The organism is Wandonia haliotis, assembly GCF_039523435.1.
Lineage (GTDB): Bacteria > Bacteroidota > Bacteroidia > Flavobacteriales_D > Crocinitomicaceae > Wandonia > Wandonia haliotis.
The window spans coordinates 280,102-395,444 of record NZ_BAAAFH010000007.1 but is presented as its reverse complement, the minus strand read 5'-3'; the positions used below and the strand labels follow the sequence as shown (position 1 = coordinate 395,444).

The window sequence follows — 115,343 nt, the reverse complement described above, 5'->3', positions numbered from 1 at the left end:
AAAGACAGGAAGGTTGAGTTTCTGGGAAATATTTTGGGGCAGGAGGTATTTGGTGCAATTGCTGGGTGGAATTACCTAAACGAAAAAGACCGTTGTTCCATTTTGGATGAACAGGAAAAAGAACAGCGACGAGCCAACTTTTCGGATAAACGTCAGTTTGAAAAACTGGGATTATTTATGTTAGTTTTCTTTTTATCAGCATTGTTGGCAAACTATTTCTACCAGGGAAATCTATTGAAGAAGAATGCGGCAATAGAAGACGAAATAATGATCTATTCGGATAATCTCAATAAAATAGACCTGCTGGATCAGGAAATAAAGAGGAAGTACCAGTTAATTTCAACAAGTGGAATTTTGAAGCATAATTACTTATCCTTTTATCTGGACAGAATAGGTAAGTCACTTCCAACTACAATAAATCTGGTGGAGATCAGAACCTTTCCACTCGACAAGAAACTGAAACAAAAAGTAAAGACAGAGTTTGAGCAGTCTTCGGTATATGTGAGTGGAACTACTAATAATACCGCTTCTATTGATGAATGGATAGCCAGGCTCAACGAACAAAACTGGGTAGCTAAAACCGAGATTTTGAACTTTGAGCGGAATCCGGAAAAACAGAATGCTTCATTTACGTTAAGAATACGAATCCGATGAATTTGTTTGCGAAATACTCCTTTAAACAAAAGAAATTTGCATTGGCGGTTGTGTTTGTGCTTCTTGCAGCGGCAGCCTATAAACGTTCGTTTAGCGTAACCCTGGATTTGATCGGTTTAAATAACGAGTTGGAGGAAAAGAAAATTGAGGCCTCAACATCTGTAGAACGTTTAAAAACGAAACAGAACGAACTGAACCTGATCAACCGAATGGTGGGAAAAGAAAACGTTCCCAATGAGCAGGTACAACAAAGGTTTCTTTCCTTTTTTGAGCAGGAGAGTGCCGGTCTTTCGATTGAAAAGATAGAAGAGGTCTATACGTACGATCATCCGGACTTTACCATAAACACCAATGCGATTACACTGAAAGGAGGGTTTGTTCAAACAACACGGTTTCTATATAAACTGGAAAAAAGTTTTCCATACGCCCGCCTTGTATCATCTACTCTGCGGCTAACAACCAACCGGATACTTCAAAAGAACGAATTACATACAACCATACTTCTTCAGAACTTTTGGCGTCCTGTAAAGTAATAGTTGACGTATATCAGGAAATTAAATGCAAAAAAATGATAAATGATTGCATGGAACTTCCAATTTGTAATACCTTTGCTTTAGAAATAGACAAGTGATAGGAAAAGGTATGCGAAAATTGTCTGAGTATAAGGTGAATACAATGGTTCTTGTTTCCCTGTACTTTATTTTTTCTTTTTTTTCAGCAGGGTACTCTTCAGGTACCGTTGTTTCTACTGAGTTTTCTGATATTTTACTTTCTGCATCTGTAAATGGTACGGAAGGTGATCGTTATTCTGAAAATCCGTACCAGGATCAATATGCCTCTTATCCTTTAGGTTCCCCCTGGGATTCTTCTTCTGATTCCGGTGAGTCGGAAGAGAAAAATGAGAATGAAGGTTTTGACAAAAAACTGGATCGTCATCCGGGGCTTGATTTATTTCGTTTAGAACCAGTTGTTATCTTATCGGAATATACAGCAGTACATTTTGAGCAAACCTTGCTTAACCGATCAAAAGTATCCCGAATTATTCTTTTCCACTGCTGGCGTAGCTTTCTTGTTTAATTGATTTAAGACTTGTTATTACAGGTCCTTATCGGGAAGTAATTTATTTCCCTGTATTTCGGTTTCATGTATTCAAAAACCAAAAATGAAATCGAATTGCATCAGATGGGAGAGTGGAGACTCTCTACTGAATAAAATGATTCTCAATCAATACATGTGTTGTGTGATAATTTGCAAACACAAGAGAACAAAAAATAATCAATTTAAACAAAGAAATTTATGAAGAGGATTTCAATTCTCATGTATCTGACCACCGCATTACTTTATACAAGCTGTAAACACGAAGAGCACGAAAAACACGAAGAGGCAAAATTTGTAGTTACCAGCCCGGTTAAAAGTGATACACTAATTTACCACGAATATGTTTGTCAGATTCACTCCATTCAGCACATTGATATACGTGCGTTGGAGAAAGGATACCTGCAAACTATTTATGTCGACGAAGGTCAATTTGTAAAAAAAGGTCAGCTGATGTTTCAGATCATGCCTTTGATCTATCAGGCAGAAATGCAAAAGGCACAGGCTGAAGCAAGTTTTGCGGAAATAGAGTTCGGAAATACTAAAAGTCTGGCAGATAGTAATATCGTTTCGAAGAATGAGCTGGCGCTGTCGAAAGCAAATCTGGATAAAGCAAAAGCTGAGTTAGCATTAGCGAAAGCGCATCTTGGATTTACCGAAATCAGAGCTCCTTTTGACGGAATAATGAACCGGTTTCATGTACGTTTAGGAAGTTTGGTGGACGAAGGAGAGTTACTGACAGAGCTCTCTGATAATAGCAAGATGTGGGTGTATTTTAATGTGCCTGAAGCTGAATACCTCGACTATATAACCCGGGTAAAATCAGATAGTCTTTTGAAAGTAAAACTTCAGATGGCAAACAATCAGCTTTTTAAACAGGATGGTGTTGTAGAGACGATCGAAGCCGATTTTAATAATGAAACGGGAAATATCGCTTTCCGTGCAACATTCCCTAATCCGGATAAAATCCTCCGACATGGTGAAACAGGTAATATACTAATGCCTGTTTTTCTGAAAGATGTTCTTTTGATTCCTCAGAAGGCGACATTCGAAATTCTGGATAAAAAATACGTTTACGTGGTAGATGCGAATAACGTAGTGAAATCACGCCACATTACGGTTGGGACAGAAATGCCGCATTTGTATGTAGTTACAGAAGGCTTGAAGGAAGGAGATAAAATACTGGTTGAGGGGCTTCGTAAAGTGAAGAACAATCAGAAGATTCATTTCGAGTTCGAAGATCAGCAGAAAGTATTATCTGATCTGAATGATCTACACGCCGAGTAAGTAGAGTAAGAACCTAAAAAATCAGTAAGATGTTTAGTAAATTCATTCAACGTCCGGTTCTTGCAATAGCCATTTCATTAGCCATTATTTTTCTTGGTATCCTGGCTATTAATACAAGACCGGTCTCACAATTCCCGGAGATTGCACCTCCCCGGGTAAATATTTTCATTGCGTTTCCGGGGTCAAGTGCGGAAGTACTTGTTAACTCAACCTTAATTCCTCTGGAGAGAGCGATTAACGGAGTCCAGGGAATGCAGTATATTATATCAGATGCAACCAGTGCGGGAGAAGCTACGATTCAGATCGTATTTGAACCGGGGACAGATCCCAATGCTGCGGTTGTTAACGTAAAAACAAGGGTTGACCAGGTGATGAATAACCTGCCTCCTTTGGTACAACGTGAAGGGGTGATCATTACACCTATTCAGCCGAGTATGTTGATGTATGTTAACCTGTATAGTAAAGATAAAAATGCAGATGAAAAATTCCTGTATAACTATGCCAACGTACACATACTTCCTGAACTTCAACGTATAAGTGGTATGGGGCGTGCTCAGATTCTGGGGAGTCGTCAGTACGCTATGCGTATCTGGTTGAAACCTGACCGGATGCGGGCTTATAATATCTCGACAGAAGAGGTTATGGATGCTATCGATGAACAAAGTGTTATCGGTAGACCCGGACGCCTGGGGCAAAGTTCCGGTAAGACAGCACAATCGCTTGAATATGTCTTGACTTATAAAGGAAGATACAATAAGCCGGAGGAGTACGGAGACATTATTATTCGTGCTAATGCAGAAGGGGAAATCCTGAAGCTGAAAGATGTTGCCGAAGTTGAATTGGGTAGTGAGTTCTTTGATATTTATTCCAATAAAGACGGATACCCGGCGGCTTCTATTGTCTTGAAACAAAACTTCGGAAGTAATGCCAGTAAAGTAATTGACGGAGTAAAAGAAAAACTCAAAGAACTAGAAGACGATTTTCCTCCCGGAATGGATTATGAGATCAACTATGACGTTTCTAAATTTGTTGGAGCTTCCATTGATAAAGTGCTACACACGCTGGTAGAGGCCTTTATTCTGGTTGCATTAGTTGTCTTTTTATTCCTGGGTGATTTACGGTCGACTCTGATCCCGACAATTGCGGTTCCCGTGTCACTGATCGGAGCTTTTGTATTCATGCAATTATTCGGTTTAACGATAAATCTGATTACACTTTTTGCTCTTGTACTGGCTATTGGTATTGTTGTGGATGATGCCATTGTAGTAGTAGAGGCGGTACACGCCAAAATGGAAGAAGAACATCTTTCCCCTTATAAAGCAGTAAAGAAAGTGTTGGGAGAAATCAGTGGGGCGATTATCGCCATTACTTTGATTATGACCGCGGTGTTCGTTCCGGTAGCTTTCATGACGGGACCGGTAGGAATTTTCTACAGACAGTTTTCCATCACGATGGCAAGTGCGATTGTACTCTCCGGAGTTGTTGCGCTTACGTTAACGCCTGTACTTTGTGCGATGATTCTTAAAAATAATCATGGTAAACCAAAGAGACGAACACCTGTTACGATGTTTATCGACTGGTTCAACCGAAAATTTGATAAAGTAACAGGTCGATATACCAGTTTACTGAGAGTGATTGTAAACCGGAGAGTGATTACTTACGGAATGTTGATCGCCTTTGCCTTTGGGATTTTTGCGGTGAATGAAAACCTTCCGGCAGGATTTATTCCTAATGAGGATCAGGGGATGATCTATGCTATTATTCAGACACCTCCCGGAAGTACACTGGAAAGAACCAACGATATTTCAAGAAAATTACAGAACATTGCGGAAGAGGTGGAGGGAATTCAATCTGTTTCCTCACTTGCCGGATATGAAATTCTAACCGAAGGTCGGGGATCGAATGCCGGAACCTGTATCATTAACCTGAAAGACTGGTCGGAACGAGAGCACTCTGTTACCGAAATCATTGAGGAATTGGAAGCCAAAACCAAGGATCTTGGAGCAGTAATTGAATATTTCGAACCTCCGGCAGTACCGGGATACGGATCTTCAGATGGATTCTCATTACGATTGCTGGACAAGAGTAGCACAATTGATTACCAGGATTTTGATAAAGTAAACGCGGAGTTTATGGAAGCGCTAGGTAAAAGAAAAGAGCTGGCCGGCTTATTTACCTTTTTCGCTGCAAATTATCCTCAGTATGAATTGATCATAGATAATGAGTTGGCGATGCAAAAGGGGGTGTCGATTGGAAAAGCAATGGACAATCTCGATATTTTGATAGGAAGTACATACGAGCAGGGATTTATTCGATTTAATACCTTCTTTAAAGTGTATACTCAGTCTTCGCCTGAATACAGAAAATTGCCTTCGGATATCCTTAATTTGTTTATTAAGAACGATCATGGAGAAATGGTTCCGTATTCTGCTTTTATGAGGATGAAAAAAACACAGGGTCCAAATGAAATTACGCGGTTCAACCTGTACACATCATCATCGATCAGAGGTGTTCCTGCTCCTGGTTATACCAGTGGCGATGCGATCAATGCAGTGCGTGAAGTAGCCGATGAAGTATTACCGAAAGGATATGATATTGCCTGGGAAGGATTGTCGTATGACGAAGCGAGAAGAGGGAATGAAGCATTATACATTTTTATTGTTGTATTGATTTTCGTTTACCTTGTTCTTGCCGCACAGTACGAGAGTTTCATTATACCACTGGCTGTTGTATTTTCTTTACCGGCTGGTGTGTTCGGATCCTTCTTGCTCCTGGAACTTATGGGGCTGGCAAACGACATTTATGCGCAGATCGGTCTGATCATGTTGGTTGGACTTCTTGGGAAAAATGCCGTATTGATTGTAGAGTTTGCTGTTCAAAAGCACCAACAGGGTTCTACGGTATTGGAAGCGGCTATTGAAGGGGCTAAGGTTCGTTTTCGTCCTATCCTGATGACTTCCTTTGCATTTATTGCGGGATTGATTCCTCTTGTTGTTGCAACAGGCCCGGGAGCTATCGGTAACCGTACGATTGGATCTTCAGCTCTGGGAGGTATGTTATTCGGAACAATTTTCGGTGTGATTATCGTTCCTGGATTGTATTATATATTCGGAAAACTGGCTGAAGGGAAAAAACTCATAAAGGATGAAGATATAACACCTTTGAGCGAAGATTTTGCAGAAAGTATGTCTGAGAGATCTTTTGTGAATAAGGTAAATAGAATTATTAAGAAAATACGTAAAAAAGATGTTGATAAGAATAATTCATAAGTCAGGAATCATTGCTCTTCTGCTGATTTCACTTTGGAGTTGTAAAACGATGAAAGTGGATTTTCGCGATGAGAATAAATATGTTCCTGAAAGTTACGCAGAGTCAGGAGATACTACGAATATCGTTGATCTCAGTTGGAGGGATTATTTTTCCGATGCTAACCTGATTGCGCTGATAGATACGGCTCTGGTAAATAACCAGGAGTTGAATATCACAATGCAGGAGATTGCTATCAGTCAGAGTGAAATAAAAGCCCGTAAGGGAGAATATCTTCCTTTTGTCGGCTTGAAGGCAGGTGCAGGACTGGAAAAAGAAGGGGAATATACCCGGCATGGAGCAGTGGATGAGCAACTGGAAATTGAACCCGGAAAATCATTCCCGAATCCTTTTTCTGATTTTGGAATCGGTGTGTATGCTTCCTGGGAAATAGATGTTTGGAAGAAACTTCGAAATGCTAAAAAGGCAGCTGTATCCCGTTACCTTTCAAGTGTAGAAGGAAGGAATTTTATGGTGACCAATCTGATTTCAGAGATCGCAGAGTCCTACTACGAGTTAATGGCACTGGATAACTTGTTAGATATTGTAGAGCGCAACATTGAAATTCAGGGAAGTGCACTGCAAACTGTAAAGCAACAAAAAGAGGCGGCAAAAGTAACACAGTTAGCAGTGAACCGGTTTGAGGCACAGTTGTTGAATACAAAAAATCTTCAATACGAAATTCGTCAGAGAATTGTAGAAACAGAAAACAAGATAAACTTCCTTGTTGGTAGATTTCCTCAACCGATAGTGAGAGACTCTGAGTCCTTTGATAATTTACCAATCGGACCTGTTCAGGAAGGTATTCCCTCACAATTACTGGAGAATCGCCCTGATATTCGGCAGGCAGAGTTGGAATTGATGGCTGCGAAACTGGATGTAAAAGTAGCGCGTGCTAACTTTTATCCTTCTTTCAAAATTTCCGGAGGAGTAGGGTTGCAGGCGTTCAATCCTGCACATCTTATAAAGCCGGAGTCTATATTCTATAACCTGTTAGGTGATTTGATTGCTCCTTTAATCAATAGAAATGCACTTAAAGCGCAATATGCAAGTGCAAGTGCCAAACAGATTCAGGCAATTTATGAATACGAACAGACCATTTTAAGCGGATACATTGATGTGTTGAACCAATTGGCCAAGATTGATAACTTTTCAAAAAGTTACGAGACAAAAGCAAAAGAGGTTGAGCTGTTGAACCAATCGGTTACCATTGCTAATAACCTGTTTACATCAGCACGTGCAGACTATGCGGAAGTGTTATTGACGCAACGTGAGGCTGTAGAATCCCGAATCGAGTTAATTGAGATTAAGTTGCAACAAATGAATGCAAAAATCAATATCTACCGTGCTCTTGGTGGAGGTTGGGAATAAGAATTTACAAGAGCGTTTTTGATGAGTCCGCAGGATATTGTACGTAATGTCATATCCTGCGGATCTTTTTTAGGGAAGTTTTTATGTCAATTCACTACCTAATGCACTGAAGTCTATTCCGTCAAAGTTTCCTGAACTCATCATCAAGAGACAGGTGTTTTCCCAGCTTTGCGATCGAATATGTGATAAAACGTCTTCGGTTTTATTCATAACGATTACATTACCTCCAAAAGCCTTTTGTACTTCTTCAATCGATAATTCGGGTAATTTTTTATGAGCAACTACATCCGGATTAAAGTAAACAATAGCGGAATCAGCTTTTTCCATCGCATTTTTATACAATGGAAGGAAAGCTTTGTTCAGACTGCTAAAGGTGTGCAATTCCATATAGGCGTATAACTTTCTTTCCGGATATTGCTCTTTTACTGCAGAAGTTGTTGCTTTTAGTTTGGATGGAGAATGAGCAAAATCTTTGAAGAAAATAAAATGATCTGTTTCCGTAACTTTTTCCAGACGTTTTCCGGCGCCGGAAAAACTTTGCATGGCAATCAGAAAATCTTCCGGTTGAATTTCCATACACTGACAGACATGTAATGCGCCCATCATGTTCTGAAGGTTATGTTTTCCGAATACTTCCAATTGGTATTCTTTTCCTTCATAAGTCATAGTACAAGTTTCATCCTGGATTATATAATCCGGTGTAGAGTAAGGGAGCGTCCGGATGTGTGAAGACCACTTTTCTCCCAGTTTTCGGACTTCTTCGTCTTCCGAATTGTAAATGAGGGTTCCACCGGACTCTATTTTTCCACAAAAGAGATCGAACTGTTCAACATAGTTGTCAAATGTCGGAAATACGTTAATGTGATCCCAGGCAATTCCTGACAACAAAGCTACATCCGGATGATACAGATGAAATTTTGGTCTTTTGTCAATGGGTGAGGAGAGGTATTCATCCCCTTCAAGAATAGCGAATTTAGGTCCGTTTTCCAGTTTAACCATACAATCGTACCCCTCTAGTTGGGCACCGACCATATAATTAATAGGTACGTTATTTTCTTTACAAACATGAAGAATCATACTGGTTATGGTTGTCTTACCATGACTTCCTCCAATGACAATCCGTGTTTGGTTTTTCGTCTGCTCATAAATATATTCCGGGTACGAAAAAACTGGAATTCCTAACTCTAAGGCGCGTTTTAGTTCGGGATTATCTTCCCGGGCGTGCATACCCAGAATAACAGCACCTGTCTGTTGGGTTATGCGATCAGGAAACCAACCGTCTGCCGGAGGGAGAATACCTTCTTTTTCAAGACGCGACCGGGAAGGTTCAAAAATCTGATCGTCCGATCCCGTAACCTGCTCTCCTTTACGTTTTAGTGCAATGGCAAGATTGTGCATGGCACTGCCCCCTATGGCTATGAAGTGAATATGCATAAATTCCGTGTTTTTACGAAAATCGCAATTCTATTTCGACTTTAGGAAAGTCGTTAAGAGTAGTTTTTCACATCAGTTGTTGAATAACAAATCGCTTTTATTTGCTGTTTGTTTCAGATTTCAGCCGATTTTTCACGTTGGGATTATTCATTAGTTTCTTTTTGAATTCCTCAATATTTCCTCCGTAATTGTTGGGTGAATCTTTAACTTGTTCATAGAAAAATGACTGATCCGCCTGGGGGAAGATGAGGATTGTTTCTCCAAATCTTAAATCAAAAAGTTTCATATTCACTAATAAAGTTGAAAAACCATCCGGACTAGCCGTAAACACCCAGTCATATTCGTGGTCTTTACCATTAAATGTTCCCTGGGCCGTTAAGTAGGGATAATTTCGGGATTCTACTAATGAGTTTTCTTCTGAATTTTCGTCATTTGTCAGAATCAATAAAGTCAATTTGTCGATTATTTTTTCGCTTTCTGGGCTTTCATATTCGCCGATTCGAATACCTTTAAATAGTGCGGTTTCTGTCTCTATTACGAAAGGTCTGCTGGATACAGCATAGTCATATCCGGCTACCGGAAAAGGTGATTTGTTTAATGGGTAGCTCTGAAAAATGTCAGCATATTTGGTATACGTTTCAATGTCTTGTCTGAATAGCTCTGAATCCCATTGGCTACTATCCAGGTGTTGAGTTGCTTTATCACGTAATTTCTCGATAGACCATTTATTGGAGTCTGTTTTACTTGCTGAACGTATATCCGTATGTGTTTTCTCCCGGCAAGAAGAAAAAAGAAATCCAATCGCGCATGATATGAGAATGGCCTGGGTTGTTTTCATAGTATATAACTTCCTGTTCACCAAATATATTTAAAAAACATGGATTAAGTTTAGGCGTATAATTACTACAACAGAGTTGGGGTATTCCGACTCTGATCTGGTTCTGGAGAGAATCAGGTATTCTTAGTAACAGGGACTAATTTTTATTCGTGATCAATTGGATGACAAACTCTTTTTTTGAGTTCTGTCCGGTCATATAATCTTTCCAGGATTGAGGGACGTTATAATCAGGAATAATTCCCCTCCCTTTTATTTCGGGAGAAACATTCATTTGAAAATGTACAGTCGGAATTTTTACCTCAATTTTTGAATGGGGTAATTGTATGTATTCCGAATATCCGCTTACATTGCCTTCATAGGTTCCCCCGGTTTCTTCTCCGATAAATAATCCTCTGTCAGTCATTTTTATCAGACTGGCAAATTCTGCTCCTCCGGAAAACGTTTTTCCACTTGTCAATACATATAATTTGCCTTTGTAAACAAGTTCTTGTTGTGGGGTTTTATATCCCAGATCCGAATAGTAATCGCTATACAAAGTATAATCTCCTCTTTTGGCAATGGTGTCTTCAAATATCCATTTATCCTCAATATATCCTTCTTTGTTTTTGTTTTTTTGATAGGGCTGGGGGAGCATAGTTACTTGCTTGTATTTCTGCACGACTTTGTCAGATAAATATCCGAAGAGTAGGTTTTCGTTTCCTTCGGTTCCACCACCATTTGCCTGAAGGTCTATAAGCAGGTGTTTTATCTGTAGAGAATCTATTTTTTTGAAGTTGGATTGATAAAATTCTTCGTAATCAAGATCGTCATAACCAAAGCTGGGGATACATAAATAGGCAACCGAGTCATTGATTTGTTCAAATTTGAACTTGTTATAGTCAAAGGAATTTGCTGTAAATCGGGCATTTTTTGTTTTAAATCTGGTAAGTCGAATAGCAGGAAGGAATATCGTTTGGATTGTATCACTTCCGAACTCCTGAATCTGCAGTTCAAATTCATCTTCCTTACCATAAATCAGACGGTATAACAAAGAGAAATTTAAACCGCCAACCCACTCCTGCCTTGAGGATTCATTAAATCCATCTGTTGTGATTAGAGGATATATTTTATCCAGTATTTCATTTACCTTTTTAGTACTGACAGAAATGATTTTTGCTCCTTGTTTAAGTTCGGCACTATTCTCACCGTAATTTTGAGTAATAATCAGATTTCCCTCGTGGAATCGCACGGTCAATGGTAGAAATGACTTGGAAAGCCCTACCTTACGCAAGGTTCGTTTAGGGAGATGTACAGAGGTATGCCCCTCATTGGTTAATCCGATTACAAGACTTACTTTTTCATAAAATTCCAATTGGGTTTGGGGTGCTCGTAGGGTATTCCGAATACTATCAATTAAGAGACCCGTTTGTTTCGGATCTATATATTCATAGAGACCTTGATGTTGTACCTTTAATTCAGCGATTAAGTAATCAAAGTCCTCATGTAATTTTTCTGGAGGTAATAGGTTTTGAGTATTCCCATAAGAAAGAAACAGGATTGAAGTTACGAGTAAAAATAATCTCATTTGTCGTGTGATGTTTTCCGTTCTGTTGAAATCCTGTTTGCAGTCTGCGTTATATATTGAAAACACTTCTCTATCAGTTAACACTTTTATCTATTTGTATAGATGGTTGATATGTTTATCGAATCTGCTTGTTGTTGTATGTTTCTCCAAATATCTTTTCGAAGTTGTCATTCGGATTATTCACAATAATCAATTTTGTTTTGTCCGTTAAAGTACTTGTGTAAATAAATTCATCTTCAGCGTTGTAAGACCATTCTCTTAATTCAGGAAATGTGTTTTTAACGAGCTCTAGTTTCTCACCAGAGTTCTCTGACAGTATTACTACTTTCGTAATAGGAGACTGTTTTAAACTCTCTAAGTTGGTTTTATTAATTTCTGTGTGATATACACTTTTACTTGCATATCGATACTTTTGCCTAAAGTATTTGAAATCATTTCGATTTTCAGAAAGTATATATCGGTAGGTCAGAATATGGTCTAATTCATTTGTCCAATCCGAGAAGTGGTTGTCATAGGCTGCAATGTACTTATCAATAAAGTACTGGTCAATAGTTTTTTTGTTATTGATATAATCCTTAACTAAAGGATAGATTTTTTGAGCCATAAGATTGATGTATTTTACATTATACCAATCCTCTTTATCCGTTTCATTAGTAAACCCCTCAAAAACAAAACCATTTCCCAAAGCTGTTGCTAAGGCTTCGTCTAACAATAAATAGGCATATTGACTGTTGACAGATGGATTCTGAGTAAACCACCTTTCGATCTCCTGTTTTAGTTTGAGTGATTGACCATCATAAAGCAAGTGAAAAATTTCATGCATCAAAACACAAAATAGTATGTCATTATGCTTAAAATTTAATGGTACTTCGCTAATTGCATTGTTTAAAAATGCAGTGGCTGTAAATCCTCCTTCTCCAAGTGTTGGAATAATAGCTATATCAATAGGGACTAAACTATCCCATTCTGTTCCGTAAAAACGAAGACCTGTTTCAAAATATTGGTGTAAGTCTACTGTTTCTACAAATAAGGCCAGTTCTTTAACTTTATTGTCAAAATCTGTTTTGTTCGGGAGATAAATTAGTTCTTGATAGACAGGGACAAAATTTGAAAGGATATTTGTAAATGCAAAGAATTGATCATTAGGGATGATACCAAAGGTTTGACTGATAAAATGGTCTATTGTATTCGAGTTAATTAAGTTTTTTTCAATGAGAGATATTGTTTGAAAAGGTTGTTTTTGCCCATAGGGGTAACCTTGAAAAGGTAATGATTCTTGCAGACTTAATGTATCCAGTTGTGCGATTAGACGTAAATAATGAGGAGTATTATAAGATGAGTTTTTGAATATTTGTTTGTATTCGTTATCCGGATAATAATCTGATAATTTTTGAATAAAGTTATAAGTGGCGGTTAGTTTTGAGTATTTTATATTTGCCTTAAACGTTTGTCCATTCACGGAGCTAAATACACTGAATAGTGAGATAAAGAGAATTACAGCTTTACTTTTCATTTGAAAAAGATTTACTAAAATGAATGACCTATTTTTATTGAAGCATAAACCAGTTAAGGGTTTTTTCGATGACCATTTTCCAACCATCTATTTCCGGTTTACCAGAAATAGCAAAAGAATGATCAGCATTTTCAATCATCTTGAGACTGATATTTCGCCCTTTTGATAACAAAGATGTATATGAAACAATAGCAGATTCAGGATGTACTGCCTTATCATCTGTTCCCTGAAGAATTAAAATATTTCCATTAAAGTCAGCTAATTCATCAATTACGGATGTTTTTAAAAGACTAGACCAGCGTAGGTAAGTAAATCCCCAAAATTTCTTGTCAGTACTAGTTGGGTTGGCTAAAATATCTTCCCATTTATCAGTTAAATACGTTAAACGCTGTTCAGGGGTAGGCATATTGTGTTCAGCTGTATTGAAAAATGTTCCGTCATCAGCAAATTTATATAGACTATAAAGTTGAGACGGTCCTTCTCCTGCCAGTATTGCAATATGCGATATTTTGTCTTTCATTATGTTAGCTACACTTGACGCGACTACACCACCTTCTGAATGTCCGGCTAGTAAAACTTTGGTTGTATCTATTTTTTCATTTAGAAGTACATAATTGATAGCATGTATAATCGTAGTACTCCAACTAGAAAGTGAAAACTTTTTGTCAAAAGCTATTGATGGTCCTTTTTGTAAGTAGTTAACTCCTGGTTTTTCAATAATTAGGATTCTGCATTTTTCTTGTCCAACATTAAACCATGTCATATGTCCGAAAGCTGAAACGATTTGTTCGTTTCTTTTTTCAAATAGAGAATTCATCCCGGAGCCCTGAACATAAACAACTAAGGGCAAGTTTCCTTTATGAGAAGTTACAGAAAGATAAAAGGTTATTGTATCCTCTTCTGTTTTAAGTTCATATTTATCATAGGGTTGATTGGGCAAAAAGTCAATTTTTGCTTCTTGTGCAAATAATATATTCGCAACAAGAATAAAGAAAATAACGGTCCTGATTTTCATCTGTATGTATTGATTTTATGACACTATTACTGATATTCATATACTCTGAGTTTTATACACCCTCTAAAATTATAAGAAATAAGCAGAACCAGTTAGTCATTTCAAATGTAACGAAAAAACGAAAAGAAAAGTATGACAATGAATAATGTCCGACCTTTTTTATTCGATTCGTTTCCTGAACCGGTCAATTCGCCTTTTGTTTTCCTGTTGTAACAAAGCGGGGTATAAATTCATTGGAATGTTCACCAGGCTAATAAGTATAGCGAATAGATAATTATCCGAAAACCCTTTATATAGAGCAATACTTGTTACGAATATAAATCCGATCAGATGGCTTACTTCAGCAATTGTCATTTCTTTTCGGATCTCAGTTAATTCTGCTTTTTTGTTTTGGAGCCGAATTTTTTGATTGAAGAACCTGAATGGAGTGTTTTTCACAATCCATTTAAAGTAATTCAGTCCAATATAGGTATTCAGTGATTTGCTTGTAATGAAGTTCAGATTGGACAATTTTTCGTAGTATTTCGTTTGTATGAGCATGCTATTACAAATCATTCCGACGATCCAGGAAATAAAGGAGATTGCTATTCCAAAAGTTACGTATTTAATCATAGGATGTTCTCAATAGTAATGATTGATAATGGTCATGTAAATTGGGAAATTAATTGCCTGCCAGCGACGATCATATTCTGTTCGTTGGTTTTATGCTCAACTATAATTTTACACATGTTTTATATAATATAATTTCCAGCTTAATCAAACATAGCTAAAAAACCTGTTTATCTATTCCTTTTAGAGGTTACTTATTACTTGGTGGCTTCTATTGGGGATGTACTAATAGATTGATAAGTACTCCTATTGGAAGTTTGTAGATATTCAGTTACCTTTATTGAAAATCTTTTGTTAAGTGACAAACGTCCGGATAATGAAAAAATACCTGTTTGTTTTTTGTTTGTTTATAGTTGCCAATGAGGTAAAAGCTCAGTTTAGTTTTGAAAGAAACCGATACCTGGAGGTTCGAATGGGAGGTCAGCCAATGCGAATGCCCTGGGCCGGGGGAATTAATTACGGACAATTCTCGGAGATAGATATGGATTTTGACGGACGAACAGATTTGTTTGTCTTTGACAGAAGTGATAATCAAATCCGAATTTTTCTATCAAAAAGTGACGGAACAGGGGAGTATTATGTGGAAGCTCCTGAATATCGTTTTTCCTTTCCGGAGGATGTCCGTTATCGGGCAGCGCTGGTTGATTATAATCAGGACGGTCTCCCGGATATTTTTACGTATGGAATCGGGGGAATAAAAGTCTATAAAAATACGGGAGATGCAATGGGAGGACATCAGTGGGAGCTGTTCAAATCCTTGTTGTATTCGGAATACCCGGGAGCGAATGGCGGAACGGGAAATCTTTATGTCAGTTCAAGTGATATTCCGGCGATTGTTGATGTGGACGGAGATGGAGATACAGACATCTTGACCTTTCACATCGGTGGTGAACGCATGGAGTACCATAAGAACATGAGTATGGAAAACTATGGAATACCGGACTCCCTGGAATTTGTAGTAATGAATGAATGTTGGGGAAATTTTAGAGAAGATGAAAATACGAACTCCATTATCCTAAATAGCAATCTTTTTCCATGTGGTTCGGGAGGAAGTAATGTCGATAACCCTGAACTATCGGAAGGAGGATCTACTACCTTACTGATTGAGGAAAAAAACAGTCGGCACGCAGGATCTACTATTCTCGCTTTGGATATGAATAATTCTGGAGTGATGGATCTGATCATCGGAGATATTTCATTCCCTAATCTGGTCATGTTGGCTAATGGAGGGACAAGTGTCAATACAAATTCACCGATCGTTTCGGTTGACTATAATTTTCCATCTAATTCAACACCTTCAAGTCTGAGTTTGTTTCCTGCAGGTTTTTTTGTTGATGGTGATCATGACGGTGTTAAAGATCTGATTGTAGCACCTAATGCCAAAATAGTTTCTGAAAATCAGAAAAGTGTTTGGCGATATCGAAATATAGGAACGAATAACAATCCTACGTTTGTATTTCAGGAACGTGATTTTCTACAAAAAGAAATGATCGAAGCAGGGTCGGGAAGTATTCCTGTCGTTCTGGATGTGAACGGTGATGGACTGAAAGATCTTATTGTTGCTAACTTTTTTAATTACAAACCAACGATTGATAAAGAGTCGGGATTTATGTACTTCCAGAATACAGGGAGCATGGCAGCGCCTGTTCTCACGTATGTAGACTCGGACAAGTTCGGAATCAAATCTCTGGGGATTGGATTGCGCGCTATTCCAACATTTGGAGATCTGGACGGAGACGGAGATCTGGATATGTTGGTAGGAGAAGAAAGTGGTAAAGTTCACCTGTTTATAAATGAAGCGGGAGCGGGTAATCCGATCAGTTTTAGTACTCCTGTTTATAATATTCAGGACAATACGGGAACTGTTATTTCTGCGGGATCTTACAGTGCACCCACCTTGGTGGATCTGGATAGAGACGGTCTGTTGGATTTGGTAATCGGGACGAAAAACGGAACCTTACTGTATTATAAAAACACGGGATCTTCCGCGGCTTTTCAATTTACACTGAAAAACGATATGCTGGGGAATATAGATGTAGCTCCATCATCACCTGATGGGTATGCAGTTCCTCATTTTCTGGATCATGAAGGAGAATGGCATTTATTTTTAGGAGGTAGAAGCGGAAGACTGGACTACTATACCGGTATTGAAGGAAACTTAACCCCCGGGTTTGATTTTGGTTTTTCCAGTATCGGCTATGCAAGTATCGATATGGAAGGATATAGTGCTTTTGCCATCAGTGATATGGACAATGACGGAAATTATGATTTATTTGCGGGGGGAGATCTGGGAGGTGTAGATCTTTTTGAGTCCGATCCGAATTCTTCCGTTGGATTTGAACCCGTTGAAATCCCGCAGGATAAGATAGCTGTTTATCCGAATCCTTTCACAGAGGAATTTATTGTGGAAGGAGCGTCGAAAGGAAGTTTACTTCGCATATATAATACGCAGGGAGTAATTGTTTACGAACAAAAAGTCACCACAGAAAAAGAGGTGGTAGGACTTCAGTTGGTTTCGAAAGGAATGTATTTTATTGAAGTAGAGGAAGGGGGGCAAACCTATCATACAAGAGTATTGAAAAGGTAAGTTTTTGTCAAAGGATAATGCATGCTTGAGAAGTAAAAATGATATCCGTAACAAAGACCTTTGGATTTAATAAAATTTAAGAAAAAGGAACCTGTTTTCACTTGCTTTTATTCACTGAATTTAGTAGCTTTCAAAAAACATTAAAAGCTACAGATATGCAAGTATTATTTAACACCAATAACACCGTTAATGGCCACCAGCGAATGGAGGCGTATGTGTCTTCTCGTGTAAACGAGGTTTTCAAGCGTTTTGATGAAATGATTACACGGGTAGAGGTGCATCTTTCGGATCAGAATGGGGATAAACCCGGAAAAGGAGATCAGCAGTGCCGTATTGAAGTTCGGTTGAGAGGGATGAATCCGATTACCGTTACTTCAAGGGAAGATGAAATGGAACAGGCAATTAACAACGGGTTGAAAAAGGCACTGGGTACCATTGATAAAGCTGTGGATAAAGCCAGAGCGCATTAATTAGAATTTCTGATTAGCAAACAATAATGGAATTTTTTCATGCGCTACTAACCTTGGATGGTTGGATTGCTCTTCTGACACTGACTTTGCTGGAAATTGTTCTGGGAGTAGATAATATTATTTTTATCAGTATTCTGGCGGCAAAGGTCAGAAAAGAAGAACAGCGTAAAACAAGAAATACGGGGTTGCTACTTACGTTAGTGACCCGTATTTTATTGTTGTTGGGAATCGGGTGGATTGTCTCGTTGAAAAGTGATGTATTTGTTCTTTTTGGAAATGGATACAGCTGGAGAGATATTATTCTTATTCTCGGTGGTCTGTTCCTGATGTATAAAAGTGTAACGGAAATTCATTCTAAAGTATCAGGCGTTGATGAAGAGGTTGAACAAACGACCAAAGCATCTGTTCGGGGTGTTATTTTACAAATTATCCTGATTGATGTCGTGTTCTCTTTTGACTCGATACTTACCGCAGTAGGAATTGTCGATGAATTGGTTATTATGATTCTGGCAGTTATTATAGCTATGATTGTGATGATTTTATTTGCCAAAGCAATTTCCGACTTTATCAACGAGCGACCGACAATAAAAATGATTGCACTGGCTTTTCTTTTAACCATTGGTCTCATGTTGGTTTTGGAAGGATATGGAGAAGAAGTTCCAAAAGGATATATCTATTTCGCCATGGTTTATGCATTGCTGGTTGAGTTCCTTAATATCCGGATGCGAAAAAACCAGGAGAAAAAGAAAAAAGGAACAGCAGCATGAGTTCATCTGTTTAAAAATATTTAGCAGTCAGGATTTCTCAGAGGCATTCACTTTGTCTATATTTGCGTTATGGATAATCCGCAGGAAAGAACAACCAATGACAGATTACGGGCTAAAGCTCCGGTTAATAACCTGCTTACCGAAATAGGGAAAATGCCTCCTCAGGCTTTGGACCTTGAGGAAGCGGTGTTAGGAGCAATGATGCTGGAGAATGATGCTGTCAATGATGTAATTGATATTCTTGGTCCGGATAGTTTCTATAAAGAGGCGCATAAAAAAATCTATCGTGCTATTCAGGACTTGTTCGGAGCATCCGAACCCATCGATATTCTGACGGTAACTAATAATCTCAGAAAAAAAGGAGAGTTGGAAATGGTTGGCGGAGCATTCTATGTGTCTAATCTAACCAATCGTGTCGTATCCTCAGCACACGTTGAATACCATGCACGGATTATTGCACAGAAATATATTCAACGTGAGGTCATTCGTCTGTGTTCCGAATCCTTGAAAATGGCATACGATGATACAACAGATGTTTTTGAACTGTTGAATAAAGTCGAAGGAGACCTTTTCCAGATTGCGGAAGGAAATATAAAGAAAAACTATGATCGTCTGGATGATGTTTTGAAACAGGCGATTCTTCAGATAGAAGAGGCAGCTAAAAATAATGATGGTGTCAGCGGGGTTCCGACCGGATTCAAAGATCTGGATCGTATCACCTCCGGTTGGCAAAAATCAGATATGATTGTTTTGGCTGCCCGTCCCGGTATGGGTAAAACGGCATTCGTCCTATCGATGGCGCGAAACACTTCTGTAGATTATAATATGGGAGTAGCCGTGTTTTCGCTGGAGATGGCATCTGTACAGTTGGTAAACCGTCTTATTTCTTCCGAAACCGGTATCTCCTCAGAGAAGCTCAGAAAAGGGAATCTGGCGGATCATGAGTTTAAACAACTGCACGAACGAATTGGTAAATTATCCAAAGCACCCCTGTTTATAGATGACACGCCTGCACTTTCTATTTTTGATTTACGAGCAAAATGTCGTCGTCTGAAACGCCAGCATGATATTCAACTGGTCATCATTGACTACCTCCAGTTGATGACGGCAGGAGGTTCCGGTAAAGGAAACCGGGAACAGGAAATTTCGACGATTTCACGATCGATTAAAGAGATTGCAAAAGAAATTAATGTGCCAATCATAGCTCTGTCCCAGTTGAGCCGTTCGGTAGAAACCAGAGGGGGAGATAAGAAGCCTATGCTTTCTGACCTTCGTGAATCCGGAGCGATTGAGCAGGATGCGGATATCGTTACATTTATCTATCGTCCGGAGTATTATGGATTGATGGAAGACGAAAATGGTATGCCGACACAGGACAGGGGAGATATTATTATCGCTAAAAACCGTCACGGATCTTTGGATACGGTAAACCTGAAGTTTGTGAAGCATCTCGTTAAGTTCGCGAACCTGGATGATTTTACAGATGATCCGATGGCGCAATACAATCCTACTTTGTCGCCAAACAGAGGGTTTGAAGAAGACAATACCCCTCCGGTAAATACCTACACAGTAAAAAGTAGGATGGACTCACTGGACGATGATGATGACTTCAATCTGAATACAAACGATCTGGAAGATACCCCATTTTAAGTAGGGAGAGAATTTTTTAATCTTACTTTTATCTGAGGGATTTATTTATTCCCAATCCAGTAATTTTTCTTCGGTTGTGATCAAAGGAACCATTTTGAGTTCTTTTTTCAACTCTTCTTTGGTGCTAAAGTCCATGGGACCGAAAACAATTGTCTTCTCATCCGGATCCCATTCCAGTATCGTATACGTATTTTTAGTAAGGAAAGTCCCCAGTAACTGTGTAGCTTCACCTTCCCAGGTTATTCTGAGGGAGTGATAACTCTTTTCCGGATTTACATCATTCAAGGATTCATAGAAGAGTCCGTTTTCCTCGTCAACAATAAATCCTTTATAAGTCGTTTTTTCTTCCAGATTAATGGATTGAGATGTGAAGCTTTTTAATGATGCATCTGAACCGGAAGAAGGAATCGTTTTAATTCGCTGAGACTGTTGGTCGTAATACGCCCAGATTCCGGATTTTCGAAGTACATCCAATTCTCTGGATGGATAGTATGTATAGGTTTCTTTAGAAATACCTGTTTTTCGGATGAATGAAGGATTAAGTTTTTTACGATTGTCTTCTTGTGGCTTCCGTACTATAGTTGTTTCTCCTTCTTCCGTATCCACTTCCTGTTGTACCGTATTACTGTACAAAATTGACTCTCCGCTTTCATCGATCAACTTTTTCGCTTCTGAAATTGTAATTCGCGCCCCATTATAATAAGCAGTAACGAATGCATCCGAGATTCCAATTTTTCGAATTTCATTACGTCGGTTGACGGCAGAGGGGATGTCATCAAATTTTCCGGTTGAATAGCGGATTTGCCCCTTATCGGATAAATTTGTGTTGAGAGGCGTGATATTGTACAATTTTGATGAGGGGATCGGATAATTGTATACGCCTACCTGTACAGTGAAGAACAGTCCTTTTACGTCCTCTACTGCATCTGCTACAGCAGCGTCAGGAGCCAGGTGATAGGTGCTCTTTATGCGGGGAGAAGCAGAAGTTGATGAACTTTCAGTTACATGGATTGCCAGCAATTCTTCTCCTTCGGTGTTGTCCGTATTTACAGAAGGGGTGCACTTTCCTTCTTTAATCAGAAGATCTGCCTGAGCTACAGTCATACGTTCACCGTTACAATAGGCTACGACAAAAGCGTCTGAGTATCCCAGACTTCTGACACGGTTTTGAGCGAGATAAGCTTCTCCTTTGGAAGGGAAAATACCTACTGTATAACGAATTAGTCCTTTATTGATTTGTTCTCCGGTAACCGGATTAAATTCTTTGAAAGTATCTTCCGGAACCGGTTTGGAAAAGGCACCCACCTGTACTTTGTATACGAGTCCGCCCGGCATTTCAGGATTTATCGGAATGGGGTTGGAAGGACTGTAGACGCTGTTACCTGAATTATAATTTAACCCGACATAGACTTTTTCGACCGGTCGTAAACGAATGGGCTGAATACCTTCTAATGCCATCGAAATAAGTACGTCCTTTTCTTCGTTGATCAGAAGGGGATTTTCTTCTATTCTCCGGTTAAGTTCTTCAATTTCCTGAATGGTCGTTATCAATTGATCATTGGCGTCATTTGCTTTTTTGGAAAGGAGCTTACCTTTTGCCAACAGTTGTTCTTTCTCTGAATCGTCAACTGATTGAGCGGCTTGCTGAATGACTTCGGAGAGTTGGCTTTTTAGTCCTGCTAATTCGAGAATCAGATTTTCCCGTCGACGCTCGAGTAATTGAAGTGTATTGATATCATTGCTTAATTCTCTGAATCCTTTTTTCTGAGCAATACGTATTATTTCTTTGTCTTCTTGTTGAGCAGTTGTTTCAGCAGAAGAAACGGTCAAATTGTCGAGAAGCGTTGGTGGTTTTGAGTGAACGGATTGGTTTTTACCGATCGTTTCTTCCAGTTTTGTAATTTCCTCTGTTAGACGATCGTATTCGGCAGTCATATTACCGATTTCAACTTCAATACTTGGTCTTCGTTTTTTAGAAGCCGTATCGAATTCTTTTTTCAGGTGAAATAACTCCAGTTGAATTCGTTTTTGTTCTTCTTTCAATTGAAGAAGGAGGTATTCTTCCTCTTCCGTACCATATAGGTTCTGACGTTCTTCGTTTGTAAACAATGTTTGTTCTATCTCGGTTTCGTTTATGCGTGTTTGTTGCTGTTGTTGAAGTTCTTCTAACTGATCACGTTGCTCAATAGTGTGTTTAACCAGCGATGTTTTTTCTTTTTTAGAAGAAGAATTTTTCACTTGTTCAATATCCTGTAGCGTTTCTCTTGTTTTTATATCCAATAAAACAGACGAGGCATTTACCACTGCGTCGGATGACTCGTTTTCTGATAATTCCCGGGAGGTTGAAGCCAATTCCTCTTTCTGGCTGAAAAGTAGTTCCTGCTCCAGTTCAAGGTTCTTCTTTTCTGCTTTTTCAAGTTGTTTAACCAGTTGCTTTCTTTCTTTGTTTGTAGCAGACTGTTCAAGTTGTGTAGTAAGTGAGGTTATTTCTGCACGGGAAGTTGCCACTTTTTCCTGATTGTTTCGAATTTCAGGATTTACTGATACGTTTGTTGTGTTGGGCTGATAAGTAACCTGCATTTCAGAAAGCAATCGGTCAATCGTTTTTAATTGCGTTTCAGTAGTTGTAATTTCTTTTTGGATATTGTCTTGCTGAACGGGATCATTGATCTTTTGTTTTTTCTCTTGTAGAGTTTCAAGGTAGTCTTCCAGACGACTCTTTCTGTTTATTAATTGATTTTCAGAAGGATCTGAATCGGAAGTTTCAAATAAATCGGCTACACCAGCCTGATTTCTTGACAGATCCGCACTAAAGTTTTCTGGCGTACCGGCAGTTAGATTTTCAGACTGGCGTATCTGTTCCAGCTCATTGACTTCATTCTCCGTTTTGTTTTTCAGTGTTGTTAACCTGCTGATTTCTTCCTGAAGGGAGCTGTTTTCAACTTCATTACTGCGTTTTTTTTCTGCTCTTTCAATGGCTTCATCAATAGCAGCCAGCAGTTCTTTTTTTGTACTGAGCAAAAGATTTGTATCCTCAGGGTTTTGCGTACTTTCAATTTGCTGTATTCTCTGCTGAAGTTCAACTACTCTTTTGTCTGTAGTTCCTTCCTGATTATTGGACGGAGTACTTGTGTCGGTTGATATAGCAAGTTGATTTTCATGTTCACGAATGCGTGCCTCAATTTGAGCGTGTAAGTCTGAAAGAGTTGATTTTTGTTGCAGAAGCTGTTCGTTATCCGGGTGTTTGGTAATGTTTGACGTATTTTCGTCAAGTGCTTTTTCCAGAAGAGAAACCAGTTCTTTTTCTTTTTGAAGACGTTGTTCAATCGTCGCTGAATTACTCATGCGCTCTAACTCCTCTCTGGTACTGGCAATTTCAGTGCTGTAGGCATCCGAAACTGGAACAGTAGTTTGTTGCGATACCTGAGTTTCCGTTTGATAAGCCGCTACTTTTGCTTTGTTGAGCGTTTTAATCTCTTCTTCCAGGTCAGCTTGTAAAGCGGTTACTTCATTTCGCTTTGCAAGGATGCGGCTGTTTTCCGGTTCATCACGCAATTCGTTGTCAATTACTGTGAGTAGTTTCCGAACTTTGTTTAAAAGAATAGTTCGCTCTTCAATTTGTTGGTCCAGTTCCTTTTCTGTAGTACTACTTTCTGACAGTCGGCTGAAGTTATCAGAAAGTGTTTGGATCTCGGTGCTGAGTTGACTGATTTTTTTCTCGCGGGCAGCAAAAGATTCTTGTTGTTCCGTTTCGTGGAGTTTCTTGATTTCAGTTTCTACATTCGCAATCGTTTGTTGAAGCCCTTGCAGCTCATTTTGTAACTGTTGGTTAGCGGGATCGTTTTGAATTTCTGATGCAAGATTCTGAGCTAATTCTTCTGCTTCCTGAATAAAATGTTCTCGCTGGACAATCGACTCACGCATAGAAGCATCTGATCGAGAAGAAATATTTGTGTAGCGTTCTTTCAGGGTTTCCGAACCACCGAAAGGGATTAATTCGCTGGAGTTATTTTCCGGTTCATTAGCAGATACTTCGGGCTCTGCTTCACCAAGTAGTACGAGCATATTTTCCCGATCTTTAATGGATTGCTCTAACTCACTTATTTTTTCTTCCAGTACTTTTTTCTGTGTAACAACCTCTTCTGAGGATGTATTATCAAGTGATTGCAAATGCTCTTCCAGTTTTTTCACTAAGTCCCTATCATTTTCATTCAGGGATTTAAGTTTTCTGGGGACATTATTGATTTTTTCGGAAGTTGAATTTTTACTCGTATAATCAGGAGCAATAGTTGCAATAACAGCCTCAGCAATAACTTCTTCTTCACCCGGAGGATCGCCAATAGGTTTCAGTTCTTCTATATACTGTTTTTTAGCTGCTAATTCTTCTTTAAGTTGCGTTATTTCTGCCGTTATAGCTTTTTGTTGTTCAGCGGAAGAGCTATTTTGACGTTCTGTCTCTTTACGATTGATCTCTTTTGAAAGTTCAAAAACCCATTGCTTTTCAATAGCAAGACGTTCTTTGGCTTTTTCTTCTGGTGTTTTGTCAGAAGAAATAAGATTATTCTCTTGTTCCATTAAGCGTGGGTTGATAGCAGCAACCTGCTTACTGGTAGGGGATTGAGAAGAAAGATCAGAGTTATTTTCCTGTGTGGTTGAATTAGTCGTTGTCGAGTTATTGGTTGTAGGAGTCGTTTTTGTTTCGGTGTTGGTTGTTATATTTTCTGAGCTATTAGCAGATTGCTCAATACGCTGTTTGAGTTCCGATTGAACGGTTGTCGTGGTTTCTACAAAAGAATCTATTCTTTCCTGGTCAGCGAGGTGTGAAGATGCAACGATACGATTACTGATCTGATCGTGAGAGATTGTATTGGAAATTTCACTATCAGTAATATCCCGGGTTTTATCAATAGCCGATTTTTTTGCAATCAGTTCATTTTCTTTTGTGCTTTCTTTTGCTATCTCCCGCTGTTTGGAAGAAATAAGTTCTTCATCCGCACGATTATCTGTTTGGAGACGATCAATTTCGCGGTCAATAATTTCGATATCCTTTTTCTTCGAAAATTCTTTTGTTTTTTCAAGGGTTTGGATTTCTTCGTTTCTTTTTCGAATGGTCTCTTCTAACTTTTGTACTTCGTTGCGGAGTTGATTTGCTTCTGAAATTCCGCTTTTCTCTTCCGTTTTACTGTAAAGTAGTTGTGCAGCAGACTGTTTATTGGATGTGTTGAAGTGCTTTTTAATGTATTCTCCGTTATTGCGGGCAAGCTGATTAACTTTATCTTTCAGATTGTCAGAGCTTACATCAGAAAGTACGTCTGCGACTTCTTTTGATTGATTGAGGTACTGCTCATTGAATTTTTGCTCTTTGCGCATTTCCTCATAAACAATCATGGCTTGTTCCGCTTTCCTGATTTCCCGCTGAACTGTATTTTTCTCGGCAATTGCCTGTTCGATAAGCGTTTCACCTTTGGTCAGGTTTTCAGAGGTTGCAGCTTGTTGTAGCAACAGGTCTGCCAGTGAATCAGAAGTTGCAGCTTGTTGTAACGCCTGTTCCGCAACCATAAGTAGTTTATTTAACTCCTGATCAATCTCTTTGGCCTCCAATTCGAGACGTTCGACATCTTCCTGAGCAATATCTTTCAGTTCTGTTGAATTATACCGATCCAGGTTTAGCTGGGATAATAGTTTCTTCTCGTCTTCCAGTTTATCTAAGGCATCCAGATCGAAAGCATCGCTGTTGGGCTTCAGTTGGGCTTTATTTTTAAGAATCTCAGCAACGATAGAAGCCGCATCTTCAATCTCTTCATCAAAAAGATTATCTACACGAACCAGAGCGTCTCCATTTTCTTCGTATTCGACAATACTCTGTTTTAAAGGCTTTAGTTCGGTCATAAAAGGAGCCTGAAATTCAGCTGTATGCTGATCGGGTTCGCCTTCCACTTGTATGATGTATTCGTAACGACCTCCTTTGGGAAGTGTTACTATATATCCACCATCCGTTTTATTAGATGTGTACGAACCAATTTTTCTTCCGCTGGCGACATCTCTGACCTGAATCGAAGCGGATTTATTCTCCGGATTGATCGCTGATGCAAATTGTCCTTTGAGAATAACCATCTGGTCAGGGGAGCGCTGTACCCGCATTTTGTAGACGTGAATTTTACCATCCTGACTTTGGCGTGCCGAGGCAAAAAAAGCATTTTTATCCAGAGAGTCAATAACGTAAAAAAGATCATCGTCTGGAGAAGATATGGCAAAATCCATATTTTCTGCATCACCAAAACTATCATCATCAGGAAAATAGGGAGCACGAAAAACATCATATCCCCCCATACTATTATGTCCTTTTGATGAGAAGTATAGAAAGCGACCGTTCGGGTGCATGTATGGAAAATCTTCATCATAATTGGTATTGACGCCTCCCCGTACTTTTTGTGGAAGACCCCAGGAACCGTCCGGAAGTTTTCGGCGGACATAAATATCCTTTCCGTGTTTTCCATCCTCCCCATAGCTGGAATAGTAAATTTGTGTTGGGTTGGCCGGAAAATGGATTAAAGGTGTATGATTGTTCTTTTTATCCTGTTTGGTTTGAAATTCTTCCGTAACCAACAGGGTTCCCCCGATGTTGGATAAGTCATAAAGCCGGAAAAAATCCTGAAATGCAGTTAATCTCCGACTTTCAATAATCAGCTCGCTGAGCCTGCTTAACAATTTTTTCCCGTTCTGAGCCATCTCGATCTGCCTGTCGACATCCAGATGCATAGCAGCTCTGCTTCCTGCTACTTCTTTATATCTTTTATAAAATTCGATGGCTTTATTAAATTCGAAGGTCAGATGGAAAGCCTTTCCGAGGTAATAAAAAGCTTCTTGTTCAACAGCTTCACCTTTTACGGCGTAATTGAGGTATTTGAAGGCGTCCTGTTTTCTGTCCGAGTTAAAAAGAAGACAGGTTCCGTATCTGTAATTGTAATTATGATCCCTGGGTTTTAAGGAGAGTAATCTTAGGTATAGGGGAGTAGCCTCAACAAATTCCTCTTTTGCAAAGAACGCATCAGCCTTCTCTTTTAGTTCATCTTCTGTCTGGGAAAATGCGAATTGAGATAACAGCAGAACTATTACCCATAAGGTGAATTTTTTATATGGTTGACATCGTTTTAGCACATTAATTGCGTCCGTTTTTACTTTAAGTAAGACGGATAAAATACTTAATTTGCACTAAGTTACTTCAAAAATTGAGCCTAAGAATCAATTTCTATTGAAATGGTACGATTATTTTCGGAAAAGGTTCATTTTATTTTCATTGCCTTTGAGCAGTCTTCCGATGTTTTTGTGATGCGTAATAATAACCGCTAACGCCAGTAAAACGGAAAAGGCACGTAACCAGATAAAATTGTTTTTGAAAATAAATTCCAGTGCCAGTGGAAAACAGAGGGCAGCCAGAATAGCTCCGAGAGATACGTATTTCGAAAGGATAAAAGTAATCAGAAATACTCCCAGGCATATTGCTGCGGCAGGGGGGTGTATACCAATAATTACTCCCAGTGAGGTAGCAACACCTTTCCCTCCTTTAAATCCGGCAAATAAGGGGAATACATGTCCCAGAACGGCAGAAAGTGCAGCGACCAGTTGATAGTTTGTAGTTTGTTCTACACCATCGGAAGAAAAAAAGACGGGGACACTTACAGCGAGAACTCCTTTTAGAATATCAACTGCCAAAACAATGCTACCCGGTTTTTTTCCCAGTACACGGAATGTATTGGTTGCCCCGGCATTTTTACTGCCATGTTCTCTGACATCCGTCCCGTAAAAAACTTTGCCTACCCACACGGCAGTTGGAACTGAACCGAGTAGGTAAGCAATTATTCCGAAGATGATAAACTCCATAGTTATTACTCCATTAATCGTTTAAATGAACTTTGGTACGTTGGATTTCCGGTAACATCGTATTCAAAGTTCTTTGACTTACGTTTTTCCGGTTTAATCGTTGTAATTTGTTCTTCAAACTCTTTGTCAGAAGAGTAAATCAATAGTTTACCTTCTTTCTTGCGTACTTCGTAATTGTAATAATATAGTTTTCCTCCGGGAACTTCAATATTTAAACCAAAGCGATCTCCGGTAGGAGTCTTGTAGAAAGCTGCCTGAACCGGCATTGCTTTCATAACAGGTTCTCCGTAAATACTAACTAAAGCCGCTTCATTTTGAGAAGAAACAAGCCCCCTGAATTCCTGATCTCTTGAGATGGATCTAAGTTTAACTCCTGAGATAATGAATGTAGATTCAAGTTCGGAAGGCATCTTTTTAACTTCTCCCTTTAATGTATAATCGGATTTTAATTTATCAGCTGTTTTGACGTCTGCCCAGTTTGCTGTTGCTGATTCAAGAGTAGACAAATCAAAATTCATTGGTTTGAGTTCCGGCATAGCAAGAATGGATTCTGCGGTCTTCTCAAAAATACTCTTATCTACTTCCATACGGATACGGATTGTAAGATTGGCTGTCGTTTCTCCCTTTTGTTGATTATAGTTCATCGTTCCTACAGCATCAACTTTTACTTCGGAAAAGTCCAGTCCCAGGTCTACATTTCCATCTCCGTTCATCGAGCAGGTTCCCGTATGGAGAGAGACATAGTTTCCGATTTCACCGATATTCAATAATTTTTCAGGTGATGCAATCTGGAATTCTTTACTGTCTCTGTTATACTGCAATAAACCTGTTGCTGTCAAGACTTTCTTATCCTCTTTGTTTCTAAGGGAAGAGAGGAAAGTAGGGTAGAGTTCTGTGCTGTCAATATCCTGAGAGAAATGCCAGACAATTCCGGCTGAGAGTGATTCGCCTTCGAGAGACTTCATATCTTCGGTAACCGGGATTTGAATATTCTTCGGATTCAGACGTGCTTTGAAACTCATCCAGTTTTTCGCAAAAGCATCGCAGTTGTGCTCAATTTTTGTAGCTCCTTCAAAAAGCATTTCAGGATCAGCAGCATTCATGCGTACATTTCCATAGAAATAGAATTCAGGACTTAGCTTGAATTCTGCTGTCTCAGCTATTTTTCCTTCTGCAATGGTTTGATAAGAAGTGTCCAAATATACTTTACTGATCGGAATCAGGAAGAGGTTACTATCAATATCATAGTAAGGATAATCTCCTTTCGCTGTATAGGCACGACGAGCTGTGATAGAAGTCGTGGCATTTACAATCTGATGGTATTTTGTGATGTAGTTTGCTACAATGCGCGAGTTCTCAAAATCATCCAGTTTTGCCTTTTTCCGGATAACGACCTTCATACTATCCGGGAAAATACGTGCATCGGCGATATCAATATGATCTACTTTTTCACAGAAAATGGTTTTTGACTTCATCTCAAAACGGGCTTTGGGAGCAAGGAAGTTGAGTGAATCCTGGTCTTTGTGAGTAGAGAAGAAGTTCGATCCGGCTAAATCCAGGTCGGTATTAATATCGATTCGTGAATCTTTCTCTTTGTACAATTCCATTTCATCACTATCCATAAACCAGTTGAACATGTCCATGTGACAGACATACTGGTTGATAGGGAACTCTACTTTCGATTCACCGGCATTGGACTTGAATTCTCCTTTTCTGTCTTTAAAACTAACGTGACATTGCACGTTATCCGTTTTAAACGCAAGCGCATCATCCGGGTGAAGTCCTTCTTCCTGATCTGAAAGTTTGAAAGCGGATGTATCAGCATCAATATCCCAACGTTTGAATGAGAAGTTGGTTGAATTGAGATTTGCGGATTTAAAGTCAAATGCTCCCCGACCTTTTACACCGGAAGGGCGAACATAAGCGATCCCGTTGAAGTTTGCTTCTTTTTCGAAGAAAAGCATAGGTTTTTGGGTCGTTCGCGCCTTTAATACGTTTCCTTTTGGAACATAGGTTATCAGGACATCTTCTCCTGAAATGTCAGGAGTTTGTACACCCGTTTCCTGTCCTTTATTGGTGAAAAGGGCATACCCGATGGTGGAGTCGGGCATGAATGTAAATGCTTTGGAAACAGATAAAGAGGTAACATATTCAATTTCCCCACTTCCCTGTAATCCATTATTACTAAGTACAATTTTGTTTTTATAACGGGATCCCGTACCATAAAAATCATATCCTTTTTCCGGCACCTGCTGAACAAACCCTAAAGAGTAGTCGGGCATTATTTTTAGATCTTCGCGGAACTTGGGGAAAATACCCCCGGATGTCATTTCTCCTTTAAATCGTGCTGCTTTTTCGACAAAATTGTCTAATGAATCGAATTCAAAAGGGTCTAGCGTGAAGTAAAAACGTAAGCTGTCATAAGCGCCCCGGTGGATTTTTCGATCATTGTAGAATACTTTAGAGGGCGCTTTGGAAATCAACTTCGGATAGTCGGTAAATTCTTCGGTTTTCATTCCGGAGCGGTTTTCCGGATTGTCAACTAGAATTTCTCCTTTTATTCCCGTTATACTGGAAAAAGTACGGATAGGTCTGTTTCCATCCGATTCCTGAAGGGGACGTACACGCATATACGCCATGTCCGATTCAAAAATATTGATTTTGTTATTCGTATAGTCAAATGCACCGTCGTTAAGATGTACTTCCCATCTTCCTGCATTTACCCAACCTTTAAACAGGAAATTACGGTTCTCTTTGATGGTCACTTTATCATCTTCCGGGAATACCTGCGTGTTTTGAAGGTCAGATATATTGACCCTGTTTATTGCTTGTAAATTCAAATCCAGAGTTCCCAAATTTAAACGACCGAATTCCTGCATCAGTTTACGGGCATAATTTTCTTTTTCATACTTTTCTTTCATTTGTTTCAGGAACGGATCACGTTCGATCTCTTCGCTGCTGTATCCGTCCAGACTTTTAGGACGCATATCTGAAACAAAAATAATGTTGTCATAGTCGATTTTCGAAGCTTTAGCTTTTACAAATTGTTCCGTTTTGGGCAGTACAGTAACAATTCCTCCATCAATGTCATACGAAAGGAAGCCGTAATTGGCAAGCTCAAGCAAAAGTGGTTTTACTTGTTCAATTGTTTTACCAAGTGCAGAGGCTGCTTTTCCTTCCGGCAAAATATACTCATCGTACTTGTACGTGTAACGATTTAAAGCGACTAGTGGATGTGCAGACACATTTCCCTGAAGTTTGTCATAGAGTTCTCCATTGTAATAAGCGAGTGATTCGTAACGAGAAATACGTTGTTCCTGAGATATTCCTTCACTCCATTTAAAGATAAGGTCAGTTCCTTTTCTCTCCCAGATAATCCGGTCGACGTATGCTTCCAGTTTATGATAACTCATTATGAATGGAGCCATTGAAATCCCCGTTTTTCCCCGGTTCATTTCCACTGCATCACGATCTCTGAAAAAAGTAACATTTACTCCCGGATGAAAAACACTGTCCTTAAGACCTGTCTGAATTTTGATAGACGCATTGTTGGCGATCATTGATTTATCATCAATATAGACTTCCTGACTACTGGTTTTCAGAAATGGAGAACCATTCCGATAGAAAATCATGGATGCTTTTTCGGATTGTGTACCGACACCAACAAACGAAGATCCTTTGAGAGAGAAACCGCCTTCGTAGTCTACTTCAGGCATAATGTTTTTTATTTTCAATCTTTTCTCAAACGAGTTAAATTGTGGATAAACTTTGTCTATTTCCCGAGCAAAATTCATGGTTCGTTCCGATAGTGTTCCCTGGATCGGTTGAGAAAAATAGGGCGTTTTTAAGGTTACTGTATCACAGTTGTAATTGGTAGTTTTCAAAGAGATTCGATACCCGTTAAGGGTTGCGTAGGTTTCCTCAGGTGACAACCCTACTTTTTCCCAGGTAACTTTCCCCCCGGTACCGTTCCATCTTTCTTTCAATACTTCATAAGCACCAGTTGTCTGATAGATAACAGCACTGTCCTTAAAAGGAACTTTGTCGTTAGTTCTGTTGTCATTATTGATAATATAACAAGCAAGAGTAGCGTCTGTAAAGTGGATTTCAGGTCCGTCTTTTTCGTAGACGAAAGTATAATTACCACCTCTGATTTTCCATTGATAATTTCGGGTTTCGTTCAGGACTCCATTGGAAAAGAAATTGGCCGATGCTCCGATAAAATCTTTAAAACGGGAGACATTTCGACTATCGAGCATTTTATCAACGGATTCGTGCCAGGCTTTGTAACTGGCAGCAGGCTGTTCGGTCTTTACAAAGGAATAAATGGAAAATGTATAATTATAAAATTCCGGGTACGCTTTGAATCGTTTTGTTTCCATTGTGTTACAAGTAGTAACCATCTGGCTGAAGTAATTATCGGACAATTCCCCGCCAAGAATCATCGGTTCAAAGTCCTTCATGAAATCACGGGAAAGTTGCGGGTCATGCGTAGCTAAAAATTTAGCGAGTTCCTTGACAAACTTTTCACGATTGTTCGAAAAAGACTGACCGAATAACTGTGAGGTGGTTAAAGAAAGGAGTAAGAATAAAATGCTAATTTTTTTCATAACCTGCAATTTTTTACATAATTCAAGTGTCCGTCAGAAATAGATATCTGACCAACTTATTTTATAAACTCAAGACATGCCCAATTATCTCTGGAGAGCATCCCTTTATACGTAAGCCCGTTTTCTGTAGCACACTGTTTTAAATCTTCAGCGTCTGAAACAAAAAATCCGCTGAGAAAAAGTTTGCCGCCCTCGTTCAGGCTCTCGGCATAATGCTGCATATGAGCAGTTAGTACATTTTTATTGATGTTGGCAAGAATCAGGTTAAAATATTTCCCGTTAATCAGATCAACATTTCCTTTCAGAGGTGTTATCTCATGACAGTTATTTCGTGAGCTATTGTCAATCGCATTTTCGTATGCCCAGTCTTCAATGTCAATAGCCAGAATTTTTTTTCCTCCCAGTTTTTCGGCTACTATAGCTAAAACGCCGGTTCCTGAACCCATATCGAGTATTTCTGAAGGAACTGATTTCATGTCCATCAAAGCTTTACACATCATCCAGGTGGTTTGATGATGACCGGTACCGAATGACATTTTAGGTTCGATATATACCGTAAGTTCTTTTTCCAGTGATGCATCATGAAAAGGAGCGAGGATTGCCAGCTGTTCTTCTACAAAAACCGGTTCAAAATCCGATTCCCAGGCTGCGTTCCAGTTTTGTTCTTCAATTGTGTTGATCAGGAGCTCTGCTTTGACTTCTTCAACTTCATTTTGAAAAACAGCTAATTGCCGGACCTCTTCTACATGAATTTGATCTTCCGGAGCATATGCTTTAACGCCATATTCGGTATCCACAAAACTGTCACATCCCAGTTCTGCTAACTCGGCTACAATAATTTCTGACCAGGGAGTTTTTGGGGTCAACCGGATGTCGAATTCAATATAATTCATCTGTCTGTTTATCGTTTTCGGGCAATTTGAAGAAAGTCTTCTGCTTTAAGAGAAGCCCCACCAATTAATCCACCATCAACATTTGGCATCGAAAATAACTCTTCGGCATTTGAAGGATTACAACTTCCGCCATAAAGAATAGTCGTTCTATCGGAAGTATCCTGACGATACTTCAGCTGAACTAGTGAGCGAATAAAACTGTGCATATCTTCCGCCTGTTCTTTTGTTGCTGTTTTTCCTGTTCCAATAGCCCATATTGGCTCATAAGCTATAACGACTTTTGCAAAATCCGTTACAGGTAAATGAAACAAACTTTCTTCCAGTTGTCGCTGTACATATTCTTCCTGTTCTCCTTTTTCTCTGATCTCCAAAGGTTCTCCGCAGCAGAATACTGGAATAAGATCATGAGAAATAGCTGCATTTACTTTCTCTTTCAGAAAAGCGTGGGACTCACCAAAATATTCTCTTCTTTCAGAGTGTCCTATCAAAACAGCATCGACGCCAAGTTGTTTTAACTGCGCTACAGAACTTTCGCCTGTATAAGCACCTTTCTCTGCCGGATGGAAGTTTTGAGCCCCAATAAGAATGCGGGAACTGTAACTGCGGGCTGTCAAAAGTGCATCTAAATAAATGTGTCCGGGAAAGACCATCAGGTTTACTTCATCCTGAACATCTTCACTGCGCAATTCAATTTCTCCGAACAGACGAACCGCTTCGTCTTTGTTCAGATTCATTTTCCAGTTTCCGGCTACTGTTTTTTTTCTCATAATTACTTCAAGTAGTTTTTCTTAATGGTTTCAAATGACGGAAGTCCTCTGTGTGGATATTTAGCTTTGACAACAGCGTTTTGGATCAGTAATAATCCCGGGTTCGAACGGCAAACCGCTTTTAATTCGATACGGTCGTTTGTAAATGCTGCCACATCAAATGCATTTGTTTTTCGGAATTCATCAATCTCTGATTTTACCGAACCGCAGATCATAATGAAAGGAATGTTATTTTCTTTTGCTTTTTCAGCAATTTTCTTGATCTCGTCCAAAGAACTCCAATCGGCATTCTTAATATCTTCAACAGATAAAATGAAAATTGAAGGGGCGTTGAGAATCAAATCAATCACTTTTACTTCACCAAGTTCCGGGTCAATTACAACCGCTGAGGATTGAACAAATGTAGAGTCATATTCCTCGGCAAAGAATTCTGTTTCCGGTATTGTATCCGAAATTCCATAAACATCGCTTGTCATGACAACTGCCTTTATGTAGCTGTCTTTAAGTAGTTCCGCAATAACAGGTAATTGTTTGTCGTATTCGGAAAGCTGGGAAACATCAAGAGTAGGACCAAACTGTTCCGTAATAGAAGGCAGTAATGGCTCTACAATTACATTAGCGGTCATCGTATCAAATGCCCAATTCTGGTCTTCCCATATTTTAGAAGTCATATACTCCTCATTGGTCATTTTTTTGATTTCTCCTGTTGTTACATTTTTATAATCAAAAGTGTTTTCTACAACCCCATCAATACCATCATTCATTTTTTCTATAAGATTACTACCGACAGCATAAGGTCTGTAATCCTTTAAAGGAAGATATAGTAGGACGTAAATGACAAGGATCACCGTAATAACAGTAGAGAAGAGAATTGCTCCCCAATCATTCCCAAGGTATTTGCCACCACTTCTTCTGATCCACATCGAACCTAGTAGTGTGATGAATGCAAATAGAATTGGGAAATACCAACCGAATACCCAGGAGAAAAATACGACAACTGCCATTGCAGTAACACTGAGTACAATGCTATCTCTTTTTGTGTTTTTAAGTAGAGAGAATTGCATGATAAAAATGATAAGGACAAAATAGCCAACCACGATGTCTTTCCAGAAAGATTCCTGTGGTGTCAATGACCTGCCAACAGAACCTTTTAGTGCATCACCAAAACATCCGCAATCGGTTACACATTGAACCGTTCTTGTTTCGGCAACTACAACTTTTCCGTTTTTATTAGAGAGGATGGTAAGGTCTTCACGTGTTTCCGTCTTAGCTATGTAATCTATTGCCTGAGGGGAGTCGGTTGCAAACTCCATTTTTTTCGTAAATGTATCTGCCGGGTTACATTCTTTGGTGTGCCAGGTTAGTGCTGTGAAAAACAACATCATTCCCAAAAGTAACCAGGCCGCGAGCTTAATGCGGGCTCCCAGAATAACCATAATTCCCAGAACAATCTCGACTACACAGATAATCACAGAAAGAATAAGTGCGTATTCGATGAACCCTTCAAGGGTAAAGCTATCCCATCCCAATAAATCTCTAACACGATATGCTAATGCACCATCTTCAAAATATTCCTCCAGCTTATAGGCAAACCCTTTCGGGTCATTGGCTTTTACAAGACCTGAAACAATAAATAAACCTCCTACAAAAGCCCGGGCAACATACGACATCAGGTACAGACCTTTCAACGCAAAAAGCCCGGCAAATGAACCGATGAATACAATGTATCCTGTGGGGATTAACCATTGGGTACTTTCATGAGCAGGGTGATAGCCCATGGCGAGAAATACCAGTCCAAGGATATTGAGTAAAATTAGGCCAATGTTAACAGGAAGGGAACGCCCTTCAATAAGCAATTTTGCAGATTTATTGGGTCGTAGTCTCATACGTATCGTTTTTTAGTCATTCTTTTGTTCTCCGATGTGAATTAATGCAAAAACGGCATAATTCAACATGTCATAGTAATTTGCGTCGATTCCTTCGGAAATTATGGTTTTACCACTATTGTCCTCAATTTGCTTTACACGAAGGATTTTCATTAAAATCATGTCTGTTAGAGAGGAAATACGCATATCCCGCCATGCTTCACCGTAATCATGATTTTTCTTTTCCATCAACTGCATAGCAGCATCTATGTAATGATCATAGAGTTCAAGAGCTTCCATTGCAGTAAGGTCAATCGACAATTCATTGCCTTTATCGACCTGAATTAATGCCATTACACAATAATTGACAATTGCGATGAATTCATCTTCAATAGATTCGCCTACTTTATTAGTACCTGTTTCCTGAATCGTACGAATCCGTTGTGCTTTAATGAAAATCTGATCTGTGAGAGAACTGGTTCTGAGAATTCGCCATGCTGTACCGTAGTCCTTTGTCTTTTTGGCAAAAATTTCCCTGGATTTCTCAATCACGCGGGTATATTGCTCAGTAGTATTGTGCATTTTTGTAATTTCCGTTTTTCAAAGGTGAAGATAAACATTTTCAGATAATGAGGAGTATTAATTGCAGAGGTAATATTATAACATTCGACAAACCTAAAATTATGGGGGTTGTAAACCTGACCCCGGATTCTTTTTTTGAGGGAAGTAGGAAGCAGACTATTGATGCTGTTGTTCAGTCGGTTGAAAAGATGTTGCAAGAAGGTGCAGATATAATTGATCTGGGAGGATTTTCGACGCGTCCCGGAGCCGGGGAAGTGGATGAAAAGACTGAAATCGACAGGCTGGTTCCGGTTGTCAGAGAATTGAACAAACGATTTTCTAAAATTGTGATGAGTGCGGACACCTTCCGGTATACAGTCGGGAGGGCTGTTTTGGATGAGGGAGTTTCTATTATCAATGATATCTCCTTTGGAGCAGAAGGAAGGTTGATCGGGTTGTGTGCCGACGAGAAAGTGCCTTATGTTTTGATGCACATGCGTGGTACTCCGACAGATATTATGAAAAACGCTGAGTATGGCAGTGTGACTGCGGAGGTGTTTTGTGAATTGCAAATGAAAACGGAGCAATTGCGACGAGAAGGACTTGTTGATGTTATCATAGATCCGGGGTTTGGGTTTAGTAAGACTTTGGAGCAGAATTATGAGTTGCTGAACGGATTGGAGTTACTCAAAAAACTGAATAGACCCTTATTTGTAGGGGTGAGTAGGAAAACTATGATTCATAAACTACTCCAGATGAATGCAGATCAAGCCCTAAATGGAACAACTGTGGTGAATACAATAGCCTTGTTAAAAGGAGCTGATATTCTTCGCGTACACGACGTAAAAGAAGCTGTCGAGGCGAGAGAGATTGTTTTGAAGCTACAGTCGTTTAATCAAACCGATAAACGGATGTCCCTTTGATAAATACTTCTTTGGCGTAGTTGTTGCCAAAAGAAACCGCTTCACTAATCGGGTTGTGCAGTATCGTGAAAGTAGCGTCCTTGTAAGGTTCTAGAGAACCTTGTTCGTTGTCTTCAAAAGCTGCCATTGCTGCCCAGATAGTCATTCCTCTCAGGGTTTGCTCCAGTGTAAGGCTTTCGTCTTTCAGGTAGCCGTCCAGTGGTTCTCCTGCCAGATTTTTTCGGTTTACAGAAGCTTCAATTGTAGCAAAGGGATTAACGTCTTCAACGGGGAAATCGGTTCCTAATGCCAGTATCCCATTTACAGAAAGCAAAGACCGGTAAGCATACGACCATTTTTCTCTTTTTTCTCCAATTCGATCTCTTACAAAGCGCATGTCTGATACGGCATGAGTAGGTTGTACAGAGGGAATGATACCGCCTTTTTTGAATAAGGGAATGTCTTCCGGTTGAACAATTTGTGCGTGTTCTATTCTCCATCTCAGGTCTTTGCTGTCGCCAATCACTTCGTTCATTGTATTCAAAACACTTCTGTTGGTGGAATCCCCGATGCAATGAACGTTCAGTTGGTAACCCATCTCTTTCGCCTGTTCGGCAATGGCTTTTATTTCCCGGATTGATTGCACGAGGAACCCATGTGTATGTGGTGCGTCCGAGTAGGGGTGGGTGAGACAGGCCCCCCGTGACCCAAGTGCTCCGTCGCCAATGATTTTAAAAGACCGTACATGCAGGTGATCTGTTTTCAATACACCTGTTGTTTTCGCAAACTCCATTTCTCTTTCATTTGGAAATAACATGGCGTAGATGGAAATTTTTAATTTCCCTTCTTCTTCCAATTCCTGAAGAAGTTCAAGATCGTTTAGACTGATCCCGGCTTCGTGGATGTTGGTGATTCCGTATTGAAGTAATTCTTCCTGCGATTCCAGTAAGGCTTCTTTTAGTTTTTCTGTTGATAATCCGGGTAAAATCGGGCGAATTAGATCAATGGCATTGTCAAGGAGTATACCGGTTAACAAGCCTTCTTCATTGATAATTATTTCTCCGCCCTCTACCGGTTGAGCAGTAATTATTCCTGCTTTCTGAAGAGCTGCGTTGTTTGCCAGTACAGCATGCCCGTCTATGCGAAAAAGAACAACAGGTTTGTCAGGAAAAATTTCATTGAGTTCACTATTGTCCGGTAATTCGTTATTGCTCCACAAGGATTGATCCCATCCTTTTCCGATGATGAAATCAGAACCGTTCTGTGCTTCAAAACGTTCCAGTCGACTGATAATTTCTGAAAGTGAACGGCTTCCGGTCAAGTCACAGTTTAATTTTTTCTGAGCGAGTCCAAAAATATGTGCGTGGGCATCATAAAAACCGGGATAGATTTCCCTTTTTTCTGCATTTAAAGTGGTGCCTCTGTACTTATTCAGTATCTCACGTTCCGGTCCCAATTCGATGATTTTCCCATTTTTGATAGCCATTGCTTCAAAAACGTCTCCGTGCAGATTGAGGCTGTAAATCTGGGCATTGTGAATAATAAGGTCAGCTTTTTCTCCTTTAAAGCAAGAAGAAACAAGGAAAAGAATACTAAAAAGAAAAGGGAACAGTAATTTCATGATACTTAGATTTCTTTGTGAAATTGTGTTGCATTGGCTTGTGCCGTTGGCATAATCAGCAGGTCATTGATCGTAACATGAGCGGGGCGGCTTACGACAAAATCCACGGTGTCAGCAATGTCCTGGGCGAAAAGAGGTGTAAAACCATTGTACACTTCTTTAGCCTGTTTTTCATCTCCCTTAAAGCGCACAAGAGAAAATTCTGTTTCTGCTGCTCCGGGAGCTATGTTGGTTACTTTTATGTTGAATGGAAGTAAGTCTATTCGCATAGATCTTGAAAGAGCGTCCACGGCGTGTTTGGTAGCACAATAGACATTCCCTGATGGATAAACTTCTTTACCGGCAATTGACCCGAGGTTGATGATATGACCACTTTCTTTTTTCTTCAGGAACGGAATGATTAATTTGGATACGTAGAGTACGCCTTTAATGTTCGTGTCAATCATTGTATCCCAGTCATTCAAATCTCCCTGATCGATAGAAGATCTTCCTGCGGCAAGTCCGGCATTATTCACCAATACATCAATAGATTCGAGTACTTTTTCGGGTAAAGTATAAATAGCATTTTGGCAGGAAATGTAATCCTGAACATCAAAAGTCAGACAATAAATTTCACCGGCTTGTCCGGAGAGTTCTTCTTTCAGTTTGTCCAGGCGTTCTTTTCGTCTTCCAGTAAGGATGAGGTTCCATCCTTTGGCTGCAAAAGTACGAGCAATTGCTTCTCCAAACCCTGCTGTTGCACCTGTAATAAAGATTGTCTTTTTCATCGTTCAGTGACTTGATTTTTATACAAAAGTAACCAGCCTGTTCCAATCAGCGCAATGACAACCGGTAATTTATATCGGATGATAGCCCCTATGACGGGAGTGATCCAGCCAATCAGAAGGCTTATCGAGAGTATGAAAATGGTGAAGCCCAGAATTGAACTTTTATGTTCTTCCTGTATTTTTCCTGTATTTTTGAATAGAGCAAACGCAATAAGAGCGTAGAGGAAAATGTTCTCGAAAATAAAATACCATTTCTCCTTTTTATCAGGAGGGTCTTTCGGAAGTGGGCGTAAAAGTGCGTTAAACAAGGCTTGTGGAATGTTTTGTATAAGTTGGAGGTGGGATTGATTGATAGGAGTGATATTTATTCGGCTACCACTGGGTTCTAAGAGGTGAAAAATGTACAATTTTGTCGAGTCTGGAACCAATTGTACTTCACGGGGGATCTCTCCGTCCCGCCTTGTTTCTCCAACCGTAGGTTCGTTCAGGTAACCATAGCGATTACTATGTTCGATAAAAAAAGTGAATTTGTGTTCTTCGGTTTTGGGAACTCTGACCATTCCACTGTCTGTAAGAATCCATATTCCTCCCTCTGTCAGATTTAGAAAATTATGTTGTTTTTTCGAAATCATAAAGGTTAAATTACGAGGAAGTAAAAGTGTAGCAGCCCATCCGAGGATAGCAATGAGTAGAACGGTTCCTAAGGCATAAAAAAGTTTTCGCTTAGTACTGATCTCATATATGAATTTTGCAATTACAGCAGGAATCAAACAAAGTAATACATATGGCTTAATTGCAAGCAGGAAGAGTACACCGGTTAATAGTGTTCCCCATCTTTGTTTTGTGTTTTCTCCTTTCTCCAGCCACCCGTAAAGAAACAATCCGAACCCTAAAATCATGTAGGGCTCTTTTAGTATAGCTGACGTCCAGAGTATAAAAGAAGGAAGGAGAAAAAATAGTCCCTCGAAGAATAGCGAATGCTGCCGGATGATTGCTCGGAATGCCTGATAGGCTCCGTTCAGTCCGATGATGGAAATAAAGTTGACCAGAATCAGATTCGCATAGTCATTGCCGAAAGAGAATAACTGCAAAACACTGTTGAAGCGCATCAGATTTTTTGAATCATTGAATACATTATCCGGTTGTTGTGTCCAGTGAATCGTTTCACGTAGATAACTATAGATAATTTCCTGATTTTCCCCTATTCCTGTCAATAGTCTGAAATAATCTCCGGGATGCGTGTAAAATACACTCGCAAGAATTTTTGATTCTCTCAGAAAAACCGGTGAGTCACCAAGGTACGCAATGTCGGAGTGGAACAGAAATAGTGAAGCAATTGTATGAAGTGTAAAAAAAAGAGGGATAGACCATCCGTTCAGAAACGGAGATTTCATCCATTTCCAGTTTTTCAGTAGAAGAATCAGAACCGAGAAATATGCGAAAGGTATCAGATATTCCATAGGTAGTTAATTACCTGTTTACTAAGTTTGATGCGAATATACGTAATAACCTTGAAACGGACTTCCGTTAGCGTTTATCAGGAAGTTATAAGATCATCGTTGAATTCTTGTTAAAAACCTGTCGGGGTAGGGGTGTTTTATGCGAAGGGTTTAAAGAATTATTACTATTTTTGTCACGCATTTAAAAGAATTATGGAAAGCACAACAAATCAAGCATTAGCGACTGTTGAACAAGCAGTAGAACTGGGGTTGCGACCTGAAGAGTTTGAAATGATAAAGGAAATTCTGGGGAGAACACCGAATTTTACTGAAACAAGTGTTTACTCTGTGATGTGGTCAGAGCACTGTTCGTACAAGAATTCAATCTACTGGTTGAAGCAGCTGCCTAAAGACGGCCCCCACCTTTTGGTGAAAGCAGGTGAGGAGAATGCCGGACTTGTAGATATCGGGGATGGTCTTGGTTGTGCTTTTAAGATAGAGTCTCATAATCACCCTTCAGCGATTGAACCCTACCAGGGAGCAGCAACAGGTGTCGGAGGAATTAACCGTGATATTTTCACCATGGGAGCACGCCCGATCGCACAGTTGAACTCACTTCGTTTTGGTGATATTCATGAAGACCGTACAAAATGGTTGGTGAAAGGTGTTGTAAAAGGAATTGGTGATTACGGAAATGCTTTTGGTATTCCGATTGTAGGCGGAGAGGTATTCTTCGATAAATCATACAATCAGAATCCATTGGTAAATGCTTTCTCTGCTGGTATTGTAGAAGCAGGAAAAATGATTTCAGCGAAAGCAAAAGGACCAGGTAATCCGGTTTATATTGTTGGTTCGGCAACCGGAAAAGACGGAATTGCAGGAGCGGCATTTGCATCGAAAGATATTACAGAAGAGTCAGCAGAAGATTTACCATCAGTACAGGTGGGAGATCCCTTCCAGGAGAAACTATTGTTGGAAGCTACAATGGAGTTAGCTAAAACGGACGCCGTTGTTGGTATGCAGGATATGGGAGCTGCCGGAATAACCTGCTCTACTTGTGAGATGAGTGCCGGAGGTGGTGTGGGAATGGATATTCACCTGGATCGCGTTCCGACACGTCAGGAAAATATGCTTCCTTTTGAGATTCTGTTGTCTGAGTCGCAAGAGCGTATGCTTGTTGTGGTTCAAAAAGGAAAAGAACAAATCGTTAAAGATATATTTGATAAGTGGGATTTGCATGCTGAGGAGATTGGTGTGGTTACTGAATCCGGTCGTGTACGCTATTTCATGAACGATGAGCTTGTAGGAGATGTTCCTGCGGAATCATTAGTTCTTGGTGGAGGTGCACCTGTATACCAGAGAGAGTATAAGGAACCTGCTTATTTCGAAGAGTACAAGAAGTTTTCTATCGATGATGTACCGGAGCCGGAAGATTTGAAGCAGGTTGCGATGCATTTGTTGGGCAATCCGAATATTGCTTCTAAGCGTTGGGTTTACGAACAGTATGATTCAATGGTTGGAACACGTACAATGACAACCAATCGTCCTTCGGATGCCGGAATTGTTAACGTGAAAGGTACGGATAAAGCTTTGGCGATGACAGTTGACTGTAATTCCCGATATGTACATGCAGATCCGGAAACAGGAACAGCTATTGCAGTATCAGAGGCTGCACGTAATATTGTTTGTTCTGGAGGTATTCCAAGTGCAATAACGAATTGTCTGAACTTTGGAAATCCGTACAATCCCGAGTCCTACTGGCAGTTTGTTGGTGCGATTAAAGGTATGTCGAAGGCTTGTTTGAAGTTTGAGACACCGGTTACAGGAGGAAACGTTTCTTTCTATAATCAGTCAGTTATTGGAGGTAAAGAAGTTCCGGTGTTCCCTACACCGACTATCGGAATGTTGGGAATTGTTCCTGATAAGACGAAAGTTATGACACTTGACTTTAAGTCAAAAGGAGATTTGGTCTTTATTCTTGGAGAAACAGTAAATGATATTGCTTCTTCTGAATACCTTGCTTCTTTCCATAAAATTGAAGCTTCTCCGGCTCCTCATTTTGACCTGGAAAAAGAATTCGAACTTCAGGAGGCTGTAAAAGGATTGATTCAGGGAGAATTAGTAAACGCAGTACATGATTGTGCAGACGGAGGTTTGTTTGTAACACTTGTGGAAATGTCAATGCCAAGAGGTCTAGGGTTTGATATTGTAACGGATTCTGAAATACGTGAAGATGCCTTCCTTTTCGGGGAAGCTCAGTCGAGAGTTGTCGTTTCTGTTTCGGAAGATCAGGAAAGTGAATTTATTGAATTCATGATTCAGAGTAAAGTACCTTATTTATTATTAGGACACGTTACAAAAGGTAAGATGGTCGTGGATGATGAGCATTACGGATTTATTCACGAAGTAAAAGATATTTATGATAACGCCTTAGGATTACAGCTTGAGTCCTGATGAATCGTATAACATTTGAAAAGCCACCGAAAGAGGTGGCTTTTCTGTTTCTAAAGAAAAGATGGAAAATAAGAAGATTGCAATTATAGGAACAGGAAATCTGGGAAGAGCACTGGTAAATGGATTACTGGATAATCAGACAGTAGCCCCGGGAGATTTGTTTGTAACGCGAAGAAATAGTGCTTCATTGCAGGATCTTGCGGATAAAGGACTTACTGTTTCTTCGGATAATAAAGCGGTGGCGAAACAGTCTGATGTACTGATCCTTGCCGTCAAGCCCTACAATATACAACAGGTACTGGAAGATTTACAGGACGTACTTACCGAAAATCATATTATCATATCTGTGGCTACCGGTGTGACCTTAGCTGAATTAAAAGATTTTTCAGGGGGAAAACCCAGGGTGGCTCGTGCTATGCCGAATATTGGGGCAGAGGTACAGGCTTCTCTTACTTGTTTGACATTAGATGAGTTGAATGAGGATCAAAAGATTTTTGTCGATAAAATATTCCACGTATTAGGAGAAAATGTACACATTCCAGAAAACCTTATGGAAGCGGCGACTATCCTGGGAGCTTGTGGTATTGCCTTTGTCTTGCGATTTATGCGTGCCATGGTGCAGGGGGGAGTACAGATTGGGTTTGATTCCAAAACAGCGAATCAGATCGTTAATCATACCGTTTATGGAGCGGCAAGGTTAATTATGGAAAATAATTATCATCCTGAGGCGGCGATTGATTTGGTAACTACACCAAAAGGTTGTACTATTGAGGGGCTGAATGAAATGGAACACTCCGGATTTAGTAGCAGTCTCATAAAAGGTATTGTAGCTTCCTACAAAAATATTGAACGAAATTAATACAGCGTGAAACACTGGCTAAAGAAACATTTTTCTATCCTGAAGGTGAGAAACCGGTTTAATGCAGCGACACAGGTTGCACAACGAACCCTGTATCTGAATCACAGATCAGCGATAGCCAAAGGCGAGTATGTAGCCTTAAAAGATACCGGATTCAGAGCTTTTTCCCAGTTCGAGGAAGATGGACTTCTACTGTATATCTTTGCTGCTATAGGGATGACAAACAAAACATTCATTGAAATCGGGTCAGATGATGGAATCAATAGTAATTGTGCAAATCTGGCTTTGAATTTCGGTTGGCATGGCGTTTTTATAGACGGGAATTCCAAAGCAATAGAAAGAGGGAATCACTTTTACGGTAAATATCCGCACCCATGGGGCTCCAAACCGGTATTCGTTTGTGCAAAAGTGCAACGTGAAAATATTAATCAACTGGTTGAAAAAGCAGGACTTGAAGGTGAGATCGGATTATTGTCTGTTGATATTGACGGGAATGATTATTGGGTCTGGGATGCATTGGAAGTCGTACAACCTCAGGTTGTTGTGATTGAAACTCATGTTGAGTTTGGGATGAGAAATATTGTTGTTCCCTACGATAAAGAATATGTGTATCCGGGAAAACATCCTGTCTATCATGGCGCTTCTCCGGTTGCAATGGTGAGTCTGGCACGTAAGAAGGGGTATCGGCTTGTAGGAGCCAATGAATTAGGCTTCAATTTTATTTTTGTAAAAAACGGTTTAGCAGAGGAAGCACTTCCTGAAGTTTCTGTAGAATCGGTGTTGACGCACTTCTCATTGGAGGAGTGTTATAAACGTTTTGATGAGGTGAAAGATTATGAGTTTATTGAGGGGTAACTACACCTTGGGGTCAGAATCATATTGGTATTCCTGTTGAAGGGATTCCGGTGTTATTCTTGCTCGTATTCTACTGAGAGAAATCGGAGAGATGCCTATGAAACCTGCAATATCTTTTAACGGGACGCGCTGCAGAAGTTCTTTATCGTGTACTAATAAATCTGTATAACGTTCTTCCGGAGTCATAAACAACAAATCCGTAAGTCTTTTTTGTGTGCGAATAGCATTGTATTCAGTAATAGAGCGAGCCCAGTTACAGATAGAAATATGGTCTGCGTATAATTTTTTCATCTTATCCAGATCAATTTCATAAAGTATGCAATCTTCCAGTAACTGATACTTTTCATATCCTTTTTGTGCGAAGTAATACCCATATCCTGAGCTGACAATATCTTTTTCTCTTGCAAATTCAAATGTGATTTCTTTCTCTCCTTTGTGCACAAAAGAGCGGATTATCCCCTTTTTGATCAGATATGCTTTTGTAATGCCTTCTTTCTGATTCATGAGCGTATCACCCTTGGGTAATTGTATTTCTTTTAACGTAGTTTTTATACGTTTGTAATCATCGTCAACCAGTAAGTGGGAGAGAGGGAGATCAGTTGAGTGAAAGTTTTTCATAAGACTGTATATCGCATTACCAATTCTCGGTGACCTGTAGGTTCATCTACTTTTTCATTGATTACCTGAAAATCTTGTTTTTTATAAAAAGCAACGGAATTTTCATTTTTTGAGTAAACACCCAATTCTAACACTGGAAATAAGTTTTTTGCGAATTTCATTAACTCTTTCCCAATTCCTTTTCCCTGTTCTTTAGGAGAAACAAACAGTGCTGCTATGTAATTATCTACTAACGAAAGAAATCCTTTAACTTCTTCCGCCTGGCTGTAAACATAAGTCTTACTGGAAGGGAGATAAATATCCCGCATATCATTTACTTTTTCCTTCCAGTATTCTGCGGGGATAAAGTCGTGTGCAATGATGGATGCTTCCAGCCAGATGGTTAGTACTTGCTTTTCATCTCCTTTTTCAAATGGTCTGATAATCATGATGCTGTTTTTTTACAAAACTAGGTGGAGATTATCAAATTCTGCTTTACAAATGTTAAGATCGGCAGGAGTGCCCTAAAAGTTATTCCAAATGCCTTTTTCCTAAGAAGTGAATAATGGCATACAGAATAAGTATGGCTACCGGAAATGTAATATAGAAAGGGACTCCTAATGCGCCGGGAATAATTCCGACAAATAAAGCAACGGCTCCTACTGTAAGTGCATAAGGCATTTGGGTTCGTACATGGCTGATATGATTACAGGAAGAAGCGAGGCTGGATAGAATGGTGGTGTCGGAAATTGGTGAACAGTGATCACCTAAGACTGACCCGGCTAACACCGAAGCTACAGTATTGTAAAGAAGTGCCATGCCGTCGAATCCGACAGCTTCCTGTCCCATAGCAAAAGCAGTAGGAATCATAATCGGGTAAACGAGTGCCATGGTTGACCAGGAAGACCCTGTAGAGAATGCAATAACCGCTGACAGAACAAAGGTAATTCCAGGGACCAGCCAGGGAGCAAAAGTGCTTCCAAATGCATCTTTTATAACATCAGCAGTGCGTAAGTCTGCGGTTACGTGTGCAAGTGACCAGGCAAGAACCAGTATAGCAATGGCCGGGATCATGGTTTTTATTCCGGAAATAACTACGTCCATAGTATCCCGGAGGTTCATTATTTTTTGCGCTGTGGTCAAAAGAATAGCCAGGGAAAGTCCTACCAGCGATGACCAAAGTAATGCCTCATACGAATTTGCTTCTCCGATTATTAATCCGGTTCGTTGAACAAATGAAAGTGATGTTTCCTGATGCGTTTCCAGTGCGTGAAAAAATCCGTTCCCCAGGCTTATTCCTGATTCGATAAATGTTGTTTTCCAGGATAGCATTCCTGTGTATATAAGTCCGCCAATCGTTCCAAGAACAACAACCATAATAGGAATGACAGCATTAAACGAACGTATTTTATTTTCGTCAGCAGGTTCAAACTCTTCCGTATCTAACGCATCCGGGTTCGCTTCATTGGTTGGTGATTGTACTCCGTTTTCGATAGCTTCCCTTTCTGCATGATACATCGGACCGAAGTCTTTTCGTTTCCATATTAACATAAACATGAAAATGAGTGTTAGTATCGGATAGAAAGAGTAGGTGAGTGAGTTCATGAATATGGAGTAGGCTCCTTCAGTTATTAGTACTTCATTCTCATTGATTTTATCAATTCCTGACGTAATATAACCTAATTCGGCACCAATCCATGTCGTTACAAAAGCTACCGCAGCTATTGGTGCTGCTGTTGAGTCTACGATGTAAGCCAGTTTTTCACGCGAAATTCTTAATTTGTCTGTTACAGAGCGCATCGTGTTACCGACAACAAGGGTATTAGCGTAATCATCAAAGAAAATTGCAATTCCAAGAAAGTAAGTGGATAGCATTCCCGATCTTCGGGTTCGAGCGTATTTTACAATTCTGTTGACAACGCCTTTCATTCCTCCGTTTTTCGAAATGACGGCTACTAAAGCACCGATAAGTAAAGAAAAGAGGATCACAGAAAGGTGATCGCTGTCAGCCAGGGCAGTTAAAATATAGTGATCAAGCACTTTAAGAAATGCGCTGAATATGCCGGATAGCCCATCCGTGTAAAACCCCAATGTTGCTGCTCCAATAAAAATTCCGGCAAACAGCGAAATGATTACTTCCTTAATCAGTAAAGCCAAAGCAATTGCAATCAGGGGAGGAATAACAGCCCACCAACCGGGGATGACAGAGGGTTCAGAGTTATGTTGAAACTTCGAAAAGTCCTCTTTTTTTCCGGGATGAAACGTATATGTAATAAATGAACTTCCATCTACCGTCGTTTCCACCGCATAGGTTTGATCTCCAATGACAAGCAAACTATCGGAAGTTGTTACCGGAAGACGAGTTTCTACTCCTCCAATAACGGTTTGGGGAAATTCAATTGTATTCTGACCAAAGGTCGTACCTACTACCAATACAAAAAGAAGGGTAAAAAATCCTCTCAAAGCAGTTCTTTTTTGATTCCGGTGCAAGATAAAAAGAATGCTATAAACTCCTGTTTGCCTGCAGCTCTTTTTTTACTGTGCTGTTAATCCTGAGTAAGAACGATCGTAGAACGCATTCCCTTTCTTCTTTTCAGAGTGTTGATATAATCGTATGCCAGTTTCGTTCCATGTTCCAGGGCAGCGCGTTCAGCCATTGCTATAGCTTCATCCAGTTTTCCCTGACCTTCATACACAAGTGCCATATTGTATTTGGAACGTCCTGCAACTTTGTTTTTAGGACTGTTAATACTAATTTCCAATTGTCTTTCCGCTAAACTCCAGTTTCCACTTCGGATTAGAGGTTTTGCATGACGAAGTGTACGACTTCCTTTGTTGTAGAATCTGCGGCTCACCCAAATCCAGTTTGAATAAAAGAGGCTTCCCATTCTATAACCGATACTATATCCGAGGTGTCCGTACAATTCTCTTTTGCGTACCACGTCATTCAGCATTCCGATCGGATTTAAACCACCCGTTATGGGCATATTGTACACTTCGTATACATCCAGTCGATCGACATGTTCGTGTGTCCCGGCGATATATAGATTGATATAAGCCCATCCTTTCAGGGGGTGATTGGTCTGACCTGTGGCATTGGCAAGAACAGTACCTCCTATCGGAGCCTGAGAGTCAAAATGTTCAATTTCAACGATGGCATGCGTTCCTTTTACAGCACATAAAGAATCAACCCTTTGCCAGTTAATTGTCTCGTTGTTGCGCAAGGAAATTGGTTCGCCGGCAATTGCTTTCAGGTAGCGTGAATCATCAAGTGAACGAATGAATCCGGTTACACTTTGTTCTGATGCCATGACATTTCCATTGTATTGTTGACCCTGCAGCACTTGTGCCAAAAGTTTGTCCGGGCTGTTGTCGTCTGTAACGTTGTTAACAACGAGAATTTTTCGGGTACTATCGTTCAGTAAAATCGGAGGAGGTGTCAAAACTGATATTCTGAATGATGTTTTACAGGCTGTAGTTACAAGGATTAATGTGATAATGACAGATACGTGTAGAAATCTTTTCATAGTTCTTGTTTTGGGTATATCAGTTGCATAACAAATACTGAGCCAAAAAAAATCCCGGTCGAAACCGGGACTGATTTTTTAGTTGACAATCTCGTCGTATCGGGCTTTGAATTCTTCGTTGTCTTCCAGCCACTTGTATCCTTTATTCATTAATTCTTTAGCAATTTCCGGTCTTCTGGAGTCCACATAACATTCTGCTGTTTCCGAAAGAGCCAGTGCCAACATTTTATAATCAGCTTCTACCCAATCTTCAACAGAAGTAATTCCATCTAGTAATTTGTCGGCCTCTTTCCATTCTGTTGTTGCTCCTGACTTGTCTCCTTTTCTGTATTTACAAGCGCCAAGAAGGTATTTAGATCCTACGTCATTGGCATCTACTTTCGGAACTTTAATAACCCAGCTATATGCTTTACTATAGTTGTCTGTTGAGATTTCATTCTCAATTACTTCATATAAACTAAGTTTGAACTCTGAAAAGAAGTCTCTGTACTGACTGTAAATAGAACCGTCTTTATCTTTACGCTGTAATTTACCGATCGCTGTAATAGCATCTTTATAAGCATTTTTGTACTTATCCTGAGATGTATACTCCGCATCCTTAGACATGGCGTAAAGACCTTTAGCCAACCAGTAGTAAGGAACAGGGTCATTTTTCGTTTTGTCCTTTATAGTATAACTCTCAGCTGTTTTGACAAGTTTGTCATAGTCTCCGTCAGCATACATAACTAACAGTTCCTCGTACTCTTGTGCAAATGAGGAAGCCCCCATTAATAACATTGTAGTAAAAAGCAATAATTTTCTCATAGCTATACGTTTTTCTTAGTTTTTGTCCAACAACTATGCCGAAAGTAATGAGAATTTGACGATTAACAAATTTTTAACGGTCAATTTTAATCCCCCAACACAACTATTTAGCACTTTCAATTAACAAGTCCAGAATTTCCTGAGCTGCCTTTGAAATTTTTGTTCCCGGCCCATAAACTCCGAATACTCCTGCCTTGAAAAGAAAGTCATAGTCCTGTTGGGGAATTACTCCTCCTGCTATCACCATAATGTCCTCTCTTCCCAGTTTTTTTAGTTCTGCAATGACTTCAGGAACAAGTGTTTTATGTCCGGCAGCTAACGAAGAAACTCCCAAAACGTGTACGTCGTTTTCAACGGCTTGTTTCGCTGCTTCTGCCGGGGTCTGGAATAAGGGGCCGATATCTACGTCAAAACCAATGTCCGCAAATGAGGTAGCAATAATTTTTGCTCCTCTGTCATGACCGTCCTGCCCCATTTTAGCGATCATGATCCGTGGTCTTCTACCTTCCAGATTAGCGAATTCGTTAGACATAGACCGGGCTTTTTCAAAGTCTGCATCGTTCATAGATTCTGCTGAATAAACGCCGCTAATGGAACGTATTTTAGCTTCGTAGCGTCCAAATACATTTTCCATGGCTAGTGAGATCTCTCCTAAAGAAGCACGTTTACGGGCACATTCAATTGCCAGTTCAAGTAAATTTCCGTTCCCGTTTCTGGCTGCATCCTCCAGTTTAGTAAGAGTTGCCTGAACTTCCTCTTCATTACGGTTTTCCCGTAACTCACGGAGACGGGCAAGCTGCGCTTCGCGTACTTTTGTGTTGTCTACTTCAAGTATATCAATAGGGTCTTCTTTTTCCAACTGGAAACGATTCACACCCACGATAATATCTTTTCCACTGTCGATACGGGCTTGTTTTCTGGCAGCTGCTTCCTCGATCCGCATTTTAGGGATTCCGGTTTCAATTGCTTTCGCCATACCACCTAACTCCTCTACCTCCTGAATGAGTGACCAGGCTCTTTCGGCAAGATCATTCGTTAATTTCTCAACGTAATAACTTCCTGCCCACGGGTCAATAATTTTGGTAATACCTGTTTCTTCCTGAATATAAAGTTGAGTATTACGGGCTATTCGGGCGCTGAAATCTGTTGGTAATGCAATCGCTTCATCAAGAGCATTCGTGTGGAGGGATTGTGTTCCTCCGAAAGCTGCTCCTAATGCTTCGATACAGGTTCTTGCAACATTGTTAAATGGATCTTGTTCCGTTAGACTCCAACCTGAAGTCTGACAGTGTGTTCTAAGCGCCATTGATTTAGGATTCTCCGGTTTAAACTGAGAAACCAGTTTAGCCCACAATAAACGCCCAGCTCTCATTTTGGCAATCTCCATAAAATGGTTCATTCCGATTGCCCAGAAAAAAGAAAGGCGGGGAGCAAATTTATCGACATCCATTCCTGCTGAAATACCCGTTCGAAGATATTCCAAACCATCAGCAAGTGTGTAAGCTAATTCAATATCGTTCGTTGCTCCGGCTTCCTGCATGTGATATCCTGAGATCGAAATCGAATTGAATTTTGGCATGTTTTTCGATGTATATTCGAAAATATCCGCAATAATCTTCATCGAAGGTGCAGGAGGATAAATATACGTATTACGAACCATGAATTCTTTCAGAATATCATTCTGAATAGTACCGGAAAGTTTATCCTGAGAAATTCCTTGTTCTTCGGCTGCGACAATGTAAAAAGCAAGAATCGGAATTACTGCTCCGTTCATTGTCATGGAAACGGACATTTGATCCAGAGGAATCTGATCAAAGAGAACTTTCATGTCCAGAATCGAGTCGATAGCTACACCGGCTTTTCCTACATCCCCTATTACCCGGGGGTGATCAGAGTCGTATCCTCTATGCGTAGCAAGGTCAAAAGCAACAGAAAGTCCTTTTTGCCCTGCTGCCAGATTTCTTCGGTAAAAGGCATTGGATTCTTCTGCTGTCGAAAACCCTGCATACTGACGTACGGTCCAGGGACGTATTGTGTACATGGTAGAATAGGGGCCTCCAAGGTAGGGAGCTATTCCGCTTACATACCCCTGTTGACAATTTTCGGTATTATCTGATGAATCGTATCTGTTCTTTAAAGGGATTTTCTCCGCAGTTTGAAATACTTCTTTCCGTTCGTTTTCCGACGAACGTGCTGTTTTATTTAGTTTCCGCTGTGTAAAATCTATCTTCATGCGTCCCCTCCTTCCTTGTGTAATTCGAGAATCAATGGTTCAGGAGAATTAGCAGGAACTTTCCATATCAATGAAGTCGCATCAGGATTTGGGAATATATTAATTCCGATCAATTTGTTTGTTTTATTTTTCAGAAGCTCAATTCGCGTTTTAGCGACTCTTTCTATCTCCGAATGAATGAAGTCTGTCGCTTTGAGAAAACCTCCTTCGGATTCAATCTTCCGGAAAAGCTCCCAGGCTGCATCTGATAGTATATCTGTTGCTGCTTCGATAGCAAATGTGCCTCCGGCTGCATCTGAAACTTTATCAAAGAATGATTCTTCTTTTAGAATATTGGAGATGTTATTTGCCATTCGGTAGGAAAAGAATCCCGGACCTGTTTCTGACCATGTGTCATACGGTTGCAAATGAAGAATATCAACTCCACCTATAGCTGCTGACATTCCTTCGGTTGTCATGCGGAGTAAATTCGTATAAGGATCTTCCAGCGATTTATTTAAAAACAGGGACTGGGCTTTTAAACGGATTTGTTTTCCTGCGGTTACACCGTATGCTTCAAGGATATTATCCAGTAAAAGCCGGAGAGCACGGAATTTAGCAATTTCGAATACATAGTTCGAACCAATTCCTGTTTTGATCTGTAATTTATCTGCAATCTGATCGGGATTTTCTCCTGCTTCAGTCAATAGTTCAAAATACGTCTTTACCTGACTACAGACGATTGCAAGTTGTTGGGTGATATTTGCCCCCGCTGAAGCAAATACTGTATTATCAATTTCAAATGCTCGAACATTTTGCATATCTGCACATTGCCTGAATGAGGGAACGATTTTTTCGGGTTCTCCTGCTGTCAGCGGGTCAAATGAAAACGTGACATCTCGTTGTTCCGGAAGAAGAGCCAGTATAGCGTTCATCTCTTCCGGGGAAGCAATGTTAAAGTCCGAATAGATATATTCCAATTGAACTTCGTTGAGAATAGAGCTATAATCATTAGATGAGGGAAATCCGATTCCGTTACATCCCATCATCAGATTGTCTAAAATTGCTTTATTCGCTTTTTTCGTATCTTGGATAGCAGTTTCCTGATAAATAATCCAGTCATTATTGGTTTTAAACGATCGGGTTGAGTTAAAAGCTGTTTGTTTTGTATCAGCTAATTTTTCAGACCAGTGAAAGTAGGACTTGAATCCGATTTCTTCTATCGGATCTTCAAATTCCAAAGCATCCTGAACCGCAATTCCTTTCAGGTCTTTTTCCAACTGTTTCAACCATCTCTCCCTGTCCGTATCAGGAAAAGTAGCGTGTAGTAATTCCTTCATATCAACCATGGGGTAAAAATAGTGAAAAGTGATCGGAATACGACAAAATAGTTACTTCTAAACAGAGAAGTAATTGAAAAAAGGAAAAGTGCCGGATTATTTTTTCAGGAATCGTTGTGTAGCGTATCCTCCGGAAGCTGTTTTTATGCGGATAAAATACATACCATTCGAGAGGTTTTGCACATTGATCTGATTGTTTTCAGGAAGTTCGTTCTGGATAACCTGCCCTGAAGGGGATAGTATCTGGTAACTGTCAATACTTTCTGAAGTCTGAATGTAAATAAAATCTGTTGCCGGATTTGGAAATACCGACAGGTGAATTTGTTCATTCTCTTTAACACTTACCGGGTCATTCACATCAATTCTGACATCGTCTAAATATAGCTTAAACCCTCTATTGGTATTGTTCACAAAAGCAAGATGAACAGGGATAGAGTTATAGCCGGAATCACTAATATTTACGGAACGATCCGTCCAGTAAGGAAATTCATTTTGCAAGCGAAATAATGTATCCGTAAAATCTTCGACAGCAGTTCCCGTTGTCGAGATCAATACCATGTACCAGTCCGGAAACGAGGGGTCATGAGAAGCAGCTCTCCAGTATAAGAAATTTCCGTAATCACCTAATGTAATGGAAGGTGTTATCAGCCATCTTGATGCTCGACCTTCCGGAGAGAAATAAGATGTAGAGCCGGCAACTGTATTATTCTCATCATCAGGATCTGTTAAAGTGATCCAGGCAGACTGGAATTCGGAAACAGAAGGGTGAACCGTGTTTTGATCGTTGTCAAGTATTGTCCATGTCGCGGGAATTCCACTTTCAAAATCCTCTGAAAAAATCTCTGTTTGTCCTATGGTACAAATCGGTAAAATCAGACTCAAAAAGATAATAAGTTGTCTCATGTTTGCAAAAATACGCTAATCACCCTATAATAACTAATTTACTTACTTTTTCTTGTCCTTCGGGGAAAAATAATGTAATAATACCGGAAGTAAGGTCATATCTGTGAGGATTGCAAAAACAAGTGTTAACCCTGTCAGTAATCCGATATAAAATGTTCCCATAAAGCTGCTGAAACAAAGTGTCAGGAATCCTCCGGACAACACAATAGACGTAATAATAATAGCTTTTCCTGTTGAGATATACGTTTCTCTAATAGCTTCATGAGGACTATATCCTTTCCCCAGAAGTAGTTTGTATTTACTCAGGAAGTGAATGGTGTCGTCAACGGCTATCCCGAAAGCAATTGTAAATACAAGGGAGGTGGATACTTTCATATCAATGCCGCCGAACCCCATAATTGCACCAATCATTAGAAGAGGTAGAACGTTGGGAGCAAGGCTGATGAGTACTATCTTTACAGATCTGAACAGGGCACCGATTATAAAAGCGATAATAACAATGGCAATTAATAGTCCCTGGGCAATATTTCCAACCAGGAGTTTATTATTAATTTCCATCAGATAAGGGCCTCCGGTTTGGTGAAAACGAATGGTTTTCAATTGCTTTTTTTCAAGCCAATTATCCCAATCTTCATTCATTTGTCCTGAGATGTGAGAGCCTACATCCCCCATCGTTCCTGTAATCCTGGCAGCTTTCATGTCTTTGTCAAACATAGCGTACTTAAGAGAGTCTGCTACGAATCGGTCAAATTCTCTTTCTATCCTTGATAGATCTTTTTTAGATTCAGGAATTTTGAAATAATAAGGATTTCCGGCCTTTAACGTCATGTGGGCATTCTGGACGACAAACACAGGAGAAACTAATTGTGATGTTTTAAATGTGGACTGCATAACCTGGAGAGCAGTGTCCAGTTCTGCTAAAACCTCCTGATCAAAGAAAGTACGGGATGTATCTGTTAATTGAACCTCGAAATTAATAGGACGGGCACCTCCGAAATTCTCTTCAATAAAGGCATAATCCACCTTCATCGGATGGTCACTTTTCAGGTCTTCAAGAATATAGTTGTTGTCTTTGATTTGGAGAACGCCAACAACAGATCCGATAGCAATCAGGGAGAAGAGAATGACAGTTCTTCCACGACGGGTAACAAGCCCGTCGTAGAAACGGGCGAGAGGTTTTTCCCAGTTTTCCTTTCTTTCTGATTTTTTAGCAATTTTTGGAGGATTAAACAAGACAAGTAATGCGGGCATTACCGTCATTGCAAGTATAAATGAAAATAGTACTCCCAGTGCGGCAAAGGCACCGAATTGAATGATGGGGGATATACTGGATGTTGTTAGCGTAAGAAAACCAATCATCGTTGTGAGATTGGTGAAAATAAGAGCTCTACGAACGTCTTTAAATGCTTTCTTCAGCGCTTCTGTTTTGTTGAGTCCGCCGCGGAGTTCATCAAAATAGTGAGCAAAAAGGTGAACAACACTACTGATTCCAACTACCATCATAATTGTTGGCAGGACATTCAGAACGATGTTTAAATCATTTCCCAGTTGTCCCATTAATCCAATAACCCATAGAACTGCACCGGCAACAATAAGGGCAGGTATTAATACACCAATTAGAGAACGGAATGAGAGTACAAGAAACAGTACAATTAACCCAACACTTGAGCCGATGAAAAGTATCAGTTCATTTTGACTCATTGCAATGTAATAGTCGTGAGCAACAATTCTCCCTCCGAGGTGCATGTCAAGTTTTTCTTTCTCTGCCTTTTCCCGGATATCCTGTAGGAGGACTTTCGCTTTTTCTTCGTTTAGTTTTTCTTCGTGTTGTGCAATAATCCGTACTGATTTCCGGTCTTCCCCGAATAAGGTCCCGTAGATCTCATAATTCTTGAAAATAAAAGTAGAATCGAAATTGTAATCAGTTGAATCACTGATGGTAATTAGATTTTTTTTAAATAGAGCTCCGGAGAGAGGGTCCCGTATAGTACGAATTGTATTGGTCGGACTTGAGACATAAATTACAGACGAGTGACTTTCCAGAAACTCAGTCATAGATTTTACCCTGGATAGATAATCGGAGTTGAAGACTCCTCCGGGTGTTTCAAAAGCAAGAATAAGAAAGTCATTATCCGAACCGTATTTTTGCTTAAACTCTTCAAAGAATTGTGTCTCTTTGTGGTGGGCTGGGAAAAATTGATCGAAATCATAATTGAACTTCACTCCGGGCACAAACGCAACCTGAATTCCTGTTATACTAACAAACAGAACAAGGATAAGGATGCTTATTTTCTTTGAAAATACCATTACTCTCTGTCAATTTTGAAAGTGTAAAAATAAAAGTATTTCTTTGCAGTGTGGATAAAATGACTAATTATAATGCTTTTGTAAGGCAAGCTACGGGTAGCGATATGCTTCCGTTTCAGGAAGAAGTACTGATAGCTACTTCTATGTATCCGAAAACAATAGTGAAAGCTCCTACGGGATCGGGTAAGAGTCTTGCGTTCTTAGTGGCTCTTTTGAAAGCAAAAGATGATAAGAAATGGAACCGTGCTTTGGTTTTGTCTCCCTCTCGTGAGCTAACTCTTCAGTTGGCAGAAGTGTTCCGGTCCATGAAGTCCGGTGTGACCAATACAGTTTGCTACGGAGGGCATGACTTTAAGACAGAGGTGAATGAGTTGCGCGAAAAACCGGACGTCGTTTTTGCAACTCCCGGAAGATTTGCGGACCACCTTCGGAGAGAGTCTGTCGAAGGGAAGGAATTTGATGCATTTATTCTGGACGAAGAGGATAAGATTGCAGAGCTTGGTTTTCAGAAAGAGATTGATTTCATTACAGAGCATCTGGGACGTCTTACCTTTGTCATAAGGGTTTCAGCAACAGCCGGTGACATGCTCTCCGGTTATCATACTGTTGAATGCAAGACTACATTACCAGAGGATCGAATGTCTTTTTACAGAATCTCGGTAGAGGATCATGACCATAAAGCACTAGCTTTATTATCACTTCTTGTAGAGTTAGTGAAATCAGGAAAAAATGCGGTCGTTTTTTTCAATCACAGGGAGGCGGTTGACCGCTTAGCGGATTATATTGAACACAAAGGACTTCCGGTGGCGGTTTATCATGGCGGTTTGGAGCAAACAGAAAGAGAACGAAATAGTATTCGATTCAGAAACGGAACGTCAAATGTGTTTTTTGTGACCGATTTGGCTGCGAGAGGGATTGATGTCCCCGGAATCAGTGCTGTGATTCATTACCAGTTTCCTGTAAAAGAAGAGGATTTTATTCACCGCAACGGACGAACAGCGAGAATGCTTGAGTCAGGGGAAGTATATGTGTTGGAAACAGAAGAAGAGCTACAGGGCAAAGAGTACTTACGTACAATAGATTTTGTTGAGAAACAGGCACGCTTTGAAGTTCCGGCTGTTCCCGAACAATTATGGGAAACCTTGTATTTCTCCTTAGGTAAAAAAGATAAGGTGAATAAAGTGGATATTTTAGGGTTTCTGACGAAACAGGTAGGTGTTGACGGTAAAGCCATCGGTCGGATAGATACGCTAGATCAGATGACGTTTGTAGCAGTGCGTACAAGTGTTGTTAATAAAATTCTTAAACTGGGCAGAGGACAGAAATTGAAGAAGAAAAGCGTTAAGGTGTCCGTTTGCAAATAGTATCTCGCAGCTATTATTCGAGTCGCTTTTGAACATAATCCTCTATCTTTTTGCAAAAGACCATAGGGCTCATGCTTCTCCAGTCTACTTCTTCCAACTCTCCGCCCATGACAAGGTAGTGGTCAATATGAGCGTATTCAAATTCTTTTCGGACGTGATCACGGAAATTGACAAATGCAATCCATCCGTCTTCAATTTCGTCAAACCACTCTTCATAATAGCAATCGTCAGAGGAATGAAAATTGAAAACATTTTCTCCGATAACGATGAATTTATTGATTCCGGCTTCCATTAATTGCTCAATTACATCTCGCTTCAGAAACATAATGTCGTTGTTAATCGCGTCATTCCACTCGCCGATCATCTCAAAAATACAGATGCTTTCCTCGTAATCAACATAAAGAATCTTCATGAAAAGAGTGGGAGAGCCGAAATGATCCCACTGCGGGTGAATGAAATAATTATAGACGGCCTGGGAAAATTCAAATTCACTGTATTCCCGACCAAAAAAAGGAGAGGAAGCATCGGTTTCAGCCGTGTAGTATCCTCTCCAGTTATAATATGGTTCTATTTCATGCATCAGACTCTTCCCGGATATACTTTTAGTGCTTCTTCAAGGCAAGTTACGGCATTTTTCAGAGATTCTTTATTCAAAACATAAGCAATTCGAGCTTCTTGTTTCCCTTTCCCGGGTGTAGAGTAGAAACCGTTTGCAGGAGCCATCATAACAGTTTGCCCGTTGAATTCAAATTCTTCAAGCAGCCATTGGCAGAATTTCTCAGCATCATCTACCGGGAATTTTGCAACACAATAAAAAGCACCTTTAGGTTTTGGACAAAAAACTCCCGGAATTGCATTCAATCCGTCCACCATAATATCTCTTCGTTCAACATATTCATTGACAACCTCTTCAAAATAACTATCAGGGGTGTTCAGTGCTGCTTCAGAAGCAATTTGAGCAAGAGTGGGAGGTGACAGACGCGCCTGTCCGAATTTTAGAGCGGCGTTCATCACTTCTTTGTTTTTTGAGATCAAGGCTCCGATACGTGCTCCACACATGGAGTATCTTTTGGATACGGAGTCAATTAGAATAACATTCTGTTCGATCCCCGAAAGATTCATTACCGAAAAAGGTGTCGCACCATCGTAACAAAATTCGCGGTATACCTCGTCAGCAAATAAAAAGAGATCATGTTTCTTTACAATATCTCTGAGTTTTTCAAGCTCTTCTTTCGAGTACAGGTAGCCTGTTGGGTTTCCCGGATTACAGATAACAATAGCTTTTGTTTTTGCTGTAATTTTTTTCTCGAATTCTTCAACGGGAGGAAGTGCAAATCCTGTTTCAATAGATGCCGTTACAGGAACTACTTTTAGCCCCGCTTGAATAGCAAAACCATTGTAGTTTGCATAAAACGGTTCCGGAATAATAACTTCATCCCCCGGATTGCAACAGGACATAAATCCAAAAGTAAGTGCTTCAGAGCCTCCGGTTGTAATAATTATATCTTCGGTTTCAACCGGTAGATTATTCTTTTTGTAATAATCAGACAGTCCTTTTCTGTAGCTCTCAAAACCTGCCGAATGTGAATATTCAATAACTGTTCTGTCCAGATTTCTGACAGCGTCCAAAGCCACCTGAGGAGTGTCTATATCCGGTTGTCCGATATTTAAATGATATACAATAAGACCTTTTGCTTTTGCAGCCTCGGCATAAGGTACGAGTTTCCGGATCGGAGATGCCGGCATGCTATGTGCTTTTTCAGAAATTTTTGGCATAACAATTCAATTTAACGGCGCAAAAATGCAGAATAAAAACCGAAGAAAAAAGACCCTGATTGTTTTCGTTTTTAAAAAGAGGGAAGAGTGTCTGTTTTCTCTTCTGTAAGCATCTATTTTTGATCGGAATCACCTTTGAAAAAAACACTGTTAATAAAGTCTTAACAGAATTCATTCAGACTCGTTGAGAATTTATACTTTTGGAGGATGGAATTTAGTGTAGAGCAAATTGCTGGTATTTTGAACGGAGAAATCGTCGGTGATTCAAATGTTTCTGTAACAGGTCTTTCCAAAATCGAAGAGGGGCAGCCGGGAACATTGTCTTTTTTGGCTAATCCGAAATATGAAGAGTATATTTATTCGACAGGGGCTTCTGTTGTTATTGTAAACAAAACATTTGAACCTCGTCAGGAGATCCCGGCAAGTTGTACTTTAGTTAAAGTAGAAGATGCGTATGCATGTTTTGCAAAGCTATTGGAAGCCTACAATCAATTCCGAGTTAAACAACCTAAAATAGAACAACCCAGTTTTATTTCTGATTCAGCATCTGTAGGAGAAAACCTTTATCTGGGAGCTTTTGCATACCTGGGCGAAGATGTTGTCATTGGAAGTGATGTGAAAATATACCCGGGAGCGTATATCGGAGATAATGTGAAGATCGGTGATGGATGTGTAATCTATCCGGGCGTAAAAATTTATCCCGATTGTGTGTTGGGGAAACACTGCGTTATTCATGCAGGAGCGGTTATCGGATCGGATGGGTTCGGATTTGCTCCCAACCAGGAAAATGAATACAATAAAGTTCCTCAGATTGGAAATGTTGTCCTTGAGGATTTTGTCGAGATAGGAGCTAATACTACAGTTGATAGGGCTACACTGGGATCAACTATCCTGAGAAAAGGAGTAAAGTTGGACAATCTTGTACAGATTGCTCACAACGTAGAAATAGGAGAAAATACGGTGATGGCTGCACAGGTAGGTGTTGCCGGCTCAACAAAAGTTGGGAAAAATGTCATGATGGGAGGTCAGGTAGGCGTATCCGGACATATTAAAATAGCGGATGGAGTTAAAGTTGCCGCCCAAAGTGGAATCCCTAATAACATTAAAAAAGAAGGAGATGTTTTACTGGGATCGCCTGCTATTCCGATTGAAGATTTCAAAAAGTCATATTTTGGTTTCCGAAAATTACCAATGATACTCAAACGACTTCAAGCAATAGAAGAAAAACTAAAATCTTAAAATACGAAAATTAACCCGATGAACGAAAAGCAGAGAACGCTGAAAGCACCGGTTTCATTTGTAGGAGTAGGACTGCATACAGGTGAAAAAGTTAAAGTTACTATTTGTCCTGCAAAGGAAAATCACGGATATAAATTCCAGCGTGTTGATCTGGAAGGTCAACCTGTTATCAAAGCGGATTGTGATCTTGTTGTTGCAACTAACAGAGGGACAACTCTTGAGCAAAATGGAGCGAGAGTTTACACTGTGGAGCATATTTTAGCTGCTTTGCATGGAAATATGATAGATAATGCTTTGATTCAGATTGACGGACCTGAAATGCCTATTATGGACGGTAGTTCGTATCCTTTTGTAGAAGGAATTCTATCGGTCGGGTTTGAGGAGCAGAATGCAGATCGGGAATATTTTGAGTTGAATACAAATATTCCCTGGGAAGACGAAGAAAGAGGTATTGAGTTTTTGGCAATTCCTGATTCGGTGTACCGTCTGACCGTAATGGTGGATTATAACTCACCGGTTTTAGGGACACAACATGCTTCCATGTACAATATGGAAGAGTTCAATGAGCACATTTCGAGATGCAGAACATTTGTATTTCTTAAAGAATTAGAATACCTGGCGAAAAACGGGTTGATTAAAGGAGGTGACCTGGACAATGCAATCGTTCTGGTAGAACGGGAGCACGTTTCTCAGGATGAATTGGATCGTTTGGCCGAGCTACTTGGAAAAGAGAAATTGAAAGTAGAGATCAGAGGTATTGGTGTACTGAACAGTACAAAAATGCAATTTGAAAATGAACCTGCACGTCACAAACTATTGGATATAGTTGGTGACCTGGCGTTGGTAGGGAAATTCATAAAAGCACATATTCTTGCAGCCCGTCCGGGACATTATGGAAATGTGCAGTTTGCAAAAGTTCTGAAAGAACAAATCCGTAAGCAGGAGAAAGAGGGAAGAAGATTTGATTTGTCAAAAACGCTCTACGATATCAATATGATTGAGAGCATGCTTCCGCATCGTTATCCATTTTTGCTGGTGGATAGAATCACAGAAATGGGAGAGGACTATGTGATCGGTATGAAGAATGTAACGATGAATGAGCCTTTCTTCCAGGGACATTTTCCGGGGAATCCGGTAATGCCAGGAGTTCTTCAGGTGGAAGCTATGGCCCAGGTCGGAGGTATTTTCGCATTGAATCAGGTAGAGGAACCTGAAAAATGGATGACGTATTTCCTGAAAATTGATGAGTCTAAGTTTAAGCAGAAAGTTATTCCCGGAGATACAGTTGTTTTTGAATTGAGGCTGGTTAGTCCGATTCGTAGGGGACTGGTAAATATGAAGGGAACGGCTTATGTGGATGGTCAAATCGTATCAGAGGCAATGATGTTAGCTCAAATTGTAAAAGAGAAAGAATGATAAGTGAACTTGCGGTAGTTTCTCCGAAGGCAGAGTTGGCAGAGGGAGTGGTAGTTGAACAATTCTCAACTATTTATGAGGATGTGAAGATAGGTAAAGGGACAAAAATCGGTCCTAATGTTGTAATCTACCCAGGTACGAGAATCGGTGAAAACTGTGAAATCTTTCCAGGTGCAATTATTGGTGCTGTTCCTCAGGATTTAAAGTTTGGTGGAGAGTACACAACCTGTGAAATTGGTAATAATACAATCATTCGGGAGTGTGTTACTATTCACAGAGGTACCAGTGACAGAATGAAGACAGTTGTTGGTAATAATTGCCTGTTGATGGGGTATGTCCATGTTGCTCACGATTGTATTATTGGAAATAATGTGATTTTAGCAAATTATACCGGACTTTCAGGGCATAATGTGATTGAAGACTATGCTATACTGGAAGGAAAAGTGGGTACCCAACAATTTGTTCGTGTAGGAGCTCATGCTTTTGTTGCGGGCGCTTCTCTTATTCGTAAAAACGTTCCGCCTTTTATTCGTGTGGCGAGAGAGCCCCTTACATTTGCAGGTGTAAATGCAATCGGTTTACGGCGAAGAGGAATGTCTGATGAAGGAATCAAGGTGGTAGAAGATATCTATCGTATCCTGTTTGTAATGAATACCAATATGTCTAAAGCGATCGAACAGATTAAGCTTGAAGTTCCGGATTGTCCGGAGAGAGAGCAGGTTCTTCAATTTATTGCGGAATCAGATAAAGGTATTATCAGAGGTCCGATGTGATTTTTTATTTCGCAATTTAAAATCAGGTAATTAAATTTGCAATTTTTGACTCAATAATAATTTTTATGGCAACAACGGCTGATATTAGAAATGGTTTGTGTATTCGATTTAATGATAAATTGTATACGATTATAGAGTTTCAACACGTGAAACCGGGTAAAGGACCGGCTTTTGTGAGAACGAAGCTAAAGCATATTGAAACAGGGAAAGTATTGGATAATACTTTTTCTTCCGGACACAAAATTGAGCCGGTTCGTATTGAAAGACGTAATTATCAATACCTGTACCAGGAAGGGAATATGTATGTTTTCATGAATACTGAAAACTATGAGCAGGTAAATATCGAGGCAAAATTAATTGAAAAGCCTCTGTTCCTTCAGGAAGGAATGATCTGTGAAATTACTTTCCATGCCGAAGAAGAAATGCCATTGTTGGTAGATCTTCCTATTACAATTGAGGCCGAAGTAACCTATACAGAGCCTGGAATTAAAGGTGATACAGCAACCAACACAATGAAGCCGGCAACTATTGATACTGGGGCAGAAATACGTGTTCCTCTTTTTATTGATACAGGTGAACGTATCAAAGTCGATACGCGTACTGGTGAATATGTGGAAAGAGTGAAGAATTAGAATTCATTTTTATTGGATAAAAGAAAGAGGCTGTCTCAAAAGGGGCAGCCTCTTAGTCTTTCTTTACTTAAAGATTTTCCTTGAATAGAATATCGGGTTGACCGATGATCAAGGGAACAAGAAGAGCTACTCCAGAATCACCTTGTTGACCCATTTTTGCTCGCCTCTCATAACAATAACTACATACACCCCGGGATCTTTACCTGTTATTCTAACATCAAATGTGTTGCTTGGGATATTTTCTTCTTTGTAAACTATTCTACCCAGCATATCTGTAACAGTAACCGATAGATTTTCAGAAAATACTTCTTCGTTCAATTCGACCCTAAACTCGCCATCGCTTGGATTTGGATAAACGAAGAGATTCTGGTGAATTAGTTGAACTTCTTCACGTTCTTCTTCAACAACCCTGTCCACAGATTTTTCCCACACACGAGAGGCTTTGAACAACATAATATATTCATTATTGTTCCCTTCCATATCGTACTCTAGTTGGATCATAGGTCCCCAGCCGTAAGAGGTGTGAATGATACTCGTCGGATTGTGCGACCAATAGTAATCAATCCGGTACTTGGTTGCATCCATTCCACGAAGTCGTAGCATTCCCTTTTTGTCCTGAGAAGAGATAAGTTGCTGGTTCATGTTGGCATCTGCAATTGGTGTTGAAGCCCATGAAAAACTGCATGGCTCATTTTCAAAACAGCTTATTGTTGGTTGTTGTCCGTGATTATAGTAGTTGTAGGTGGTATTGGTGATCATGCCAATTGCTTCATCTGCATTTCCTTTGCGCAGGTACATGAGATCGCCTCTCTTGTCATTGCGAACCATGTCCGTATTCCATCCTGAGGAATAATTCCATGTTGATGTATTAAGCACTAATGAAGTATTTCCTGGATGCCACTTGTCTTGATCCAAATTTACTCCAGTTAAAAAAGTGTTCATTTTACCGAAAACACCATAATTGTTAAATTGATGAATATCACTTTCCCAATCAAGAGCACCAGAGACTCCAGAAAACAGCATTTTCCATTGATTTCGAACCATTTCAATTTGCTTATCACATCCTTTTGATTCTACTGAGGAAGGCCCGGTTTCACTATACCATGCTGGTTTTCGACCATAAAAATCGAAATAGTTTGTTTGACCTGAATTTATTGACATACTTTTTACCTGTAATCTAGGAAAGTCGAAAGAAACAGTGTTGTTTTCATTATGATATATGGTAGCATCGTATACATTTCTATCGATGAAGTCAACATCTGGTATTACGTAAGAATGATCAAAATCCCCTGGTTTACCGGCATAGCTTACTTGATAGAGATGTTTGTCATGACCCAAGATATTGTGCATATAGTTAATCATATCAGTCTGCCAATCTTGGATTGTTTGTTGATTAATTTGATACTTAGGGTCATTTAGTGAACACCCGCTTACGCCATTGTTTTCTGAGCTTGCGCTGTATTCGCAATAGGCTGTATATAGCGTTGTATCCGCCCAATTTATTGCAGCTTCAGATCCAATTTGATCAATTTCACTAAAGAGCTCAAAGGCGAGAATATTATTGGAGTAACCCCATCGGGCCAGAATGTAGCGCAAACGTTCCTTGTAATATTTTCGGGCTTCCGCTTGTTCAAAAAAGTCAATGGGTTTGTTTACATTCGGTAGTGACTGATAACAATTACCAAATTCATTTGGATCGTTCGGGTCTTCTGCCCAATCCCAATAATGAATCCAATAAAGACCTGTTGTGTACGGGAAGTGTACCTGCATGTTCCAGTTAATCAACATATCTCGCTCTTCTGCTTTATAGACAATTTTATCCATTTCATAGGCAATATGCTGACGTCTATAATAATTCCCGAGCTCCTCAAATTCTATTTCGTTTGATTGTGGGGCCATAAGCATTCTAAAGGTGTTAGCGCCTCCGTCGGCCAGGGCATCGATTTGTTCACGGAACTTTCGATAAGTGCGAACAGGGGGTGTATAGGCTTTATATTGTTCTATATTGTTCCATGAAGGGGCGCTTCCGCCGTTGTATCCCATCACTGCGGCTAATTCCTGATCGATTGGACAGGTGGTTCGTGGCCATTTTAGGTTGTTCCCAAGTGGCATAAAGCTTTGTCCTCCTCGTTCAAGGTAACGCTTGTTCGCTCCAACAGTGACAGGTGGTTGAATCGTAGATGGTATCACACGGAACGGGAAAGGAGTAGAAGAGATAATTTGCCCAGGTGTCTTGATGTGAATTTGCCCAACCCAATCACCGGTTGCCGGTGGGGCAAACCGAATTCGAAAAGGGTAATCGTTTGGTTGTTCAGTCCAATCACCCAAAAGGTCAAGGAATCCTGCACCCGTTGGTCCGCCTGTCGGTGTTCCCACGGGTGGGAGCGGTAATTCTTCACTTTCGTATGGAACATAGTGAAATCCGTGAATTGTATGGATATCGCTTGGATTTGCCACACGATAGAAGTCTGCCGTTACTTCGATTTCCCAGGAGAGATAGGGATTGATTTTTGCACCGGCTTGATCTAAAAGAAAGTTGTTAATGGCATTTTGAATAGTGGCAGGCAATTCTACACCAAGCTCAAAACGCGCGTTTTTTAGAATATTCTCCGTGTTTGGATAATTCATCACAGCGACGTCGAACGGACTTACAGGTTCAGGATCAATATCTGCAAGAAAACTACCTGTCCCTTGATTGGGAATATTTGCGAACTGTCCGGCTCTGAAACCGGGTTCTATGGTGATACTTTTTCCGGCTCGCAAATGGATGTCTGCATAAGGATATTGAGAGGTTTGGTCATACACATAGTTGGTGTTCTGATCGAAAGTAATGCATCGTTGATAAAAGAATGGATTTGGGACATAAATTTGGTTTTGTGTCACTACTGATAGCTGAGGTTGACAGTCAAACACGCTCTGACTGACGGCTGAATTCCACATAAGGAACCCGCCGAATATGGAAATTATTCTAGTGAATTTCATATTAATCGTTTTTAGATTGATTCTCTAATTCAGCAATTCGTTTGTCTTGTTCAATAATGTACAGTGTGAGTTCCTCAATCTTTTCCAGGAGCTTTGCGTCCATTTTGGCTATATCAATTCCTTCATTCATAATGTTTTCAGCGCTCGGAATGTTTGGTAAATGACCGTTCTGCGAGATAAAACGTTCTACTTCGTTGAGCGGCATTAAAGAGTAGTCTTTTTTAAAAACATAATCTGCCCAGTCGTTGGTAGTATGGACTGCAACTTTGACTTTTTCTGTCATAATCCCATCTTTTACATACAAGCGATAGTCTCCGTTATAGGTAGCTGTATTGTTTGGATCAAGACCCATACTTATTTTTCCATTGTCTGCCATAAACATATAGTAATTCCCGAAGTTATTACTGCCTGCAGGCTTCCAAAAATTCAGACCTGGCGTTGTCGCATATTGGTTGTATTCGATTCCCCATTGTCCGTATTGTTCCCCACCGGTCCCCCCGAAAAGAACGGAGGCACTTTGTCCGTCAACGAGGGCAAAACCTTTAACATTGAGGTCAACCTTGTTTACATTGTTGTCGGTGACTACAAGTCTGCGTGATGCTAGAAGTGGATCATTGGGTTCTACACCAATCCCGATGTTTCCGTTTGGCTTGACAACAAAAAGGGAGTAGAATGAATTAGAAAAACCCGAACGACGAATTTGAAAGGCGGTTGTCAGCGGGCTTGTAGTACTGAGTATTGAAGGAGTGGTAAGTCGAAATCCAGAATAGGTATTCGGACTATTTCCGTTCACAATCAGATCTAAGTGTGCTTGTGGATTGAGTGTTCCAATTCCCGCATTTCCTACAGGAGGGAAAGTGTTTTGTCCATGAGTAGCAAGCGCACATACGATGCCAAAAACGCCAGAAAGAAATGTACTTTTTTTCATAATAATTTATTTTGTTTACTTAATAGAAATTTGGTTTTGAAGTCAAGAAAATCCTGTCGAGAATTAAGCATTGATAAGTCTTCTTGGCAAACGTAATGAATGAACTTACTCGAAAAAAGAAGGAACATTTTTCCGCGGGGTGGAAGTTAAAAAGTGTAGTGTTTCAATCAATTTTTGATAATTAAATAGTAGTAAATAGAATGTATTTCTACGTGACACCGAAAAGACAAGACTATTTTGAGTTATTGAATGCTAATGCATCAATGGGAGTGTTGTTAACAAAAAAATTGGCAATACTTCCGACGGCACGTGTTTCGTGATCGTATTTTGCTGTTGGAAAAATCCTAAACTATCAGATGATTATGGTGGAGGACGATGCGTTAAACAAAGATTAGAGGAAGTTATGTCTTCAGGTTGAATTTCCATTTGATCGCTTTTGTGTTCATTTTGAATCGTAAATCATTCAGAGTAACTTATTTATTATTAATGTTTTAGTGTTTTTTTTGAAAAAAAGTTTGTTTTGCATTTTATTTTTACTCTATCTTTGCAGCGTCAAAGTTCATTTGAATAATGATTTATAAAGAAGTGGCGAGAGACTGGCTTGTAGACCCACTGGCAACCAACTTTAAGTATCAGTACGCTGATATTGGAAAACCGGTGCCAATTCCAGATTCCGATTTTTCGGAGAATATAAATTGAAAGAGAAATGAAACACTTAAAAGCATCCATCCGGTTAACACTTTCTTCCCGAAAAGGGAACAATCAAAACAATACCTTATTGTTTCAGCAACATAACTCATGTTGTTGCTGTTGCTGTATGTGTAGCTAATTTCTTTAGCTCCATATTGCAGTAAATAAACCGAGTTCATGTCAGGGCCCGACACTCGCGTGTATTTACTATCTGTTAACTGTTTTATTCAATCCATTAAAATTTTAGAAAAATGTCAACGAAAAATTATCGTTTTGAAACACTTCAGCTTCACGCAGGACAGGAGGCTGATCCGGTAACAGGTTCACGAGCTGTACCGATTTATCAAACTTCATCTTATGTTTTCCAGGATTCTGAACATGCAGCCAATTTGTTTGGATTAAAAGAATTCGGGAATATATACACACGGATCATGAATCCTACTACTGATGTTTTTGAGAAGAGAATTGCTGCTCTTGAAGGTGGTGTTGCTGCGGTAGCAGTAGCTTCCGGACAGGCAGCCCAGTTTATTGCCCTGAATACGATTCTGGAGGCAGGTGACAACTTCGTGACTTCATCACACTTGTATGGAGGAACTTATAATCAGTTTAAGGTCGCTTTCAAACGTTTGGGGATAGAAGTTCGGTTCGCTGAAGGAGTTGATCCGGTATCGATAGAAGAACGAATTGATAAACAAACGAAAGCCATTTATTTGGAGGCAATAGGTAATCCGGAATTTAGTATTGCTGATTTTGAAAAGATCAGTCGGATTGCAAAATCGTATGATATTCCACTTATTGTGGACAACACTTTTGGTGCAGCCGGATTTATTTTTAAACCGATCGAGCATGGAGCGGATATTGTCGTTGTTTCAGCAACAAAGTGGATCGGAGGTCATGGAACCAGTATCGGAGGGGTAATTGTCGATGCAGGAAAGTACAATTGGGGTAATGGTAAATTTCCCCAGTTTACAGAACCCTCAGAAGGATATCATGGATTAGTTTTCTGGGATGTGTTTGGAGCCGAAAGTCCTTTTGGGAATATAGCTTTTGCAATTCGGGCAAGGGTTGAAGGGCTGAGGGATTTTGGACCGGCCATATCTCCGTTCAATTCATTTTTATTGCTTCAGGGACTTGAAACCCTTTCTCTGCGCGTAGAGCGAACAGTTGAGAATGCTCAAAAACTGGCTGTATGGTTGAGCGAACACCCGGAAGTGGAAGCTGTAAATTACCCGGGGTTACCTTCTTCTGTGTATTATGAAAATGCCAAGAAATACCTGAAAAATGGTGCAGGAGGGGTTTTATCTTTCAAAGTAAGAGGAGGAAAAGAACAGGCGGATCGTTTTGTAAATAACCTGAACCTGATTTCTCATCTGGCAAATGTTGGGGATTCGAAAACCTTGATTATTCATCCGGCATCGACGACACATGAACAGTTGTCTTCAGAAGAACAACTTGCGTCGGGAGTAGCTCCCGGATGGTTGCGTTTGTCTGTTGGAATTGAGCATGTTGAAGATTTGAAAACTGATATTAATGAAGCTTTTGCAACAATCAAAAAGTTGCAGGGAGCATAGTAATCGCTGAATGATGGGTTAGTTCCGGTATTCCGGAGCTAACCTTTCTAAAAAGAGAAACATGAAGATTCTGAAAGTAAAAGCTGCAATAGACCTTCTGAATGGAGAGCGTCTGCGGCAGGTAGAAGTAGCTTATTCGACGTATGGTAAATTGAACCGACAGAAGAATAATGTAATCTGGGTTTGTCATGCACTGACGGGAAATTCAGAAGTTCATGATTGGTGGGCCGGAATTTTCGGAGAGCACAAATCCCTTGACCCATCAAAGTATTTTATTGTTTGTGCAAATGTGTTGGGGTCTTGCTATGGAACAACAGGTCCTTCTCATGAAAAAATCTGCGAAAACCAGAAAGGAGTACATTTTCCACTTGTAACTATTGATGATATGGTAGGGGTACATCAATTAGTAGCTGATGAGTTGGGAATTAATCACATAGAGGTGCTTATTGGAGCGTCTTTGGGAGGGCAACAGGCTGTACAGTGGGCAGTTGATGAACCGGATCGTTTTTCAAATCTGATTTTGGTTGCAGCTAATGCACAGCATTCACCCTGGGGTATTGCCTTCAATGAATCACAACGAATGGCTCTTTGGGCAGATGAATCATTTCGGGCTAATATTCCCGGAGGAGGAGCATTTGGGTTGAAAGCCGCTCGTTCCATTGCTATGTTGAGTTATAGAAGTTACGCGGGTTATACAAGAACCCAAAGAGAAGATTTTACGCATAAAAGGGATCACTTCAGGGCTTCTTCCTATCAACAATATCAGGGAGATAAGTTTGTAAAGAGATTTGATGCGTATGCATACTGGTCTTTGTCAAAAGCAATGGATGCCCATAATGTTGGGAGAAAGTATACCAATATAGAAAGTGCTTTGAGACGAATTACAGCGAGAACATTGGTGCTTGGTGTGGATACGGATATTCTTTTTCCTATTGAGGAACAATTGTTTTTAGCAGAACATATTGCAGACAGTTGTTTTGAAGTTATTCCATCCCATTATGGTCATGATGGATTTTTAACGGAGACCGTCCGGGTGGATGAATTGATTAAAGATTTTCTGTACAATGACTTTTCCAGATACAGAAAGACCATTTTTCGTCAACAAAGACGGCAAGGAGTAGTGTAGTAAAATAGTAAAAGATACAATGAAGAATAAAAAGAAATTAACCATAGGATTGTTTGGTCTCGGTTGTGTCGGAGGCGGACTTTATGAAGTGTTAAACCGGAGTTCATTAATTGATGCGGAGATTAAAACGATATGTATCCGGGATCAAAATAAGAAGAGAACCTTGTCTGAATATATTTTGACAACAGACAGGTATGCTATTCTTGATGATGATGAAATCAATGTAGTGGTTGAATTAATAGATGATGCAAATGCCGCTTATGAGATTGTTTCTGAAGCACTAAAAAGGGGGAAGCATGTTGTTACGGCCAATAAAAAGATGGTAGCCGAACATTTGGATGAACTGATTAAACTTGCCAGAAAAAATGAGGTTTCATTTTTGTATGAGGCTTCTGTTTGTGGTAGTATACCAGTGATCAGAAACCTGGAGGAATATTATAATAATGATAGTTTATCGTCTGTTACAGGGATTTGTAACGGGACAACCAATTATATTCTTTCACAAACCAATCGTGGGTTGACTTTTGCGGAGGCATTGAGCAAAGCTCAGGAATTAGGGTTTGCAGAGAGCGATCCGACCATGGATATCGATGGGTATGATTCTAAGTTCAAGTTAGTGTTGCTTATAAAACATGCTTTTGGAATTACAGTTCAACCGGATGATATAGCTAATACGGGAATCAGGAATATTAAACCCCAGGATCTAAATTATGCTGCTGAAAAGGGATATCGGGTGAAGCTGTTCTCACATGCGCAAAAAATAGGGAAACATGTACTAGGAATGGTAGCTCCGTACTTTGTTCCGGAAACACACTTTGCTTACACTGTGGAAAATGAGTTTAACGCAATTGTTGTGGAAGCTCTATTTTCTGATAAACAGCTTTTTATTGGTAAAGGTGCTGGAAGTTATCCTACGGCAAGTGCTGTTTTGTCAGATATTGCTGCCTTATTGTTTGATTACCAGTATGAGTATAAGAAGGAACAAAGCGTGATTGACACATTTTTCACCAATGATTTTTCTCTTGATATCTATTTGGGATCATCGGAAGGAGAAATCGGACTGAATGAGTTGAGCTTTGAGCTGGAGTACACACGTTTTGTATCTGATGAGTATGCGTATAAAACAGGACGTGTTCTTTTCAGTGAATTAAAAGCAATGGATTTTAATAAGAAGAAACACTTGTTTTTTGCAATTCTACCAGACGCTTCTGTTGGATTATCAGAGAACCCACGGATAACTGGAGCACAAAAGAACAAGGAGTTGATTCCTGGATAAATAAAAGGTAAACAAATGAAGTTAACATTGAATTTGAAGGGGAATGCTTTTAGTATGGCGGTAGTAAACGAACGGGATCAGGTTCTGTTCACTGATGCTTCTTCCGGAATAGGAGGGGCGGATTCTGCATTTCGACCTATGGAATTAGTGGCAGCAGGATTAGTTAGTTGTAGTTCTATTGACCTGATACATATTTTACGAAAGAAGAGAAAAGAGGTTGCTGTTTTATCAGTTGATGTTCATGCACATCGGGTGGAAACTACCCCTGCTGTATTTGATACGATACATCTTGTATTCAATTTGAGTACAAATGCGGAAGAATCAGTTGTAGAAAAGGCTCTTCAGCTAACATTCGATAAGTATTGTTCGGTAGCAAATATGCTGAAAGCTACCGTAACGATTACGTATTCATACAATTTGCTAACATGAGAAAAGAAACAGTAGCAATAAGAAGTCAACTGAACCGAAGTGAATTTCAGGAACATTCGGTTCCCTTGTATATGACTAGTTCGTATGTTTTTGAAGATGCTGCACAGATGCGCAGACGATTTTCAGAGGAAGAAAAGGGAAATATTTACTCCCGTTACTCTAATCCCAATGTCTCGGAGTTTATTGAAAAAATGGCTCTGTTAGAAGGAGCGGAATCTGGTTGGGCAACTGCGTCGGGAATGGCAGCGGTTTTTACTGTTTTAGGAGCGTTGTTAAAAAGTGGAGATCATATTGTAAGTTCAAGAGCGGTCTTTGGATCTACACATAAGTTACTTACGGAAATCCTACCAAAGTGGGGGATTACCTGCACGTATGTTGACGCAGTTAATTATATGGGGTATGCAGAAGCAATACAGGCAAACACCCGGCTTGTGTATCTTGAGACGCCAAGTAATCCTGGACTGGAGATAATCGATTTGCAGAGGATTACTGCACTCACTTCCGGAAAAGGAATTACTGTAGTGGTAGATAATTGTTTTGCGACGCCATTTGGACAACAACCATTACCATTAGGAGCTGATATTTCAATTCATTCCGCCACGAAGTTTATTGATGGACAAGGGAGGTCTCTGGGTGGGGTTATATTGGGAAGTAGTGAGTTAATAAAAAAGATAGAAGGTTTCGCTCGTCATACAGGGCCTTGTATTTCACCTTTTAATGCTTGGCTCCTGTCAAAGTCGTTGGAGACGTTGAGTGTTCGTTTTGAAAGGCATTCTTCATCAGCGCACGAAATAGCAAGAAGGTTGGAAGAGCATTCCAAGGTAGATTGGGTGCGATACCCTTTTCTCACTTCTCACCCGGATTACGAACTGGCAAAACGGCAGATGCAATCAGGAGGAGCTATTGTTACTTTTCAAATCAAAGGTGGTCAGCAATCCGGACAAACATTTCTGAACAGTCTACAACTATTCTCTTTGACTGCAAATCTCGGTGATACGCGCAGCATAGCTACTCATCCGGCCTCAACAACTCATTCTAAACTGACGCGTGAAGAAAGAGCGTCTGTTGGGATATCAGACGGACTGATTCGACTTTCTATCGGACTTGAGCATCCGGAAGATATCTGGGACGATATAGAAAAGGCATTAGAAGAAAGTTAGTTGTTACAATGTTCTTGAATGTAAGTTCTTGCTTCTTCAAAGTTTAGGTTAAGCGCTTTTTTATAGTAAAAACATTCTTCGTCGGACATACCGTAAATGCCATATATATTACCAATATAAAAAGCGGCTTCACCGGATCGGTAGTTTGTTTTTAGACAAAACAAAAAATCCTGAAGCGCCAGTTTATAATTATATTGTTCGTAATAAAGGAAAGCCCTTTCATACTTTATTTCTGATTCATATACGTAGAAAGGATCGGAGGGTGTTCCGTCTTCAAGAACAAGAAACGGTGGAATTAATTCAATTGCTTTAGATAAATATTCTTCAGCAAGTTTGAGACTGTCCAATTTCCAGTAATTCAATCCGATAGTATAATGAGCCATAACATTATCAGAGTCAATTTCCAATGCCCACATATAGTCATCAATGGCTTCTTGAAAATCTCCTGCTTTTGATTTGTTTGCTCCCCTTCTCATAAGAGCAGGTAAATTATTTTGCTCCTTACGAATAATTTTAGAAAGGTATTCAATAGCGCCCTTAAAATCTCCTTCTTGTTCTTTTTGATATGCTTTTTTGAATAAATATTGTGATGAATTGAGGTATACAGCACAACCAATTGAACCAATAATAATCAGCATAAAGAGTCGTACTAAAAACTTGCGTTTTGGCATCATTAGAAGGTGAAAATGCTAAAATATGCAAATTGAATAAATAAACCGAAAAATTGACTATATTTGTCAAATAACTTTTTGTCAAATGAAAACATTCGGAGAAATCATACGTGGACATCGTGAACAATTCAATTGGACACTAAGTGAACTTTCAATGCGTACAGGGATAGATACGGCTATTCTAAGCAAAATAGAAAGAAGTGAACGAACAGCAACCCGAAAAAACGTTGTAACTCTTTCTATTGCTTTAAGTATTCCGTTAGATACAACACTAGCTCATTGGCTGAGTGATAAAATTGTTAAAGAAGTTCAATATGAAAATGTGGGGTTAGAAGCATTGATCCTTGCAGAAGATGCTGTAAAATATCGGATTGCACAAAAGCAGGAACAGATTGAGGGACTTTCGGAAAGGATGAAAGATAAGCTTTCGGAATGTGATGAGTTGTTAATGAAGTGGAAAGCTAATCGTCCATTGGATATGGGACAAATCCGTAAAATGGAAGAGTATTTTCGCGTAAATTACACCTATGAAAGTAACCGGATAGAGGGGAATACATTAACTATGCAAGAGACTCATCTGGTGGTCAATCAGGGAATCACAATAGGAGGGAAATCCGTTCGGGAACATCTTGAAGCTGTTAACCATTCCGAAGCGATTGATTACCTGTATGATCTGGTCGGTCAAAAAAATGACTTAAATGAACGTGTGCTGAAAGAATTACATTATCTGGTATTGAAAGGGATTGACCGTGAAAATGCAGGTAAATACAGAAGTGTACCGGTTCGGATAGGAGGGGCTTCATTCGTTCCGGCTCAACCCTATCTTGTCCCCAAGCTAATGGAGGATGTATTTGTGTTTTTTGAGAAAAACAAAGATATCATGCATCCGGTGATTCTCGCAGCAGAAATGCATGAAAGAGTAGTTACTGTTCATCCATTTATAGACGGAAACGGACGTACATCCCGATTGGTAATGAATTTGATACTTTTGTCTTTCGGATATACGATTGCAAATCTGAAAGGGGATAACGCCTCACGTTTGCGTTATTATTCCGCACTTGAAAAGTCTCAGACGACGGATGACAAGTCTGTTTTTATGGAATTGATTATCGACACAACGATTGAATCATTAAAAGAACATCTTGAGTTATGTGGATGAGGTTGTTTTCCAAATTGGGACAACCTCATTTCTACTTCCAGATCTTTTCAAATTTGGCTGCAATAGAAACTCCAACAAAAAAGTTTGTTTTCGTATAGGTATCTCCTCGACTATAAACCCTGCTTTCGTCTACAAGAACTCTTCCTTCAACTCTGCAACTGATTTGAGGGATAGGTGAGTAATCCAAATTGATCGAAGAGCTTAATGTGTTGAATCCCTTTGGATAAGGAGCGTAGATAATTACTCCGTCTTTGTCTTTAAAGTACTCTGCCCGAATAGCCATTCCCCATTTTTTTGAAAAATTGAATCGGGCTATTGCAACAGGAGCTATCCAGGTGGAAAATAATTTACTTTTAGGATAAACAGGATTGTCATAAGGTTCTTCTATTCCGATATCAAACCCTAAAATTAGTCTGAAACGATCTCCGGGAGTAATATCCGTGTAAAGATTACTGAAATAACGCATTCTACGAGATGAGTCCGGGTACTCAGATGTGGCGAATGTACTCCAATTTATAAGGAAACGTTTTGAAGGTTTAAAAATAATTTGTGTACCTCCAGAAGGAATACTGCTGCCCGGAACCCGGCGAATGCGTTGCCATCCATTACTGATGATTCCAGCGAACTCCCATTTCTCCGAAGGTGTATAAGTTATTTTGGCTCCCGACAAATAATAAGGAGAACTCTCGGCAACAAAAGAGCGGGTAAGGGTTGGGTTGTCAATAGATAATGCACTTTCAAATCCCATGTGTGAACTGAAAATTCCGGCATCAATCCAAACTTTATTCCGTTTTGAAATAGAGATTCCGATGTTGGCTTCATAAATAGAGCGAAGCATGACTTGTTCATGCCCGTAATTATCTTGTGAATAAGTTCCAGCGTGAAGCCCTATATTGGTTCTGTACTTCGGATGATCCAGTTTAAACAGAAGAACTGCGTTATTCAGATTGAATTCATTGTGTCGGTTGTGATTGAAAAAGAAATTCTGTCTAAAATTTTCAGGGGTGTTAAAGTCATAGATGTAATACACATCTGCGAAGCCTGTAAGTGAAAGAGAAGGAGCTTGTTTCCATAAGGAATCTATTTGTGTATAGGTTGGGGAAGTAAGTAAAAAACTTAGAGCAAGACAGAATCGTTTTAAGTACATGTTATATTCGTAAAAGTTTCGTGCAAAACTACGAAATAAAGCACTTTTTTAAAGTATCTAACTCGCTTACTTTATCTGTTCTGTTAAGTCGGTTATAGGATACAATGAGATTGTTGATCATTCGAATTAAGATCGAAGAGTGTGAAGAGGGTTCAAAAAAATGACGCTGTGGAAGCATCTGATAGTGTTGAAGTGTGTCTTCCAGATTTCCACGGGAAAGTAATTCACCTTTTGCAAAAGGATCAATATAAAAAAGAACCCCTCCTGATCCATCGGACTGTAATAGACGGTGAATGCGGTACTCATCCATATAGGCAAGAATGAAGTGATTAGGGAATCCTACTCCGTATATTGGGATTTCCAATCGTTGGGCTATGATACTGTATAGTATTGAGAGACTTAGAGGAGTGCCTTCCCGCTCTTCGAGAACTGTATTTAGAAGCGAGTGATAAGGTGAAAAATCATGTGTTTCTGCTCCTTTAAATCCATAGAAGTCAAATAAAACAGCATTAATTGTTTTAACAATTTCAAAACTGGTAAGCTTTCCATTCAGTTCTAACCATACCTTTTTCTCGATAGAAGTAATCTGCTCATTAAGTTGGTGGTACTCTAAATCTGGAAACTGATACTTTGCGATGAGATAGGCTCCCCGCAGCAAATCTTTCTCCGGTTTTTTGATCCAGTCGATTAAATCTGCTTTTACTTCTGCAAATTGAAGTTCCTGCATTAATCGTTCAATTTCAACAAAAGCGGCAGGTTCAAAATCCAAAATATCTACTGAGGTACGAAGAAATTCAAGTGCGGCAGGACCAATATCCAAAAGCTTGGAACGAACAAGAGATACGATATGTTCATCAGGATCGTCGAGCAGTCGTATCAGGGCTTCTATGGATTCGGTTTTCACCATACTACAAAATTAGGATCTTAAGACGCTCATTTTTTGAGGCGAATGTAAACTTTTGAATAGTGGATTGTTAAATTCTCTGATTTTTCTTTCAGAAATTTTTGAAAATTAAAAAAGATGCATAAATTTGTCTCATGGAATTACAGGAGGCTAAAGATAAATTCATTCATACATGGGCACAGTTAGGCTCTAGTTGGGGAATTAATAAAACCATGGCGCAGATTCATGCTTTGCTATTAGTTTCTGCTAATTCACTCTCCACAGATGAGGTAATGGAGCAGCTAAAGATTTCACGAGGTAATGCGAATATGAATCTACGGGCGCTGATTGATTGGGGTTTGATTTATAAAGATCCGCGTATAGGAGAGCGTATGGAGTTTTTCAGGGCGGAAAAGAATATTGATAAAGTGGCCAGAAACATTGCCCGGGAAAGAAGAAAAAGAGAAATCGAACCGGTATTGTCTTTGTTAGCTGATTTGAATCAGGTGGAGATAAAAGAATCTGCTGAAGCATTAGAGTTTAAAAAAGTTACCAAAGATATCGCTGAGTTTTCTGAATCAGTAGATGGATTTCTGGATAAATTCAGCAAAACGGATAAGAACTGGTTCTATGGACTGGTAATGAAGATAATGAAATAAAAATTTTTTAATTAAAACTTTCAATTAATTCTGAAACTTTAAAAATATAAATATGAAAAAGATAGTGCGAATAGATTATTGTATGCAAATACTGATTATTGTAACGGCTCTTATTTTTTTAGTAATTGATGGGTATCAGTATGTTTCATTCTTAATCTTCTATTTTGGCTTGGGAGGATGGCAATTACTGAGTTTTTTTGTACATCTCAAACGAAGGATAAAAAATCAACGGTTAATCAGGTTGTATGCAAAGTCGATTCTTTGGACATTGATTATCGGAGTCATGTGTGTGTCGGTTTTATTCGTTCATGAAGCAGGGTATATCTTCCTGATCATGTATCTATATTTTATGTTAATTGTGGGAATCGTATTGGCATTTGTGTACCTGAACCTGACTAGGAAGGATATTAGCTTATTGAAATTGGAATCGTTATGAAAAGAAGAATTATCCTGGCAGGTGGAACCGGGTTTATAGGAACTTACCTTAAAAAAAGATTTGAAGCTGATGGCTATGATGTTGTTTGTATTTCAAGAGGAAAGCAGGGGGTGAAATGGAGTGATAAGGAGCGGATTGTCGATGCGCTGGAAAATAGTGAGATGTTAATTAATCTGTCGGGTAAATCAGTTGATTGCAGGTATTCTGATACAAACAAATGGAAAATTCTTACGTCCAGAACAGAAACCACTATTCTGTTACATGAAATGATAAAAGCGTGTTCTTCTCCACCACCTGTTTGGATCAATTTTAGCACAGCAACCATCTACCAGGATTCGAGAATAAAACCAATGACAGAAGAAAAAGGAGTTTTGGGTGATGGTTTTTCGGAGAAAGTAGCTAAAACTTGGGAGCGTGTTTTTTTCTCGGAAAGACACTCACAAGTAAAACAGGTTGCATTACGCACTGCCATTGTTATTGGCGATGGAGGAGGTGCTTTGACACCGCTCAGACGGCTTGTTAAAATGGGACTTGGAGGGAAACAGGGAGATGGGAAACAAATGGTGAGCTGGATTCATATTGAGGATGTGTACAGAACAATTCTTTGGGTGAAAGAAGGAAAAATAAGCGATACGGTTATTAATTGTAGCGCACCCGAACCTGTGAATAATGAGCAGTTTATGAAGATGTTGAGAAAACAGTATGCTATTTCGATGGGAATACCGTTACCGGAGAGGTTATTAAAATGGGGCGCATTTCTCATTCGAACAGAACCGGAATTGATAATGAAAAGCAGATGGGTGGTGCCGGAACGTTTATTGAAAAGTGGGTTTTTGTTTCAGTTTGAAACGATAGATTCGGCTTTGGACAGCCTTCAGAGATGAACCGGATAAGATACGAGGTCTTTTTGAATTGTATACCGGGTAAATTCATATTATAATCTGTACCTGACATTCCTGCTTTTTTCATTAAATTTGCCTCTTATCGTAATGAGACAGATCAAAAGAATATGACAAATCAGGAACCCTATAAGCCGAAAAATAAGGTCAGAGTGGTGACAGCAGCTTCTCTCTTTGACGGGCATGATGCAGCAATTAATATCATGCGACGAATTATTCAGTCTACCGGTTGTGAAGTGATTCACCTTGGGCATGACAGGAGTGTTGAAGAGGTAGTCAATTGTGCCATTCAGGAAGATGTGCAGGCAATAGCTATGACGTCTTACCAGGGAGGACATACGGAATATTTTAAGTATATGTATGATTTGCTTCAGGAAAAAGGAGCGGGTCATATAAAGCTATTCGGTGGTGGTGGAGGAACGATTCTTCCCGAAGAAATCAGCGAATTGCAGGGATACGGAATTACCCGGATTTATCATCCGGATGATGGAAGATCACTTGGACTTCAGGGAATGATTAATGATCTGGTAGAAAAAAGTGATTACCCGGTTGGAAATGACCCGGAACTGGATTTGCAGAAATTGGCAGATAAAGATGTGAACACAATTGCACGTCTGATCTCTGCAGCTGAAAACTTCCCGGAAGCCTCTAAGGAGTTATTGGATAAAGTACATGCTATGTCTAAAGACTCGGTAACACCGGTATTAGGGATAACAGGTACAGGAGGAGCCGGAAAATCATCTTTGGTAGATGAGCTGGTGAGACGATTCCTGATCGACTTTACAGATAAGCAAATTGCAATTATCTCGGTAGATCCTTCGAAACGAAAAACAGGAGGTGCTTTACTAGGGGATCGTATTCGTATGAATGCCATCAGTAATGAGCGAGTGTATATGCGCTCTTTAGCGACACGTCAAAGTAATCTGGCTTTGTCAAAACACGTAGCAGAGGCCGTCGAGATTCTGAAAGCCGCAAAATATGATTTGATTATTCTGGAAACTTCCGGAATTGGACAGTCCGATACGGAGATCATGGATCATTCGGATGTTGCTTTATACGTAATGACCCCTGAATTTGGTGCGGCAACACAGCTGGAGAAAATCGATATGCTGGATTTTGCGGATGTTGTTGCTATCAACAAGTTTGATAAAAGAGGAGCTTTAGACGCATTGAGAGATGTGAAAAAGCAATTTGTGCGTAACCACCTTATGTGGGATGCAAAAGATGAAGATATTCCGGTATATGGTACGATCGCCTCGCAGTTTAACGATCCGGGAATGAACGCACTTTATAAAGTAATAATGGATAAGGTGGCTGAAAAAACTTCAGCAGAATTAAATTCATCGTTTGCTATTACACGTGAAATGTCGGAAAAGATATTTGTCATTCCTCCGTCGCGAACCCGTTATTTATCGGAGATCTCAGAAAATAACCGTGCGTATGATGCCTGGGCAGCAGAACAGGCTAAAGTTGCACAGCGCTTGTTTGGGATCTACAAAACAATAGAATCCGTTTCAGGAACAATACCTGAGTTGACCAAATCCGGAATTGAAGAAGAAAAATTGAATCCTTCTGACGAAAATAAGGAGTTGGTAAGTCTTTTGTTGAAAGAGTTTGACCGGGTAAAAATGGATCTGGATCCACATAACTGGGAAGCGCTTTTATCCTGGGGTGAGAAAAAGAGAAAATACAGAGAACCGCTTTATACATTTAAGGTTCGGGATAAAGAATTATCAATAAAAACACATACGGAATCCCTGTCGCATTCACAGATCCCTAAAGTGGCGTTACCTAAGTATGAGGCATGGGGGGATTTGTTGACGTGGATACTGCAGGAAAATGTTCCGGGAGAATATCCGTACACAGCAGGATTATTCCCGTTCAAACGGGAAGGAGAAGATCCGACACGTATGTTTGCGGGAGAGGGTGGTCCGGAACGTACCAACCGACGTTTTCACTATGTGAGTCTTGGTATGCCGGCTAAACGGCTTTCTACGGCATTTGACTCCGTAACACTTTATGGAAATGATCCGGCTGTTCGTCCTGATATTTACGGGAAGATCGGTAATTCAGGAGTTTCTATCTGCTGTCTGGATGATGCTAAAAAATTGTATTCAGGATTCCGCCTGTCCGATCCTAAAACTTCTGTTTCGATGACAATTAATGGTCCTGCACCTATGTTGTTAGGGTTCTTTATGAACGCGGCCATTGATCAGGAGTGTGAGGTGTATATTAAAGAAAACGGGCTGGAAGAAGAGGTGGAAGCCAAAATCAGTACGATATATAAAGAAAAAGGCGTAGAACGTCCCCGTTATCAGGGTAAGTTACCTGAAGGAAATGACGGATTAGGACTGATGCTGTTGGGAGTTACAGGAGATCAGGTACTTCCTGAGGATGTTTACAGCCAAATTAAGACAGAAACACTAAAACAAGTACGGGGAACAGTTCAGGCAGATATCCTTAAAGAGGATCAGGCACAAAATACGTGTATTTTCTCGACCGAATTTGCATTGCGCTTGATGGGGGATGTACAGGAATACTTTATTGACAAAGCAGTAAGGAATTTCTATTCCGTATCAATTTCAGGATACCATATCGCTGAGGCAGGAGCGAATCCGATCACGCAATTGGCACTTACACTGGCGAATGGATTTACCTATGTAGAGTATTATTTGAGTCGGGGTATGGATATCAATGCTTTCGGACCAAATCTTTCCTTCTTCTTCTCAAACGGAATTGACCCTGAGTATGCGGTGATCGGTCGGGTGGCCCGAAGAATTTGGGCAAAAGCACTTGCTAAGAAGTACGGAGCAAACCCACGGGCACAAATGTTGAAATATCATATTCAGACGTCCGGGCGTTCGTTGCACGCACAGGAAATTGACTTTAATGACATTCGTACTACACTTCAGGCGTTGTATGCAATTTATGATAACTGTAATTCGCTGCATACAAATGCATACGATGAGGCGATTACGACACCTACTGAGGAGTCGGTACGTCGTGCGATGGCTATTCAGTTGATTATTAACCGTGAATTAGGACTGGCGAAAAATGAAAATCCGATTCAGGGAGCTTTCATAATTGAAGAGCTTACGGAATTGGTGGAAGAAGCGGTTCTTACAGAGTTTGATCGTATTACAGAACGAGGTGGGGTGCTTGGGGCTATGGAAACGATGTACCAGCGATCAAAAATACAGGAAGAGTCATTGTACTACGAAACATTGAAACATACAGGAGAATATCCGATCATCGGTGTAAATACTTTCCTGAGTTCAAAAGGTTCTCCTACGATTGTCCCGGCAGAAGTAATCCGTGCAACAGAAGAAGAGAAACAGTATCAAATTAACATGCTGGCAAATCTTCATCAGCGTAATTCGGATAAGGTTGAAGAAATGTTGGGACGTGTACAGGATGCTGCTGTTAACAATCGAAATATGTTTACTGAATTAATGGAAGCTTCAAAATATTGCTCTTTGGGACAAATAACAAGAGCTTTATTTGAAGTAGGAGGTCAGTATCGACGAAATATGTAATAGATTGATTCTTAAATTCAAATTTTCAGAAATACAAAAGCCGGGGGCAGAACCTCCGGCTTTTTTTGTACTATAAAACCTGGGAAACAGAGTAGAAGGTGAAAAAAGGCACAAAAGTTGTACTTTAGCTGTTGTAAAACGAGTAGTATGAGAAAAGGAGTTATAGTGAGTCTGTTGGTCATTGGACTAATGAGTGTTTCGTGTGGAAACAAGAAAAAAGCAGTAGAGAACAGTGAAGTAGTTGAAATGAAGAATACGGAAACGAATAATGAGCAGCAGGCAGAAAGACGGAACTCTAAAGTTACAGTTGAGTTGGTTGACATGTCACAGGATATTAAAAGTGATCCTTTTACCATTCTTGATGCACATATTGATGGGAACAAGCTACACCTGACGGTACAATACGGAGGAGGATGTGGGGATCACTCCTTTACAGTTCTGGGATCTAAAATGATAATGAAGTCAATGCCTCCGCAACGCCCGGTTATGATTGTACATGATGCAGGTGGAGACAGATGTCGTGCTTTACTGACGGAAGAGTTAGTAGTCGATATTTCAGAACTTGCCTATACGAAACAAGACGGAAGTGAGATCTTTTTAATCATGGAAGGTCGTGAAAAAATTATGTACGTATACGAGTCAGAAGAAACAGAAGAGCGATAGTAGAGCATAGACGAAACAAAGATTGATAAAAAAGAAAACCCCTCTCGTTAGAGAGGGGTTTTTAGTATATACACTTCAAGAGTGATAATTACGCAATAGCGTCAGCAAGTAATGCATTAACATTTCTTACTGCTTTAGCGCTTTCTTCAATGTTTGCTTTTTCTGCATCTGATAGTTCAATAGATACGATTTCTTCGATACCATTTTTACCAAGAATACAAGGCACACCCAGACAGATATCATTTTGCCCGTATTCACCTTCTAACATAACCGAACAAGGAATCATTTTCTTAGAGTCCTGAGCGATAGCGCGAACGATTTCAGAAACAGCAGCTCCCGGAGCATACCATGCCGAAGTTCCTAAAAGACCTGTAAGTGTTGCTCCTCCTACTTTAGTATCTTCAACGACCTTTTGCATACGCTCTTCGGTAAGGAAGTTCGAAACCGGCATTCCATTACGTGTTGCTTTACTAATCAAAGGAACCATTCCTGTATCACTATGAGCGGCAATTACCATTCCATCCACATCAGAAGCAGGGCATCCTAAAGCTTCTGATAATCTATATTTGAAACGGGCGCTATCAAGAGCTCCTCCCATTCCGATAATACGGTTTTTCGGTAATCCGGTAGCTTTGTGAGTAAGGTATGCCATTGTGTCCATTGGGTTACTAACCACAACAAGGATAACGTTTGGAGAATGCTTAATCAGGTTTGCAGCAACTTCTTTTACAATTCCTGCGTTAATTCCGATTAACTCTTCACGAGTCATTCCCGGCTTACGTGGAATTCCTGATGTAATTACAGCTACGTCACTTCCTGCCGTTTTACTGTAATCATTTGTGCTACCAACTATTTTTGTGTCAAATCCATTCAGATTAGCACACTGCATAAGATCCATTGCTTTTCCTTCTGCAAATCCTTCTTTAATGTCAACAAGGACAACTTCAGATGCAAAGTTTTTGATAGCGATGTATTCTGCACAACTCGCTCCAACTGCACCTGCTCCAACTACGGTTACTTTCATTTTGGAATATTTTTGAATTTCGAATTATTTTCGGCTACTAAGATAGTAAAGAGTTTGCACATTAAAGGGATAGCGCTGAATGAATTTTGTCAGTTTTCTTAACAAAAATAAAGTTCGGAAAAAGACGAGGAAAGAAGTAGAAGAAAAACCGGTCTCACTCATTTTGAACTACTACTACCAACTTACAACCCTATGAAAAAGATGTATGAGTGAGACCGGCTTAATAAACCAAAAAACTACTATGAAAACAAAAACTTACTTGTAAAGATTTTGTTATGCAAAGTTAAGTAACTATTACCGTTCTCAGGCGAAAAAAATGTTAACGGTATTCTTTTTTGATTAAACGGTAACCGGTGTTGATTTAGACGTTTTTTAGAAGTCGGTGCAATGCGGAAATCTGTTTGAAGAAGGGATGAAAAATCGGATTGAGAAAAAAAACAAAATAAAAAAAGAGAAATACTTGCACGAATAAAAAATCTTTGTACATTTGTTCTGTAACCGTACGTGGTTACAATTTTTGGGTTTTATAGTTTTAGCATGGTTTAGCAAAAAGAGAAGGGAAGTACAGCTTTACTTCTCTTTTTGTTTTTTAAGAAGGTTTATTCCTGACAAAAGCCTCCTTCGTAAGTGGTCCCGTTCGGACAACAAATACAATCTCCCTCTTTAGGATTATCAACTACTAAAAAATGACTGTCAGGGCAGTCGCCACACTCTTTTTTACAGGAAGAGATACCAAAAGTCACTAGGATTCCGCCAACTAGTAAAAGAAGATACGTTTTTCGCATAATTTTTAATTTTAGATGTGATGAATGTACACTGTTCCCGTCAGAAAAGCAAAAAAAGGAGATGTATTACGATATTTCAGGCGAGTTAATAAGTTGATTTTTAACGGTTATTTCGGTTTTTTAAAATGTTTTTTTAATTTAACAAACCAATAGGAATTATTATTCTTTGTTTCTACATAACTTTGTAGTATAATTTAAAACTTCGTTTAAAGAAAATGAATGCATTAGGAAATCACATTTTGGTTGAATTCAGTGGATGTACTCCACAGATTATGAATGAAGTATCAACGATCGAACAAGGGATGGTTGATGCTGCAATTAAGGCTGGTGCTACAGTTATTAATTCTACTTTTCACCACTTTTCTCCATATGGGGTATCAGGGGTAGTTGTTATTCAGGAAAGTCACTTAGCTATTCATACTTGGCCAGAATATGGTTACGCAGCAGTGGATCTTTTTACCTGCGGAGATATTGACGCATGGGTTTCATTTGATTATCTGAAAGAAGTTTTTCAGGCGAAAAACTATTCTGCTGTTGAAATGCGTCGTGGTTCATTAAGTTTGTTGGATCGCATGGATTTTGATCTTACAACCATGCGTGAGGAGGCAAAAGGAAGAAGAAATCCGGACTTCTACACGCGTAACGTATGGTTTACAGATAAAGATGATAATCAGGCATTGTCATTGCGTTATACCGGAGAAGTATTCCACGATGTACAGTCACCTTATCAGCGTGTTAAAATTCTTGAGTCGTATAAGTACGGTAAGATGTTGGCATTGGACGATATGGTAATGACGACTGAGAAAGATGAGTTTCACTACCATGAGATGATTTCTCACCCGGCAATGTTTACACATGGAAATGTAAAAAATGTTTTGGTGATCGGAGGAGGAGACGGTGGAACCGTTCGTCAAATTCTTCGTCACGAAGGAGTTGAAAAAGTTACAATGGTAGAGATCGACGGAGAAGTGATTGAAGCCTGTAAAAAACACCTTCCGAATATTGCAGCGTCGTTTGACGACCCGAAACTGGAACTAATAGTAGGAGACGGAATAGCATTTGCGGCTAACGCCAAAGCAGAATCTTATGACCTTATTCTGGTTGATGGTTCTGATCCGGTTGGACCTGCAGAAGGGTTGTTCTCTGTTGAGTTCTTCAACAATTGTGCAAAAGCATTGAAGCCGGGAGGAATCCTATTGACACAGGGAGAATCTCCGAAGTTCAATGAGAAAGCTTTTGCAGAACTTCATCATACATTGGCAGATATTTTTGGTAAAGACCATACATACACAAGTTTGTTCTTTGTTCCAACGTATCCAACAGGAATGTGGAGCTTCCAGTGGGGAGTAAAAGGTGATGCAAATCCGAAGAAGATCACAAATGACGATGAAATTGAAGCATTTGTAGAGAAACAAGGATTGCGTTATTACAATGCAGATGTGCACCGGGGAAGTTTTGCTACTCCTGGGTTTGTGAAAGACTTGTTGAAATAGTAAATTTTTGCGCTTTACAATTGGCGCAGACAAAACATAGAAAAAGACGTAAGAACTGAAAAGCTTGCGTCTTTTTTATTCGTAGAATACATAAAAAAAACGGATATGAATTACGAAAATTTTGATCCTAACGGAGTAGGGATAAATAATGGGAATATCTTCGGATTTCCTTATACCATAGAAGATGCGGAAATTGTAATTATTCCCGTTCCCTGGGATGCTACGGCATCTTTTGGAAAAGGAACAAGCAACGGACCACAACGAATTCTGGATGCCTCCCCGCAACTCGATTTTTACCACCCGAAATTTCCGGAAGCATGGAAAACACGCATCGCGATGACTCCGATTTCGGACGAGTGGAAAGAAATTAATGATAAGTACTGTGGGAAAGCTATGGAGTATATCAGTTTCCTGGAGGATGGAGGAACCATTTCAACGAATCCGGCCTACCAGCGCACACTGACAGAAATAGCGGAAGCGCAACAGGCACTGGCACTTCACCTTAAAGAAAAGGCACTTGAGTTAAGAGAAGAAGGGAAATTGGTAGCCGTTTTAGGGGGCGAACACTCCACCCCATTGGGGTTAATTACTGCATTGGCGGAAAAGGAAGAGTTCGGAATCCTGCAAATTGATGCACATGCTGATCTCCGGGATGCCTACGAAGGGTTTGAGCAGTCACACGCATCTATTATGTTTAACGCGCTGAAACTGGATCATGTGCAAAAGCTGGTACAGGTAGGAATTCGGGATGTTGCGCAGACAGAAATTGATCTGGTGAATAGTGATCCGAGAATCCGAACCTTTTACGACTGGGAAATAAAAGAAGCAGGATACGAAGGAAAAACATGGAAAGAGCAGGTGAGTGAAATACTTGCAGAGTTACCTCAGAAAGTATATGTTTCTTTCGATATTGATGCGTTAAAGCCCTATTTATGTCCGAATACCGGAACTCCTGTTCCCGGAGGTTTTGAGCTTGAAGAGGTAGCGTATCTGTTATTTGAACTGGCGTTATCGGGGAAAGAAATCATTGGTTTTGACTTGAATGAGGTCGGGGATGATGAATGGGATGGAAATGTAGGGGCACGCGCATTATGGAATTTATGTATCGCTGCAAAAGCTTCACGACAGTAAGGCTGCTTGTTGTCATTCTCCTGAATAAGTAGTAATTTTGCACAAAATTGATACGAATGATTTTACCCATAGTCGCATACGGAGATCCTGTTTTGAAAAAAATGGCAGAGGAAATCGATGAAGATTACGAAGGACTGGACCAGTTGATAGCAGATATGTTTGAAACAATGTATGCTGCTCATGGAGTTGGTTTGGCAGCTCCTCAGATCGGGAGGTCTATCCGGCTTTTCGTTGTTGATGCATCGCCGTTTGCTGAACCGGACGAAGATGGAGAGGAAGATCCGAGAGCAGAAGGAGTAGAGAACTTTAAAAAGGTTTTTATCAATCCGATTATAGAAGAAGAAGAAGGAAAAGAATGGGCGTTTAATGAAGGATGCCTCAGTATTCCTAAAATCAGGGAAGATGTACAACGAAAACCTAAAATTCGCGTGACCTACTTTGATGAAAACTGGGAGTTCCACGAAGAAGAATTCGACGGATATGCGGCACGTGTGGTTCAGCATGAATACGATCACATCGAGGGGATTTTGTTCACCGACCATATTTCCCCATTGAAAAAGAGATTGTTGCAGAAGAAACTGACCAATATTTCAAAAGGATTGGTTGACGTTGATTACAGAATGAAATTTCCGGTAAAATCTAAAAAATAAGTAATGAAAAGAATTGGTTTTTTATTAATGGTTTCCACCTTGTTAGTGGCTTGTTCCGGGACTGATGAAAACAGTGCTGAAACAACCGATGCAACTACTGATGCGACAGTTTCCCAAGAAGGATTACAAACGGAGATCAAAAATCTGGAGGATTCACTATTTAAAGTGATTCCGGAAGTACCTAAAGATCTGTATGATCTGGCGATTTCTAAAAACCTTCAGTATGTTGATCATTTTCCGGAAGACGCATATTCTGCGGAATGTTTGGATCGGGTACAAGGTTACTTTTCGCAGTTACAGAAGTATAAGAAGGCAGTAATTTATACCGATACATTACTTTCCCGGTTTCCGGAATACAAAAACAAAAAATTCCTGATGTATAACCGTGCAACGTCACTAGACTTATTGCGTGATACAGCAAGAGCTCGTCAGGCGTACGTAGAATATCTTGAGACGTTTCCGAATCTTCCGGATGCAGAACGCGAGGAAATAGAAGAATTGATTAAACTGGTTCCTTACTCTTTTGAGGAACGTATTGAAATGATGAATTAATCGAAATTCACAGAGAAAAGGAAGCCGGACTGTATTGTTCGGCTTTTTTTGTGTAGATAGATTGCCGTATTTTTTCTGTTTTTTTAAATTATCAGGGATATACTGTTTTGAATAACAGCTTCTTGTTTTACATTTGGATAGGACTTTCGGAAAAACCGGAAGCTAAATACCCGGTACAAGAAGAGATATGAAGTATTTGCTAAGTTGTTTATTTTTCGTCCCCGTTTTCCTGTTGGCGCAGGACTTCCAGTGGGCATCAAAAGTGATTGCGTTTTCCTCCGAATTTGACTATAAAAAATACCCGGGACAATACCGGGCGAATCAGGTACTCGGTGAACCCAGTACCTTCTCTTTGAACAAAGCAAATCCCTGTGCCTGGGCACCGTCCAAAAAGAATAATGAAGAGAGCGATTTTATAGAAGTCGGTTTTGCGATTCCCCAAAAGGTTCAGCAGGTAGTTGTTCACGAATCGTTTAACCCGGGAAGTATCTCCCGGATCATTGTGAAGGGAGAGAAGGGAGTCGAACAAACCGTATACGAGGTTGATTCATTAATCGCTCTTTCATCTGCAAGACTATTGTCAGTCAAATTTGCCCCGACGACTTTTAAAGTAAATGCGGTACGTATTGAAATGCAGACGAAATATATTGACGGTTTTAATCAGATTGATGCCATAGCCATAGCAAATCACCACGAACCCTACGAGATAAGAATAAACGTAAATCCTGAAGTTGAGAAACAGGTTGTTACAATGGAAAGTCTGGGAGGGGCCGTTAATTCTTCTACGGCAGATTTGTCTCCTGTAATTTCCCCTAACGGAAAGACCTTATACTTTACACGTCAAAATCACCCGGAAAATATTGCTCCTATTGAAGCGCAGGACGTGTGGATGAGTCAGGTGCGGGAAGATGGTACTTTTGAGCCGGCGCAGAATGTAAAAGCTCCGGTAAATAACTCATTCAATAATTCTGTTTTCGGTATCACACCGGACGGACAGAAGATTTTTCTTTTGAACCAGTACAACAAAGACGGGACATCGACACCGGGGATTTCTTTTACCCAAAAACAAATTGACGGTTGGGCTTTTCCTGAAAACATTGAAATCGATTCGTTTCAAAATCACGGACCGTTTGGCGAATATTGTATCTCAAATTCGGGAAAAATTCTTGTAATGGCTATTATGCTTGACAAACAGGGAACCAAAGACCTGCATGTTTCGTTTAGAAAAGAAGATGGTACGTGGACAGAGCCTAAGTCACTGGGGAATAGACTGAATACGGCAGCAAGTGAAATATCTCCTTTTTTAGCGTCTGACGAGAAAACCCTTTATTACAGTACCTCGGGGTTTCCTACGTATGGAGGCTCAGATATCTTTGTTACACGGAGGTTAGATGATACCTGGGAAAACTGGACCCAACCGGAAAATCTGGGGCCCTACCTGAATTCAAAAGAGTTTGATGCATACTACACATTACCGGCAAAAGGAGATTACGTCTACCTGGTTTCTTATCGGGAGGGAGGATTGGGAGAAAGCGATATCTACCGGGCTTCCGTTCCGGAGGTATTACGCCCTGAGGCTGTTGCTTTGGTACGGGGAACGGTGCGCAACCAAAAGACAAACGAACCGCTTGCTGCTTCAATTGCCTACTATGCGTTGAGTTCGGGGAAGGAGATAGGGCTGGCTCAATCTGACCCTGTGACGGGGAAGTATGAAATTGTATTGCCGGCTGGTGAGAAGTATGGTTTTTCAGCTAAGCGCGAACAGTTCTTGCCGGTATCTTCCGAGTTTGAGTTGCCCAAAACAGCAGGTTATCAGGAAAAAGAAGTGGATCTTTATTTGGTTCCTATTGAGAAAGGAGCAAAAATTGTTATCAATAACGTTTACTTTGATACGGATAAGTATGAACTACGGAAAGAGTCCTTTGTTGAATTGGATCAGTTGGTAGCGATTATGAAGAAGTATTCGTCTATGCAAATTGAGATATCCGGGCATACGGATGATGTAGGAGAGGCAGCTTATAATCTTACACTGAGCAAAAACAGAGCTGCTTCTGTCATGCGTTACCTGACCGGAAAGGGAATTCAGGAACAGCGAATCAAAGCACAGGGCTATGGCGAAGAAACTCCCCTAGTTCCGAATACAGATGCGGATTCACGTCAAACGAACAGGAGGGTAGAGTTTACGGTACAGAGTCTGTAATCAGCCTCCAATGCTGATTCCTATTTCGACAGTTTGCATTTGGACAGGACTGGGAGATGAAAATAAATTGGAAAGGTATACGGTACTGAAAACAAAAAAGTCCCGGTAGCCGATCCTAATCCGTGGACCATGTTGAACACGGTTCAGGTTATTAAACTTACTGAAGGCAAACTCTTCACCATTGAGTTTTACCCGGTTTTTTGCCCCGACAACAAATGAAGCCTGGTACCCGAAATAAAACTTGAAGGAAGAGTTCAGTTTTATTCTGAATTCCAACGGAAGGTTGATACGGTGCAGGTTCAGTCTGCTGTACTTCAGATCATCTGTCGGAGCGGTGTGATTCCAAAGTGTTGTGTTGCTACTGTCCGCAGAAAAAGTACCGAGATGGCTTAAACTCGAATAATAATATCCTACCCCGATAGCGATGGCGAATTTCTTTGCCGGAGAGAAATTCAGCTCATAGTGATAATTTAACCCGGCAGAAAATGAAAGTTTATGCGCTGTTGGGGCATTTGCCTGTTTCATCCAGAAAGAAGGTGCAAACTCCACAGACCAAATATCATCCTGTAAAGCGGGAGGGAGGGAAAAGGGATTAAATCTATTGTCATTTTGGGAATAGAGTGTTATCCCGGAGATAAGCACAATAAGGATGGAGTAGAACCATTTCATAGTCTATCTGTAAAATGTTTTTCGTTCAGACTTGCCGCGTGAGATAACGATAGAGTCCCTGTTCATTGATTGAATGATATAATCTTCGTAAAAGCCGTCTCCGGTTTTAAGGTTCATGGTAAAATTATCCACTTTTACAAGACCGGTACCTCCTTTTGAATGTGTACGTTTTACAATCCCGAAATAACGGATATTCGGCCAGGAACGTGTCGCAGGAGGTGGGGGAGTTGTCGCGGGAACCCGATTGGTATACTGATCCGGATCGGTATCATTTCCCCGCAGAGAGACTCCGGAAGACTTGCCGAGAAACGGATCTCTGTAATCACAGAATAACTCAAAATTTCTGTCTTCTGCTTTCGGGAGTAAAATAGGAGTGTCCTGGTAAAGGGCGGATTCGGGTGTTTCAGAATCAGCTGTAAGGTTGCCAACAATTTTTACGATGACATTGATCCAGATAATTCCTACCACGATCAATAATACTACCGATACAAATTTGTTTTTCCCCAACATTAATTAACAGTTAGTGTACGGACTGTTGAATAGCTTCCCTGATTACCCGCAGCATCCATATTATAAACCCGCCAGTAATAATTTCCGGAAGGAAGAGGGATGTCTGTGGTCGTTCCCGTTACCGTTTCACTTGTTTCAATAGAAGTGAATGCCTCATCTGTAGCGACCTGTACAATGGATGTCACCGGTGATTGTATAATTCCCGTATCGGATGCATTACTCCAGGTAAACGTTACCGGAGAGGATACAATAGCGTTGTCTGCCGGAGCAACCAGCGTAGGAGTAACCGGGGGCGTGTCGTCAATACGAAAAGTAGATGTAAAAGTTGTCGTTGAAGCGCCATTGGCAAGATACGCCTTAACACCCCAGACATAATTGCCATCCGTGTAGTCAACATTAGTGACCGAAATAGAATTAGATGCAATAGAATTTTGGGAATGCACAATCGTTCCTGTTGCGTACTCTGTTCCTTCCCGCAAACTGAATTCATACGATGATACACCCGATAAACCAGACCAACTGAAAAACCCGTTAAAGGAACCGTTGTAATAAGAACCCGAAGACGGAGTGTTCAGATTAATTTGTGCCTGACTCCCCTGTACAGTATCTACGACAAAAGGGAACGGACCTGAAGGGAGAGACTGATAACCGTTGTTATGAGCTGTTAGTTTGTATTCGTACGTACCCCGTTCAAGACTAACAAATAACGAATTTGCCGAAGTCGTCGAGTCAAATGCAATAAATGTAGGGGACGCAAAAGACGGAGAAAAAATCTGCAAGCGATAGTGGGTTGCACCTTCCAAAGGTTCCCAAAGAAAATGGGAGTACTCTGGAATTGTATCATTGGCCTGTGGGACAATCATAAAGGGAGTTTCTCCGGAGATATCCTTTTCAATAACATCATTACAGGACACCAGTGCCAAACAGAGAACAAAGACGACTGTTCCGTATAAATTTAAAGTAAAAATGCGGCTGTTGCGTAGCATACCTTTCGTTTAATTACAACAAACTTATGAAATAATTTTGGGATGGAGGGAGAATATGTTTTAAGCGAAGGACTTCTGATTAGGAGGAACTGATTCAATCATAAAAAATAATTTTTGTGGAATGTATAATTCTTTTGTCCTGAGGTGGAATTTGCATATAATTACCAAACAAACGATTCAGGAATCGGTCAGGATTTTTAGGTAGGCAGACTTCTTTGTTTTCAAAAATACTACGCTGTACAGGATATACATCATTCATCCAAACAAAGTTGTAAGCATTCCAACCGTATACATGACAAAGTTTTTTAGGACGAATAATCTTGGCCAATAAACGAGCTCCCCAAACCAGTAAATTAGCAGGGCCCCAGAGTATCAATGCGATTAGATATTCGATTTTTTTGTCATTATAATTTTTAATTCTGCGAAATGCTCTTCCATAAAAAAAATCAATAAACTTCTTTAATCTGAAAGAAACTATGGGTTCAACGGGAATAATATCCAGAAATATTCCGTTCTCCTGTAGATTAAAGGATTCTTCTTCTTCTATCAGAGAGTTTTTGTCGCGGACTTTTGCAATTTTCATGCAAAAATTCTTATCAGTGGTTTCGTCTTGATAAACAAGGTTTTCAGGTAACTCCTTGGGAAGAATCTTTCTTAGTTTTAAAAGGTCTTTACGCATAACCGCTATGTCCAGATCATCATCCCATGGAATAAATCCCTTATGACGGATGGCTCCCAGACAACTTCCTCCATCAAGGAAATACGTGATGTTATGTTTCTGACAAATTTGATCAACTACCATCAAAATATCTAACATTCTTAATTGTGCTTTTCTTAAAGTCGTTCCTTCCGCGTTGTAATGGGATAAATCTTCCATACTTTTATTGATTATTCCTCAATTTATCCAAAGTTGTGTTAATAAGAGTTGAAGAAGTTCCTTTTGTATATGGGAAGTAAACAACTCGGACGCCTACTTCACTAAATTGTTTTTCAAGTTCCTGCCATTTTTCAGTTCCGTACCAGTCATCGCCGACAAACATGACGTCAAATTTTAACTTTTTCCACATTTCAAACTTTTCCATTGACTCCTGAGCGATGGCAGCATCGACATATTTGATATTTCGTACGATCTCTATTCTTTCCTCAAACGGAATCACGGCTTGTTTATTCTTGTATGCGACCAATTCGTCTGTGGTCACTCCAACAATAAGTTTGTCACAAAGTGATTTCGCATTTTTCAACATGTTTAAATGGCCGATATGAAATAAATCAAAAACGCCAGTTGTATAACCTATTACCATAACCAGTTTTTATTAAAATATTTATCATGAAATAATTGGATATTAATGAACATCCAAAGTAATTGACCTGATCTGGGGTTTTGCTTCAGATCATCGATAAGGCTAGTTAATAACTCGGACTTTAACCAGCTAGAATTTTTTAGTATATCCGCTTGTTGGACAAGATTAGGAAACCATTGTGAGAGAGGGACTGGGAATCCCATTTTTTTTCGATAGATAATATCATTTGGTAAATACTTCTCCGCTACTTTTTTTAAGATGTATTTAGGAGTATCCAGAACTTCACTATATTGTTGAGCATAAAGACTTTTAGCTTTAATCTCGTCTGAAACACTGTTCCAATGCAATTTCTGGTCATAAGGTATCCGGGAATAAACAAATTCGATCAGTTCATGATCCAGAAAGGGGGGACGGGCTTCAACTCCGGTCTGCATAGTTGTCATATCTACTCTCTGCAAAAGTCCCTGGATATGATATTTATGGAAAAACCGGAAAATATTTTCATCATTCTTGTGTAAGGAAAAATCAGATGCTATCCGGTTGTCAAATTCCTCTCTTTTATCCGTAGTATTTACAGATAAATACAGGTCTCGTATAGGTCTGGAAACATATTCATACTGCCGAACAAAGTAATCATAAAAACGCTGCTCGTTATTATGGTTTTCAAAATCAAAACCGGAACGAAATATTTTACCGTATCCACCAAAAAGTTCATCAGCTCCTTCTCCTGAAATTACTACTGTAATATCACTACTCAAAACAGAAGACATATGTGCAAGAGGTACTTCATTAGGAACAGCCAGAGGGGCATCCTTAAACTCTATTAATCGTTCCCAATTGCCAAAGTAGCTTGATGGGTCAAATAGAATTTCCTTGTGATTAGTACCATAGATGTCTGCGACTTTTTTCGCATATGAAAATTCATTGAATTCTTTTTGTTCAAAACCTATGGTATAAGTATCTATTCGGTGGTCAGATGTTTTTGATAAAATAGCTGTGGTCAGACTGGAATCAACTCCTCCACTTAGATAGGCGCCAACGGGAACATCAGAAATAAACCAACGTTTAAAAGCTTTCTGAATCTGTTCATCAGTTTCTTCGATGAGATCAGAGCTATTGTTAGAAGCAGAAAGATTTAAGTCGGGTAGTTGCCAGTATTCCGTTTCATTACACTCCAGATTTTTATTAAAATGAAGATAAGTGGAAGATTTTACCTGGTGGATTTTCTTAAAGAAAGTGTCCGGCTCCCTCACATATCTGTTTGCAAGATAATCATCAATAGCTTCATGATTGAATTCTGGCTGAAGTAACCCGGAATGTAAGATCCCTTTTATTTCAGAGGAAAAAATGAGTGTATTGTTGACAATAGTGAAAAATAGTGGTTTAATGCCAAAACGATCTCGTACAAGATAGAAATCCTGGTTTTCAATATTGTATGCGACAAAAGCAAACATTCCGTTGGCTTTTTTAAGAATCCAGTCGATCCCTTTGAATTCAATTGCTGCAAGAAGAACTTCAGTATCTGATGTCGTGGTGAAATTGTGAATGTCTGAAAGTTCTTTTCTAATGGTTTGAAAATTAAATATTTCACCGTTAAAAACAATGATCCATTTCCCTGATTGTATTTTCATTGGTTGATTGGAGCGTTCGTCCAAATCAAGAATTGATAATCTTCTATGACCTAAGGCAACGTTGGTGCCAATAAGAAGATGATTGTCCGCATCCGGTCCTCTGTGAGCGATAGACAGGTTCATTTTTACAATTCGGTCTTTAATATTGGAAATGTTATGAAGAGATATGATTCCGTTTATGCCGCACATAGATTCGTATATATAGTAACTTCCAAAAATAGCAATTTTATATGGATAAATAGAGATGATAGATAAGGCTATGCTTTCGTTTATTCAGGGGAATATATTTTGAGGTTTTTTTGTGTAGTAAAAAACCAGTAGCATCACTACATCGTGAAAATAGCGCAGATAAACTTTAAGAGTTTAACAGGAGTACAATTCTTTTAACAAAATTAATTTTCAGGTATGGGAGTATTTTTGGATATTTAGTAGTGTAAAATAGTGTTATCTAACTAATTGCTTATGATGAGGTTTGTGTTTTTTCTTATGGTGTTGACAATGGTGGTAGCGTGCAAAAAGGATAAAGCGTTGAATGGTATTGACGCGGAGTTATTTGAGATGGCAGAGCAGACTTCCGGGTTTACCTGGTATAAAAATTCAGATGCTTTGTTGCCGAAGAGCTCCGGTTCCGGTCATGAGCATCCTTTTCTCCGAACGCGTTTCAATTCAGTCGCAGCGACTCAACTGAATAGTGAAGGGAAAATTGCTGCGAATGCGGTCTTTCCGCAAGGATCACTGGTTGTAAAAGAACTGGTCAATGAAGACGAGTCATTAGGGCGCTATGCAATTTTGTATAAAGCTTCCGGAAATGAAAATGCAGACGCAAATGGTTGGGTATGGGGATATATTGATGCGGATAAAAAAGTCGTGTCCAGTGCTGAAAAGAAAGGAGCGTCCTGTATCAATTGTCACCAGCAATCGGGGAGTATTGATTACATGCTGATGAATAAATTTTTCCCCTGATATCTGAAATCAGGAGTTGGTGATGATGTCTACTTTGCTGATTGAAACCGGACTACGTTAAATCGGTTTAGTCGGTCACAAGATCCTCTACCTGAACGCCTTTTTGACGTAATTGTTCCATAATTTCTTTAAAGGAACGAAGTAGTTCGGGAGAGTTAATAACCCCGGCAGCGAGAAAGGATTTCAGCGTCTCTATGCGTAACAGCGGAGAAAAGTCCTTTATCTGTGTCGTGATTCCGGTAATTTCTTCCAGTTCGTTGAGTCTTGTGAGTGGCTCCAGATTGCACAATCCATCCAGTAAAGATAAATTGATACTTCTCAATCGGGGCAATTGCTCAATGCCTTCCAGTGAAAATACAGTTGTAGGTCCTCCGGGGTAGTAATCTTCATAGGGCGCAACAAGTGTTTCGTAGGCGGAACATTCGGTATCAATTCCCAAATAAGTAATGGATTCCATCTGCTCCGGACGAAGAGGGTATTTTAGTAAGTACTCTTTTACATCATTTATGGTTTCGTATCCTTCTTCTTCCAGATCGATACTTCTTCCGATTGTTTCCTGATAAAAATCATCATAGGGAAACTCTCCGATTTCAATCCCTACTTCATTGGGTTCGTCTTCATCGGTAACAAGTAATGCTCCTAGTACATAAAGTTTGAGATTATCCTCCATGCTTGTATTATTTATACGGTTCTAAATCTACTGATTATCTTATTAAAAACTTAAAATCAGATGTTTATTTATCGGTGATCTGTTATTGTTCTCATTGTGGGAATATATTTCATCCGTTTCTTTTAAATCACTAAAAGAAGTAGGTATTGAAGAGCTACGATAAGTAGTGTGAGAAGGAGTAATGTTACCGACTTAGTTTTATACAATAAGAAGAAAATGGCTAAAACAGAGAGCATGATTTGTAATCCTTGAAAGGTTACGAACGTCAAAGGACTTTTGTATTTATAACCTCCATTACTTACCATTGCATCTGAGCCTAGCTTATAGCTTCCTGGACTTTCCATGTATGAAAAAATTTCAGAAATTGCCAGTACCACAATTCCGATTGGAATTAACGCAAGAATTAATCTAAAGTACTTCATGGTAGGGGAGTTGCACGTTTAGTTAATGAGGGAAACGATCGTTTGTCGCTAAGTAATAATTGATACTGGCTTCTATAAAACCTGAAAATGTATACTGTGTTTTCTCAATACATTCTCCGGGAATACCGGTTCTGCCTTGCTTTTCATAAAGCCAGGTATAATAAACATCCGGATCATCACTGTCCTCATTCAGATCAATAAAGTAAAAACTTTCAGTATCTGTTTGATAACCAAAAGACCATATGTTGGGGTAGCTGAAGGAATATGGCAAGTTGGCAATTATCGTCAACCGTTTTTGTTGAACTGCATTATAAGTTGGAGAACTCCCTACTCCGGAATCAAAATGTGCGCACTGTTTTCCTGTTAGGAATAAAAACTCTTTAAGCGTTTTAGGAAATGGCTTCCCGTTGGCACAGAATTCGGTTTGCAGCGCAAGAATTTCTGTTTCTGTCATTCCAATCGGCGGGATTCCCGGACCGGTTAAATACTGTTGTAAAAGGTGTAAATATTCTATTGTCATTTTGTGAGTTTTTGGATATTACAGATACAAGATTGAGACGTATGACAATTAACAATATGATCTGCGTACTCATCTAGATTATCTAAAAAGTTTATAAATCAATATTTCCAACCTGTCATTTCTGAAGTGATTACCACTGCCATTCAAATCTGTTAAAATAACACCATTATATATCGTGTACAAAATAGTATAGTAATATTTGGTATTGTTTGAATCAAGGAGAATGATATCAAAAAAGCCAACGTTTACTTTTGTGTTAACACGTGTTTTTATGTCTGATGAATGTTTCATTAGGTTGATTATCTTTTCGATTTCGTCTTTATCTTCAATCAGAACTTCTTTTTTTGTTAAATGTGCATGACTACAGTTCACTTTGTTGACAATCTTAATCTCAGTTATAGTTGGAGTGTCAATTGTGATTTTTTCGTTTAGTTGCCCTCCACAACTAATCAGGATTAAACTCAGACAGAGATAATATATGTTTTTCATGGTTACTCTATTTCGTTTTTTGATTGTTTTCACTGGAAGAAATCTGTAAATCGACTGAATTGTTTTAGTATTTAATGTTTTAACTAAGGGCATTAAGTGATAATAGGGGCATGGTTTACTTCGATTTATATTTGTCAAATTCAGTTCGGAGTAAACTTTCCAATTCATCAAATCGTATTTGTAATGAGCTAGATATAATGTATAGAGGAGAGTTATATTTTTTCATATTCATAATCATTACGTGTTTAATAAATCTGTTTTTGGCAAATTTGATATAGTTTTTTGGGGTTCGAACCTGAATAATCAGGATTTTAGTTGACGCTACTTGAATCGTTTTAAAGCTTTTGATATCCTCCCAGGGAATAAGACCTACACTTGTTGCAGAGGAGTGATCTGTAATTCCGGATTTGTCAATAATTAATCCTACATTTTTATCAAAGAATTTTTTGACTATGAAACCAAGACAAATACCAAAGAAACCAAGTCCGATACTACTTATAATTCGGATTACTTCAGGATTTCGGAAGAGTGGAGAGGTGAAGGTTTCGGGAGTGATTGTGCCAAAAATACTTGCAACTACCAGTATGAGCGCTCCTAAAATGAGTAGAATAAGTTTTTTTCTACTGAGAGGAATTTCTATTCTGTTTTCATGATTCGTATTCATTGCTGATGTTGTGTTATTCGTGATGAAATACTCTGTTTGGTTTTACAACAAATCTAATTTATCCTCTTTCCAGAGACGTAAAGTTGTTTGAGCTGTTAATCCAGTGATACTAGTTAATCCTGACAACTCTTGAAGCGTCTTTTCTGCAAGATCAGGAGTGCTCTTTAAAGAAAACGTAGCAGCCCAAAGTCTTACATTTTCATCATCATGACTTATTAGTTCTCCAAATATATTTTGCCAGTTTTGTTTCCTGGTCTTATCATAAATAGATTGTAGTCTTTTATTCAGCTTATTAGCTTGTTTATGATCGCCATTAGCAATTGCCTTCCCGTGTTCAATAGCTTCTAATAAAAAAAGCTTTTTTATTTCTTCTCTTGTCGCGAAAGTATTGGGATTTGTCAATTAGGAACTTGTTAGAAATAGATTGTTATTATTGGATATGCTGCTATTAACAAAGCTAGTATAAAATAAGTAACCCACTTTCTTGTTTGTGTTCTTTTTAGAAGAAAAAGGAGTGTAATTGCAAAAAGAAAAAGGGAAAATACGCTGAACAAAACATAAATTTCTTTTGATGTGTGTATTGAATACCACGGATAGAATTCAGCACCAAAATAATAACCATAACTATCTGTGAATACATGGATCAGATCGAGTAGTGTCAGAAAGATTACGAAGGAAGAAAATAATCCAGCGAGTATTTTGAAAAATAAAAAAAGAAGTCGTTTCATATCGGGTTCATAAGTGCGTTTTTGAATCTGCTTTTTGTGTATAAATTGTTCCATGTTGGAAAAGTCGTAGAATTACATGAACTGATTCTACTTGTAGGGTAGTGTTAAGTGACTCGTTTCGTTTTGTAGTAAATTTTTATCAAACGATGTAGATAAATAGGTAGGTAAATGAATGACCTTAAACAGACTATCAATGGATTGATCAGTTAATGTAATTTTTTTAGTAATAATTATTTCAGAGTTACCTGACCGATGATAGCGTTCGATAAAATTTAACTTTCCATCAGGAAGAAAGTGAAAGGAGTATCCTTTGGGTTGATGGTTTACAATAAAAGTAGCTGACGTAATTTTTCCGGATTGATCAAATAAGTATGTCCACCCAAAAAGGATTCCACTTTGGTAGTTCATAACCGAAAAGAGATAGCCTTGTTTGTCGTACATGAGAGATACCCCATCAGGTGTCCCTTTGTTCTTATCAACTGAGTATCGATATTCTACGTTTCCTTTTTGTTGACCTGTCACTTCTATGAAATAGTGCGTACTAGATATGTTTACAACAGAGTGTATTTTTCCATTTGTTTCACGAATCGTATCACCTATTGTATATTGCGTATCCTTTTCACAAGAAGAAAGAGAAACAATAAGAAAAAATAAGATTGTATTTTTTTTCACTCTTTTATATTTTTATTGCCAGTAAGTGAATGATTCGCAAATGACCTCTCTCCTACGAGATCAATAAGTAGACGAAATAACGGAAAAATAGCTTCTAAAGCTTCAACCGGAGAGCTCACAACTAAAAAATGAGCACTTAATGTATATGAGGCTCCCTTTTTGCTTCCATAGAAAACCGGAGAAAAATCAGCTCTTTCAGAAATACATTTTCCTAATTGTAGTAACTCCGTTGATTTTATTAACTGAGTATTTATTTCTGGTTCTGAACACTTGATTTTAAAGGGTGTGTTTCTTTTAAATAATCCTAATATTCTATCCTGATGCTGAATAGATAGAGGAGCGAAACTCAACGGAGTGTTACTTGTTGCCTGTATTTCGCAGGAAAACCGATTCTGAAAACTTTGAGAGTAGTTAACGGCACTAGCCTTATTAAATTCAGATAATTTCCATTCATATCGGATTTCAATGTGCCAATCTTTATAAGGGATCGATATATTGTAAATTTCAAGAGGCATATAAGTATTACCATTATACCATTTTTCACTGCGGAAATGTAGAATACCGTTTTCCCGGTCAATAAATTCTTGAAGTGATTCATTCATTATTATAATACTTTTGAGATACGACCAATTAATTTATCTACTCTATAAAACTTCTAAAAAAACGGTAGTATAGTTTTCTTCGTCTTTTTTTAACCAAACATTTGGGTGCTTCATTCCGTTTTTTCTTAACATCATTTTTGGGAATACATCTGAACTACAAACATTACTTAAACCATTGTTCTTTTTCTATCTCAATCAGTCGATTATCTGTTAGTTTATATTTTCTTGCATACGAATTATGATAATCATCTTCGTAGAAAGGATTATGTTTAAGTATACTATCGGTTACTTGAGGTAAATTTTCAGGTAAATATAAACCATATCCGGAACTGATTTTATAATCCCAAATAAGAACATAGGCTTCAGTCAGTTTAAAACCTCCTCTTAGAACATAATTGTTTGAATCCAGACTAATTCCCGGGTTAAGAGAAGCATATATTTTTACTGTAGAGTCATTATTTTTGGTGGAAAAGCCTGTTTCAATAAACCATCTTGAACCTAAAGTACCCTCATCGTTGATTACTTCTTGCTCAAAATCAAGTAAAATCCTCATTAATGTATCGCTAATATAGTCTGGAGTTTGCTGTGTCAGGATAGTACTATCTTTTGTCTCAATGATTTCATCAGAACTATGGATAGTCCTGGCTTCTTTGTTCGTGCATGCTACAAAGAGTAATAAAAGTAGAATGTAACAGAAATACTTCATTTTTTGCATACAATTTATTTTATTCAAAAAGAGGGGGACATTGCATTTTGCTTTTAATTACTTTAACTAAATATGCCAAAAGGATAATTCCAACACCAATTAATTTTATTGAAAGATAATTATCAATTGTGATGAAAAAAATTACAGAAAGCACTATGAATGCGGCTAAATCGGTAACAAATTCTTTCTTTTGATACACCGTAATAAAAAAAAAGAAAACGGCAAATATCAAAAACAGGATTAAAGAATTCCCTTCAATTCTGTGGTAAGTAAGTATAAAGTAAATAAGTATCAAATTGAATACTGTACCTAGAAAGGACATAAATGTTTTCATTTCTAATTGTTTGAGTTTTTCTGCGAGTCAACTAAATAAATATAAAGTCGAGGGAAAAGCTCTTCAAATCTTTTTCCCTTGTAGAGAGATAAATTTGTTTGTAAAAAGCCCCTTGAGATATAGTCTAGTAAACGTGCTTTATCCAGAATACTTAATTTTAAAATGGAGTGAATAAAAGTTTTTTCGCCCACTAAATCAATCAATTGAATGATAACTTCCCCATGAATCCAATAATCTTCGATTTTAACGGGGAGTTTAATTAGTTGTACGATCGAAGATTCATTTTTCTGAATTGCGCTTGATAACAAAGAACAATATTCTTCTTCTTTATTAAGGTTTACATCTTTCCTTACATAAACTTCCTTTATTTCCGGACAAAAAGTTGAGCGGTTAAATAATGATAGTTGAGACAAGAAATAAATTAAAAAGGACAACGTAATTCCCCAGAAAGCAATCTGATACAATCTCAGAGACAGTTTTTCGGGAAGATTTAAAAATAGTACCATTCTGTTTTATTTACGTATACCATAATATGCATTAATAGATTCCAATAGTTCGTCATAAAAATTGTCTATTAAGGAACTATTCTCAACGATCATTTGATCTATTACAAGACCTGTATTCGAAGAGGATTGTATGGTTTGGAAAACAATGTGGTTCGTATAGTCAAATTGTAGTTCAGATAAAGCAAGAGACAAAGTGTAGGGGAGATAGAAATTTTCATATTCCGGTTTTTTGTCTTTCTGTAAACCTTCATAATTATTATCTGAAACGAGTGTATGGATAATAACAGAAAGTTCTTTATTAGCATAAATGGATTGAATTAGTTTATCACTTTTACGTCCTTTTGAATTATTTGAGTTGTTATATTTTAGTTGAAACCCCGGAGGTAAATCCTTTTTAAAGGAATCACTTCTTTGTTGTCTGTATGTATTTAGACTGGCAATGATTTTTTTACCAAGTATAGAGTCGACCCGTTCCGAAGAAAAATAACAGGCAGTTTTTAAAACGAGGGCATTATTTTCTTTAGCAAAAAAGAGGAGATGAGGGTTATAAATATCCTCTCTCTCTGTTATATCTGTAACGAGTATGAGATTACTCGTGTCTACAGGAATAATTTGTGATGCTTTTTTCAGACCCTGTAAAGTCAACTGATGATTGAGAGGATAATAGTTATATGCATTGTGTTGATTTTTTGTCGTTGAAAGATAATTGTAAACGAACCAACAACTACCAAAAACGGTAAAGGTAAGAAGTGTTAGGAAAACTGTTTTAGTACTGAATATTCTCATTTTTATTTGTCTGGGTAGTGGGAATCGCTGATTTAATTTATATTACTACTTTGCTTTTTGGAATACTAACAAGTTTAGTACAGCACTTTTTCATTTAAGGCTCATATATTCCTTTATAATATTTACTTATAAGTTCAGAGATCATCGGAGTTAATTTGCTTCTATAACGAAACTTTGTTTCTATTTTGTCCCAATATTCATCATCATACTTCATTTCATCTTTAGTAGGATGATAGAATACTATAACAGGCATTTTTTCATGAACAAATACTATTCTGGTTGAACTATTTGCCGGGCGACCAACATATGAAATATTTAGCCATTTTAAATCATCAGTAATTTTTTTTCTCTTGGAATAAACTTCCACTTTTTTACCTTTAAATGATTCAAAGTTTTCTTTTGAAACAAAAAAGTAATTACCACATTGCTTCATTTTATCTCTTTTAACCGAAATGTCTGGATGGCAGGATATTATCCCCCATCCCTCGAAGTTTTTAGGTAGATGTAATTTTTTTATCTGTACTTCCTGCTGAGAGTATATGGAGGGGAGGATGTTCATGATTAGTAGTAAAATGCCAATTTTTCTCATATAATTTATTTTATTCAAAATATGTGTCTTTCATTGTATTTTATATATTCTTAACCAAATAGTCTAATAACTTAGGAAATCTTTTTATTGATCCTTTTTCTTGATATTGAGGCAAATTTGTTTCGATTAAGCCTATTGTTATAAATGAGTAAAGTCTATATTTTTCAATTGAATTTAACTTTTGGGCAATTTGTATAAAAAAATCTTCACCTAAAATATCAACCAACTGCACCAGTACTTCACCATGATTTGAAATGAGGTCTTCAGAAATATCCAAACAGGAAAGTTTACTAACAGAAAACGAGTCTTTATTAATGGATAACTTCACTAAGTTGCAATAATCTAGGTTGTTATCGTTTTGAACAGTAATGATCTCTCTGACATAAACCTCCTTAATAGTCGGACAGGCCATAGGTTTATTTAGATAATGAGAATCTGAGAACTCATAGATTACAAAAAATGTGAACATTCCAAATAAGATAACGGAATATATAATTTTACTTTTTATTGAGGTTTTCATTGTTTTTACACGAATTGGATTTAAATAATGATTTAATACAGGTTGTCCAGATACCTGTCCGCTGCATCAAGCTATCACCCTGCGCCGGGGCGGGGGAGATCTTCTGTACTACTTGTTTACTTATTAAGTGTGATTTATATTATTGTAATTTCCCGGTTTTCATGAATTCAATATGCTTCGTTGTAAAGGGTTCATAATCGTAATAATTTGCAACTTGTGTCCTGTAAACATCAACCAAATCAACTTCGTCAAAAAAGTCTATATGATCTGAGATTCCCGAGAAAAAACTGTAGCGAAATCCTCTTTTATCAATGACAAAAGGTTGTTTATAGGGGTGGAATGTATATACGGTATCAAAAGCGAACTCACCTCCGATTGAATCCACAAAATGACGTAATAGAAGGAGATCCAAAAAAGCAAAATGTTTCTCAGGTACTTTTTTGCGTTGTTTTTTTGTTAGAATAGAAGAAAGTTCATAAAGTTTCTCATCCGTAATCGTTTCCAGGTTCACGCCATACGCCTCCTCAATTTCCTGTGCAATATACCCCCACTGATTATCCAAATCATCGATGATGGGTCTTAGTCGTTCATGGATATTGGCTGTTTCATATCCCAAGTCGGGATGTTTTTCAGATTGCATAATCTGCTCTAATGGTTCTAAGTCTTTAGATAAAAGACAATAGTCTCCCAACTCAGGGCATAGAAGAAACTCGTTTGTAAGTTTAATTTTTAAAAGCTTAACATGGGTATAATAGTTTACGACTATAGCTTCAAACCCACTTCCATCATAAGGAGGCTTTGTGTAAGCTCGTTCGGATACACTAATCCGGTCTACTATAATGTATTTTTCCATATTCGTGCTATAATGTATGGTTGATTGGCAACCGTTTAATAAAACAAAAAACAGGATGATTACTAGATCTTTTCGTAATGAGTTAACCATAAGTTTCTCATAATTAAGAGTTTTTTCCTTTGCTAAATTCATCCTCACGGTACTTACAATTCATACATCCGATACGATCAAATTACTACCGGTTCCAGTTTAATCTCTCAAATACCAGTTGTCTTTATAGTGTGTATAAGTATAACCTTTTTTTAGTTGTTTTTCATTTGTTTTTGAGCTCAATCTCAATAAAACAGCAGGAGTATTTATTTCGAATGGATTAATAAAAACGTTATTGTTACTGTCAACTCCCAAAAGACCAAAGTCATATTTTCGAAACGAATAGACCAAATTACTAATGGTTTCATCAGTGTAGTAATCCTCAATGCCACTCTTTTTTAGCAAGTCTCTATTGATATTTGTAATACTATTTTGTTGTAAATCATAGGTTACAAAATAAACAGGTAAGCTATTTTCAAATTTATGGATTAGGTAAATTACTTCATTGTGATCTTTCTGACGAATAGTTACGAAGGCATTTTTAAACTCAGAAAAATCCGTTTGGTTATACTTCTTAATGAAAAGGTCTAGATTGTTCGTTTTCTCTTCAGAAGTCATACGATTGTTACTTTTCTGATTACAAGAGAACAGAGCTAAAACGAATAATGATATAGATAAAAACTTCTTCATGATTATCTTTGATTTTTTTGGGATTAATTTTTGAGGTAACCGGTTCAAAAAAAAACTATTGTTTTACGTGACTAATTGCTAGGTTGAGTAGCTTGAATAATTGTCTCTTTATTTCAAAACACGTGTATTTCATTACATCTTATATACACTATGACTCAAAACTAACCGATCCGTTTTTTCTTAACCTGAACACCATTTTGGAATACTACCTTATTTTATACCAGTTGTCTTTATAGTGACTATACTTTGAAGAGTCGGGATTTTTGTCATTACTACTTATTCTCATCATTGTTGGTGGACCTTCTTGGAAAGGGTTAATATAGACATTTCCGTATTCATCGGTTTGTAGTAGATAGACATTTAGTTTACAATAGAGTGTTACAGATTCTTTAATTTTTGCTTTTGTAAGGTAATCATCATGACATGATTTTAAAACAAACTGATTATCAATTTTTGCAATAGATAAATTGTCTTTGGTCATATCAACAAGGTAAGGAGAACACTTTCCCTGGTAGAGGTTGACAAAGTAGCGAAGTGTATTATTTTCTCCTTTTCCAACATAATAAATAGACAAATTGGTTAAAGGTGTTAAATCAGTACTATCGATAGTCGCAAGTATTGTGTTGAGGTCTCCTTTCTCTTGATTTTTAGTATTACAAGAACTAAAAATAGTAAAGAGTAGTAATATACTAATTAATAGTTTAATCATTTTCCACATCTTTTGTTTAAACAAGAGGAAGAGCAGTAGCGACATTTCATCAGGTGTAAGTTTGATACGCTACCCACCACTTATTTCATTAGTTTGCTCTTATACTTTCTATTTCTCTTTTAATAAAGATAGAGCACGCTTGGGCAGCAGAATCAAATTCAAAATATTTACTATTCTGTCCATCTGAATTAATATTACCAACTACGTACTTATCATTATCTTTCTTAATAAAGTACCAACCATCAGTACTTCTTTTATTTTCAGACCAAGAAAGCCAATACTCAATGCAATTTGAATGGTTCGTTAATTCTTGTAAAATAGTACTTTGGGTTATTTTACTATAAACATTGAAATAACCTGTATTTTGTAACAGCGAATAAATAGAATGATTATTATCCTGAACAAATTCGAATGGAAGAAACAATATTTGTTTAATTATGTCTTTTATACCCATATTCTTTTATTAGTTGTGTTCCACTACTGTTCGGTTTACCCCCCTTACTTATTAGGTAATCCAGTTCCTTCCGGAAATATCCATTCACCTTATTAATATCTTTAACAGAATTGATAATATAATTTTTTCAACAGCAACTGTCCACGCGTTGAGTAGACTACCTAAGTAATGAGTCATTTAGAACTTGATAAGTCTTCATTAAAGGTTCATAAGCCATTTTTGTTTTGAATATACCCTCGGTATATTTCTCAGGTAAAGTTTTTGGAATATTATCATAATCTATTATTCTTTGCAAACAATTCTTTTCATCGTGAAATACAATAAGTTTATCCGCTTGTAATAGATATCCCTTTATTGGAGAGGGGGCATCTAAGTGATTAGAAGATACAAATTGAACCTTACATTGATTATTGTCAATAAAGCTATGTACCGAAATTATTTTCAAACTATTTGAATAAATGTTTAATAAAGATGTACTGTCCGATTGAAGGATGAATTGCGTAAGTTCATGCATGAAGTTCGATTGTATACGATTATCGGTTAAAACAGGTCCGCTTTTTGAAATGTTTTTCTTTTCTTGAAAAAGGTAATAGGTTCCAGTATTACTATGACATAGTGTCAACTTATTTTGATTTGTTAACATATATTTTTTTACAGGAGGAATATACTTTCCGTCAGGAGATAAAGAATATATGGGTTCAATATCTGAAATTGTATCAGAATCAATTGAATTTAGATTTTTACCAATAATCAAAGTATCAGCATCACTTTTGAGTTCTGAATAGATGGCAACGTACTTTCCATTAACAATTGAAATACCTTTAAAAAAAGAAGTGAATAATTCTTCATCCGCCAATTTAAAAAAACCGGAAGTAGCATAAAAACGCACAACAGTATCACCTAGTTCTTCATGTATATAGACAAGATATACTCCTTTTTTAGAGTGAGGTTCAGGAATGTTCCCAAATTCATTAATGAATAGAATTAAACTATCTAAAAGGGGGGAGTTTTCCTCATGATTATAAACAGAAGTTTTTTTATTTGTAACACGTTTATCTGAATTATGATTTTCACAAGAGATAAAAATCATAGCTAAGATAAAGCTAATATATATAGAAGATGTTTTCATTATACTTACTTTGGTATTTTACTTATTAGTTTACTAAAATCAATAATAACTCCTCTATTTATACTAGGATTCCAAGGAGTGTATTCATATAGGGTTTTACTCTCTCTATGATAAACGTAATGAGGCGGGAGCTTAAGTCCTTCACTTTTTAACTTTTTATAACTTCTTGATATTATTGCCATATCTCCATAGTACGATTGATCTTTCCCTCGATAACCAGATGCTCCTTTTGTCCCATTCTTATCTGGGTGAGAGTGAATATCAAAACTTAGCGACATTGTTATTATTCTATTTTTACTATTTCATCACCAACGCATTTGACCACAACAATTACTTCATTAAATTCAATACTCTCAAAGTAGTCAGGTAAGGAATAAGTTTCAACTACTGCTAAATCTGAAATATTAATTTTAATAATTTCAAGTTCTGTAATTACATAAATGAATCCATTGTATATTTCTGTGTTGTAATAGAAATAATCTAAAGAAGGTGTTTTAATAATCCTCCCTGTAGTAAATTCAAATATTACAAACACTAAGTCTATACCTATTGAACAAAGCTCCGTGCTTATCCATTTTATTACAGGTTTTATATTTTCACTTAGCCATCCTAGTTTATATTCCTTTCGACCATCAGATACCACTCCAAAAGTTCTGTCTGTTAATTTATCCTCAAATAAAGTTGGTAGGTCTAATTTTTTAAAATTAGCTTCTGATATTTCTGTTAATTTTAAGTTCATATCTATTTCAAAACGTGTGTCTTTCATTCATCAATAAATCTGGTACATAATCTTCGTGTTCTCCATAAATATCGTTAATCAAGTAAAATCTAATCAATTGATTTGGTAATTTGGATTATTTTCCAATGATCGTCTATAGTCTGAGAATATGTAACCTTAGAATAGTTGGTGTTAAGATCTTCCGTAGATTTTAAATTATATGCAATTGCCCACTCAGACCAAGAGAATTCAAAATTTATTGTTCGATTAAATTTTCTGAAAAGGATATAATTGGGGTGACATTTTATCTCATGAATAGAAGAATTCAGTAAATCTATTGTAGAGCTAAAGTCTTTCGGTGTAACCCTATTATTATTTTTAAAGAAAGTTGATGTTAAAGAAAATGATCCGTCAGAAGCTTTTATTGAAAAAAACGAGTCTAATAAATCTTTATTTTTCGAAATCTCATCAATTGAACTATTGAATATGAATTGTTTTTCAAGAAAAATATTCATGAGATTATCTGGGGCATTATTTTTACTCCTACAGCAGACAATAACAAAACTGAACAGTAATAGTAACAAGCTAGTCTTTTTCATAACGGTTTAAATAACTTTCCTCTTATTTCAAAACGTGTGTCTTTCATTGCGTTTTAGTTTTGAGATACGACCAGTCGCATAATTTTATCGTATCAGTTTAGAGTAAATTCTGTTCTTTAAAAAATGCTTCCATATCTGCTTTAAACCGTTCCTTGTCAAAGTCCTTTACTTTTTTCGGTAAAGCATCTAAGTTAGATAGTGACTTTAATAGCTCTTGAGCTAAAATCTTTCTGCCTTCTGTTTCCGTGGTAGAAATAAATTCGTCAAATAGCTCTCCTGTTATTTTTATACTGTAGTGAAACTGCTTTTCGATTTCCATTTTATCTCCCGAAAATTTATTAATCAAAGCTTTGTATTCAGTATATTTTGGCTTAAAGTCTTTATATAAATGTTCATATCCTTCTGAAGGATTAACCACATCAATACTCACTAAATATTGGTAAATATCATTTCCATAATCTCGAACTTTAATATATGCGTTGATTTGTTTAGAAAAATCATTAATGATGAATGACTTTTTTTTAGCCATATCCTCGCCCATTGAAAAGGCATCTATTCTGAGTGCAATTGAAAAATTCATTTTATCTAAATATTTTATTACCCGGTGGTAAATGTCCATTTCGCAAAAAGTAACCGTAAATCTTAGTTTTTTCCATTACCTTAATTTGAACCTGATTACCACGAAATTCAGTGAATAGTTGTACTCCGCCGACAGATTGTAAATAACCATCTGAATACCTTGTCGCTAGATTTATAGTTTCTCCATATTTCCACACATCTCCGGGGTTTAAATTCATATAGCCTGTCCCACATTTATAGCATATATAAGGTCCAGAATTTGTCGCTCTCAGGGAATACTGTACTCCTTGCGGACCACCTGCCCGTTACAGGTGGCTTTCTTGTTTATTGGTGTTATTTACTAATCAGGTTCTTTTCCATTGACTAAATAAAAAGCATCTTTCCAAAACGGAGTTAATTTAGGGTCAGAATCCTTTCTTTTAGACACTTCTACCAAAACAAATTCTCGATGTTTAGGCTCTGCTTTTTGTCGATTCCAAATAACTTTAGAACCATAAAAAATAATTTGTTCAGTATTGTCTTTTTTTACTGCGTCTTGAAAAAGAAGCCAATCATTTTCAAATCGAGCTTTTTGTTTTCTGTGTCTTCTTATTAATAGTACCAAAACAAAAATAGCAAAGGCTACAGAGATACTAAAATAAGTAGCAATAAAAGTTATTGTATCCATTAGCCTATATAGTATTTTCGTTTAATGACTTTATTTCTTTTTATGAGACATAGAACAATATGTTTTACCGACCTTCTTTATATTAAGATACTGCGACGGGGCGGGATTCCGTGGTTGAGAGTAAACTATTTCAATCTATCAAAGAACATTTTTTGACCTCAAATCTATTGTTCCTATAGGAGTATCTACTCATTTTTAACGAACTATCTCTTCATGTTTCTTGATAATCAGTTGATTTAATTTTTGTTTTCCTGTTATCAACACATTTGATATACTACCTGAACATTAGCATACTACCTTTTTTGAGACTCTATCTCCATATCGAGCTTTAAAAAGCCGTATAAGTCTGTGTTATATGAAAAAACACCGTTAACTTCAATACAATACTGAGACATGAGTGAATCTTCATCACTAAGTGTAAACGTTTCCACATCCTTGAAACCTGTAAATTCAACATATTCTGAGTGAACTCCAACTTCAACTGCAACGACTTTCTCTGTAGATTTATCCCAGAGAAATGACATAATAGCCCGAGGAACTTTCACTTTGACAACACCAATTAATTCGTCATTTTCTATTGAAAATAGTTCTATTGTAGATCCTGGCACAAATATTTTATTTGTGACTTTTACATACTCTTTTGGCAACTTTGAATCAACAATCCATTGATCCTTACAACCTACAACGATTCCAATGAGTAGAAGTGTTATTGTTAGTATTCGAATTTTTCTCATTGCTTTTTCGCTCTTCTAAGTTAATTATTTCGTCCTTACAAATAATATTGAATTTGCCAAGTATATGAAACAGGTCCATTCTTAAAAATACTCTAATTATCATCAGGGTCAAATAACAAGGTTAAATCCCTATTTACCGACGAAACTAAATTTTTAGAGAAATACTGTTTTTGACCAATTTTATTTCCGGGAACAATCTCAAAACTTAAACTCATAATTTCTTTTCCTTTAACACAGCAGGTGCGTCCTTTCGCATAAAAAGTTGAATTATTGAATCCCACTAAATTTTGCTCAAGGCTTTTACCATTTACCTGTTTTACAATCGGTCTGGAATAGAGTTGATTAAAGGTTGTTTTGTTAATGTAACCTATACCATTGCTATCTGTTAATAGGATATTATCTTCTACATTAGATAAAACTAAATCCACTCGACCGATATAACCATTTGGAACTATAATTGTTATACTCGGAGTGTGTAAATAGTATTGAAAAAATATAAATGGAAATACTATAATTATGAAGAATGTAGTTAGAAATGAAGTGTTCTTTCGGAAGTGAGTTATTAGTAGCGTCAAAAATATACTCCCTAAAACTATTGAGAGCATAACAATTTCTCCTATTACAACCCCAGGAAGGATCATACCGCTTGAAGCCGAAACAATTTTTATTTGTAATGTTATAAATAGACTTATGGCAATGAGACCGAAGAAAAGTCTGAGTATTTTGTTTGTATTCATGTTGATATTATTTTTCGGGTTAATTTCTTCTGTAAAATCTGGAAGGGTATGGGCTCAAATCATCAAAAATGAATGGAGGGACAGGGAGAAACTTTACAGGAGCTTTATGGGTATGTAGAAATGAAGGTTGAGTATATTTCATTAATTCATGACCATTGACAGAAAGTGTTGCTGATGGGAAAATATTAGTGGAACTCCCATACCATAAGTGATTTCCATGTTGTTTTATTACTAACTTTTGAGCTACATCTACAATTTTGAATCCTGCATAATTAAGCCCTGTCTCTTCTATTTCTGGTACACTAGCATGTTGCTCGTAGACGAGGCTGAAATTGTTGAAAGAGCCATCTTCATTTTTCGTAACACTAAATTCTCGTCTCTGGTTAGATCCACCTTTTCCAGGATAATAATTTCTTGCTTCGCCTACAGGAGTGCTGCCAATTAAATATTCCATTTGTGCTACGACCCCAGTTAATTCACCATCTTGATTTTCCGAAGCTGTAAGTGTAATAGTTGACGTTAGTTTGTCTCCTTCAACTATTCCACCACCTGGAAGATCAAAAATTTCACCGTCTATATAACTATTGAAAACAAAAGTTAAT

Annotated in this window: 100 protein-coding genes and 1 riboswitch (1 of these 101 running past the window's edge); of the genes, 36 read left to right on the top strand and 64 right to left on the bottom strand. The window is 38.7% G+C overall.

The genetic code is table 11. The features are described 5' to 3' along the window. From ABDZ97_RS07865 to ABDZ97_RS07840, 6 genes are all read left to right on the top strand, one after another. A protein-coding gene (locus ABDZ97_RS07865) for a hypothetical protein (protein ID WP_343786260.1) crosses the window boundary here: on the top strand, positions 1-654 show its 3' portion. The gene continues 504 nt to the left of window position 1, outside the view; 654 of the gene's 1,158 nt are visible here — the last part of the coding sequence; its start codon lies beyond the left edge, outside the window; the stop codon is at positions 652-654. Then, positions 651-1,187 carry a hypothetical protein gene (locus ABDZ97_RS07860; protein ID WP_343786258.1) on the top strand — a complete coding sequence of 179 codons (537 nt, stop codon included), beginning with the start codon at positions 651-653 and terminating at the stop codon, positions 1,185-1,187. The genes ABDZ97_RS07865 and ABDZ97_RS07860 overlap by 4 nt, the downstream gene beginning before the upstream one ends. Positions 1,188-1,296: 109 nt before the next feature. Beyond that, positions 1,297-1,731 carry a hypothetical protein gene (locus ABDZ97_RS07855; RefSeq protein ID WP_343786256.1) on the top strand — a complete coding sequence of 145 codons (435 nt, stop codon included), beginning with the start codon at positions 1,297-1,299 and terminating at the stop codon, positions 1,729-1,731. A gap of 219 nt (positions 1,732-1,950) precedes the next feature. Then, positions 1,951-3,036, top strand: a complete 1,086-nt coding sequence (locus ABDZ97_RS07850; protein WP_343786254.1) for an efflux RND transporter periplasmic adaptor subunit — start codon at positions 1,951-1,953, stop codon at positions 3,034-3,036. Between the two features lie 29 nt (positions 3,037-3,065). After that, on the top strand, positions 3,066-6,305 hold the full coding sequence (locus ABDZ97_RS07845; protein ID WP_343786252.1) for an efflux RND transporter permease subunit: 3,240 nt from the start codon (positions 3,066-3,068) through the stop codon (positions 6,303-6,305). Then, complete coding sequence (locus tag ABDZ97_RS07840) at positions 6,283-7,713, top strand: TolC family protein (protein WP_343786250.1); 1,431 nt, start codon at positions 6,283-6,285, stop codon at positions 7,711-7,713. Before ABDZ97_RS07845 ends, ABDZ97_RS07840 begins: the two co-directional genes overlap by 23 nt. An 81-nt stretch (positions 7,714-7,794) precedes the next feature. On the opposite strand, the gene ABDZ97_RS07835 is transcribed toward ABDZ97_RS07840, so the two are convergent. The 6 genes from ABDZ97_RS07835 to ABDZ97_RS07810 all read right to left on the bottom strand — a co-directional run bounded on the left by ABDZ97_RS07835 (position 7,795) and on the right by ABDZ97_RS07810 (position 14,689). Next, entirely contained in the window at positions 7,795-9,147 is a 1,353-nt protein-coding gene (locus ABDZ97_RS07835; RefSeq protein WP_343786248.1) for a UDP-N-acetylmuramate--L-alanine ligase, read from the bottom strand. 97 nt (positions 9,148-9,244) lie between these two features. Further along, entirely contained in the window at positions 9,245-9,985 is a 741-nt protein-coding gene (locus tag ABDZ97_RS07830) for a hypothetical protein (protein ID WP_343786246.1), read from the bottom strand. 136 nt (positions 9,986-10,121) lie between these two features. Next, on the bottom strand, positions 10,122-11,549 hold the full coding sequence (locus ABDZ97_RS07825) for a S41 family peptidase (protein ID WP_343786244.1): 1,428 nt from the start codon (positions 11,547-11,549) through the stop codon (positions 10,122-10,124). Positions 11,550-11,664: 115 nt separating this feature from the next. Then, positions 11,665-13,062 carry a hypothetical protein gene (locus ABDZ97_RS07820; protein ID WP_343786242.1) on the bottom strand — a complete coding sequence of 466 codons (1,398 nt, stop codon included), beginning with the start codon at positions 13,060-13,062 and terminating at the stop codon, positions 11,665-11,667. Positions 13,063-13,096: 34 nt separating this feature from the next. Continuing rightward, on the bottom strand, positions 13,097-14,077 hold the full coding sequence (locus ABDZ97_RS07815) for an alpha/beta hydrolase family protein (RefSeq protein ID WP_343786240.1): 981 nt from the start codon (positions 14,075-14,077) through the stop codon (positions 13,097-13,099). Positions 14,078-14,236: 159 nt separating this feature from the next. Next, positions 14,237-14,689: a glycosyl-4,4'-diaponeurosporenoate acyltransferase CrtO family protein gene (locus ABDZ97_RS07810; RefSeq protein WP_343786238.1), complete on the bottom strand. Its 453-nt coding sequence runs from the start codon at positions 14,687-14,689 to the stop codon at positions 14,237-14,239. A gap of 313 nt (positions 14,690-15,002) precedes the next feature. Between ABDZ97_RS07810 and ABDZ97_RS07805 the strand changes: the two genes are divergently transcribed. The 4 genes from ABDZ97_RS07805 to dnaB all read left to right on the top strand — a co-directional run bounded on the left by ABDZ97_RS07805 (position 15,003) and on the right by dnaB (position 20,160). After that, the gene (locus tag ABDZ97_RS07805; protein WP_343786236.1) at positions 15,003-17,273 is read left to right on the top strand and encodes a T9SS type A sorting domain-containing protein; all 2,271 of its coding nucleotides are present in this window, start codon (positions 15,003-15,005) and stop codon (positions 17,271-17,273) included. Positions 17,274-17,428: 155 nt separating this feature from the next. Further along, positions 17,429-17,743 (top strand): HPF/RaiA family ribosome-associated protein, encoded by a 315-nt coding sequence (locus ABDZ97_RS07800; protein ID WP_343786234.1) that lies wholly within the window; start codon positions 17,429-17,431, stop codon positions 17,741-17,743. Between the two features lie 26 nt (positions 17,744-17,769). Then, positions 17,770-18,510 (top strand): TerC family protein, encoded by a 741-nt coding sequence (locus ABDZ97_RS07795; RefSeq protein ID WP_343786232.1) that lies wholly within the window; start codon positions 17,770-17,772, stop codon positions 18,508-18,510. A 69-nt stretch (positions 18,511-18,579) separates the two neighbouring features. Next, positions 18,580-20,160, top strand: coding sequence for a replicative DNA helicase (dnaB, locus tag ABDZ97_RS07790; protein ID WP_343786230.1), 1,581 nt, complete (start codon positions 18,580-18,582; stop codon positions 20,158-20,160). Between the two features lie 45 nt (positions 20,161-20,205). Here the strand turns inward: dnaB and ABDZ97_RS07785 are convergent, their stop codons facing one another. From ABDZ97_RS07785 to ABDZ97_RS07755, 7 genes are all read right to left on the bottom strand, one after another. Then, positions 20,206-27,318: a hypothetical protein gene (locus ABDZ97_RS07785; RefSeq protein WP_343786228.1), complete on the bottom strand. Its 7,113-nt coding sequence runs from the start codon at positions 27,316-27,318 to the stop codon at positions 20,206-20,208. Between the two features lie 108 nt (positions 27,319-27,426). After that, positions 27,427-28,041, bottom strand: a complete 615-nt coding sequence (plsY, locus tag ABDZ97_RS07780; RefSeq protein WP_343786226.1) for a glycerol-3-phosphate 1-O-acyltransferase PlsY — start codon at positions 28,039-28,041, stop codon at positions 27,427-27,429. 5 nt (positions 28,042-28,046) lie between these two features. Next, a complete protein-coding gene (locus tag ABDZ97_RS07775) occupies positions 28,047-32,651 on the bottom strand; it encodes a hypothetical protein (RefSeq protein WP_343786224.1) in 4,605 nt (1,534 codons plus the stop codon). A 56-nt stretch (positions 32,652-32,707) separates the two neighbouring features. Further along, positions 32,708-33,544, bottom strand: coding sequence for a 50S ribosomal protein L11 methyltransferase (gene prmA / locus ABDZ97_RS07770; protein WP_343786222.1), 837 nt, complete (start codon positions 33,542-33,544; stop codon positions 32,708-32,710). A gap of 8 nt (positions 33,545-33,552) precedes the next feature. Then, on the bottom strand, positions 33,553-34,311 hold the full coding sequence (gene tpiA / locus ABDZ97_RS07765) for a triose-phosphate isomerase (protein ID WP_343786220.1): 759 nt from the start codon (positions 34,309-34,311) through the stop codon (positions 33,553-33,555). A gap of 2 nt (positions 34,312-34,313) precedes the next feature. Beyond that, positions 34,314-36,197, bottom strand: a complete 1,884-nt coding sequence (locus ABDZ97_RS07760) for a DoxX family protein (RefSeq protein WP_343786218.1) — start codon at positions 36,195-36,197, stop codon at positions 34,314-34,316. Positions 36,198-36,209: 12 nt separating this feature from the next. Next, entirely contained in the window at positions 36,210-36,758 is a 549-nt protein-coding gene (locus tag ABDZ97_RS07755) for a DUF1599 domain-containing protein (protein ID WP_343786215.1), read from the bottom strand. 47 nt (positions 36,759-36,805) lie between these two features. On the opposite strand from ABDZ97_RS07755, the gene folP reads away from it, so the two are divergent. After that, the gene (gene folP, locus ABDZ97_RS07750; protein ID WP_343786213.1) at positions 36,806-37,660 is read left to right on the top strand and encodes a dihydropteroate synthase; all 855 of its coding nucleotides are present in this window, start codon (positions 36,806-36,808) and stop codon (positions 37,658-37,660) included. Here folP and ABDZ97_RS07745 read toward each other — a convergent pair. Genes ABDZ97_RS07745 through ABDZ97_RS07735 form a run of 3 tightly spaced genes read right to left on the bottom strand, consistent with a single transcriptional unit; the run spans position 37,629 to position 41,487 of the window. After that, positions 37,629-39,260 carry an amidohydrolase gene (locus tag ABDZ97_RS07745; protein WP_343786211.1) on the bottom strand — a complete coding sequence of 544 codons (1,632 nt, stop codon included), beginning with the start codon at positions 39,258-39,260 and terminating at the stop codon, positions 37,629-37,631. The two genes, folP and ABDZ97_RS07745, sit on opposite strands and share 32 nt — an antisense overlap. 5 nt (positions 39,261-39,265) lie before the next feature. Beyond that, positions 39,266-40,027, bottom strand: coding sequence for an SDR family NAD(P)-dependent oxidoreductase (locus ABDZ97_RS07740; RefSeq protein WP_343786210.1), 762 nt, complete (start codon positions 40,025-40,027; stop codon positions 39,266-39,268). Further along, complete coding sequence (locus tag ABDZ97_RS07735) at positions 40,024-41,487, bottom strand: hypothetical protein (protein ID WP_343786208.1); 1,464 nt, start codon at positions 41,485-41,487, stop codon at positions 40,024-40,026. Before ABDZ97_RS07735 ends, ABDZ97_RS07740 begins: the two co-directional genes overlap by 4 nt. Positions 41,488-41,679: 192 nt before the next feature. Between ABDZ97_RS07735 and purL the strand changes: the two genes are divergently transcribed. The 3 genes from purL to ABDZ97_RS07720 all read left to right on the top strand — a co-directional run bounded on the left by purL (position 41,680) and on the right by ABDZ97_RS07720 (position 45,634). Next, entirely contained in the window at positions 41,680-43,920 is a 2,241-nt protein-coding gene (gene purL, locus ABDZ97_RS07730; protein WP_343786206.1) for a phosphoribosylformylglycinamidine synthase subunit PurL, read from the top strand. Between the two features lie 61 nt (positions 43,921-43,981). After that, positions 43,982-44,779, top strand: a complete 798-nt coding sequence (proC, locus tag ABDZ97_RS07725) for a pyrroline-5-carboxylate reductase (RefSeq protein WP_343786204.1) — start codon at positions 43,982-43,984, stop codon at positions 44,777-44,779. A gap of 6 nt (positions 44,780-44,785) precedes the next feature. Then, the gene (locus tag ABDZ97_RS07720; protein ID WP_343786201.1) at positions 44,786-45,634 is read left to right on the top strand and encodes a hypothetical protein; all 849 of its coding nucleotides are present in this window, start codon (positions 44,786-44,788) and stop codon (positions 45,632-45,634) included. Here the strand turns inward: ABDZ97_RS07720 and ABDZ97_RS07715 are convergent, their stop codons facing one another. From ABDZ97_RS07715 to ABDZ97_RS07675, 9 genes are all read right to left on the bottom strand, one after another. Further along, positions 45,635-46,252 carry a Crp/Fnr family transcriptional regulator gene (locus tag ABDZ97_RS07715; protein WP_343786199.1) on the bottom strand — a complete coding sequence of 206 codons (618 nt, stop codon included), beginning with the start codon at positions 46,250-46,252 and terminating at the stop codon, positions 45,635-45,637. It abuts the gene before it with no gap. After that, on the bottom strand, positions 46,249-46,680 hold the full coding sequence (locus tag ABDZ97_RS07710) for an N-acetyltransferase (protein WP_343786197.1): 432 nt from the start codon (positions 46,678-46,680) through the stop codon (positions 46,249-46,251). Before ABDZ97_RS07710 ends, ABDZ97_RS07715 begins: the two co-directional genes overlap by 4 nt. Before the next feature lie 82 nt (positions 46,681-46,762). Beyond that, positions 46,763-48,694 (bottom strand): Na+/H+ antiporter NhaC family protein, encoded by a 1,932-nt coding sequence (locus ABDZ97_RS07705; protein ID WP_343786195.1) that lies wholly within the window; start codon positions 48,692-48,694, stop codon positions 46,763-46,765. 83 nt (positions 48,695-48,777) lie between these two features. After that, positions 48,778-49,758 (bottom strand): DUF6340 family protein, encoded by a 981-nt coding sequence (locus ABDZ97_RS07700; RefSeq protein ID WP_343786193.1) that lies wholly within the window; start codon positions 49,756-49,758, stop codon positions 48,778-48,780. Between the two features lie 78 nt (positions 49,759-49,836). Further along, positions 49,837-50,562 (bottom strand): hypothetical protein, encoded by a 726-nt coding sequence (locus tag ABDZ97_RS07695; protein ID WP_343786191.1) that lies wholly within the window; start codon positions 50,560-50,562, stop codon positions 49,837-49,839. A gap of 103 nt (positions 50,563-50,665) precedes the next feature. Continuing rightward, a complete protein-coding gene (gene scpA, locus ABDZ97_RS07690) occupies positions 50,666-52,795 on the bottom strand; it encodes a methylmalonyl-CoA mutase (protein ID WP_343786189.1) in 2,130 nt (709 codons plus the stop codon). Beyond that, positions 52,792-54,114: a methylmalonyl-CoA mutase family protein gene (locus tag ABDZ97_RS07685; protein ID WP_343786187.1), complete on the bottom strand. Its 1,323-nt coding sequence runs from the start codon at positions 54,112-54,114 to the stop codon at positions 52,792-52,794. The genes scpA and ABDZ97_RS07685 overlap by 4 nt, the downstream gene beginning before the upstream one ends. A 96-nt stretch (positions 54,115-54,210) precedes the next feature. Next, positions 54,211-55,017 (bottom strand): T9SS-dependent choice-of-anchor J family protein, encoded by an 807-nt coding sequence (locus tag ABDZ97_RS07680; protein WP_343786185.1) that lies wholly within the window; start codon positions 55,015-55,017, stop codon positions 54,211-54,213. A 42-nt stretch (positions 55,018-55,059) separates the two neighbouring features. Next, a complete protein-coding gene (locus ABDZ97_RS07675; protein ID WP_343786183.1) occupies positions 55,060-57,324 on the bottom strand; it encodes an efflux RND transporter permease subunit in 2,265 nt (754 codons plus the stop codon). Between the two features lie 59 nt (positions 57,325-57,383). Here ABDZ97_RS07675 and ABDZ97_RS07670 point away from each other — a divergent pair, with 59 nt between their 5' ends. Continuing rightward, complete coding sequence (locus ABDZ97_RS07670) at positions 57,384-58,688, top strand: DEAD/DEAH box helicase (protein ID WP_343786181.1); 1,305 nt, start codon at positions 57,384-57,386, stop codon at positions 58,686-58,688. Positions 58,689-58,701: 13 nt separating this feature from the next. On the opposite strand, the gene ABDZ97_RS07665 is transcribed toward ABDZ97_RS07670, so the two are convergent. Further along, positions 58,702-59,268, bottom strand: coding sequence for a hypothetical protein (locus ABDZ97_RS07665; RefSeq protein ID WP_343786179.1), 567 nt, complete (start codon positions 59,266-59,268; stop codon positions 58,702-58,704). Next, the gene (locus ABDZ97_RS07660) at positions 59,268-60,464 is read right to left on the bottom strand and encodes a pyridoxal phosphate-dependent aminotransferase (RefSeq protein ID WP_343786177.1); all 1,197 of its coding nucleotides are present in this window, start codon (positions 60,462-60,464) and stop codon (positions 59,268-59,270) included. The genes ABDZ97_RS07665 and ABDZ97_RS07660 overlap by 1 nt, the downstream gene beginning before the upstream one ends. A gap of 207 nt (positions 60,465-60,671) precedes the next feature. Here ABDZ97_RS07660 and lpxD point away from each other — a divergent pair, with 207 nt between their 5' ends. The 4 genes from lpxD (at position 60,672) to efp (ending at position 64,524) form a co-directional block, all read left to right on the top strand. After that, complete coding sequence (gene lpxD / locus ABDZ97_RS07655) at positions 60,672-61,703, top strand: UDP-3-O-(3-hydroxymyristoyl)glucosamine N-acyltransferase (protein ID WP_343786175.1); 1,032 nt, start codon at positions 60,672-60,674, stop codon at positions 61,701-61,703. Between the two features lie 18 nt (positions 61,704-61,721). Further along, entirely contained in the window at positions 61,722-63,119 is a 1,398-nt protein-coding gene (locus ABDZ97_RS07650; RefSeq protein WP_343786173.1) for a bifunctional UDP-3-O-[3-hydroxymyristoyl] N-acetylglucosamine deacetylase/3-hydroxyacyl-ACP dehydratase, read from the top strand. Then, complete coding sequence (lpxA, locus tag ABDZ97_RS07645; protein WP_343786171.1) at positions 63,116-63,892, top strand: acyl-ACP--UDP-N-acetylglucosamine O-acyltransferase; 777 nt, start codon at positions 63,116-63,118, stop codon at positions 63,890-63,892. Before ABDZ97_RS07650 ends, lpxA begins: the two co-directional genes overlap by 4 nt. Before the next feature lie 65 nt (positions 63,893-63,957). Beyond that, positions 63,958-64,524 (top strand): elongation factor P, encoded by a 567-nt coding sequence (gene efp, locus ABDZ97_RS07640; protein WP_343786169.1) that lies wholly within the window; start codon positions 63,958-63,960, stop codon positions 64,522-64,524. 126 nt (positions 64,525-64,650) lie between these two features. On the opposite strand, the gene ABDZ97_RS07635 is transcribed toward efp, so the two are convergent. Continuing rightward, complete coding sequence (locus ABDZ97_RS07635) at positions 64,651-67,506, bottom strand: T9SS type A sorting domain-containing protein (protein ID WP_343786167.1); 2,856 nt, start codon at positions 67,504-67,506, stop codon at positions 64,651-64,653. A gap of 1 nt (position 67,507) precedes the next feature. Next, positions 67,508-68,434 (bottom strand): hypothetical protein, encoded by a 927-nt coding sequence (locus ABDZ97_RS07630; RefSeq protein ID WP_343786165.1) that lies wholly within the window; start codon positions 68,432-68,434, stop codon positions 67,508-67,510. 572 nt (positions 68,435-69,006) lie between these two features. Beyond that, positions 69,007-69,131: riboswitch (SAM riboswitch) on the top strand. A gap of 244 nt (positions 69,132-69,375) precedes the next feature. Between ABDZ97_RS07630 and ABDZ97_RS07625 the strand changes: the two genes are divergently transcribed. The 5 genes from ABDZ97_RS07625 (at position 69,376) to ABDZ97_RS07605 (ending at position 74,686) form a co-directional block, all read left to right on the top strand. Beyond that, positions 69,376-70,695 carry an O-acetylhomoserine aminocarboxypropyltransferase/cysteine synthase family protein gene (locus ABDZ97_RS07625; RefSeq protein WP_343786163.1) on the top strand — a complete coding sequence of 440 codons (1,320 nt, stop codon included), beginning with the start codon at positions 69,376-69,378 and terminating at the stop codon, positions 70,693-70,695. 61 nt (positions 70,696-70,756) lie between these two features. Continuing rightward, complete coding sequence (locus tag ABDZ97_RS07620) at positions 70,757-71,821, top strand: homoserine O-acetyltransferase family protein (protein WP_343786161.1); 1,065 nt, start codon at positions 70,757-70,759, stop codon at positions 71,819-71,821. Between the two features lie 19 nt (positions 71,822-71,840). Next, positions 71,841-73,097, top strand: a complete 1,257-nt coding sequence (locus tag ABDZ97_RS07615; RefSeq protein WP_343786159.1) for a homoserine dehydrogenase — start codon at positions 71,841-71,843, stop codon at positions 73,095-73,097. 15 nt (positions 73,098-73,112) lie between these two features. Further along, entirely contained in the window at positions 73,113-73,526 is a 414-nt protein-coding gene (locus ABDZ97_RS07610; RefSeq protein ID WP_343786157.1) for an OsmC family protein, read from the top strand. Beyond that, entirely contained in the window at positions 73,523-74,686 is a 1,164-nt protein-coding gene (locus ABDZ97_RS07605; RefSeq protein WP_343786155.1) for a trans-sulfuration enzyme family protein, read from the top strand. Before ABDZ97_RS07610 ends, ABDZ97_RS07605 begins: the two co-directional genes overlap by 4 nt. On the opposite strand, the gene ABDZ97_RS07600 is transcribed toward ABDZ97_RS07605, so the two are convergent. Further along, on the bottom strand, positions 74,683-75,324 hold the full coding sequence (locus tag ABDZ97_RS07600) for a tetratricopeptide repeat protein (protein ID WP_343786153.1): 642 nt from the start codon (positions 75,322-75,324) through the stop codon (positions 74,683-74,685). The two genes, ABDZ97_RS07605 and ABDZ97_RS07600, sit on opposite strands and share 4 nt — an antisense overlap. Positions 75,325-75,442: 118 nt before the next feature. Between ABDZ97_RS07600 and ABDZ97_RS07595 the strand changes: the two genes are divergently transcribed. After that, positions 75,443-76,516: a Fic family protein gene (locus ABDZ97_RS07595; RefSeq protein ID WP_343786150.1), complete on the top strand. Its 1,074-nt coding sequence runs from the start codon at positions 75,443-75,445 to the stop codon at positions 76,514-76,516. Positions 76,517-76,547: 31 nt separating this feature from the next. On the opposite strand, the gene ABDZ97_RS07590 is transcribed toward ABDZ97_RS07595, so the two are convergent. Both ABDZ97_RS07590 and ABDZ97_RS07585 read right to left on the bottom strand, forming a co-directional pair. Continuing rightward, positions 76,548-77,663, bottom strand: coding sequence for a porin (locus ABDZ97_RS07590; protein ID WP_343786148.1), 1,116 nt, complete (start codon positions 77,661-77,663; stop codon positions 76,548-76,550). A 28-nt stretch (positions 77,664-77,691) separates the two neighbouring features. Further along, the gene (locus ABDZ97_RS07585) at positions 77,692-78,570 is read right to left on the bottom strand and encodes a transglutaminase-like domain-containing protein (RefSeq protein WP_343786146.1); all 879 of its coding nucleotides are present in this window, start codon (positions 78,568-78,570) and stop codon (positions 77,692-77,694) included. 131 nt (positions 78,571-78,701) lie between these two features. On the opposite strand from ABDZ97_RS07585, the gene ABDZ97_RS07580 reads away from it, so the two are divergent. From ABDZ97_RS07580 to ABDZ97_RS07560, 5 genes are all read left to right on the top strand, one after another. After that, positions 78,702-79,205: a GbsR/MarR family transcriptional regulator gene (locus ABDZ97_RS07580; protein ID WP_343786144.1), complete on the top strand. Its 504-nt coding sequence runs from the start codon at positions 78,702-78,704 to the stop codon at positions 79,203-79,205. Between the two features lie 52 nt (positions 79,206-79,257). Continuing rightward, positions 79,258-79,641 carry a hypothetical protein gene (locus ABDZ97_RS07575; RefSeq protein ID WP_343786142.1) on the top strand — a complete coding sequence of 128 codons (384 nt, stop codon included), beginning with the start codon at positions 79,258-79,260 and terminating at the stop codon, positions 79,639-79,641. Then, positions 79,638-80,525, top strand: coding sequence for a TIGR01777 family oxidoreductase (locus tag ABDZ97_RS07570; RefSeq protein ID WP_343786140.1), 888 nt, complete (start codon positions 79,638-79,640; stop codon positions 80,523-80,525). The genes ABDZ97_RS07575 and ABDZ97_RS07570 overlap by 4 nt, the downstream gene beginning before the upstream one ends. 125 nt (positions 80,526-80,650) lie before the next feature. Further along, entirely contained in the window at positions 80,651-84,076 is a 3,426-nt protein-coding gene (locus ABDZ97_RS07565; RefSeq protein WP_343786138.1) for a methylmalonyl-CoA mutase family protein, read from the top strand. A gap of 147 nt (positions 84,077-84,223) precedes the next feature. Further along, positions 84,224-84,739, top strand: a complete 516-nt coding sequence (locus ABDZ97_RS07560; protein WP_343786136.1) for a hypothetical protein — start codon at positions 84,224-84,226, stop codon at positions 84,737-84,739. Positions 84,740-84,827: 88 nt separating this feature from the next. On the opposite strand, the gene ABDZ97_RS07555 is transcribed toward ABDZ97_RS07560, so the two are convergent. Together ABDZ97_RS07555 and ABDZ97_RS07550 are read right to left on the bottom strand one after the other, a co-directional pair. Then, positions 84,828-85,763, bottom strand: a complete 936-nt coding sequence (locus tag ABDZ97_RS07555; protein ID WP_343786134.1) for a malate dehydrogenase — start codon at positions 85,761-85,763, stop codon at positions 84,828-84,830. Positions 85,764-86,362: 599 nt separating this feature from the next. Continuing rightward, on the bottom strand, positions 86,363-86,548 hold the full coding sequence (locus tag ABDZ97_RS07550) for a hypothetical protein (protein ID WP_343786132.1): 186 nt from the start codon (positions 86,546-86,548) through the stop codon (positions 86,363-86,365). Positions 86,549-86,763: 215 nt separating this feature from the next. On the opposite strand from ABDZ97_RS07550, the gene speE reads away from it, so the two are divergent. The 5 genes from speE (at position 86,764) to ABDZ97_RS07525 (ending at position 92,574) form a co-directional block, all read left to right on the top strand. After that, positions 86,764-88,041: a polyamine aminopropyltransferase gene (gene speE, locus ABDZ97_RS07545; protein WP_343786130.1), complete on the top strand. Its 1,278-nt coding sequence runs from the start codon at positions 86,764-86,766 to the stop codon at positions 88,039-88,041. A gap of 105 nt (positions 88,042-88,146) precedes the next feature. Beyond that, positions 88,147-89,172, top strand: coding sequence for an agmatinase family protein (locus tag ABDZ97_RS07540; RefSeq protein ID WP_343786128.1), 1,026 nt, complete (start codon positions 88,147-88,149; stop codon positions 89,170-89,172). Between the two features lie 56 nt (positions 89,173-89,228). Then, the gene (gene def / locus ABDZ97_RS07535; RefSeq protein WP_343786126.1) at positions 89,229-89,822 is read left to right on the top strand and encodes a peptide deformylase; all 594 of its coding nucleotides are present in this window, start codon (positions 89,229-89,231) and stop codon (positions 89,820-89,822) included. Positions 89,823-89,825: 3 nt separating this feature from the next. Next, positions 89,826-90,374, top strand: coding sequence for a tetratricopeptide repeat protein (locus ABDZ97_RS07530; protein WP_343786124.1), 549 nt, complete (start codon positions 89,826-89,828; stop codon positions 90,372-90,374). A 187-nt stretch (positions 90,375-90,561) separates the two neighbouring features. Next, complete coding sequence (locus ABDZ97_RS07525; protein ID WP_343786122.1) at positions 90,562-92,574, top strand: OmpA family protein; 2,013 nt, start codon at positions 90,562-90,564, stop codon at positions 92,572-92,574. Here the strand turns inward: ABDZ97_RS07525 and ABDZ97_RS07520 are convergent, their stop codons facing one another. The 6 genes from ABDZ97_RS07520 to asnB all read right to left on the bottom strand — a co-directional run bounded on the left by ABDZ97_RS07520 (position 92,575) and on the right by asnB (position 97,860). Further along, positions 92,575-93,243, bottom strand: a complete 669-nt coding sequence (locus ABDZ97_RS07520; protein WP_343786120.1) for an outer membrane beta-barrel protein — start codon at positions 93,241-93,243, stop codon at positions 92,575-92,577. It abuts the gene before it with no gap. 3 nt (positions 93,244-93,246) lie between these two features. After that, on the bottom strand, positions 93,247-93,753 hold the full coding sequence (locus tag ABDZ97_RS07515) for a hypothetical protein (RefSeq protein ID WP_343786118.1): 507 nt from the start codon (positions 93,751-93,753) through the stop codon (positions 93,247-93,249). Further along, on the bottom strand, positions 93,753-94,739 hold the full coding sequence (locus ABDZ97_RS07510; protein ID WP_343786116.1) for a hypothetical protein: 987 nt from the start codon (positions 94,737-94,739) through the stop codon (positions 93,753-93,755). The genes ABDZ97_RS07515 and ABDZ97_RS07510 overlap by 1 nt, the downstream gene beginning before the upstream one ends. 94 nt (positions 94,740-94,833) lie before the next feature. Beyond that, entirely contained in the window at positions 94,834-95,616 is a 783-nt protein-coding gene (locus ABDZ97_RS07505; RefSeq protein ID WP_343786114.1) for a LicD family protein, read from the bottom strand. A gap of 4 nt (positions 95,617-95,620) precedes the next feature. Next, positions 95,621-96,040: an FAD synthase family protein gene (locus ABDZ97_RS07500; RefSeq protein ID WP_343786112.1), complete on the bottom strand. Its 420-nt coding sequence runs from the start codon at positions 96,038-96,040 to the stop codon at positions 95,621-95,623. Beyond that, positions 96,034-97,860, bottom strand: coding sequence for an asparagine synthase (glutamine-hydrolyzing) (gene asnB, locus ABDZ97_RS07495; RefSeq protein WP_343786110.1), 1,827 nt, complete (start codon positions 97,858-97,860; stop codon positions 96,034-96,036). The genes ABDZ97_RS07500 and asnB overlap by 7 nt, the downstream gene beginning before the upstream one ends. A 273-nt stretch (positions 97,861-98,133) precedes the next feature. Between asnB and ABDZ97_RS07490 the strand changes: the two genes are divergently transcribed. Continuing rightward, positions 98,134-98,634, top strand: a complete 501-nt coding sequence (locus ABDZ97_RS07490) for a cytochrome P460 family protein (RefSeq protein ID WP_343786108.1) — start codon at positions 98,134-98,136, stop codon at positions 98,632-98,634. A gap of 67 nt (positions 98,635-98,701) precedes the next feature. Here the strand turns inward: ABDZ97_RS07490 and ABDZ97_RS07485 are convergent, their stop codons facing one another. The 24 genes from ABDZ97_RS07485 to ABDZ97_RS07370 all read right to left on the bottom strand — a co-directional run. Beyond that, on the bottom strand, positions 98,702-99,304 hold the full coding sequence (locus tag ABDZ97_RS07485) for a DUF6892 domain-containing protein (RefSeq protein ID WP_343786106.1): 603 nt from the start codon (positions 99,302-99,304) through the stop codon (positions 98,702-98,704). 122 nt (positions 99,305-99,426) lie between these two features. Beyond that, a complete protein-coding gene (locus ABDZ97_RS07480; RefSeq protein ID WP_343786104.1) occupies positions 99,427-99,726 on the bottom strand; it encodes a hypothetical protein in 300 nt (99 codons plus the stop codon). A 22-nt stretch (positions 99,727-99,748) separates the two neighbouring features. Continuing rightward, positions 99,749-100,246, bottom strand: a complete 498-nt coding sequence (locus ABDZ97_RS07475) for an SMI1/KNR4 family protein (protein ID WP_343786102.1) — start codon at positions 100,244-100,246, stop codon at positions 99,749-99,751. A gap of 78 nt (positions 100,247-100,324) precedes the next feature. Continuing rightward, on the bottom strand, positions 100,325-100,735 hold the full coding sequence (locus ABDZ97_RS07470) for a hypothetical protein (protein WP_343786100.1): 411 nt from the start codon (positions 100,733-100,735) through the stop codon (positions 100,325-100,327). 115 nt (positions 100,736-100,850) lie between these two features. After that, positions 100,851-101,399: an STM3941 family protein gene (locus ABDZ97_RS07465; RefSeq protein ID WP_343786098.1), complete on the bottom strand. Its 549-nt coding sequence runs from the start codon at positions 101,397-101,399 to the stop codon at positions 100,851-100,853. A 42-nt stretch (positions 101,400-101,441) separates the two neighbouring features. Further along, the gene (locus ABDZ97_RS07460; RefSeq protein WP_343786096.1) at positions 101,442-101,801 is read right to left on the bottom strand and encodes a hypothetical protein; all 360 of its coding nucleotides are present in this window, start codon (positions 101,799-101,801) and stop codon (positions 101,442-101,444) included. 413 nt (positions 101,802-102,214) lie between these two features. Continuing rightward, the gene (locus ABDZ97_RS07455) at positions 102,215-102,799 is read right to left on the bottom strand and encodes a toxin-antitoxin system YwqK family antitoxin (protein WP_343786094.1); all 585 of its coding nucleotides are present in this window, start codon (positions 102,797-102,799) and stop codon (positions 102,215-102,217) included. Then, positions 102,796-103,401 carry a hypothetical protein gene (locus ABDZ97_RS07450; protein ID WP_343786092.1) on the bottom strand — a complete coding sequence of 202 codons (606 nt, stop codon included), beginning with the start codon at positions 103,399-103,401 and terminating at the stop codon, positions 102,796-102,798. Before ABDZ97_RS07450 ends, ABDZ97_RS07455 begins: the two co-directional genes overlap by 4 nt. A gap of 163 nt (positions 103,402-103,564) precedes the next feature. Beyond that, entirely contained in the window at positions 103,565-104,107 is a 543-nt protein-coding gene (locus tag ABDZ97_RS07445) for a hypothetical protein (protein WP_343786090.1), read from the bottom strand. Between the two features lie 336 nt (positions 104,108-104,443). Continuing rightward, a complete protein-coding gene (locus tag ABDZ97_RS07440; protein ID WP_343786088.1) occupies positions 104,444-104,947 on the bottom strand; it encodes a hypothetical protein in 504 nt (167 codons plus the stop codon). A gap of 6 nt (positions 104,948-104,953) precedes the next feature. After that, positions 104,954-105,733, bottom strand: a complete 780-nt coding sequence (locus tag ABDZ97_RS07435) for a hypothetical protein (RefSeq protein ID WP_343786086.1) — start codon at positions 105,731-105,733, stop codon at positions 104,954-104,956. Positions 105,734-105,827: 94 nt separating this feature from the next. Beyond that, positions 105,828-106,322 carry a hypothetical protein gene (locus ABDZ97_RS07430; RefSeq protein WP_343786084.1) on the bottom strand — a complete coding sequence of 165 codons (495 nt, stop codon included), beginning with the start codon at positions 106,320-106,322 and terminating at the stop codon, positions 105,828-105,830. Positions 106,323-106,362: 40 nt separating this feature from the next. Beyond that, positions 106,363-106,842, bottom strand: a complete 480-nt coding sequence (locus ABDZ97_RS07425; RefSeq protein WP_343786082.1) for a hypothetical protein — start codon at positions 106,840-106,842, stop codon at positions 106,363-106,365. Positions 106,843-106,981: 139 nt separating this feature from the next. Beyond that, positions 106,982-107,695 (bottom strand): hypothetical protein, encoded by a 714-nt coding sequence (locus tag ABDZ97_RS07420; protein WP_343786080.1) that lies wholly within the window; start codon positions 107,693-107,695, stop codon positions 106,982-106,984. Positions 107,696-107,884: 189 nt separating this feature from the next. Beyond that, the gene (locus ABDZ97_RS07415) at positions 107,885-108,415 is read right to left on the bottom strand and encodes a hypothetical protein (protein WP_343786078.1); all 531 of its coding nucleotides are present in this window, start codon (positions 108,413-108,415) and stop codon (positions 107,885-107,887) included. 205 nt (positions 108,416-108,620) lie between these two features. Beyond that, positions 108,621-109,124, bottom strand: a complete 504-nt coding sequence (locus ABDZ97_RS07410) for a hypothetical protein (RefSeq protein WP_343786076.1) — start codon at positions 109,122-109,124, stop codon at positions 108,621-108,623. 88 nt (positions 109,125-109,212) lie between these two features. Next, positions 109,213-109,578, bottom strand: coding sequence for a hypothetical protein (locus tag ABDZ97_RS07405; RefSeq protein WP_343786074.1), 366 nt, complete (start codon positions 109,576-109,578; stop codon positions 109,213-109,215). A gap of 157 nt (positions 109,579-109,735) precedes the next feature. Continuing rightward, positions 109,736-110,707, bottom strand: coding sequence for a hypothetical protein (locus ABDZ97_RS07400; protein WP_343786072.1), 972 nt, complete (start codon positions 110,705-110,707; stop codon positions 109,736-109,738). Between the two features lie 283 nt (positions 110,708-110,990). Next, positions 110,991-111,473 (bottom strand): hypothetical protein, encoded by a 483-nt coding sequence (locus tag ABDZ97_RS07395; protein WP_343786070.1) that lies wholly within the window; start codon positions 111,471-111,473, stop codon positions 110,991-110,993. Between the two features lie 648 nt (positions 111,474-112,121). Continuing rightward, positions 112,122-112,604: a hypothetical protein gene (locus ABDZ97_RS07390; RefSeq protein ID WP_343786068.1), complete on the bottom strand. Its 483-nt coding sequence runs from the start codon at positions 112,602-112,604 to the stop codon at positions 112,122-112,124. A gap of 339 nt (positions 112,605-112,943) precedes the next feature. Continuing rightward, the gene (locus ABDZ97_RS07385; protein ID WP_343786067.1) at positions 112,944-113,270 is read right to left on the bottom strand and encodes a hypothetical protein; all 327 of its coding nucleotides are present in this window, start codon (positions 113,268-113,270) and stop codon (positions 112,944-112,946) included. A gap of 293 nt (positions 113,271-113,563) precedes the next feature. Then, positions 113,564-114,004 carry a hypothetical protein gene (locus ABDZ97_RS07380; protein WP_343786065.1) on the bottom strand — a complete coding sequence of 147 codons (441 nt, stop codon included), beginning with the start codon at positions 114,002-114,004 and terminating at the stop codon, positions 113,564-113,566. 92 nt (positions 114,005-114,096) lie between these two features. Next, the gene (locus ABDZ97_RS07375) at positions 114,097-114,741 is read right to left on the bottom strand and encodes a hypothetical protein (protein ID WP_343786063.1); all 645 of its coding nucleotides are present in this window, start codon (positions 114,739-114,741) and stop codon (positions 114,097-114,099) included. Between the two features lie 19 nt (positions 114,742-114,760). Next, positions 114,761-115,343 (bottom strand): hypothetical protein (locus tag ABDZ97_RS07370; protein WP_343786061.1); only part of this gene is annotated, 583 nt, incomplete at its 5' end.

What these genes read in the sequence shown, in the direction of transcription:
- ABDZ97_RS07860 (WP_343786258.1), top strand. Translation starts at nt 651, where the DNA reads ATGAATTTGTTTGCGAAATACTCCTTTAAACAAAAGAAATTTGCATTG.
- ABDZ97_RS07855 (WP_343786256.1), top strand. Translation starts at nt 1,297, where the DNA reads ATGCGAAAATTGTCTGAGTATAAGGTGAATACAATGGTTCTTGTTTCC.
- ABDZ97_RS07850 (WP_343786254.1), top strand. Translation starts at nt 1,951, where the DNA reads ATGAAGAGGATTTCAATTCTCATGTATCTGACCACCGCATTACTTTAT.
- ABDZ97_RS07845 (WP_343786252.1), top strand. Translation starts at nt 3,066, where the DNA reads ATGTTTAGTAAATTCATTCAACGTCCGGTTCTTGCAATAGCCATTTCA.
- ABDZ97_RS07840 (WP_343786250.1), top strand. Translation starts at nt 6,283, where the DNA reads ATGTTGATAAGAATAATTCATAAGTCAGGAATCATTGCTCTTCTGCTG.
- ABDZ97_RS07835 (WP_343786248.1), bottom strand. Translation starts at nt 9,147, where the DNA reads ATGCATATTCACTTCATAGCCATAGGGGGCAGTGCCATGCACAATCTT.
- ABDZ97_RS07830 (WP_343786246.1), bottom strand. Translation starts at nt 9,985, where the DNA reads ATGAAAACAACCCAGGCCATTCTCATATCATGCGCGATTGGATTTCTT.
- ABDZ97_RS07825 (WP_343786244.1), bottom strand. Translation starts at nt 11,549, where the DNA reads ATGAGATTATTTTTACTCGTAACTTCAATCCTGTTTCTTTCTTATGGG.
- ABDZ97_RS07820 (WP_343786242.1), bottom strand. Translation starts at nt 13,062, where the DNA reads ATGAAAAGTAAAGCTGTAATTCTCTTTATCTCACTATTCAGTGTATTT.
- ABDZ97_RS07815 (WP_343786240.1), bottom strand. Translation starts at nt 14,077, where the DNA reads ATGAAAATCAGGACCGTTATTTTCTTTATTCTTGTTGCGAATATATTA.
- ABDZ97_RS07810 (WP_343786238.1), bottom strand. Translation starts at nt 14,689, where the DNA reads ATGATTAAATACGTAACTTTTGGAATAGCAATCTCCTTTATTTCCTGG.
- ABDZ97_RS07805 (WP_343786236.1), top strand. Translation starts at nt 15,003, where the DNA reads ATGAAAAAATACCTGTTTGTTTTTTGTTTGTTTATAGTTGCCAATGAG.
- ABDZ97_RS07800 (WP_343786234.1), top strand. Translation starts at nt 17,429, where the DNA reads ATGCAAGTATTATTTAACACCAATAACACCGTTAATGGCCACCAGCGA.
- ABDZ97_RS07795 (WP_343786232.1), top strand. Translation starts at nt 17,770, where the DNA reads ATGGAATTTTTTCATGCGCTACTAACCTTGGATGGTTGGATTGCTCTT.
- dnaB (WP_343786230.1), top strand. Translation starts at nt 18,580, where the DNA reads ATGGATAATCCGCAGGAAAGAACAACCAATGACAGATTACGGGCTAAA.
- plsY (WP_343786226.1), bottom strand. Translation starts at nt 28,041, where the DNA reads ATGGAGTTTATCATCTTCGGAATAATTGCTTACCTACTCGGTTCAGTT.
- ABDZ97_RS07775 (WP_343786224.1), bottom strand. Translation starts at nt 32,651, where the DNA reads ATGAAAAAAATTAGCATTTTATTCTTACTCCTTTCTTTAACCACCTCA.
- prmA (WP_343786222.1), bottom strand. Translation starts at nt 33,544, where the DNA reads ATGAATTATATTGAATTCGACATCCGGTTGACCCCAAAAACTCCCTGG.
- tpiA (WP_343786220.1), bottom strand. Translation starts at nt 34,311, where the DNA reads ATGAGAAAAAAAACAGTAGCCGGAAACTGGAAAATGAATCTGAACAAA.
- ABDZ97_RS07760 (WP_343786218.1), bottom strand. Translation starts at nt 36,197, where the DNA reads ATGAGACTACGACCCAATAAATCTGCAAAATTGCTTATTGAAGGGCGT.
- ABDZ97_RS07755 (WP_343786215.1), bottom strand. Translation starts at nt 36,758, where the DNA reads ATGCACAATACTACTGAGCAATATACCCGCGTGATTGAGAAATCCAGG.
- folP (WP_343786213.1), top strand. Translation starts at nt 36,806, where the DNA reads ATGAGGAGTATTAATTGCAGAGGTAATATTATAACATTCGACAAACCT.
- ABDZ97_RS07745 (WP_343786211.1), bottom strand. Translation starts at nt 39,260, where the DNA reads ATGAAATTACTGTTCCCTTTTCTTTTTAGTATTCTTTTCCTTGTTTCT.
- ABDZ97_RS07740 (WP_343786210.1), bottom strand. Translation starts at nt 40,027, where the DNA reads ATGAAAAAGACAATCTTTATTACAGGTGCAACAGCAGGGTTTGGAGAA.
- ABDZ97_RS07735 (WP_343786208.1), bottom strand. Translation starts at nt 41,487, where the DNA reads ATGGAATATCTGATACCTTTCGCATATTTCTCGGTTCTGATTCTTCTA.
- purL (WP_343786206.1), top strand. Translation starts at nt 41,680, where the DNA reads ATGGAAAGCACAACAAATCAAGCATTAGCGACTGTTGAACAAGCAGTA.
- proC (WP_343786204.1), top strand. Translation starts at nt 43,982, where the DNA reads ATGGAAAATAAGAAGATTGCAATTATAGGAACAGGAAATCTGGGAAGA.
- ABDZ97_RS07715 (WP_343786199.1), bottom strand. Translation starts at nt 46,252, where the DNA reads ATGAAAAACTTTCACTCAACTGATCTCCCTCTCTCCCACTTACTGGTT.
- ABDZ97_RS07710 (WP_343786197.1), bottom strand. Translation starts at nt 46,680, where the DNA reads ATGATTATCAGACCATTTGAAAAAGGAGATGAAAAGCAAGTACTAACC.
- ABDZ97_RS07700 (WP_343786193.1), bottom strand. Translation starts at nt 49,758, where the DNA reads ATGAAAAGATTTCTACACGTATCTGTCATTATCACATTAATCCTTGTA.
- ABDZ97_RS07695 (WP_343786191.1), bottom strand. Translation starts at nt 50,562, where the DNA reads ATGAGAAAATTATTGCTTTTTACTACAATGTTATTAATGGGGGCTTCC.
- scpA (WP_343786189.1), bottom strand. Translation starts at nt 52,795, where the DNA reads ATGAAGATAGATTTTACACAGCGGAAACTAAATAAAACAGCACGTTCG.
- ABDZ97_RS07685 (WP_343786187.1), bottom strand. Translation starts at nt 54,114, where the DNA reads ATGAAGGAATTACTACACGCTACTTTTCCTGATACGGACAGGGAGAGA.
- ABDZ97_RS07680 (WP_343786185.1), bottom strand. Translation starts at nt 55,017, where the DNA reads ATGAGACAACTTATTATCTTTTTGAGTCTGATTTTACCGATTTGTACC.
- ABDZ97_RS07675 (WP_343786183.1), bottom strand. Translation starts at nt 57,324, where the DNA reads ATGGTATTTTCAAAGAAAATAAGCATCCTTATCCTTGTTCTGTTTGTT.
- ABDZ97_RS07670 (WP_343786181.1), top strand. Translation starts at nt 57,384, where the DNA reads ATGACTAATTATAATGCTTTTGTAAGGCAAGCTACGGGTAGCGATATG.
- ABDZ97_RS07665 (WP_343786179.1), bottom strand. Translation starts at nt 59,268, where the DNA reads ATGCATGAAATAGAACCATATTATAACTGGAGAGGATACTACACGGCT.
- ABDZ97_RS07660 (WP_343786177.1), bottom strand. Translation starts at nt 60,464, where the DNA reads ATGCCAAAAATTTCTGAAAAAGCACATAGCATGCCGGCATCTCCGATC.
- lpxD (WP_343786175.1), top strand. Translation starts at nt 60,672, where the DNA reads ATGGAATTTAGTGTAGAGCAAATTGCTGGTATTTTGAACGGAGAAATC.
- ABDZ97_RS07650 (WP_343786173.1), top strand. Translation starts at nt 61,722, where the DNA reads ATGAACGAAAAGCAGAGAACGCTGAAAGCACCGGTTTCATTTGTAGGA.
- lpxA (WP_343786171.1), top strand. Translation starts at nt 63,116, where the DNA reads ATGATAAGTGAACTTGCGGTAGTTTCTCCGAAGGCAGAGTTGGCAGAG.
- efp (WP_343786169.1), top strand. Translation starts at nt 63,958, where the DNA reads ATGGCAACAACGGCTGATATTAGAAATGGTTTGTGTATTCGATTTAAT.
- ABDZ97_RS07635 (WP_343786167.1), bottom strand. Translation starts at nt 67,506, where the DNA reads ATGAAATTCACTAGAATAATTTCCATATTCGGCGGGTTCCTTATGTGG.
- ABDZ97_RS07630 (WP_343786165.1), bottom strand. Translation starts at nt 68,434, where the DNA reads ATGAAAAAAAGTACATTTCTTTCTGGCGTTTTTGGCATCGTATGTGCG.
- ABDZ97_RS07625 (WP_343786163.1), top strand. Translation starts at nt 69,376, where the DNA reads ATGTCAACGAAAAATTATCGTTTTGAAACACTTCAGCTTCACGCAGGA.
- ABDZ97_RS07620 (WP_343786161.1), top strand. Translation starts at nt 70,757, where the DNA reads ATGAAGATTCTGAAAGTAAAAGCTGCAATAGACCTTCTGAATGGAGAG.
- ABDZ97_RS07615 (WP_343786159.1), top strand. Translation starts at nt 71,841, where the DNA reads ATGAAGAATAAAAAGAAATTAACCATAGGATTGTTTGGTCTCGGTTGT.
- ABDZ97_RS07610 (WP_343786157.1), top strand. Translation starts at nt 73,113, where the DNA reads ATGAAGTTAACATTGAATTTGAAGGGGAATGCTTTTAGTATGGCGGTA.
- ABDZ97_RS07605 (WP_343786155.1), top strand. Translation starts at nt 73,523, where the DNA reads ATGAGAAAAGAAACAGTAGCAATAAGAAGTCAACTGAACCGAAGTGAA.
- ABDZ97_RS07600 (WP_343786153.1), bottom strand. Translation starts at nt 75,324, where the DNA reads ATGCTGATTATTATTGGTTCAATTGGTTGTGCTGTATACCTCAATTCA.
- ABDZ97_RS07595 (WP_343786150.1), top strand. Translation starts at nt 75,443, where the DNA reads ATGAAAACATTCGGAGAAATCATACGTGGACATCGTGAACAATTCAAT.
- ABDZ97_RS07590 (WP_343786148.1), bottom strand. Translation starts at nt 77,663, where the DNA reads ATGTACTTAAAACGATTCTGTCTTGCTCTAAGTTTTTTACTTACTTCC.
- ABDZ97_RS07585 (WP_343786146.1), bottom strand. Translation starts at nt 78,570, where the DNA reads ATGGTGAAAACCGAATCCATAGAAGCCCTGATACGACTGCTCGACGAT.
- ABDZ97_RS07580 (WP_343786144.1), top strand. Translation starts at nt 78,702, where the DNA reads ATGGAATTACAGGAGGCTAAAGATAAATTCATTCATACATGGGCACAG.
- ABDZ97_RS07575 (WP_343786142.1), top strand. Translation starts at nt 79,258, where the DNA reads ATGAAAAAGATAGTGCGAATAGATTATTGTATGCAAATACTGATTATT.
- ABDZ97_RS07570 (WP_343786140.1), top strand. Translation starts at nt 79,638, where the DNA reads ATGAAAAGAAGAATTATCCTGGCAGGTGGAACCGGGTTTATAGGAACT.
- ABDZ97_RS07565 (WP_343786138.1), top strand. Translation starts at nt 80,651, where the DNA reads ATGACAAATCAGGAACCCTATAAGCCGAAAAATAAGGTCAGAGTGGTG.
- ABDZ97_RS07560 (WP_343786136.1), top strand. Translation starts at nt 84,224, where the DNA reads ATGAGAAAAGGAGTTATAGTGAGTCTGTTGGTCATTGGACTAATGAGT.
- ABDZ97_RS07555 (WP_343786134.1), bottom strand. Translation starts at nt 85,763, where the DNA reads ATGAAAGTAACCGTAGTTGGAGCAGGTGCAGTTGGAGCGAGTTGTGCA.
- ABDZ97_RS07550 (WP_343786132.1), bottom strand. Translation starts at nt 86,548, where the DNA reads ATGCGAAAAACGTATCTTCTTTTACTAGTTGGCGGAATCCTAGTGACT.
- speE (WP_343786130.1), top strand. Translation starts at nt 86,764, where the DNA reads ATGAATGCATTAGGAAATCACATTTTGGTTGAATTCAGTGGATGTACT.
- ABDZ97_RS07540 (WP_343786128.1), top strand. Translation starts at nt 88,147, where the DNA reads ATGAATTACGAAAATTTTGATCCTAACGGAGTAGGGATAAATAATGGG.
- def (WP_343786126.1), top strand. Translation starts at nt 89,229, where the DNA reads ATGATTTTACCCATAGTCGCATACGGAGATCCTGTTTTGAAAAAAATG.
- ABDZ97_RS07530 (WP_343786124.1), top strand. Translation starts at nt 89,826, where the DNA reads ATGAAAAGAATTGGTTTTTTATTAATGGTTTCCACCTTGTTAGTGGCT.
- ABDZ97_RS07525 (WP_343786122.1), top strand. Translation starts at nt 90,562, where the DNA reads ATGAAGTATTTGCTAAGTTGTTTATTTTTCGTCCCCGTTTTCCTGTTG.
- ABDZ97_RS07520 (WP_343786120.1), bottom strand. Translation starts at nt 93,243, where the DNA reads ATGAAATGGTTCTACTCCATCCTTATTGTGCTTATCTCCGGGATAACA.
- ABDZ97_RS07515 (WP_343786118.1), bottom strand. Translation starts at nt 93,753, where the DNA reads ATGTTGGGGAAAAACAAATTTGTATCGGTAGTATTATTGATCGTGGTA.
- ABDZ97_RS07510 (WP_343786116.1), bottom strand. Translation starts at nt 94,739, where the DNA reads ATGCTACGCAACAGCCGCATTTTTACTTTAAATTTATACGGAACAGTC.
- ABDZ97_RS07505 (WP_343786114.1), bottom strand. Translation starts at nt 95,616, where the DNA reads ATGGAAGATTTATCCCATTACAACGCGGAAGGAACGACTTTAAGAAAA.
- ABDZ97_RS07500 (WP_343786112.1), bottom strand. Translation starts at nt 96,040, where the DNA reads ATGGTAATAGGTTATACAACTGGCGTTTTTGATTTATTTCATATCGGC.
- asnB (WP_343786110.1), bottom strand. Translation starts at nt 97,860, where the DNA reads ATGTGCGGCATAAACGGAATCATATCTCTTCATAACATTTCCAATATT.
- ABDZ97_RS07490 (WP_343786108.1), top strand. Translation starts at nt 98,134, where the DNA reads ATGATGAGGTTTGTGTTTTTTCTTATGGTGTTGACAATGGTGGTAGCG.
- ABDZ97_RS07485 (WP_343786106.1), bottom strand. Translation starts at nt 99,304, where the DNA reads ATGGAGGATAATCTCAAACTTTATGTACTAGGAGCATTACTTGTTACC.
- ABDZ97_RS07480 (WP_343786104.1), bottom strand. Translation starts at nt 99,726, where the DNA reads ATGAAGTACTTTAGATTAATTCTTGCGTTAATTCCAATCGGAATTGTG.
- ABDZ97_RS07475 (WP_343786102.1), bottom strand. Translation starts at nt 100,246, where the DNA reads ATGACAATAGAATATTTACACCTTTTACAACAGTATTTAACCGGTCCG.
- ABDZ97_RS07470 (WP_343786100.1), bottom strand. Translation starts at nt 100,735, where the DNA reads ATGAAAAACATATATTATCTCTGTCTGAGTTTAATCCTGATTAGTTGT.
- ABDZ97_RS07465 (WP_343786098.1), bottom strand. Translation starts at nt 101,399, where the DNA reads ATGAATACGAATCATGAAAACAGAATAGAAATTCCTCTCAGTAGAAAA.
- ABDZ97_RS07450 (WP_343786092.1), bottom strand. Translation starts at nt 103,401, where the DNA reads ATGAATGAATCACTTCAAGAATTTATTGACCGGGAAAACGGTATTCTA.
- ABDZ97_RS07445 (WP_343786090.1), bottom strand. Translation starts at nt 104,107, where the DNA reads ATGAAGTATTTCTGTTACATTCTACTTTTATTACTCTTTGTAGCATGC.
- ABDZ97_RS07440 (WP_343786088.1), bottom strand. Translation starts at nt 104,947, where the DNA reads ATGGTACTATTTTTAAATCTTCCCGAAAAACTGTCTCTGAGATTGTAT.
- ABDZ97_RS07435 (WP_343786086.1), bottom strand. Translation starts at nt 105,733, where the DNA reads ATGAGAATATTCAGTACTAAAACAGTTTTCCTAACACTTCTTACCTTT.
- ABDZ97_RS07430 (WP_343786084.1), bottom strand. Translation starts at nt 106,322, where the DNA reads ATGAGAAAAATTGGCATTTTACTACTAATCATGAACATCCTCCCCTCC.
- ABDZ97_RS07425 (WP_343786082.1), bottom strand. Translation starts at nt 106,842, where the DNA reads ATGAAAACCTCAATAAAAAGTAAAATTATATATTCCGTTATCTTATTT.
- ABDZ97_RS07420 (WP_343786080.1), bottom strand. Translation starts at nt 107,695, where the DNA reads ATGGAAAAATACATTATAGTAGACCGGATTAGTGTATCCGAACGAGCT.
- ABDZ97_RS07415 (WP_343786078.1), bottom strand. Translation starts at nt 108,415, where the DNA reads ATGAAGAAGTTTTTATCTATATCATTATTCGTTTTAGCTCTGTTCTCT.
- ABDZ97_RS07410 (WP_343786076.1), bottom strand. Translation starts at nt 109,124, where the DNA reads ATGATTAAACTATTAATTAGTATATTACTACTCTTTACTATTTTTAGT.
- ABDZ97_RS07405 (WP_343786074.1), bottom strand. Translation starts at nt 109,578, where the DNA reads ATGGGTATAAAAGACATAATTAAACAAATATTGTTTCTTCCATTCGAA.
- ABDZ97_RS07400 (WP_343786072.1), bottom strand. Translation starts at nt 110,707, where the DNA reads ATGAAAACATCTTCTATATATATTAGCTTTATCTTAGCTATGATTTTT.
- ABDZ97_RS07395 (WP_343786070.1), bottom strand. Translation starts at nt 111,473, where the DNA reads ATGAAAGACACACGTTTTGAAATAGATATGAACTTAAAATTAACAGAA.
- ABDZ97_RS07390 (WP_343786068.1), bottom strand. Translation starts at nt 112,604, where the DNA reads ATGAATTTTTCAATTGCACTCAGAATAGATGCCTTTTCAATGGGCGAG.
- ABDZ97_RS07385 (WP_343786067.1), bottom strand. Translation starts at nt 113,270, where the DNA reads ATGGATACAATAACTTTTATTGCTACTTATTTTAGTATCTCTGTAGCC.
- ABDZ97_RS07380 (WP_343786065.1), bottom strand. Translation starts at nt 114,004, where the DNA reads ATGAGAAAAATTCGAATACTAACAATAACACTTCTACTCATTGGAATC.
- ABDZ97_RS07375 (WP_343786063.1), bottom strand. Translation starts at nt 114,741, where the DNA reads ATGAATACAAACAAAATACTCAGACTTTTCTTCGGTCTCATTGCCATA.